At 55.9% G+C, this 115343-nt stretch carries 99 protein-coding genes, 1 tRNA gene and 4 pseudogenes (1 of these 104 only partly in view); 56 read left to right on the forward strand and 48 right to left on the reverse strand.

The genetic code is table 11. The annotated features are described in order from the left end of the window. Positions 1-65: 65 nt before the first annotated feature. Positions 66-971, forward strand: a complete 906-nt coding sequence (locus tag GF1_RS06155; RefSeq protein WP_267928755.1) for a PAS domain-containing protein — start codon at positions 66-68, stop codon at positions 969-971. Positions 972-1065: 94 nt separating this feature from the next. Here GF1_RS06155 and istB (GF1_RS06160) read toward each other — a convergent pair whose 3' ends face one another. Next, the gene (gene istB / locus GF1_RS06160; protein ID WP_267928756.1) at positions 1066-1899 is read right to left on the reverse strand and encodes an IS21-like element helper ATPase IstB; all 834 of its coding nucleotides are present in this window, start codon (positions 1897-1899) and stop codon (positions 1066-1068) included. Beyond that, positions 1896-3386, reverse strand: coding sequence for an IS21 family transposase (istA, locus tag GF1_RS06165; RefSeq protein WP_267928757.1), 1491 nt, complete (start codon positions 3384-3386; stop codon positions 1896-1898). The genes istB (GF1_RS06160) and istA (GF1_RS06165) overlap by 4 nt, the downstream gene beginning before the upstream one ends. Before the next feature lie 140 nt (positions 3387-3526). On the opposite strand from istA (GF1_RS06165), the gene GF1_RS06170 reads away from it, so the two are divergent. The 3 genes from GF1_RS06170 (at position 3527) to GF1_RS06180 (ending at position 6400) form a co-directional block, all read left to right on the forward strand. Beyond that, positions 3527-3781 carry a histidine kinase dimerization/phospho-acceptor domain-containing protein gene (locus GF1_RS06170; protein WP_267929111.1) on the forward strand — a complete coding sequence of 85 codons (255 nt, stop codon included), beginning with the start codon at positions 3527-3529 and terminating at the stop codon, positions 3779-3781. Positions 3782-3952: 171 nt separating this feature from the next. Next, positions 3953-5296, forward strand: coding sequence for a transposase (locus GF1_RS06175; RefSeq protein WP_267928758.1), 1344 nt, complete (start codon positions 3953-3955; stop codon positions 5294-5296). A 225-nt stretch (positions 5297-5521) separates the two neighbouring features. Then, the gene (locus tag GF1_RS06180) at positions 5522-6400 is read left to right on the forward strand and encodes a response regulator (protein WP_267928759.1); all 879 of its coding nucleotides are present in this window, start codon (positions 5522-5524) and stop codon (positions 6398-6400) included. Between the two features lie 1025 nt (positions 6401-7425). Here GF1_RS06180 and GF1_RS06185 read toward each other — a convergent pair. Continuing rightward, a complete protein-coding gene (locus tag GF1_RS06185; RefSeq protein WP_267929163.1) occupies positions 7426-7623 on the reverse strand; it encodes a hypothetical protein in 198 nt (65 codons plus the stop codon). Between GF1_RS06185 and GF1_RS06190 the strand changes: the two genes are divergently transcribed. The 4 genes from GF1_RS06190 (at position 7555) to GF1_RS06205 (ending at position 11272) form a co-directional block, all read left to right on the forward strand. Beyond that, complete coding sequence (locus GF1_RS06190) at positions 7555-8340, forward strand: ISL3 family transposase (RefSeq protein WP_267929112.1); 786 nt, start codon at positions 7555-7557, stop codon at positions 8338-8340. The two genes, GF1_RS06185 and GF1_RS06190, sit on opposite strands and share 69 nt — an antisense overlap. Before the next feature lie 125 nt (positions 8341-8465). After that, a complete protein-coding gene (locus tag GF1_RS06195) occupies positions 8466-10178 on the forward strand; it encodes an IS1634 family transposase (protein ID WP_435051694.1) in 1713 nt (570 codons plus the stop codon). Between the two features lie 39 nt (positions 10179-10217). Continuing rightward, complete coding sequence (locus tag GF1_RS06200) at positions 10218-10595, forward strand: transposase (RefSeq protein ID WP_267928760.1); 378 nt, start codon at positions 10218-10220, stop codon at positions 10593-10595. 224 nt (positions 10596-10819) lie between these two features. Continuing rightward, positions 10820-11272: a hypothetical protein gene (locus GF1_RS06205; RefSeq protein WP_267928761.1), complete on the forward strand. Its 453-nt coding sequence runs from the start codon at positions 10820-10822 to the stop codon at positions 11270-11272. A 66-nt stretch (positions 11273-11338) separates the two neighbouring features. Here the strand turns inward: GF1_RS06205 and istB (GF1_RS06210) are convergent, their stop codons facing one another. Both istB (GF1_RS06210) and istA (GF1_RS06215) read right to left on the reverse strand, forming a co-directional pair. Then, positions 11339-12124, reverse strand: coding sequence for an IS21-like element helper ATPase IstB (istB, locus tag GF1_RS06210; RefSeq protein ID WP_267926634.1), 786 nt, complete (start codon positions 12122-12124; stop codon positions 11339-11341). Further along, a complete protein-coding gene (gene istA, locus GF1_RS06215; protein WP_267928762.1) occupies positions 12103-13659 on the reverse strand; it encodes an IS21 family transposase in 1557 nt (518 codons plus the stop codon). Before istA (GF1_RS06215) ends, istB (GF1_RS06210) begins: the two co-directional genes overlap by 22 nt. Positions 13660-14600: 941 nt before the next feature. Between istA (GF1_RS06215) and ltrA the strand changes: the two genes are divergently transcribed. Continuing rightward, positions 14601-15944: a group II intron reverse transcriptase/maturase gene (gene ltrA, locus GF1_RS06220; protein WP_267926035.1), complete on the forward strand. Its 1344-nt coding sequence runs from the start codon at positions 14601-14603 to the stop codon at positions 15942-15944. A gap of 153 nt (positions 15945-16097) precedes the next feature. On the opposite strand, the pseudogene GF1_RS16580 reads toward ltrA, so the two are convergent. Both GF1_RS16580 and GF1_RS06235 read right to left on the reverse strand, forming a co-directional pair. Further along, positions 16098-17797 (reverse strand): annotated as a pseudogene (locus tag GF1_RS16580) (IS1634 family transposase). Positions 17798-18513: 716 nt separating this feature from the next. Then, positions 18514-19347 carry a sulfotransferase family protein gene (locus GF1_RS06235; protein ID WP_267928765.1) on the reverse strand — a complete coding sequence of 278 codons (834 nt, stop codon included), beginning with the start codon at positions 19345-19347 and terminating at the stop codon, positions 18514-18516. A 224-nt stretch (positions 19348-19571) separates the two neighbouring features. Here GF1_RS06235 and istA (GF1_RS06240) point away from each other — a divergent pair, with 224 nt between their 5' ends. Continuing rightward, positions 19572-21056, forward strand: a complete 1485-nt coding sequence (gene istA / locus GF1_RS06240; RefSeq protein ID WP_267926246.1) for an IS21 family transposase — start codon at positions 19572-19574, stop codon at positions 21054-21056. Continuing rightward, on the forward strand, positions 21043-21783 hold the full coding sequence (istB, locus tag GF1_RS06245; protein WP_267926245.1) for an IS21-like element helper ATPase IstB: 741 nt from the start codon (positions 21043-21045) through the stop codon (positions 21781-21783). Before istA (GF1_RS06240) ends, istB (GF1_RS06245) begins: the two co-directional genes overlap by 14 nt. Here the strand turns inward: istB (GF1_RS06245) and GF1_RS06250 are convergent. The 6 genes from GF1_RS06250 to GF1_RS06275 all read right to left on the reverse strand — a co-directional run bounded on the left by GF1_RS06250 (position 21753) and on the right by GF1_RS06275 (position 27652). Beyond that, positions 21753-21905, reverse strand: coding sequence for a hypothetical protein (locus GF1_RS06250; protein ID WP_267926244.1), 153 nt, complete (start codon positions 21903-21905; stop codon positions 21753-21755). The genes istB (GF1_RS06245) and GF1_RS06250 overlap by 31 nt on opposite strands. A gap of 55 nt (positions 21906-21960) precedes the next feature. Continuing rightward, positions 21961-22239, reverse strand: coding sequence for a hypothetical protein (locus tag GF1_RS06255; RefSeq protein WP_267928766.1), 279 nt, complete (start codon positions 22237-22239; stop codon positions 21961-21963). An 817-nt stretch (positions 22240-23056) separates the two neighbouring features. Continuing rightward, on the reverse strand, positions 23057-23746 hold the full coding sequence (locus tag GF1_RS06260; RefSeq protein WP_267928767.1) for a hypothetical protein: 690 nt from the start codon (positions 23744-23746) through the stop codon (positions 23057-23059). Continuing rightward, complete coding sequence (locus GF1_RS06265) at positions 23743-24513, reverse strand: hypothetical protein (protein ID WP_267928768.1); 771 nt, start codon at positions 24511-24513, stop codon at positions 23743-23745. The genes GF1_RS06260 and GF1_RS06265 overlap by 4 nt, the downstream gene beginning before the upstream one ends. 18 nt (positions 24514-24531) lie before the next feature. Further along, complete coding sequence (locus GF1_RS06270; protein ID WP_267928769.1) at positions 24532-25326, reverse strand: hypothetical protein; 795 nt, start codon at positions 25324-25326, stop codon at positions 24532-24534. Between the two features lie 67 nt (positions 25327-25393). Continuing rightward, on the reverse strand, positions 25394-27652 hold the full coding sequence (locus tag GF1_RS06275; RefSeq protein ID WP_267928770.1) for a M4 family metallopeptidase: 2259 nt from the start codon (positions 27650-27652) through the stop codon (positions 25394-25396). Positions 27653-28208: 556 nt separating this feature from the next. Here GF1_RS06275 and GF1_RS06280 point away from each other — a divergent pair. After that, on the forward strand, positions 28209-29150 hold the full coding sequence (locus GF1_RS06280) for a hypothetical protein (protein ID WP_267928771.1): 942 nt from the start codon (positions 28209-28211) through the stop codon (positions 29148-29150). A 98-nt stretch (positions 29151-29248) separates the two neighbouring features. On the opposite strand, the gene GF1_RS06285 is transcribed toward GF1_RS06280, so the two are convergent. From GF1_RS06285 to GF1_RS06305, 5 genes are all read right to left on the reverse strand, one after another. Continuing rightward, complete coding sequence (locus tag GF1_RS06285) at positions 29249-30568, reverse strand: S41 family peptidase (protein WP_267928772.1); 1320 nt, start codon at positions 30566-30568, stop codon at positions 29249-29251. 221 nt (positions 30569-30789) lie between these two features. Next, a complete protein-coding gene (locus GF1_RS06290) occupies positions 30790-31971 on the reverse strand; it encodes a murein hydrolase activator EnvC family protein (RefSeq protein ID WP_267928773.1) in 1182 nt (393 codons plus the stop codon). Continuing rightward, positions 31968-32855 carry a cell division protein FtsX gene (locus tag GF1_RS06295; protein ID WP_267928774.1) on the reverse strand — a complete coding sequence of 296 codons (888 nt, stop codon included), beginning with the start codon at positions 32853-32855 and terminating at the stop codon, positions 31968-31970. The genes GF1_RS06290 and GF1_RS06295 overlap by 4 nt, the downstream gene beginning before the upstream one ends. After that, complete coding sequence (ftsE, locus tag GF1_RS06300) at positions 32852-33586, reverse strand: cell division ATP-binding protein FtsE (protein ID WP_267928776.1); 735 nt, start codon at positions 33584-33586, stop codon at positions 32852-32854. The genes GF1_RS06295 and ftsE overlap by 4 nt, the downstream gene beginning before the upstream one ends. Positions 33587-33599: 13 nt before the next feature. Further along, a complete protein-coding gene (locus tag GF1_RS06305; RefSeq protein ID WP_267928777.1) occupies positions 33600-34364 on the reverse strand; it encodes an ATP-binding protein in 765 nt (254 codons plus the stop codon). A gap of 118 nt (positions 34365-34482) precedes the next feature. On the opposite strand from GF1_RS06305, the gene GF1_RS06310 reads away from it, so the two are divergent. Continuing rightward, complete coding sequence (locus tag GF1_RS06310; RefSeq protein WP_267928778.1) at positions 34483-35283, forward strand: HAD family hydrolase; 801 nt, start codon at positions 34483-34485, stop codon at positions 35281-35283. A 218-nt stretch (positions 35284-35501) separates the two neighbouring features. After that, a complete protein-coding gene (locus GF1_RS06315; protein WP_267928779.1) occupies positions 35502-37112 on the forward strand; it encodes a DUF445 family protein in 1611 nt (536 codons plus the stop codon). Positions 37113-37137: 25 nt separating this feature from the next. Here the strand turns inward: GF1_RS06315 and GF1_RS06320 are convergent, their stop codons facing one another. The 4 genes and pseudogenes from GF1_RS06320 to glgB all read right to left on the reverse strand — a co-directional run bounded on the left by GF1_RS06320 (position 37138) and on the right by glgB (position 45492). Beyond that, the gene (locus GF1_RS06320; protein WP_267928780.1) at positions 37138-37695 is read right to left on the reverse strand and encodes a response regulator; all 558 of its coding nucleotides are present in this window, start codon (positions 37693-37695) and stop codon (positions 37138-37140) included. Beyond that, the gene (locus GF1_RS06325) at positions 37695-39686 is read right to left on the reverse strand and encodes a transporter substrate-binding domain-containing protein (protein WP_267928781.1); all 1992 of its coding nucleotides are present in this window, start codon (positions 39684-39686) and stop codon (positions 37695-37697) included. The genes GF1_RS06320 and GF1_RS06325 overlap by 1 nt, the downstream gene beginning before the upstream one ends. 345 nt (positions 39687-40031) lie before the next feature. Next, complete coding sequence (locus GF1_RS06330; protein WP_267928782.1) at positions 40032-43523, reverse strand: OmpA family protein; 3492 nt, start codon at positions 43521-43523, stop codon at positions 40032-40034. A gap of 59 nt (positions 43524-43582) precedes the next feature. After that, positions 43583-45492, reverse strand: a pseudogene (glgB, locus tag GF1_RS16410) (1,4-alpha-glucan branching protein GlgB). A 148-nt stretch (positions 45493-45640) separates the two neighbouring features. Between glgB and GF1_RS06345 the strand changes: the two are divergent. After that, positions 45641-46435 carry a 16S rRNA (uracil(1498)-N(3))-methyltransferase gene (locus GF1_RS06345; protein ID WP_267928784.1) on the forward strand — a complete coding sequence of 265 codons (795 nt, stop codon included), beginning with the start codon at positions 45641-45643 and terminating at the stop codon, positions 46433-46435. Here the strand turns inward: GF1_RS06345 and murJ are convergent. Next, positions 46417-48009 (reverse strand): murein biosynthesis integral membrane protein MurJ, encoded by a 1593-nt coding sequence (gene murJ, locus GF1_RS06350; protein ID WP_267928785.1) that lies wholly within the window; start codon positions 48007-48009, stop codon positions 46417-46419. The genes GF1_RS06345 and murJ overlap by 19 nt on opposite strands. Positions 48010-48315: 306 nt before the next feature. Here murJ and fusA point away from each other — a divergent pair, with 306 nt between their 5' ends. Then, positions 48316-50382 carry an elongation factor G gene (fusA, locus tag GF1_RS06355; protein WP_267928786.1) on the forward strand — a complete coding sequence of 689 codons (2067 nt, stop codon included), beginning with the start codon at positions 48316-48318 and terminating at the stop codon, positions 50380-50382. 5 nt (positions 50383-50387) lie between these two features. Continuing rightward, complete coding sequence (locus GF1_RS06360) at positions 50388-50909, forward strand: MogA/MoaB family molybdenum cofactor biosynthesis protein (protein WP_267928787.1); 522 nt, start codon at positions 50388-50390, stop codon at positions 50907-50909. Positions 50910-51035: 126 nt separating this feature from the next. Here GF1_RS06360 and purM read toward each other — a convergent pair whose 3' ends face one another. Next, positions 51036-52103: a phosphoribosylformylglycinamidine cyclo-ligase gene (gene purM, locus GF1_RS06365; RefSeq protein WP_267928788.1), complete on the reverse strand. Its 1068-nt coding sequence runs from the start codon at positions 52101-52103 to the stop codon at positions 51036-51038. Positions 52104-52280: 177 nt separating this feature from the next. On the opposite strand from purM, the gene GF1_RS06370 reads away from it, so the two are divergent. From GF1_RS06370 to GF1_RS06380, 3 genes are all read left to right on the forward strand, one after another. Then, positions 52281-52481, forward strand: a complete 201-nt coding sequence (locus GF1_RS06370) for a DUF2065 domain-containing protein (protein ID WP_267928789.1) — start codon at positions 52281-52283, stop codon at positions 52479-52481. 155 nt (positions 52482-52636) lie between these two features. Beyond that, positions 52637-54019: a magnesium transporter gene (gene mgtE, locus GF1_RS06375; protein ID WP_267928790.1), complete on the forward strand. Its 1383-nt coding sequence runs from the start codon at positions 52637-52639 to the stop codon at positions 54017-54019. 12 nt (positions 54020-54031) lie between these two features. Continuing rightward, positions 54032-55153 carry a S1C family serine protease gene (locus GF1_RS06380; RefSeq protein WP_267928791.1) on the forward strand — a complete coding sequence of 374 codons (1122 nt, stop codon included), beginning with the start codon at positions 54032-54034 and terminating at the stop codon, positions 55151-55153. Between the two features lie 183 nt (positions 55154-55336). On the opposite strand, the gene GF1_RS06385 is transcribed toward GF1_RS06380, so the two are convergent. After that, the gene (locus GF1_RS06385; RefSeq protein ID WP_267928792.1) at positions 55337-56368 is read right to left on the reverse strand and encodes a CNNM domain-containing protein; all 1032 of its coding nucleotides are present in this window, start codon (positions 56366-56368) and stop codon (positions 55337-55339) included. A gap of 475 nt (positions 56369-56843) precedes the next feature. Here GF1_RS06385 and GF1_RS06390 point away from each other — a divergent pair, with 475 nt between their 5' ends. The 7 genes from GF1_RS06390 (at position 56844) to GF1_RS06420 (ending at position 64725) form a co-directional block, all read left to right on the forward strand. Next, positions 56844-58391 carry a leucyl aminopeptidase gene (locus GF1_RS06390; protein WP_267928793.1) on the forward strand — a complete coding sequence of 516 codons (1548 nt, stop codon included), beginning with the start codon at positions 56844-56846 and terminating at the stop codon, positions 58389-58391. 88 nt (positions 58392-58479) lie between these two features. Beyond that, the gene (gene fbp, locus GF1_RS06395) at positions 58480-59499 is read left to right on the forward strand and encodes a class 1 fructose-bisphosphatase (RefSeq protein ID WP_267928794.1); all 1020 of its coding nucleotides are present in this window, start codon (positions 58480-58482) and stop codon (positions 59497-59499) included. 121 nt (positions 59500-59620) lie between these two features. Beyond that, complete coding sequence (locus GF1_RS06400) at positions 59621-60697, forward strand: TRAP transporter substrate-binding protein (protein WP_267928795.1); 1077 nt, start codon at positions 59621-59623, stop codon at positions 60695-60697. 98 nt (positions 60698-60795) lie between these two features. Beyond that, positions 60796-61317 carry a TRAP transporter small permease subunit gene (locus tag GF1_RS06405; protein WP_267928796.1) on the forward strand — a complete coding sequence of 174 codons (522 nt, stop codon included), beginning with the start codon at positions 60796-60798 and terminating at the stop codon, positions 61315-61317. Continuing rightward, complete coding sequence (locus tag GF1_RS06410) at positions 61314-62645, forward strand: TRAP transporter large permease (protein ID WP_267928797.1); 1332 nt, start codon at positions 61314-61316, stop codon at positions 62643-62645. The genes GF1_RS06405 and GF1_RS06410 overlap by 4 nt, the downstream gene beginning before the upstream one ends. Continuing rightward, positions 62642-63850: an MFS transporter gene (locus GF1_RS06415; protein ID WP_267928798.1), complete on the forward strand. Its 1209-nt coding sequence runs from the start codon at positions 62642-62644 to the stop codon at positions 63848-63850. Before GF1_RS06410 ends, GF1_RS06415 begins: the two co-directional genes overlap by 4 nt. A 167-nt stretch (positions 63851-64017) precedes the next feature. Next, complete coding sequence (locus GF1_RS06420; protein WP_267928799.1) at positions 64018-64725, forward strand: TIGR04211 family SH3 domain-containing protein; 708 nt, start codon at positions 64018-64020, stop codon at positions 64723-64725. 165 nt (positions 64726-64890) lie between these two features. Here GF1_RS06420 and GF1_RS06425 read toward each other — a convergent pair whose 3' ends face one another. The 4 genes from GF1_RS06425 to GF1_RS06440 all read right to left on the reverse strand — a co-directional run bounded on the left by GF1_RS06425 (position 64891) and on the right by GF1_RS06440 (position 66455). After that, positions 64891-65208 (reverse strand): cupin domain-containing protein, encoded by a 318-nt coding sequence (locus tag GF1_RS06425; protein ID WP_267928800.1) that lies wholly within the window; start codon positions 65206-65208, stop codon positions 64891-64893. Positions 65209-65432: 224 nt separating this feature from the next. Beyond that, a complete protein-coding gene (locus GF1_RS06430) occupies positions 65433-65729 on the reverse strand; it encodes a hypothetical protein (protein ID WP_267928801.1) in 297 nt (98 codons plus the stop codon). A 69-nt stretch (positions 65730-65798) separates the two neighbouring features. Further along, the gene (locus GF1_RS06435) at positions 65799-65990 is read right to left on the reverse strand and encodes a hypothetical protein (RefSeq protein ID WP_267928802.1); all 192 of its coding nucleotides are present in this window, start codon (positions 65988-65990) and stop codon (positions 65799-65801) included. A 102-nt stretch (positions 65991-66092) separates the two neighbouring features. Continuing rightward, the gene (locus GF1_RS06440; RefSeq protein WP_267928803.1) at positions 66093-66455 is read right to left on the reverse strand and encodes a hypothetical protein; all 363 of its coding nucleotides are present in this window, start codon (positions 66453-66455) and stop codon (positions 66093-66095) included. A gap of 957 nt (positions 66456-67412) precedes the next feature. Between GF1_RS06440 and GF1_RS06445 the strand changes: the two genes are divergently transcribed. Continuing rightward, entirely contained in the window at positions 67413-70034 is a 2622-nt protein-coding gene (locus tag GF1_RS06445; protein ID WP_267928804.1) for an ABC transporter substrate-binding protein, read from the forward strand. Between the two features lie 205 nt (positions 70035-70239). Next, on the forward strand, positions 70240-70413 hold the full coding sequence (locus GF1_RS06450; protein ID WP_267928805.1) for a hypothetical protein: 174 nt from the start codon (positions 70240-70242) through the stop codon (positions 70411-70413). 20 nt (positions 70414-70433) lie between these two features. Here the strand turns inward: GF1_RS06450 and GF1_RS06455 are convergent, their stop codons facing one another. Next, positions 70434-70883: a YaiI/YqxD family protein gene (locus GF1_RS06455; protein WP_267928806.1), complete on the reverse strand. Its 450-nt coding sequence runs from the start codon at positions 70881-70883 to the stop codon at positions 70434-70436. A 184-nt stretch (positions 70884-71067) separates the two neighbouring features. Here GF1_RS06455 and GF1_RS06460 point away from each other — a divergent pair, with 184 nt between their 5' ends. Beyond that, positions 71068-71337: a hypothetical protein gene (locus GF1_RS06460; RefSeq protein WP_267928807.1), complete on the forward strand. Its 270-nt coding sequence runs from the start codon at positions 71068-71070 to the stop codon at positions 71335-71337. 527 nt (positions 71338-71864) lie between these two features. On the opposite strand, the gene GF1_RS06465 is transcribed toward GF1_RS06460, so the two are convergent. Both GF1_RS06465 and gltX read right to left on the reverse strand, forming a co-directional pair. Beyond that, complete coding sequence (locus GF1_RS06465) at positions 71865-73562, reverse strand: glutamine--tRNA ligase/YqeY domain fusion protein (RefSeq protein WP_267928808.1); 1698 nt, start codon at positions 73560-73562, stop codon at positions 71865-71867. Further along, a complete protein-coding gene (gene gltX / locus GF1_RS06470; RefSeq protein ID WP_267928809.1) occupies positions 73559-75049 on the reverse strand; it encodes a glutamate--tRNA ligase in 1491 nt (496 codons plus the stop codon). Before gltX ends, GF1_RS06465 begins: the two co-directional genes overlap by 4 nt. A 492-nt stretch (positions 75050-75541) precedes the next feature. Between gltX and serA the strand changes: the two genes are divergently transcribed. The 15 genes from serA to murA all read left to right on the forward strand — a co-directional run bounded on the left by serA (position 75542) and on the right by murA (position 89018). Then, positions 75542-77140, forward strand: coding sequence for a phosphoglycerate dehydrogenase (gene serA, locus GF1_RS06475; RefSeq protein ID WP_267928810.1), 1599 nt, complete (start codon positions 75542-75544; stop codon positions 77138-77140). 43 nt (positions 77141-77183) lie between these two features. Continuing rightward, entirely contained in the window at positions 77184-77504 is a 321-nt protein-coding gene (locus tag GF1_RS06480; RefSeq protein ID WP_267928811.1) for a DUF1844 domain-containing protein, read from the forward strand. A gap of 26 nt (positions 77505-77530) precedes the next feature. Then, entirely contained in the window at positions 77531-78472 is a 942-nt protein-coding gene (gene ispE, locus GF1_RS06485; RefSeq protein WP_267928812.1) for a 4-(cytidine 5'-diphospho)-2-C-methyl-D-erythritol kinase, read from the forward strand. Positions 78473-78495: 23 nt separating this feature from the next. Then, positions 78496-78570 (forward strand) — tRNA-Gln (locus GF1_RS06490). 22 nt (positions 78571-78592) lie between these two features. Next, on the forward strand, positions 78593-79531 hold the full coding sequence (locus GF1_RS06495; RefSeq protein WP_267928813.1) for a ribose-phosphate pyrophosphokinase: 939 nt from the start codon (positions 78593-78595) through the stop codon (positions 79529-79531). A 104-nt stretch (positions 79532-79635) separates the two neighbouring features. Beyond that, entirely contained in the window at positions 79636-80193 is a 558-nt protein-coding gene (locus GF1_RS06500) for a 50S ribosomal protein L25 (RefSeq protein WP_267928814.1), read from the forward strand. Between the two features lie 246 nt (positions 80194-80439). Continuing rightward, positions 80440-81033: an aminoacyl-tRNA hydrolase gene (gene pth / locus GF1_RS06505; protein ID WP_267928815.1), complete on the forward strand. Its 594-nt coding sequence runs from the start codon at positions 80440-80442 to the stop codon at positions 81031-81033. A gap of 202 nt (positions 81034-81235) precedes the next feature. Next, the gene (locus GF1_RS06510; protein ID WP_353740427.1) at positions 81236-81715 is read left to right on the forward strand and encodes a CarD family transcriptional regulator; all 480 of its coding nucleotides are present in this window, start codon (positions 81236-81238) and stop codon (positions 81713-81715) included. Between the two features lie 18 nt (positions 81716-81733). Then, on the forward strand, positions 81734-82726 hold the full coding sequence (locus tag GF1_RS06515) for an RluA family pseudouridine synthase (protein WP_267928817.1): 993 nt from the start codon (positions 81734-81736) through the stop codon (positions 82724-82726). Further along, positions 82710-83342 carry a dephospho-CoA kinase gene (gene coaE / locus GF1_RS06520; protein WP_267928818.1) on the forward strand — a complete coding sequence of 211 codons (633 nt, stop codon included), beginning with the start codon at positions 82710-82712 and terminating at the stop codon, positions 83340-83342. The genes GF1_RS06515 and coaE overlap by 17 nt, the downstream gene beginning before the upstream one ends. A gap of 606 nt (positions 83343-83948) precedes the next feature. Continuing rightward, on the forward strand, positions 83949-85196 hold the full coding sequence (gene rho, locus GF1_RS06525) for a transcription termination factor Rho (protein ID WP_267928819.1): 1248 nt from the start codon (positions 83949-83951) through the stop codon (positions 85194-85196). A gap of 110 nt (positions 85197-85306) precedes the next feature. Then, positions 85307-85528 carry a 50S ribosomal protein L31 gene (gene rpmE / locus GF1_RS06530; protein ID WP_267928820.1) on the forward strand — a complete coding sequence of 74 codons (222 nt, stop codon included), beginning with the start codon at positions 85307-85309 and terminating at the stop codon, positions 85526-85528. 212 nt (positions 85529-85740) lie between these two features. Continuing rightward, positions 85741-86808: a peptide chain release factor 1 gene (prfA, locus tag GF1_RS06535; protein ID WP_267928821.1), complete on the forward strand. Its 1068-nt coding sequence runs from the start codon at positions 85741-85743 to the stop codon at positions 86806-86808. 21 nt (positions 86809-86829) lie between these two features. After that, a complete protein-coding gene (gene prmC / locus GF1_RS06540; protein WP_267928822.1) occupies positions 86830-87711 on the forward strand; it encodes a peptide chain release factor N(5)-glutamine methyltransferase in 882 nt (293 codons plus the stop codon). Positions 87712-87734: 23 nt separating this feature from the next. Further along, on the forward strand, positions 87735-89018 hold the full coding sequence (murA, locus tag GF1_RS06545) for a UDP-N-acetylglucosamine 1-carboxyvinyltransferase (protein WP_267928823.1): 1284 nt from the start codon (positions 87735-87737) through the stop codon (positions 89016-89018). Here murA and GF1_RS06550 read toward each other — a convergent pair. Together GF1_RS06550 and GF1_RS06555 are read right to left on the reverse strand one after the other, a co-directional pair. Continuing rightward, positions 88999-90699 (reverse strand): two-component system sensor histidine kinase NtrB, encoded by a 1701-nt coding sequence (locus GF1_RS06550; RefSeq protein WP_267928824.1) that lies wholly within the window; start codon positions 90697-90699, stop codon positions 88999-89001. The two genes, murA and GF1_RS06550, sit on opposite strands and share 20 nt — an antisense overlap. Positions 90700-90722: 23 nt before the next feature. Next, positions 90723-92090: a sigma-54-dependent transcriptional regulator gene (locus GF1_RS06555; protein ID WP_267928825.1), complete on the reverse strand. Its 1368-nt coding sequence runs from the start codon at positions 92088-92090 to the stop codon at positions 90723-90725. Positions 92091-92302: 212 nt separating this feature from the next. Between GF1_RS06555 and tatC the strand changes: the two are divergent. The 4 genes and pseudogenes from tatC (at position 92303) to GF1_RS06575 (ending at position 96553) form a co-directional block, all read left to right on the forward strand. Then, a pseudogene (gene tatC, locus GF1_RS06560) lies at positions 92303-93084 on the forward strand (twin-arginine translocase subunit TatC). A 12-nt stretch (positions 93085-93096) separates the two neighbouring features. Next, complete coding sequence (locus tag GF1_RS06565) at positions 93097-94377, forward strand: class II fructose-bisphosphate aldolase (RefSeq protein WP_267928826.1); 1281 nt, start codon at positions 93097-93099, stop codon at positions 94375-94377. Positions 94378-94523: 146 nt separating this feature from the next. Beyond that, the gene (locus GF1_RS06570; RefSeq protein ID WP_267928827.1) at positions 94524-95534 is read left to right on the forward strand and encodes an NAD-dependent epimerase; all 1011 of its coding nucleotides are present in this window, start codon (positions 94524-94526) and stop codon (positions 95532-95534) included. A 383-nt stretch (positions 95535-95917) separates the two neighbouring features. Next, complete coding sequence (locus tag GF1_RS06575) at positions 95918-96553, forward strand: LysE family translocator (protein ID WP_353740428.1); 636 nt, start codon at positions 95918-95920, stop codon at positions 96551-96553. A gap of 332 nt (positions 96554-96885) precedes the next feature. Here the strand turns inward: GF1_RS06575 and GF1_RS06580 are convergent, their stop codons facing one another. The 5 genes and pseudogenes from GF1_RS06580 to tnpA all read right to left on the reverse strand — a co-directional run bounded on the left by GF1_RS06580 (position 96886) and on the right by tnpA (position 101079). Further along, complete coding sequence (locus tag GF1_RS06580; RefSeq protein ID WP_267928828.1) at positions 96886-97140, reverse strand: hypothetical protein; 255 nt, start codon at positions 97138-97140, stop codon at positions 96886-96888. A 302-nt stretch (positions 97141-97442) separates the two neighbouring features. Then, positions 97443-98580: pseudogene (locus tag GF1_RS06585) on the reverse strand (IS4 family transposase). 168 nt (positions 98581-98748) lie between these two features. After that, the gene (gene tnpC / locus GF1_RS06590; protein WP_267928829.1) at positions 98749-100317 is read right to left on the reverse strand and encodes an IS66 family transposase; all 1569 of its coding nucleotides are present in this window, start codon (positions 100315-100317) and stop codon (positions 98749-98751) included. Between the two features lie 58 nt (positions 100318-100375). Then, positions 100376-100729 (reverse strand): IS66 family insertion sequence element accessory protein TnpB, encoded by a 354-nt coding sequence (tnpB, locus tag GF1_RS06595; protein ID WP_267928830.1) that lies wholly within the window; start codon positions 100727-100729, stop codon positions 100376-100378. After that, positions 100729-101079, reverse strand: a complete 351-nt coding sequence (gene tnpA, locus GF1_RS06600) for an IS66 family insertion sequence element accessory protein TnpA (RefSeq protein ID WP_267928754.1) — start codon at positions 101077-101079, stop codon at positions 100729-100731. The genes tnpB and tnpA overlap by 1 nt, the downstream gene beginning before the upstream one ends. Positions 101080-101140: 61 nt before the next feature. Here tnpA and GF1_RS06605 point away from each other — a divergent pair, with 61 nt between their 5' ends. Beyond that, a complete protein-coding gene (locus GF1_RS06605) occupies positions 101141-101503 on the forward strand; it encodes a diguanylate cyclase domain-containing protein (RefSeq protein WP_267929114.1) in 363 nt (120 codons plus the stop codon). Positions 101504-101679: 176 nt separating this feature from the next. On the opposite strand, the gene dxs is transcribed toward GF1_RS06605, so the two are convergent. Both dxs and GF1_RS06615 read right to left on the reverse strand, forming a co-directional pair. Continuing rightward, positions 101680-103593: a 1-deoxy-D-xylulose-5-phosphate synthase gene (gene dxs / locus GF1_RS06610; RefSeq protein ID WP_267928831.1), complete on the reverse strand. Its 1914-nt coding sequence runs from the start codon at positions 103591-103593 to the stop codon at positions 101680-101682. A 45-nt stretch (positions 103594-103638) separates the two neighbouring features. Next, positions 103639-103881, reverse strand: a complete 243-nt coding sequence (locus GF1_RS06615; protein WP_267928832.1) for an exodeoxyribonuclease VII small subunit — start codon at positions 103879-103881, stop codon at positions 103639-103641. Between the two features lie 195 nt (positions 103882-104076). Between GF1_RS06615 and xerA the strand changes: the two genes are divergently transcribed. The 5 genes from xerA to GF1_RS06640 all read left to right on the forward strand — a co-directional run bounded on the left by xerA (position 104077) and on the right by GF1_RS06640 (position 108636). Further along, positions 104077-105003, forward strand: coding sequence for a site-specific tyrosine recombinase/integron integrase (gene xerA, locus GF1_RS06620; RefSeq protein ID WP_267928833.1), 927 nt, complete (start codon positions 104077-104079; stop codon positions 105001-105003). A gap of 62 nt (positions 105004-105065) precedes the next feature. Next, positions 105066-105599, forward strand: a complete 534-nt coding sequence (gene hslV, locus GF1_RS06625; RefSeq protein ID WP_267928834.1) for an ATP-dependent protease subunit HslV — start codon at positions 105066-105068, stop codon at positions 105597-105599. Further along, positions 105596-107038: an ATP-dependent protease ATPase subunit HslU gene (gene hslU / locus GF1_RS06630; RefSeq protein WP_267928835.1), complete on the forward strand. Its 1443-nt coding sequence runs from the start codon at positions 105596-105598 to the stop codon at positions 107036-107038. Before hslV ends, hslU begins: the two co-directional genes overlap by 4 nt. A gap of 47 nt (positions 107039-107085) precedes the next feature. Continuing rightward, positions 107086-107616 (forward strand): zinc ribbon-containing (seleno)protein DG, encoded by a 531-nt coding sequence (locus GF1_RS06635; protein ID WP_267928836.1) that lies wholly within the window; start codon positions 107086-107088, stop codon positions 107614-107616. Between the two features lie 288 nt (positions 107617-107904). Further along, on the forward strand, positions 107905-108636 hold the full coding sequence (locus GF1_RS06640; protein WP_267928837.1) for a PEP-CTERM sorting domain-containing protein: 732 nt from the start codon (positions 107905-107907) through the stop codon (positions 108634-108636). Positions 108637-108771: 135 nt separating this feature from the next. Here the strand turns inward: GF1_RS06640 and GF1_RS06645 are convergent, their stop codons facing one another. From GF1_RS06645 to GF1_RS06675, 7 genes are all read right to left on the reverse strand, one after another. Next, the gene (locus GF1_RS06645; RefSeq protein ID WP_267928838.1) at positions 108772-109281 is read right to left on the reverse strand and encodes a PaaI family thioesterase; all 510 of its coding nucleotides are present in this window, start codon (positions 109279-109281) and stop codon (positions 108772-108774) included. A 390-nt stretch (positions 109282-109671) separates the two neighbouring features. Then, positions 109672-110880 carry a diguanylate cyclase gene (locus GF1_RS06650; RefSeq protein WP_267928839.1) on the reverse strand — a complete coding sequence of 403 codons (1209 nt, stop codon included), beginning with the start codon at positions 110878-110880 and terminating at the stop codon, positions 109672-109674. Positions 110881-111204: 324 nt separating this feature from the next. After that, a complete protein-coding gene (locus GF1_RS06655; RefSeq protein WP_267928840.1) occupies positions 111205-111549 on the reverse strand; it encodes a transposase in 345 nt (114 codons plus the stop codon). Positions 111550-111619: 70 nt separating this feature from the next. Then, the gene (gene istB, locus GF1_RS06660) at positions 111620-112405 is read right to left on the reverse strand and encodes an IS21-like element helper ATPase IstB (RefSeq protein ID WP_267926634.1); all 786 of its coding nucleotides are present in this window, start codon (positions 112403-112405) and stop codon (positions 111620-111622) included. Beyond that, positions 112384-113940: an IS21 family transposase gene (gene istA, locus GF1_RS06665; RefSeq protein WP_267928841.1), complete on the reverse strand. Its 1557-nt coding sequence runs from the start codon at positions 113938-113940 to the stop codon at positions 112384-112386. Before istA (GF1_RS06665) ends, istB (GF1_RS06660) begins: the two co-directional genes overlap by 22 nt. A gap of 256 nt (positions 113941-114196) precedes the next feature. Further along, positions 114197-114460, reverse strand: coding sequence for a transposase (locus GF1_RS06670; protein ID WP_267928842.1), 264 nt, complete (start codon positions 114458-114460; stop codon positions 114197-114199). Next, the gene (locus GF1_RS06675) at positions 114433-114915 is read right to left on the reverse strand and encodes a helix-turn-helix domain-containing protein (RefSeq protein ID WP_267928843.1); all 483 of its coding nucleotides are present in this window, start codon (positions 114913-114915) and stop codon (positions 114433-114435) included. Before GF1_RS06675 ends, GF1_RS06670 begins: the two co-directional genes overlap by 28 nt. A 167-nt stretch (positions 114916-115082) precedes the next feature. Here GF1_RS06675 and GF1_RS06680 point away from each other — a divergent pair, with 167 nt between their 5' ends. Continuing rightward, positions 115083-115343 carry the beginning of an AEC family transporter gene (locus tag GF1_RS06680; RefSeq protein ID WP_267928844.1) on the forward strand. The gene runs 669 nt beyond the window's last position, so 261 of the gene's 930 nt are visible here — the first part of the coding sequence; the start codon lies at positions 115083-115085; its stop codon lies off the right edge, out of view.

Raw genomic sequence — 115343 nt, forward strand, 5'->3', positions numbered from 1 at the left:
TAGGTTAGTAATTAATTACTATAAAAATGCATTTGATTTCTTGTTTTGTTTAAAGGGATATTGTTGTGAGTGAAAATATTGTTAGCAAGTTGAAGGAAAGGGTAAACGAATTAGAAAGGCAGGTTGAAAACCTGCTAAAAAATCAAGAAACTACGCAAGCTATTCTGGAAGCAATGCCAGATAGCATTTTTATATTAGACAATAAATATGTGTTCAGGTGTTATTATACTCAAAAAGTTGAAGAATTATACGCTCCACCTGATTTTTTCATTAATAAAAAAATTAACGAAGTTCTTCCTGCAGAGCTTTCCGCGTTAACTATGGAAAGTATTGATAACGTATTGCGTTCAAAGCAAATTCATAGTTATGAATATTCATTAGAAATGAAAGGTGAAATTCGTTTCTATGAAGCTAGGATGGTTCCAAAAGGAGATAAAGAAGTACTGACCATTGTCAGAGAAATAACAGAACGTAAAAATTATGAAAAAGAAATATTGAGGTTGGCAACAGTAGTTGAGCAAGCTAGCCAGGTAATTGTAATTTTTGATTCAGAAGGAAATATTGAGTATGTGAATCCAGCGTTTGAAAAATCTACTGGATATACCTTTGCGGAAGCGAAAGGACAAAATTGGCGTATTCTGAAAATCTGTGAATTAGATGCCCATGTTTATGAAGAGTTGTGGGATACCATTTCAAGTGGAAAAGTATGGCATGGAATTTTTCATAATAAGAAAAAAGACGGGACTATGTTTTATGAAAAAGCTACAATTTTTCCAATAAAAAACACTGAAGGTCAAATAGTGAACTATGCAGCAGTAAAACAAGACATTACAATAGAGAAAAAGCTGGAAACACAGTTAAGGCAATCGGTTAAGATGGAGTCTATTGGCAACTTAGCCGGAGGTGGAAATGACAACCGAAAAATGACCACCTGTGCTAACCCAAATTTGACCACCCTGAGCTTTGGTTAAAAAATGGCGGTTCAAGCCTGGCCAGTAATGGAGGGAGCCCTACGGGCGACCGGAATTACTGGCCAGGCTTGGTGGCCGCAGTTTACGCTATTCGTTACCTTGTCACGGATACCGGCTGATCAGTTCCCTGCCCCTGTCGTGGCTGTTCGCAGCTCTGGGAAATTTCTGAACCGTTTGAACGACGGTCGGCAAGGCTTTGTCTCAGGCGGTAGCTCTCCCAGTTACAGTTGATGATTCTGGCCTTGTGGGTCAGCCGGTCCAGCAGGGCCGCGGTCATGGCCTGGTCCCCAAAGACCTGGGTCCAGTCGGCAAAGCCAAGGTTGCTGGTGATCATCACCGAGCCCTTTTCATGGCGCTCGGCCAGAACCTGAAAGAGCAGTTCCGCTCCTTCTTTGGAAAAAGGGATATACCCCAACTCGTCAAGGATCAGGAGGTCGTAACGGCTGTACCGTTTCAGCAACCGCTGCAGATCACGATCCTCCCGGGCCTCGATCAGCTCGTTGACCAGGCCGTAGCAGGTCACAAAACGGGTTCGGTAATTGTTCTTGCAGGCCTCCAGGCCAAGCGCCGTGGCCATATGGGTCTTGCCGGTACCGCTTGGGCCAAGAAAAATCACATTCCTATGTTCCCGGATGTACTCGCAGGTCGTCAGTTCCCTGAACATCCTGATATCCAGCTCCGGCACGGCCGACAGGTCAAAGGTCTCCAGGGGCTTGAGCAGCGGGAACCGGGCCTCGCGGATTCTCCGTTTCAAACGGTTGGCCGCCCGTGACGCGATCTCCAGACGGGTCAGATCGATGAGCAGCTCGTCATACCCCATGCCGGAGTCCCGGGCCTGCCGGAGAGTGGTTTCCAGTTCCCGGACCATGGCCGACAGTTTCAGATCTTTCAGGTTCGCCTTGAGCTCAAACAGGCCAGTTTCGTTCATTGCACACCTCCCAACTGGCCATATTGACGGATGTCGGCAGGGGCTATGGTCTCCCAGCCATCCAGGGGAGCTGTCTCCACCCGGGGTTCGTTGGCATAAATGAGCACATGGCGGACTCCTTCACTCGAGCTGATCCCCTGTTCCACGGCCAGTTCCACGGCCGCCTCGACCTCGGTGGCCGTATATCGGCGATGCAGCATCAGCACCGATAGAAAATCCTTGATCCCCCGGGTCTCCCCCTGGGCCTGCTGAAATCGTTCCAGAAGACTCTCGTAGCAGGCGGGCCACCTAGACCGCCACTGGCGAATGGGACGGGCGCTGTCAAAGGCCATGGGACGCTGCCGGAGCAGGTCCAGGTAATGGTCGGGATCCAGCTGCCACTTATTGTTGCCAAATACCCGCTCATGTTCGGCAACCTTTTGGCTCCTCAGGTAAATGGATACTCTGTCCACGCCAAGCAGGATGCTGACCTGATGCCCGACCAGGCTGGTCGGGACCGAATAGCGGTTCTTGTCGACAATCACGGTCCCAAACTTGTCCACCTTTCCGCTTGTGGATAACTGGTTGCTGTATACCTGGGCAGGCAGGGTAAGAAGCCGCTCCTTCTCCATGGCATGGAGCTCATTCACGGTGTGCTCCCGGCCTGATATGATATGTCCACCATAGGCCTGGCACCGTTTGAGGAGATTCCTGTTGAGTTCTTCCAGGCTGTCAACAACCGGGATGGGAACCAGGTAGTTGCGCCGGGAAAAACCCACCAGACCTTCGACGCCGCCCTTCTCATTGCCCGCGGCCGGATTGGTGAAGCGTGCCTCGAAGTTGTGGTAGCTCCGAAATTTGACAAACGACTCCTGCTCGATGCGGTTACGCCCCTGCAGGACCTTGCGCACAGCCGTGGTCAGGTTGTCATAGATCAGGACAGGGAAAATACCCCCGAAAAACTGAAAACCATGCTGGTGGGCATCGAAAAAAGCCTGCTGACGTTCACATGGATAGGCGCGGACAAAGTGTTTGCCCGAGTACCTGGACCGCATGCAGAACAGCTTAATCGTCTGCCTCTTCCCGCCAAGCACCACCGTGGCCGTGCCCCAGTCAACTTCAGCCTCCAGCCCGGCTTCAGGATCACAGGGGATAAAGGCCCCGGGGACGTTCAGCCCCAGCCGGGCTTTTGCAATCCTCACATAGCGACGGACTGTCGACTCACCTCCGCTATAGCCATATTCCTCGACAAGACGGTGGTAAATCCGACGGGAGGTATGTCGCTGCTTCTTCGGAACAGCCCTGTCACCTTCCAGCCAACCGTCTATCACCTCAAGATACCTCCCTAATACAGGATACGGCTGATTCTTCCGTTCACTGTAGCCCCAAGGTTCTCCCCGAAGCGCTTTCTTCACTGTATTGCGGGAATGTCCGGTCATCCTCGACAACTCACTGATGTTCTTGCCATACACTCGATGGGCCGTCCGTATGAACTCGTACTGATCCATGCTGAGCAACTCCTCTCCTCCCTGGTTATGGTTTTTCCTCCTACCATAACACACGGAAATTCTGCGCTCAGGGTGGTCAATTTTCCGTTAGCACAACACCTCTTTTCTGGTCAATTTTAGGTTAGCACAACCACGGAGGTATCGCTCATGATTTTAATAATCTTTTGACAGTTATAAATGGATATGCCGAGATGGCATTAATGCGGATCGATGAAAACAATCCACTGTATAATGCTGTTACGTCGATACGGCAAGCCGGAAAAAAAGCTGAAAATTTAACCAGTCAATTGTTGGCATTCAGCCGAAAACAAATATATAAGCCTGAAGTACTGAATATTAATAATGCTATTAAATCATTGGACAATATGCTGCCAGCAATTCCCGGAGGACGCTGAATCCCTGATATAATGCAATTTGTCAAAAGTCCTTTCGTAAACTTTATGCAAATTTTTACGGTGAATGTTAAATTTTTCTTGACATATCAATGAGTTAGCGATTTCCGCCTTTTTGTAAGAAAAACAATAACTTACAAGGAGGCGACCATGTCGAACCAAATCAGAACAATCGTGAAAGCAAGCATCAGACAAGCCGCACATATCGAGCAGATCAGGTTGCGCAAGGACCTGAATGCGGATGCTCTGTTTGCAACAATGCGCTCTGGATTTGAAAAAATCAAGGACCATCGTCCAGGTCAGGTCAAGCATACGCTGGCCGATACGCTCATGTCGGCTTTTGCCATGTTTTCCCTGAAAGATCCGTCGTTGCTGGCTTTTGATTGCCGACGGCTCGACGACCCCGATAATCTGAAGACCATCTACGGCATGGCTACGATTCCCAGCGACACATCCATGCGTGAGATTCTCGACCCGGTTGACCCTACTCTCCTCAGACCGCTGTTCAAGGACGCCTTTCGTCCGTTACAGCGAGGCAAGGTGCTGGAGAAGATGGTCTTCATGGAAGAGGGATACTTGCTCAACCTGGACGGTACCGGTTATTTTTCTTCCAGTAAGCTGTATTCTCCGGCCTGCCTGGAAAAGAAGAGCCGCAGTGGTAAAATAACCTACCATTTACAAGCGGTTGGCGCAGCCGTTGTTCATCCTGGATTCCGGGAGATGATCCCTCTTTGTCCGGAGATCATCAGGAAGCAGGACGGCACCACCAAACAGGATTGTGAACGAAACGCCGTCAGAAGGATGCTGGTCAAACTGCGCCAGGATCATCCTCACCTGAAGTTCATCGTCAACGAGGATTCCCTGGCCTCCAACGCACCGCATATCAGAGACCTGCGGGAACTGGGTTTCCGTTACATCCTGGGTGTCAAAGAGGGGGACCATAAGTTTCTCTTTGAATACGTTGATCAGGCCGTGGAGGACGGTCAGGCAGTGGAGTTGGTTCTTCCCGATACAAAGAAAGAGGAGATATCCCACTGTTTCCGCATTGTCTACCATGCTCCGCTCAATAAGGGCAACCAGGACATCCGGGTCACCTTTGTCGAGTATTGGGAGGATAATCCCAAGAGAAAGAAGCCGTTGCGCTTCAGCTGGATAACCGATCTGTCCGTAACACCGGACAATGTGTACCAGTTCATGCGTGGTGCCCGGGCCCGGTGGAAGATAGAGAATGAGACCTTCAACACCTTGAAGAACCAGGGGTACCAGTTTGGCCATAATTTTGGCCTTGGCAAACAGCACTTGAGTGAGGTGTTTGTACACCTTATGATGCTGGCCTTTCTGGTGGATCAGATTCAGCAGCTATGCTGCCCATTGTTTAAAGCAGCCCGTAAGCTGTATCGCACCAATCGATCCTTCTGGGAAAAGGTTCGATACCATTTCTACGGTTATGTTCTCAAAACCATGGAGGAATTGTATTATACCCTGTTACTGGCACGCCGACGTAACCTTACCTCATAGACGGGAGAGGTTATATCGCTATTTCAAAGATCAGGCCTTCCGGTTGAAAAATAACAACCGGGGGCGGATGGACACGTCTGTCCAAAAAACGGAATTTTTACCTTCCGGCAGGCAAAATACTGCAAATATGTCGACAGGAAGAGCTGGTTTTACCTCTCGGCTTGTTTCCTCGACTGAAAAATCAACTCTTCGGCGGTCGATTGTGACCTTCCGGGAATAGCTGATATGCTGCGTAGGTTGATATGGGAAGATATTAGCATCAAGACTATCTTAGCTGAAGATCTTCCGAATATCAAAGCTGATAAATCTCAAATAGATCAAATATTAATTAATCTGGTGCTAAATGCACGTGATGCACTTGGTGCTGTTTTAGAGCCAAATTTTAAGAAAAAAATAATAATTGAAACTGGAAATGTTATACTTGATAATGAAGATGTCTCAAGTCATTCCGGAGGTAAAAAAGGCCAGCATGTTTTTTTTGCTGTTTCCGATAACGGAATTGGTATGACCAAAGAAACAAAGAGACAAATATTTGAACCGTTTTTCACAGCGAAAGAAAAAGGTACTGGCTTAGGCTTGTCGATGGTATATGGAATCGTCAAGCAAAATAATGGCAGCATCTACGTCTATACCGAGCCAGACGAAGGGACGATGTTTAAAATATATTGGCCTGTATGCAACGAGGAAGTTTCTCTTGAAAAAAATATTCATGAAGAAACTGTAAAATTGTCAAGCAATGAAACTATTTTATTAGTTGAAGATGACGAAAATGTTCGTAACTTTGCAAGTGTAACGCTGGAATCTTTAGGCTACAAAGTTTACCAGGCATCAAATGGCAGAATTGCTTTAGATTTAATACATTCAGGTGAATGTAAGTTTGACCTGATTTTAACAGATTTAATCATGCCAGAAATGAACGGCAAGGAGCTTGTGGAACAAGTTAAAAAAATATTACCTGAATCTAAAGTGATTTACGTATCAGGATATACTGATAATCACATTGTGCACAACGGATTATTGGAGGAAGGTGTAAAATTTCTCCATAAACCATATTCTGTAGATTCACTTGCAAAAATTATCAGGCAAGTGTTGGATCAAAAATAGATCTTTTATCTGTACCAGCATCTGACTGTGGTAAGGTTGCTGATGCAAAGATAAAGAAGAACCAAGAGACAGGAGTATGTCTGTCCCTTTCTTCTCCTCAACACGTAAACAATCCAATCACTTGGCAGTAGCGGAGAAAAATTGCCATTTGCTGTCCCACAACCAGGCCGGTTCTGGCCGGTTACCTGTACAAAGGCGAGATTATATTGACGTGCGTGTTCCGTACGCGGATGATTGTCCCTGGCCAACTCTTCGAATGTTGGAATTAAATTCGTCTGGTGAGGCTACTCCTGAAATCCTTTCTGCACTTCCCCTTGTTCTCCATCCAACTGATTGCCTACCAGTTATTTTCATTTATGAATCTTGTACTTGCTGATCTGCAATAAAAACTTCCTTTTGTAACCATTTTGTTACCTTTAGTGTGTTATCAATAATAAAGGACTGCAGTATGGAACCATAAGTTGTGAAATCAACTGGTTGCTTATCAATGAAATAGTCTGAGAGGGTTACGGTAATACTGGATGACCCGGTATTCTAGCGGAGATCTGAACGTGTTTTCATAATGGTTGGGGCCATATCGTTAGGGTATTTTGGCTTCAGGCTGTATGAGCTTGGCATTGGAAAGGGGCAGAGCAATCACAAAGTTCAATCATATTTTCTTAAATTGGTCCTTTCCGGTCAGGTCCGGCTGGGGGCATATCTTCTCGACAAGGACGGCAACACGCATGGCGAAGGATTTTATCCGACCTTTGCCCAGCCAGACGGGGAGACCCAGATGCATGTTGCCTGGGAGAGAAGTCGGTCTCGCTACCTCTTTATCGGTGCTTCCGAAAATTCAGTGGGTAAATCCCCTGGTTTCATTTCCTCAACCACCCCTTCAGGTTGATTGTGAGGGTAGTTGAGGGAATGAAACCAGTTCCCACCTGGCTCCTGGTAGCGATTTTCAGGCTATCACGCTACATTTACCTCCAAACCATGAATTCCGGAGGAGTGATATGCGTGATATTGACCTGTACTATCATCTGTTAGGCCTGGAAAAGCCATGGTCTGTTGCCCGTGTTGAACTTGATCCTGGTTCCCAGAGGGTAGATATCTGGGTTGACCATCCCCGGGGCGAGAAATGGCCCTGCCCGGAATGTGGAAAGCCCGGAAACCTGCATGACCATGCCGAAGAAAGAACGTGGCGCCATCTGGACAGCTGCCAGTTTCAGACCTTTCTTCATGCAAGACCACCACGGATGAAGTGTTCCAGGCATGGTGTGCGCCGTGTACGGCTGCCATGGGCCGAACCACATGCCAGGTTCACCCTGCTGTTTGAAGGGTTTGCTATCGATGTCCTGCTGCACACCTCTATACAGGCGGCCAGGCGTATCCTGAGGGTCAGCTGGGATGAGGCGTACCATCTCATGGAACGCGCCGTGACCAGGGGACTCAGACGAAAGGGGTGCAAGACCATTCCTGTTATCGGGGTTGACGAGAAGTCGGTCGGCAAGGGCCAGCGGAACTACGTCACCGTGGTCAGTGACCTTGGCCGCAGCACGGTGGAAGAGGTTATCGTTGGCCGGAGCAGCAGGAGCCTGGAAACATATTTTCAGCAGCTGACGCCACAGCAGCGGGATACCATTGAAGCTGTCTCCATGGACATGTCCAGTGCCTATATCTCGGCGGTGGAGAAAACGTGGCCGGAGGACGGGAGGGACAAGATCGTTTTTGACCGTTTTCACGTGATGAAACAGCTTGGTGATGCAGTGGACAAGGTGCGAAGACAGGAGCACAAGGCCCTGCTTCGGGCAGGCAGCAGCCTGCTCACCGGAACCAGATATATCTGGCTCTATGCCAGGGAGAACCTGCCTGAAAAGTACTGGAACAGGTTCTTCCGTCTGACAGGAGTTTATAGGGATTCACCATTTTTAACAAAAAAACTTCAAGAATTCAGCTAGTTGCTTTCACAAAACATGTAAGACCCTACACGCCTCCCAAGATTTCATCCCAAAAAAATATAGAAAAACAAGATAATGGGCGTTTTTCGCTTGCACATGTAAGACCCTACTGATATCTTGTGGATATGGCACACCTGCATAAAAAGATGAAAAAGGGAAGGCCCTACTATTATGTCCGGGAGATCGCGCGGGTCGACGGCAAACCCAAGGTCATCAATCAGATATACCTGGGGTCACCTGAACGTATTCTCGAGATGGCACAGGGCGGCAACAGCATGCCCAAAAAAATCCAGGCGCAAGCCTTTGGTGCACTCTGGCTCGCGAATCTCGTTGAAAAGGAAATAGACCTTGCCGGTCTGATTGACGGGATCGTGGCTGAAGAAAAAGATAATGCGCCATCTGTGGGCGAATATTTTCTCTATGCCGTCTATAACCGGATGATCCAGGCCTGTTCGAAACGGGCAATGCCGGGATGGTATAAGGCCACTGCCATCCAGCATATTCGCCCTGTTCAGATTGACGAGCTCAACTCACAGATGTTCTGGTTCAAATGGAATCAGGTTGGAGAGCGGCAACTGCAGCAGATCGCGAAGGATTTTCTTCGGCGCATCTCCAGGATAGAGTCCTCGTCTTCAGACTGCTTCATGTTTGACACAACCAATTACTACACCTTTATGGCCACAGATACCGAGTCGGTACTGGCCCAGAGGGGGAAAAGCAAGGAAGGGCGCAACTGGTTACGCCAGATAGGCGTTGCTCTTCTTGTCAGTCGGGATAAACGAATCCCGCTCTATTACAGGGAATACGAAGGCAATCGGCACGACTCAAAAATGTTTCTTCAGACCATGGAGGATATGTTCAGGGTCATGCGCGACTCTGCTGGGGAAGATGGTGCCTTGACCGTTGTCTTTGACAAGGGAATGAACAGTGAGGATAATATCGCCGCCATCGATGCCAGGGAAGGTGTCAACTTTATCACCACATATTCAACCCATTATGCTGACCATCTTGTCCATGTCGATCTGGACAGATTCAAGCCTGTTGATACTCGGAAAAACCGGAAACTTGCTCAAAAGGGCAGAGAAGATGACCGGTTGCTGGCCTGGCGGACTCAAGGTGAATACTGGGGGCGGAAGCGCACAGTGGTGGTTACATACAATCCACTGACGGCCGCAAAACAGCGTTACGCCTTTGAAAAAAAGATGCTTCGCCTTCAGGATACCCTGTTTGAATTTCAATCCAGGGTCAACAGGCAGGCCCCGTACTGGCGTAAGCAATCAGTTGTTCTCAAGCGGTACATGGACATCTGCTCGGAGTTGCACATCCCGTCAGACCTGTACAAGGTTGAATTTTATGTTACAGACAAGCGGCTCAGAATGAATTTTCGAAAGAACCATTACCGGATTGGGCGCTATATTGACCGGTTTGGCAAGAATATCATCATTACCAATATAACCGACTGGTCAACCGATGAAATCGTCCAGGCAAGCCTGGACCGCTGGACTGTTGAGGATGCTTTCCGGCTGACAAAAGATGAGTCACAGGTGGCGCTCAGGCCGGTACGTCATTGGACTGACAGCAAGATCAGGTGCCACATCTTCACCTGCATAGCAGCCCTGGCACTCCTGCGCATCATCGAATTAAGGCTCAGGAAGGCAGGTGTTAACATGACAGCCAAGGCAGCTATGCGCCATATGGGCAATTTGCACTCCTGCCTTCTGTGGTTACCCGGAAAAAGGAAAGCCGTACGTATGCTGGAAGAACCGGACGAGGCTCAGGCTGATATTATGCGGGCATTTGGATGGAAAATAGCCGGTGGGGTCTTACAGGAAATATAGATTTATCACTCTGGAATACCGTCATTTTAATGAAAAAGTATGGAGGATTCTATAAACTCCTGTCTGAAGGATGCTGATCTGAAAACAGCGCGAGCCTGGGCCCTCAAGGAGAACATTCGAAAATTGTGGGATTATAAATGTTCGCATTGGGCCTGGCACCACTGGAAGCGATGGTTTTTCTGGGCAACCCACAGCCGTCTTGAACCTGTGAGAAAAGCGGCCTATACCCTGAAGAACCATCTGTATGGAATCATGAATTATTTTAAACATCGCATTACCAATGGTGCCGCCGAGGGAATCAACTCCCGGATCGCAACCCTGCTGAAAACAGCCTGTGGTTTTCGGAACAAGGCCCGCCTGAGGATTGCTATCCTCTTTCACTTTGGCGGCCTCGAAATGTATCCCGTTACCCACTGAAAACCCGGAAGGACCTCTTTATCTGGATGTATGAATCGTACAAAAGCGAATCCTATAGTCGGCCCGGGTGTGTACAAGGAGGTGATCAGGGGGAAGGGGAGTTGTTTTTCCGAGGACGCGGGCGGATACCACTTCGCCGTGTCGTCCAGAAACTTGGCTGGGGCACGTTAGGTAACTTATTCATACACTGACAACCAGTTGGTTTATCTGATGGGGGTGCTGGAATGGCTGGAACGATAGTTGGTATTGCAATCGCCGGATCAAACGACCGCTGTTATGCCTGGTACCGGGACGGGACCGTCAGCTCAGGGGCCAGTTCGGACCTGGACAGATACGCCAAGCCGTACGAATACGCGATCCGCTTGCTCCTGACAAGCGGCGAGCTACGGAAAATTCTCAAGAACAGCCTAGGAGACAACCTCAACAAAACATGCCGCTTTCTCTTTGCAGATGGCACGTATTATTGCAGCCCGCGCAGTGACATCGACAGGCTGGTACGCGACAGCAGTATCGACAGGACTAGGTGGATAACGGAAAAACATGACTGTGACGATTTTGCCCTGTCGCTCAAGTACGATTTTGTCCGGGACGCCTACCTGGACGGTAAAAGAAGGTATCCCCACAGCCTGGGGATCCTCTGGGGCAGGGCCCTGAAGGAAGTGTTAATGATCACCTAATGGAGCCATCCATGATCGGGTTAATGAGGCCACTTTCAGGTGGTCATTTTGGGCTCTCGAACGTGGTTAATTTTTAGACGATTTTTCTGTTTTTTCCACCTCCTTTTTTTGGGGTTTTGGCAGTGGTTTTGTGGTCCGGTAACTTTTGCCATCGAGGACCACGCAATAGGCGCCATGGCGTATGCGGTCGATGGTGGCTGCACCCAGCAGTTTGTTGGGAAAGGCGTCACGCCATTCGGACAGATCCAGGTTACTGGTGATGATGGTCGAACGTCGTTCATACCGTTCGCCGATCAGGTCGTGGATATCCTCGTCCTGGGGTGTGCGGAGAGGCTTGAGTCCAAAATCGTCGATGATCAGCAGGTCGACCTTGGCCAGGGTATTCAGGCGCCGGTCGTAAGTGTTGGTGGCCCGGGCGGCCTGGAGCTGACCGAGCAGTTTTGTCTGGGTCGTGAAGACAACATCACGACCCAGCCGGATGGCGCAATGGCCGAGTGCCTGGGCGATGTGACTCTTTCCGGTGCCGCAGGGGCCCACGATCAGGACACAGGCCTTTTCCTCCATGAAACGGCAGGTGGCCAAGTCCATTACCTGGGCCTTGTTGATGGCGGGATTGAAGGAAAAGTCGAAATCCTCCAGGGTTTTCTGATTGCGGAACCCGGCACGCCTGATCCGCATGTCGAATTTTCGTTGCGTACGGCGCGCCACCTCGTCCTGGATAAGGAGGGCGAGGAAGTCGGTATAGGCCATTTTTTCATCGATCGCCTGCCGGTTCCGGATCTCCAGGGAATCCATGATCCCGGAGAGGCGCAGCTGCTTGAGCATGGGGATCAGTTCGGGCATGGGATGCATATCGAGTCCTCCTTGGACGAAGAGGTTGTGACCACTCTCGAGCATGTTCTTTGAAAACGTCCTTTGCCGGTATAGGTTGCCGGCAGGGGTGTGGGAACGGGATCGTCGGGCAGTTGATCGAGCCCCTTTGCCAGGATGGTCTTGACCGTGATGTACTTTGGACTGTCAAAGAAAAGAGCACGCCGACAGGCGGCTTCCAGGCGGACCTGACCATACTTCCCGGCAAGGCCGATGACTCCCTGGGCAGCCCTGAGATTGTCCAGGACTCGGTGAGCGAAAAGAGACTCGATGAGACGTAAACAGTTGGGGCCTGTTACACCAGCCTGCCTGAGGCACCATTGCGGGTCACGCATCAGGTAGGCCACGGCATCGGGCGGCAGGTGACCGATGATGGTCGATTTCTCGCCGGGCCTGTGTTTCCGGGGATGAACCGCCACCAGTTCGTGATCGTGAAAGATCTTGACGGTCGTTTCCGTGGCCTTGACCCAGAGCTGTTTGCGGACCAGCCTGTAGGGTGCCGAGTAAAAGCATTTTTCAAATTGCAGATGACAGTTGCCATGCAGCTTGTGTGCAGACCAGACCGCCAGCTCCGGCACCTTGGCCGGCAGGGGCTTGAGCAGGTGTTTTTCCGCTTCTGCAAAGAGGGAAAGCGGCTTCTGTCTGGTAGTGCCATGGACACGGTTGCCGGCGCTCTCCATGATCCATTTGCGCAGTTGGCGGTTGGCATCACCAAGGCTTCTGAATCGGCGTAAAGGCAGGAAGCTGCGCTTGATATACTTGACTCCGGCCTCGACCCTGCCTTTTTTCCTTGGCTCGTTGGGCGGACAGGGCGAGACCAGGAAACCATAGCCTTCGGCCAGTTCAGCATAGGAACGCTGGATCCTGGGATCCCGCCAGCATGCCCTGGTGATGGCGGACTTCAGGTTGTCGACCACCACCTTTTTCGGGATACCGCCGAAGAATTCAAAGGCCCGTCGGTGACAGCCAAGCCAGGTGTGTATTTTTTGGTCCCTGACGATCTCGGCATACTGATGCCGGCTGAAGGCCAGGGTCATGACAAAGAACCAGGTGGAAAACACCTCGCCGGTGGTCGTATCCGTGATTTTCGGCCCCTTGCCGAAGTCGACCTGGGCCACCTCGCCCGGCTTGAAGTCGAGCATGACCGTGGCCTCTGGCGAGTCATTCTTCAGTTGCTGCAGGTACCGGCGTACCGCTGAATAACTGCCGGAAAAACCATGATCGCGTACCAGTGCCTGATGGATGGTGGTGCCAGAGATTCCCTGCCTGTGCCAGGACTTGATCTTCTCGTGGTAGGGCGCCAGAATGGAACCTGAAGCAGGGCGCCGGGGACGCTTGAGAACTGCAGCCAGGGTGTGGTCATCCGGCAAAGGCCTCTTTGGGGAGAGCCAGCCCTTTTCCGTTGCGATACGACGGAATTCCGAAGCTTTGGCTCGTCCCATGAGACCGGCTTTGGCAATCTGGCGATCCGACTGGCCGGAGCGCATGTAGGCAAGGATCTGACGGTATTGGAACATCTCGAACCTCCTGTTGGCCATTGGTACACCTCCCTGGAAACGATTGTGCTCTGTTCCACGGAGATATACCAGATTGTCAGGGAGTCCGAGAACCGGTTACGACCGGTAAAGTGGCTCGATTAACCTGATCACCGGCTGGCTCGATTATGATGATCACGGGGTGGCTCAATTAGCGTGATCATCAGGTGGCTCCATTACGGCGATCATCGGGTGGCCCGATTAAGGTGATCATGAAGTGGCTCTATATGGAGTGTCATTAACAGGAAGGCCACCATGCTATCAATGTTGCCGTAACCGACCAGAAGGAAGTGCTGTTCATCGAGCCGCAAAATGACAGACAGGAGTTTATAGAATCCTCCATACTTTTTCATTAAAATGACGGTATTCCAGAGTGATAAATCTATATTTCCTGTAAGACCCCGTGTGCCAGGCGAAGCTCTGGCGAATCTGGTGGCTGCGATGCCACCCGCGGTAATTGCCTGTTCACCGCGAAATCGCCGACCCGGCGTGTAGGGGTAACCCGAATCGTCAAGCAGGGTCGGAAAAGGCCGTAAGGTCAGATAGAGTATAGGCCGTAACATCTGTGAACTCGATTCGGCCTCGTTACACATTTGGCGGCGGCGACCCTCCGAGGTCATGGGGAAGCCAGTCATTGACGCGATGAGACAACAGGAGCGTTGCGTTGGGCCGCCCGGGGTGTTTGGAGATGGCATGTACTCAAGGGAGCGCCAGGGAACCTGGGAGACCCGGCGGGACGGGCAGGGCAGCAGATAGCCCGAGTCCAAACGCTGGAGGGGAATGCATAACCCTCTGTGCGGTCCCGGCCGGGAGTCGGACCTGCCCATAGTAGTGTTGAAGCGGGGTAACTCCCGTGGAGCGAAGGGGCAGGACTTTGATCGTGTTTCTGACAATGGAGGAAGTCCCGCTTGGAGTACACATGTTTGTCTCCCACTACGGATAAACGGGCAGGGCAGGAGTTCGGCCTGAGCCCGAAGGTCTCCCTCTTGCGAAAGAAACTGGGCCACAAGGCCAAGCAGGAACCGGAGTTTCGATTCTATGCCCTGTACGACCGGGTGTATCGCCTAGATGTACTGCAAAGTGCCTGGAACCGGGTTTACGCCAATCGAGGCGCTGCCGGGGTGGATGGAGTAAGCCTTGCGTCCATCAAGGAGAGTTCGGAAGGTGTAGCAGGCCTGCTGCAAACAATACAGCAGGAATTGAAGGATAAGACCTACCGGCCCATGCCGGTAAAACGGGTCTATATCCCAAAGGCGAATGGAAAGATGCGTCCGCTGGGTATCCCGACCGTCAAGGATCGGGTTGTACAGATGGCGGTCCTGTTGATCCTGGAGCCGATTTTCGAGGCAGACTTTGAGGACTGCTCGTACGGATTCCGCCCGGGCCTTAAGGCCCATGATGCTCTCGCCGCGATTCGGCAGGCGCTCAAGGCGGGATTTACTGAAGTCCTGGATGCGGATCTGAGCAGCTACTTTGACACGATTGACCATGGCAAACTGATGCAATGCCTGGAGCGTCGAATAGCTGACCGATCCGTTTTGAAGCTGATCAGGATGTGGTTGAAAAGCGATATCGTTGAAGAGGATGGGCAGGGCGGTCGCAAGATCACTCGCTCCCGCAAGGGTACGCCACAGGGTGGAGTCATCTCGCCTCTGCTGGCCAACATCTTTCTCCATGAATTCGACCAACGCTTTCACAGCCCGGAAGGTCCCCGCAATTTTGCCAACGCAAGGCTGGTACGATATGCCGACGACTGGGTTATCATGGCTCGGTACATCGGACCTCGCATTCACGCCTTTGTTGACAAGACGCTGGGGGAACTCGACCTGATCCTGAATCGGAACAAGACAACCATAGTTAACTTGAAAGATCCCGGCAGTAGTTTTGATTTCCTTGGATTTACGTTCCGCTTTGATCGCAGTCTGTACGGAGCGGGTCGGTATTTGAACATTGTCCCTTCTGCCAAGAGCCTGAAACGGGCGCGGGAGAGGATACATGCTCTGACGATTCGCAGGATTCAAGAGCCGGTAGAAAAAGTAATTGATCAGGTCAATCGATTTCTGATTGGCTGGGGCAACTACTTTTCCTTCGGATACCCGAAGGTGTCGTTCAAGAAGATTGATTGGTACGTGCAGACCCGGTTCAGTCGCTTTATGAGGACACGGAGCCACCGGCACTGCCGGCACCTTGATGGACCGTCGTTGTACAAGGCGCTTATGTCCAAGGGGCTGGTCTATCTGCATAAAAGAGCCGTCAACTCCCTGTGAATGCCTTGAGGCGAGAGATCATCGGAGAGCCGGATGCGGTAAAACCGCACGTCCGGTTCGACGAGGGGGCGCTGTCCGCAATGAGACCTCCTCTGATATGTAGTAGCCGCGTGCGGCAGGGCATAGTCGTTGAAGATCATTGTTGACAGCGCTCTACTCTACACCGGCTATTTTCCATCCAAATGCCCGCATAATATCAGCCTGAGCCTCGTCCGGTTCTTCCAGCATACGTACGGCTTTCCTTTTTCCGGGTAACCACAGAAGGCAGGAGTGCAAATTGCCCATATGGCGCATAGCTGCCTTGGCTGTCATGTTAACACCTGCCTTCCTGAGCCTTAATTCGATGATGCGCAGGAGTGCCAGGGCTGCTATGCAGGTGAAGATGTGGCACCTGATCTTGCTGTCAGTCCAATGACGTACCGGCCTGAGCGCCACCTGTGACTCATCTTTTGTCAGCCGGAAAGCATCCTCAACAGTCCAGCGGTCCAGGCTTGCCTGGACGATTTCATCGGTTGACCAGTCGGTTATATTGGTAATGATGATATTCTTGCCAAACCGGTCAATATAGCGCCCAATCCGGTAATGGTTCTTTCGAAAATTCATTCTGAGCCGCTTGTCTGTAACATAAAATTCAACCTTGTACAGGTCTGACGGGATGTGCAACTCCGAGCAGATGTCCATGTACCGCTTGAGAACAACTGATTGCTTACGCCAGTACGGGGCCTGCCTGTTGACCCTGGATTGAAATTCAAACAGGGTATCCTGAAGGCGAAGCATCTTTTTTTCAAAGGCGTAACGCTGTTTTGCGGCCGTCAGTGGATTGTATGTAACCACCACTGTGCGCTTCCGCCCCAGTATTCACCTTGAGTCCGCCAGGCCAGCAACCGGTCATCTTCTCTGCCCTTTTGAGCAAGTTTCCGGTTTTTCCGAGTATCAACAGGCTTGAATCTGTCCAGATCGACATGGACAAGATGGTCAGCATAATGGGTTGAATATGTGGTGATAAAGTTGACACCTTCCCTGGCATCGATGGCGGCGATATTATCCTCACTGTTCATTCCCTTGTCAAAGACAACGGTCAAGGCACCATCTTCCCCAGCAGAGTCGCGCATGACCCTGAACATATCCTCCATGGTCTGAAGAAACATTTTTGAGTCGTGCCGATTGCCTTCGTATTCCCTGTAATAGAGCGGGATTCGTTTATCCCGACTGACAAGAAGAGCAACGCCTATCTGGCGTAACCAGTTGCGCCCTTCCTTGCTTTTCCCCCTCTGGGCCAGTACCGACTCGGTATCTGTGGCCATAAAGGTGTAGTAATTGGTTGTGTCAAACATGAAGCAGTCTGAAGACGAGGACTCTATCCTGGAGATGCGCCGAAGAAAATCCTTCGCGATCTGCTGCAGTTGCCGCTCTCCAACCTGATTCCATTTGAACCAGAACATCTGTGAGTTGAGCTCGTCAATCTGAACAGGGCGAATATGCTGGATGGCAGTGGCCTTATACCATCCCGGCATTGCCCGTTTCGAACAGGCCTGGATCATCCGGTTATAGACGGCATAGAGAAAATATTCGCCCACAGATGGCGCATTATCTTTTTCTTCAGCCACGATCCCGTCAATCAGACCGGCAAGGTCTATTTCCTTTTCAACGAGATTCGCGAGCCAGAGTGCACCAAAGGCTTGCGCCTGGATTTTTTTGGGCATGCTGTTGCCGCCCTGTGCCATCTCGAGAATACGTTCAGGTGACCCCAGGTATATCTGATTGATGACCTTGGGTTTGCCGTCGACCCGCGCGATCTCCCGGACATAATAGTAGGGCCTTCCCTTTTTCATCTTTTTATGCAGGTGTGCCATATCCACAAGATATCAGTAGGGTCTTACATGTGCAAGCGAAAAACGCCCATTATCTTGTTTTTCTATATTTTTTTGGGATGAAATCTTGGGAGGCGTGTAGGGTCTTACATGTTTTGTGAAAGCAACTAGCTGAATTCTTGAAGTTTTTTTGTTAAAAATGGTGAATCCCTATAAACTCCTGACAGAATCTTCCGCCCCAGGAAGGAGGATAAACAGATCTATTTCATTTATTTTTAAGGAGTGAAACTGACTGTTATGCGCAGGCGTTCGCTGTTCCTTGCCCGTCGGGACCATGGTCGCTCCCGGGGTGTCTCTCTTCAGCTGCCTGTGGGGTTGTTGAGACGTGTTTTCATCCCGGGAAGGCAGGATTGACAGCCGGGAACGGTGCCTGCCGCGAGGACGCCCTGGAAAGACTGCACCCCCTGTGCGAGGCAGCGCATTTTTCTGCTTGAGTGCAACTATCGCCAGGAGCATTGGAAGGATACAGAACTTTTTTCCAGTCGAGGACAGGGAAAAAACAGCTCATAACGAGCCGTTGAAAAACGTAGCGAGCGGAAGATGAATGAGGTGAAACAGCGCAGTGTACGTGGTGCCCATGGGCATTTCGGAATCTCGCAAGCTCGCTTACCTGAGTCAAATCTCGACGCGGTCGGTATCAGCTTCGGGTGCAGTAGTTTTTCGACAGCCTGACAAGGTTGTCTGCAACCTATGGAAGCCTAACGGACCTGATCAAGGTATTGAGCGTATTTTTTCCAGTGATCAAGCGAGGATCTGTAAATTGGTCTCCGTACCTGGCTAGCACTTAATGTCGTAACGGTACGTTTGTTTTTTTCGAAAGACAAACAGGCATCGTTCCATTCAAGTTCACAAAATTCTATTATTTTTCTTGTTTCATCTTCCTGGTTCAATACGATATCTTCGTAGTTTATATCAAGTATCCTTTCCTTGAAAAGGATATTCCAATATTGCATAAGTAAATAGTATGAATCATAATATTCGCTAAGTTCGTGAAGATTGTATGCGTATTCGTTTCCATTGGTAAAGTATTGTTGATAGCAGCTGAAAATCGTAGCCATCTTGTTTCTGTTTACATGTATTATTTTTGCGTTTTTGAATAAAAGGCATATCCATCCTACATGGAGGAAATTCGCAGGCATTTTATCCGTTACTCGCCGTCTGTTTCCAGGTAACATTTTTAAATAGTTTTCTGCGCATCTGATACGTATATTTTTATTCACAGCCGAAAGTCTTTTGCCCATGGGGGCTGCCATGTTGACATAAGAAAAAGCCGGGATCACTGCTTTGTTCAAGGCATATAGTTCACCTCCAGCAACAACATCAGGATGTGATGAAATTATTTGTTCAATCAATGTTGTTCCACTGCGTGGCATACCAATAATGAATATCGGTTTCCTTGTTTCATGTCCTGATGATTCAGTCCCGGAAAATTCGAATTCTGAAAAGACCTCCATTATCCTGACAATATCTTTTTTGATAGTTGATGGATTATACTCAATAGTTTTTCTTTTTAATTCATTACCTGTCTGCAATATATCGAATGCTTTTTCATACTCTTCTCTTCTGTCATAATGTCAATGGCCAAGTATATTGACCCACATAAGGCCAACAATTTTGACCCATTTCGAGGCTGAAACGGCAGCCGTTTGGCTGTATCCTCTCTCCTTTTCCCAACCATACAAACCGGGAGGAGGCAACCTTGAAGGGGTGGAACATGATACACAAAATCAAAGCGTTACATAGCAATGGGTCGGGGATGTCCATCCGTGGCATTGCGCGACGGCTGGGGATCTCCCGCAACACGGTCCGGAAGTACCTGGCCATGTCCGAAGAGGAGATCCAGGCCCGGCAGAGCAACCGTGAGAGGCGCAAGCTCCTCGATCCCCACCGGGCCTACATCCGGCATCTCATGGAGTCGTTTCCCGGCTTGAGCGCGGTGAAGATCCACCGCAAACTTAAGGAGAAACACCCTGACCTGCCGGTGTCGATCCGGACGGTGCGAAGATACGTGGCCCGGCTCAAGCAGACCTCCACGCTCAAGCAGGAGCGCTATTACGAGCCGGTTCTGGACATGGTCCCCGGGGTCCAATGCCAGGTGGACCCCGGGGAGTTGCGGGGAGTCCTGGTGGCCTGCCAGCCGACGACCGTCTACTTCGTGGTCTTTGTCCTCTCCTATTCGAGGCTGATGTACGTGGGGCTTTCTCCCCGGCCTATCGACACCGGCACGTTCATCCGCATGCACGACGCAGCGTTTCGGTACTTCGGCGGTCGGCCCGAGGAGTGCGTCTACGACCAGACCAGGCTGGTGGTGATCAAGGAACGCTACCGGGAGCTGACCCTCAACGAGCAGTTCCATGGCTATGCCACCGTAGCCGGTTTCCGGATCCGGGCCTGCGAGGGATACGACCCCGAGAGCAAGGGCAAGGTGGAAGCCGGGGTCCGGTACGTAAAGGGTAATGGACTGGCCGGGGAGCATTTCGACTCCTGGGCCGACCTGGAAGCCTATATGGCCGAATGGCTCGACGCCACGGCCAACGCCAGAAAGCACGGCAGCACTGGCGAGTCACCGCGGCAGCGCTACGAGCGGGACGAACGGCGCCACATGCGGCCCTACCTCACCCCGAGCATCGACTTCACCCCCGCCTGCCGGGAGACCCGCAAGGCGGACAAGACCGGGCTCGTCTCCTGGAAGAGCAACCGTTACTCGGTGCCCATGCGTTACCAGCGCGCCACGGTGGGGGTGCGCGAGGAGCAGGACTTCCTGGTGTTCCTGGACCTGGAGACCGGCGAGGAGATCACGCGGCACGCCCTGTGTCACGGCCGGGGCCAGGTGATCAAGAAGAAGTCCCACTACCGGGACAAGGCCCGGCGGATCGCCGACTGCGAGGCGGAGATCCAGCGCCGCCTGGGCGACGACGGCATCCGCATGAGCGCCCTGCTCAAGAAGGGCGCGCCGGACATCTACAAGGACCAGCTGACCGGCCTGATCCGCCTGCTGGACCGCCACGGGATCCCGGCCCCCCTGCTGGCGCATCTCCTCGACCAGCCGCGCCTGACCACCTCCCGCATCGAGGACTACCTGGAGGCGTACCGGAAGCGCCCGGACCTGCTCGACGAACTGCGGACAGGCCAGGAGCCCCGGGAGCGGCCGGCAGCCGCGGCCGACAGCGCCACCAGGGCCATGCTGCGCCCATACGCCGCTATCTGCGAGACAGGGGAGGTGAGCGATGCCGTCCATTGAGACCACCGTTGCCAAGTTCCGCGGCCTGCGCTGTACCAGCATCGCCGCCGGCCTCCCGGACCTGCTCGCCGCCGCCGAGACCAACGAGGTCTCATACCTGGAGTTCGCCGACATGCTGGTGGAGCACGAGCGCCGGCAGCGCAACCACAAGCGCATCCTCCGCAACCGCAAGGCGGCGGGCTTCCCCACAATCAAGCGGCTGGAGGAGTTCGACTACAGATACCAGACCACCATCACCAAGCGCCAGGTCAACGCCCTGCTCGATTTCTCCTTCATCGACAACCGCGAGAACCTGATCTTCATCGGCCCCCCGGGCGTGGGCAAGACCCACCTGGCCATCGGCATCGGCCACAAGGCCGTCGAGGCCGGCTACAAGGTCCTCTTCACCCGGGCCGCCGAACTGGTGGAGTCGCTCGACCTGGCCCTGGCCAAGGGCGAGCTCAAGGCCAGGATAACGGCCCTGGCCAAGAACGACCTCCTGATCATCGACGAGCTCGGCTACCTGCCCATGAACAAAACCGCGCTCTACAACCTCTTCCAACTCGTCAACAGCCTGTACGAGTACCGCTCCATCGTCGTCACCACCAACAAGGAGTTCACCGCCTGGGGCGACTTCTTCCACGACGACAACGTGGCGGTGCCCATCATCGACCGCCTGGTCCACCACTCCCGCGTCTTCATGCTCGGCGGCGAGAGCTACAGGCTGCGCCAGAAGCTGACAGGGTGACCGCCATGCAGGAGCGTCACGACAACGCATATCGCCTCCGTGGTCTCGACCTGGAACTCTCCCAGCCCGCTCTCCTTGCGGGCACCGGACAGGCTCTTGGCCAGGGGCCTCGGGTGGGTCAATTTTTTTGTCCGGGTGGGTCAATTTTGTCGTCCGGTAGTGGGTCAGTTTTTTTGGCTATTGACAGTCATAAGCACGGGCCAGAGCAAATGCCATTATTATTTTGTCCTGCAGGGTGTTTGCCGTGGAAAAAACTTTTTCCATTCTGGCAAGTTCCATATCTGAGATGTTCAAATCAGGCAAGTCTGAACGTTCATAATAAGTTGCAGCAAGAAAAGGATTTATTTTCAGTGACTTATTGTAGAGCTCATGGGCTTTTCTATATAAACCTTTCTGTTTGGCCTTGGTTGCCTGCTGGCACAATCTATAGGCAGGAGACTGTTTTTTTTTCTTCATTTTTTTCGTCCTGGTTCAGTGGGCGTCTGAGATCCGGCAGCAACTCCCGACATGACCAACAAGCCGACATAAGGTGGTGCACAGGAGGCCCTTTTTGAAAACTTTCAGTTCAGCGTAGAACCCCTTGTCCTGCAGCCGAAGTATGAGTCCACAAGCGTCGCACTGCACCGATTTATTGCTGCAACCAGAGCGGGTTATTCTCCTAAACGGCAACAGAAGCAGGTAGTGAGTCCCTCTCGCACGTTAGCATAAACGATATGGATCCGCCAGTATCACATTGTTTTTGTGTCCAAGTATCGTTTCATGGCGCCTGCATGTAATGTCCCGGGAGAGGTGGAAATCAGTATTCGAGCCATCACCGAGCAGCAGGGTAGCTGGACAATCGAACTGGATACTTGCAGCGTCCAGCCGCGCCAATACCTGATCCACGAGGTGGTCGAGATCTCGGGACCGGGGTTGTCGACACCTGGCAAAAGCTGCGTAGAAAACCGGCTGACAGGGATGTCAAAGGCAGTGTTTCCCGTGAGGGCAAGGCCGGCGATAAAGAGTTTTTGATATCTCCCTCGAAAAAACGTCCCATCCGGAAGACTGCGTGACACCGCTCGGTCCGTTATCAGTTAGTGACATATTCAAAGACCTTCGCGGAGGTTGCAGCTTCCAGGACGGATTGTACGATGCATCGAGCTTGGGCTGAGCTCTTTATATGTATGCGAATGGAAGCCTGACGTTACCAGGGATTTATAAAAAATGGTTTGCCACGTCGAACTGTGCTTGACAGGCTTTCTCATGGAGGCGGATGTCACGAGGGAGGTTCGGCTTACCAGAGCAGGTCTCTCAGGCGCATGCTCTGCAGTACCCGGCTGTCCACGACAATGGCCAGGAGCTCCATGATTTCTCCCAGCCGTTCTATTTCCGCCCTGGACACTTTTGTCGCTCCGGCACGTTGCAACAGCTCCTCCGGGTCCATTTTCAGCAGTGTATACAGCCGATCCCTGTCCAGGGCGGTGGAGGGAAAATAGACCATGTCACTCTGCAGCAGCCTGGCCTTGCCATGGAGCTCCCAGAGTTTTACCGAGCGTCGTTGCCGGGCCAGGGCGCTGAGTTGGTTGGTGGATATTGCCGCCAGCTGGCCGATGGTTTCCAGGCCGTGGTGTTTGAAAAATGCGGACCAGTCCCTGTTCACCCCCTTGATATCTGTAATGGAATGATCCTTGAAAATATCGAGCAGAGTGCGGACGGCCGGTTCTTCGGGTAAAGGTTCTCCCTGGAGGCGGGCCTGGACCAGAGGATCCATTTCCATTTCCACCACCCAGCCATCTGCCAGAAAGGGATAACGGTCTGTCAGCACCGAATCCTCGCCTTCCGGCTGGCCGAACCGGATCCGGACCCGGTCCACCCTAATCAGTGGCGCGTCATGGCGCATCAGGGCGAGAGAGCGGGATATCTCGCGCACCAGGACGGCGGCAAAGTCCCCCAGCGACTCCGGTATGGTCTCTATCTGGCTCATGTAACGGTTTTGAAGGTTATTTCCACTTCACCATACACATTGGCCTTGACCTGGGAACTCTGGGGCGAGCGGTCGTCGGCCTGTTTCACCAGCACCTTGACCCCCGGCAGGATGCGGGCCCGGGGCAGGGTAAAGACACTCCGGCTCCCGAACTTCGGCAGCACCCCCGCCGTGGCCGCGCGGATGTCTGTGGCTGCCAACCCCGTACCGCCCGTTTCTCCCGTTGTCGAGCCCTGGCTGGTGGTCAGATGGAAGGTGAGCTTGCCGTTCACCCGCCCGGAATCTACCACCACCCGCGGCAGACCGCGGGACAAAAGTTGCTTGACCACCGCCAGATGCCTGGCGGCCAGCAGGCTGCGGACCTTCCCGTGCACCTTGTTCACCGCCGACTGGCCAAGAACCAGCCGGTCCTCCTTTTTTTTCAGGTCGTCCTCCTCCAGCCTCAGGCCAAGCACTTCGTAGAGGGGCGGATCCTCGGACCGGTCAACACCCGGAGGATGGTAGGGCGCGCCGGGATAGACGGCGCTTTCCCTCTCCCTCTCATCCGGGTGGGGAGGAAAGAGGTCCGCCAGCTCGGCCGCCACATCTTCGTCGCTCACATGCTGTCGTCCATATTCCTCCTCGCTCAGCGAAGCAGCGGCATACATTTCGGCATACCGCTGCTCCTGGTCGACCTGACTGGTCACCACCGAATCAAACACCTCGGACATCAGGCGGGCGATGAATTCGGCAAAACCAACTTCAACCGGGCTGTCCACTTCGGCCATGGATCTGCTCCCTACTGCCTACTGGTTAAGGGGAAGATAATCGGTTTTGATATTGAGCTTCACACCACCAAATATCTGGACCCGGCTGCCGGAGATATCGCGCTGGGTCTCCTTGGTGGTCCGGATATTAATGTTCGTGTAGGACGTGGACGCCGAGGCCTTGACCCAGGACGAAAGCAGGCTGCCGGTGCGCGCCTTGGCCCGGAAGCGGAAGCTGTCGCGATGATAGGTGCCGCTCTGTTTCTGATAAAAGGTGGAACCATAGGTGGTGAAGGTCAGCCTGGTCTCGATGGTACCGCTTTCCACCACGATCCTCAGGATACCCTGTTTGACCATCTCCTTGAGGATGTCATACTTGTTGGCCGCCAGCCGGACAGCCACCGCCTCTATGATGGCGTTGACCTTGTCCTGGTCCAGAGCGCCGGCTGCCGCCACCTGGTTGTTGTTGCTGACCCCGGCCTCTTCCGGCACCGTGAGTGCCTTGTTCAGGGCCTCGGCCTCATCATCGGTCAGGCTGGAGCCGGGTTTCACCTTGGTGCCATCCTTATCGGCATTGGCGGTTTCCGGCGGAAGGACCTGGGCCAGAAACTGAAGGATCTGGTCGCCGCCGATATCGTCCTTGGTGTTGTTGATGTAGTCCTTGAGGGATGCGGAAACAGCCCTCAGCAGTTCCACGTAGGCCTCGGTCTGCCGGATGTTGGCCGAGACCAGGGCATCAAACACATCGGTTATGAGTTTGCAGGTGAATTCCGGAAAGCCGATTTCGTCCAGTCTTGCAGCCTCTGTTACTGCCGTGCTCGTTCCATCTGCCATGACTACCTCCTGTCACTGCTTTTTTTCCTGCGGGATTACAGGGTACTCCTTGGCACAACGCTCTTTTTCACCTCCAGGTTATGTCCAGGCCCCACTGCCTGAGAGCACCTTCATCTTCAGCCGCGTGGTCGCTGACCGCGAGCTGCCACTGCCCCTGCATAGGCGTGCCCTCAAGGGTGAGCAGGCCGGGCACCTGGACACCGTCATAGGTTTTTTTGATGTTGTCACGACCGTTGCCGCTGCGGTCATGAAGGACGACATCCGTGCCGTCCGGAGCAGTCAGGGTACAGCGCAGGTCGCCGATATAGGTGTGCTCGATATCCAGGCTGATCTTGAGTTTGACGATGGTGCCCTGCTCCGTGATCTCGATGGTGTCCCGTATGCCGCCAGGATTGTTGTCCGGGATGAGGAGCTGGGGTTGGGAGGTTTTCTGTAACCGTTTTTCAGTCTGTTTTATAAGCGAGAGACCCAGGCTCCATTTCCTGAGCACCCCTGTATCCAGACCGGCATGATCGCTGACCTGCAATTCCCAGGTACCATGGGCCTGATCACCCTTGAGAGTCGCCAGGGGTACATAATCGGCCAGGGAGTATTCCCGGACGAGATCATCGGCTCCGCCGCCTTCCCGGTCGTGGAGAACCACGCTCTCTTGGCCCGGCGAGCGCAGGATAAGCCGCAGATCACCGATATAGGTATGTTGGATGTCGACCTGGCACCTGATGTCGCGGATGGTGCCCTCTTCCTCCACGGTGAGGGTGTCGATGACACCGGCCGGATCATTGTCCGGAATATCCAGGGCTGGCCGCCGTTCCCTGCGGATCATGGCGAAGTCAGAGGCTGGCTCGCCGATGCCCACCGCGGCCCAGGCGTTCTTTATGGCCGCGTATTCCGACCCCTGGTCGGTGTAGAGCTGCCGGCAGGCATTGAGCAGGGCGTAGCGGGCCTGACGGAAGGTCCAGCGGCTGCGGGTCGCGCTTTTAAGATACTGGGTCATGGCCAGGTAATAGATCTGTTCCGCCTTTTCCCTGCCGATGCCGGTGACGTCGATACCATGGTGGGTGCCGCCGGCCACGGTGAGCCAGGCAGCCTTGTTGGGAATACCGGAATTGACATGAACCCAGCCATTATCGTTTTTGTCGGGATCAGGACGTTCTCCTTCTTTAAGTAGAAGCATGTCCTCCACATGGTCAGGCTGGCGGCACCTGGGAGGATCAGAGAGATCGCGCAGGGCGTCGTCCGAGCGATACGGCGTGTAGACACCCTCACCGATGAGCCAGTTGGTGATCTCGCCGTCATTGCTGATCATCACCCCGAAGAAGTCGGCAAAGGATTCATCCAGCGCGCCTGCTTCTTCGGCGTAGACAAAGCGGGCAGTGCGTGAGCTGATGGCGTGGGTGTATTCGTGGCCGACCACATCCAGGGCCCGGGCCAGTGGTCCGAAGACCCGGCCGTCTCCGTCCCCGTACACCATCTGGTTGTACCAGCTGCTCCAGTAAGCATTGTTGTAGCGCTGCCCGAAGTGGACCGTGGAGACGATGGGTGCATCCCGGTCGTCGTAACTCTTGCGGCCAAAGATGGTCTCGAAATAACGATACACGTTGGCCGCATTATCGTGTGCTGCCTGGGCCACCTGGTCGTCGCATACCTGGTCATCCTCCAGGACAAGCGCACCGGGCAGCGATGAGCCGTTGTTGGCCGTGTAGGTGGTGCGCCTCATGATGTCGCGATGTTCCGAGATCTGCAGCAGGATGGCGCCATCCACCGCATCCACATACAGGATACGGGCTCCGAGTTCTCCTTCCAGCAGGAGCTGGATCTCCCAGCAGAGGCGGGGGACCTGGTCCCGGGTCCGGACAATGATGAGCTTTGGCTCCCGCAGGGAAGTGATCCGGCCCTGTATCTCTTCCCTGGCTCCGGCAACCGCCTCGTCCGCGCTCAGCACGGGTTCCGTGGCCGCAGGCAGCTGCGAGAGCCGGTTGTCCTTGCAGGCGATGACCACGCCGTCACTGTCCACGTGAACCTGTACCGAACCCTCGTAGACCGGTACACCAGCCACGCTCTGGGCCAGGCAGACGTGATGGACCCCGTGGGGATCGCTTTCCCTGCTGACCACGAAGGTCTGCTCGTCAAAAGTTTCGGGCAGGGCATAGAGGTCGGCATGTTTTTCAAGAAACGTAAGGGCGATCTCTTCCGGCGACCGGTCACTGGGTTCACTGAGCCTGCCCATGATGAATTTGGGCCGGGTGGTGTCCTCATGCCAGAAGATGCGGTTGGAAGGGTGTAGCTCCAGGAGCTTGTCCGCGGTTTTCTGTTGCAGTGCATTCATGATATTCCCGCCTTGATCTGGTCTGGATTACAGGTTCGGAGTAGCCGTGTGTCTCGCGATATCGCAGACCACAGGTGCCCGGATAATACGGCCCGCAATCTCGTATCGAAGAGTTTACAGTGGGGGTTGTTTGGGGACGTAGATGTACCCGACGATGCGGTTGAAGGGTCAGGCACCGTTTTCGGGCGGTGAGCCATGGATGGAGAGTGCTTTTCGCACATGTTCTCACTCACCTTGTTCCTGGCAGGGATGACCACCGGGAGGACGGACGCCTGAACGGACGTCATGGTGGCGGTCAAAGCATGATAACAACCCGTTGCCATAACCATGCCGTTGATCCCGATGGACCTGTCATGATTTTTTTTTTAGCTGGCAATGAGTTCTGTCATCTATTAATAATAATATCAAAACAAGGAGTTAAGTGTCAATCGTTTTTCCTGTTTCCGTGGAAAGCACTGGCCTGCAACCTGCCTGGGTAATCGGCGGCAACCGGAGGGGAAGGATCCGAACCGAATCATCGGTCCGGAATAGTGGTGGAGGAGATGGAGGTGGACCCATGAAGTGGAGGCGCTGTACCTGTGTACTGATACTGTTGCTGCTTGGCAGCCTGTCGCTTGCCGGCTGTCGCGAATCTTATGACGAGGCAACCGAGACCCTGCAGGTGGTGACTGACAGGTATCGGCGGCTGACGCTCGACGATACCTGCAGGGCCCGTGATCCGGTGATTGACGAGATAGAACAGGAACTGGCCGGAGATCACACGGTCCTTTCCCTGCTCAAACTCTATGTGGAGGGTATGAAGCAGGAGCCTGGTACGGACTCCAGGTATTTCCGTAACCTGGAGCATCTCTTTGCCTGCGGTACGGTGCCGGAACAGCTGGAAGGCCATTTGCATGGCTACAGTCTGTACCTGAAAAAGGGCGAGGATCCAGGGGGCGAAATTTTAAACCAGATCTGGGGATACACGCTGGGAGAGGTCTCCCCCTGGGAGGGAAAGATTCTTCACCGGGCCAGTGGCGAAGAGCTTCTGAAGTACACCGGCGGCCATGAAACAGACACCGAGACCGTCTTCGTGGGATTGAACGGATTCCAGCGCTTTCCCGAGTCACCGCTCAATCAGCTGAGTGTGACCGTGCTGGATTTCATGATGAATCTCAAGGATGCAACCCCGGAGGAGGAGGCTCTGTATGGCTACCAGAAAAAAGGCGGGCTGTTCATAGCCAGAAAAGCGCGCTCTGTTTATCCGGCAGATGGGGACCGGGAGGTATTCCAGCTCAATTACCGCTGGCAGGGACTGGGTAACACCCCGCCGAGCCGGTACCTGGTAGACGAGGTGGTCGAGATCGCCGACGGCCTCTATCTGGGCCGGCTTGTCTATGCCACCGAGCACCTGGTTGCCCCGTACGATCCGCTGGCCGATCCCGCTGTGTACGGCTACGAACATTTCGGTTTTTTCATCCTCATGGATGAAGGCTGGCGTCAGCTGGGCATTCTCTGACAATCGTCTGTTTTCAGTAAAGGTCAAAGAAGAAGGCCCTGCCATCTCTGGGATGGCAGGGCCTTCTGTGTTGGTCAGAGAAAAGATCTCTTGCGGGTTCAGTCGGCCAGGACCTTGTTCTTGGCCGCTATCTGCAGGCTTTTCAGGATGATCAGCGCTGTGCGCAGCTGGTTGTCCTTTTGCAGCTTTTCCCTGGCCTTCTGCAGATCCTTGTCCTCCTGGGACATCTCTTCTTTCTGGTCTTCCCCGCCGTTTTTGAAATGGTGGGGAAGATCCTTTTCCCGCACGGTCCAGAAATTTTTTCTTTTGTTCTGATCAACGTTTTCTACCGGCGGAACAAAGGGGATCTCCACATCGGGCTTGATGCCTCTGGCCTGGATGGACTCGCCGCTGGGAGTATAGTAGCGGGCCGTGGTAAGCCGCAGTCCGGCCCCGTCGGGCATGGGGATCACGGTCTGCACCGAGCCCTTGCCAAAGGTCACCGTACCGAGGATGATGGCCCGTCCGTGATCCTGCAGGGCGCCGGCAACGATTTCAGAGGCGCTGGCCGATCCTTCGTTGACCAGGACGATGATCGGGAACTGGAAGGCGTCGCTGTCCCGGTGGGCCTCGAACACCATGTCCTGTTCCGGGTCGCGGCCACGGGTGGACACGATAACACCCTTGTCGATGAACACATCCGCCACCTTGACAGCCTGGTCCAGCAGCCCGCCGGGATTGTTGCGCAGGTCCAGCACCAACCCCTTGATCTCACCCTTCTTGGCCGCATTCCGTAAGGCCTTGCGGAAATCTCTGGTGGTGGATGCCTGGAAGTTGGTTATCCGGATGTAGACAAAGCCAGGCTCCAGGATCATGCTCTTGACCGAGTGAAGCGGGATCTCCGCCCGGACCAGGGTGAAATCCCTGAGTTCGGACCACCCGGAGCGAAAGATGGACAGCGTCACCTTGCTGCCCTTGGGGCCGCGGAGTTTCTTGACCGCGTCCATCAGTGTCATGTTCTTGGTCAGTTTGCCGTTGATGCGGATTATCTGGTCACCGGCACGGATGCCCTCCTTGTAGGCCGGGGTTCCCTCGATGGGAGAAACCACGGTCAGCACACCGTCCCGGACGGTGATCTCGATACCGATACCGGTGAAACTACCCTTTGTTTCCACCTGCAGTTCCTTGAAATCCTCGGGCTCCAGGTAGGAGGAGTGCGGGTCAAGGGACGAGAGCATGCCGTTGATGGCGCCGACGATGACCTGGTGAATATCGACCTTGTCCACGTAATGCTGCTGGAGCAGCATCAGGACGTTGGAAAAGGTCTCCAGGCTCTTGTAGGTTTCCTGGTCATCTTGGGCCTGTTCCCCGGCCTGACCATGCGGGCCGGGAAAGGTGAGAAAAACAAGGGTGAGCAGCAGGATGCAGTATTTTTTCATGGACTGGTTCTATACCCGGATGGAAAAGGAATGTGGGTCACCCCGTACCTTGGTACTTTCAGGCACCCTGTGATTTGGTCAAAAACGAATGTATCAGATTACCAGGCGGCTTCACAGAATATTTTTTTACTTGCTCCGCAATCGGTGAAGCTGGAGTTTTCGCCTGTCGTCCGTACCCCGCTGCCCTCCACGGAGAAAAGGCCTCTTGATTCAGGTCCCTGTCACTGCTGGAGGCTGCCGGGCCTGAACCAGGGCAGCGGATCTTCGGCCCTGGCGCCGTGACGGATTTCAAAATAAAGTCCCTGGTCAAACAGGGTGGCGATGTCACCGGTGATCCCGATCTGCCCGCCGGTCTCCACCTGCTGTCCCTCGTGGACCAGGACCTGGTCCAGCCGGGCGGTGACCGTGTAGTAGCGCAGTCCGTGGTCAATGATCACCATGTTGCCATACCCGCGCATGTAGCCGGCAAAGAGCACCTTGCCCTTATAGACGGCACGCACCGGGGCGTTATCCGGTGTCTCAATGGAGATACCCCGCGATTTATCCACGCTTTCGGGATCATCATCTCTCCTTTCGCCAAAGCAGCGGGTGAGACGGCCCCGGACCGGGGGCTCCAGCCGGCCCCGGTTCAGGACAAAGCCCCTGGTCCGGTTTTCCTGCTGTTGCTTGAGTCGGGTCAGGGTCAGGCTCAGGTGTTGTTCCGCCCGCTGCATCTCCCGTACCGCCTGCATGTAGAGACTTTTCTCTGTCCGGATCCGGGCCAGGAGCTGTTCTTTCTCCCGGCGCAGCCTGGCCAGCTTGTCCTTTTCTTTCTCGGCCTGGGCAAGGAAATTCTCAAGGACCGATTTTTCAAGCTGCTCGGCATCTCTCGCCCGGCGCAGTTCTTCAATGGTGTCACGGTATTTGACCATGAGCTCCTGGTCATATTCCAGCAGCCGGCGAAACGAGTCGCCAAACACCATCAGGTCAGGCAGTTTCTGGTTGGAAAAGGTGACATCGAGCACCGTTATCCGCCCCACCAGGTAGTAGGCACGCAGTCTCTTCTGCAGATGCGTCCGGACCGCGTCCTTGATGGTCCAGGCCTTGCGCAGCTCCTGCTCCTTTTCAGCCAGCAGTTTTTCCTGGGCCTGGAGTTGGGCCATGATCGTGGCCACGGTCTTTTTCTGGTGGCTCAGCTTCTGGTCGATCTGCTCTAGCTCTTCGAGCAGGTTTGTCTCCTTTTCCCCGGTTTGTTGTATTTTTTCAAGATGGCTGGAAAGTTCGCTCCGCAGCCTGCCGATATTCTGGCGGTGCTGTTCCATCTCTGCAGCTGTTTTTGCCACCGCCCAACCGCCAGCCCCGGTTGTCAGCAGCAGGTACAGGCAACCAGGCAGCAGCCATGATTTCCAACGGTGCAGCTTCATAGGCGGAGGAACTTTCTGGTCGAAAAATAACTGCCACTGGCGCAGAGCAGGGTGGCAACCCCAACGATGCCGCCCAGGACCGGAAGGGGAAAAAAGGTAAAGGGAAACAGCTCAAGCAGGGCCGAGCCGGCAAAGCGCAGTTTAATCCAGTTGAAGAGCAGGTACAGGGCCGCCAGCCCCAGGCTGGAACCGAGCAACCCCTGCATGGCACCCTCGATGAAAAAGGGCATGCGGATATAGTTGTTGGTGGCCCCCACGAGGCGGAGCAGTTCCAGTTCCTGCTGTCGGCCCAGAATTGCCAGCCGCAGTGAATGGGCCACCATGAACGAGGTTACCAGGACAAGAAGGGCACCGGAGAGGACGACGACCACCCGCAGGAGCTGGACAAACGAGTAAAAGCGCTCCACCCATTCCTGGCCGTACTGGACCCGGAGAACGCCGGGCAGGGTCTGGATATAGTCGGAAAAACGTTTGATCCGGGTCAGGGAGGTCAGCGACCGGTGCGGATAGATTTCCATGGATGGTGGAAGGAAATCACGCGGCATGTCAGCCAGGATATCCCGATCGCGGCCCAGCTGGGCGGCAAAGCGATCATAGGCCTGCTCCCTGCTGATGAAGACGATTTTTTCCACCTGGTCAAACTTGAGGATCTTGCGCCGGTACTCGTCCTGGAGCCGGGGCCCGGGTTCTTCGTCCAGGTAGGCCACCAGCCGCAGGTCATCCCCGAAATGACGGCCGATATTCAGGACATTGGTGTAGATGAGATAGAAAAAGGAGAAAATAAGCACTGACAGACCAATGGTGAGCAGGGAGAGGATCTGGGTTGACCAGGTCTGCCGGAGATTGCGTCCTGTCTGGGTGATGACAGCGTAGAGAAAGTTCATATCTCTGCCTTAGCCTCACCAGGTAGCGAAGGGGTCCGGTCCGGGTCTGTGGTCTGAACCCGGCGGCCGGCACGGAGCTCGACCACCCGGTGGCCTGTACCCTGGAAAATGGAGAGATCATGGGTGGCGATGATCAGGGTGGCGCCCTGGCGGTGACATTGCCTGAACAGCTCCATGACCCGCTCGGTGGTCTCTCCATCCAGGTTGCCGGTCGGTTCGTCGGCCAGGATGAGTTCGGGTTTGTTGGCCACTGCCCGGGCAATGGCCACCCGCTGCTGTTCGCCCCGGGAAAGATCACCGACCCGGGCCCGGAGCTTGTCGGTCAGGTCGAGCCGGTCGAGCAGGTAGCGGGTACGCTTGCGGATAAAGGTGCGGCTCCGGTAGGAGACCTCCATGGAAATGGCGATGTTTTCGGCCACGCTCTTGTCAGGCAGCAGCTTGAAGTCCTGGTAGGCCATGCCTATGGATCGCCTGAGCCGCTGGATGGCCGCGCGGGACAGCTTGGCCAGGTCGTTGCCGCCGATCTCCACCAGCCCCCTTGTCGGAGTTTCCAGGCCGCACAGAAGCCGGAGCAGGGTGGTCTTGCCGGCCCCGCTGCGGCCAGTGAGAAAGACCATCTCCCCCTGCTTCACGGACAGCGAGACGTCGCTGAGCGCTTCCACCGAGGGCGGATAGATCTTGGCCACCTTGATCAGTTCGACCATGCTGGTGGGATGTTCCTGCTCTGTCACCGGCCAGGCACCCTCAGGACTGGGCAAAGATCTTGTCAAAGATGGCAAAGGCCTGCTGGACCACCCTGGCATCATCTGGCAGACTGAGATAGGAGCTGCCGGAGAGTTCCTGCTGGACCAGTTCGTCACTGGCCGGGATGATGCCGGCCAGCTCCATGTCCGCCTCGGCCACGGCCTGGTCGATTTTTTCCTCTAGGGCAGGGGGCACCGGGTCCGGGGCCCGGTTGACGACGAGATACTGGCGCTTTATCTCCAGCTGGAGCGGGCCGGTTATATCGGCAATCCGCCGGGCGGTCAGGATGCCCCGGGCAGACGGATCCGAGACAATGATCAGGGTATCGATGGCGTGCAGGTTCATGCGGCTCAGATGTTCCATGCCCGCCTCGTTGTCAACGATGATGTACCTGTAGTTTTCAGCCAGTTTGTCCATGGTCATGGCCAGGTACTGGTTGGCTGCGCAGTAGCATCCCGGCCCGTCCGGCTGGCCCATGACCAGCAGGTCAAAGCCCGATTCCTCGATCAGGGCCTGGTGGATTTTCATCTCCATGTACTGGTCGCGGCTCATGCCGTGCGGGATATCGCCCTTCATCTCCTTGCGGATCTCGCCCAGGGTCATGTGGACATCGAGTTCCAGCAGTTCGTTGAGGTTGGCGTTGGCATCGGCGTCCACAGCGAGGATGGGCGTCATCTTGCACTGGAGAAGATATTTGATGAGCAGGGCCGATGTGGTGGTCTTGCCGGTACCACCCTTGCCTGCCATGGCTATAACTTTGGTCATGTTCTATATCCTTGAAAAATAAATGAATGGTTCCTGTTTCCGTATCACTATACCTTATAGAAAGGGTTTTTTCATGTCAAACGGAAAAGCCTGTTTTTTCAGGAAGTTTTCCCTGGGTATGGATTTACTTGTGGACGCGGCGCAGGTTCTGCGATATTTTGACAACTTTGTGTATGACCGGCTGGAGCCGAAAAGATCCAGGCTTCCAGCGCTGTTTCACAAACATCTCCGGAGGACCTGCATGGGCTACAAGGCTGTGATCTTTGATCTGGACGGAACACTGCTCGATACCCTCGATGATCTGGCGGAAAGCGGTAACCGGGTGCTGGCCGCCCAGGGCATGCCCACCCATCCGCGGGAAGCCTACTGCTATTTTGTCGGTGACGGCCTGGAGATGCTGATTCGCAGGATCGTCCCCGAGGATCGCCGCGACGAAGAGACCATCCGTCGGTTGATCCAGGAATTCCGGGAGGTGTACTCCAGAAACTGGAATGTGCTGAGCCGGCCCTATCCCGGCGTCGACGACATGCTCGAAGAACTGCGCCGGCTGGGTCTCTCCCTGGCCGTGCTCTCCAACAAACCTGACGACTTTACGCGCCATTGCGTCCAGGAGCTGCTTGGCAATCACTCTTTTGTCTCGGTGCTCGGTCACCGTCCGGGCGTGCCCAGGAAACCGGCCCCGGACGGGGCTCTGGAAATTGCAGAGACCATGGGGCTTACACCGGCGGATATCCTCTATCTCGGTGATACGGCAACAGACATGGAGACCGCGCTGCGGGCCGGCATGACACCGGTGGGCGCACTCTGGGGATTCAGAACCGCCGACGAGCTCCGCCAGAGCGGGGCGGCCCACCTGGTGAGCCATCCCGGCGAAGTTGTCGAACTGGTCAGGGACAAGACGGCGTCAGTGCAGGACTGAACCCACATGACAGGCTGCTGAAAAACGTAGCGAGCGAAGATGAGACAAGGAAAAATGAGGCGAAAAAGCGCAGTGTACATGGAGTACATGAGCATTGCCAAGTCTTGCAGATAAGCGCAGACTTCGAACTCGCTTGCCCGAGCCTGATTTTGACGCATCATCCCCTGGCGCAGTAGTTTTTCAACGGCCTGACAACTCACAGACTTTTTTAGGGATAAATGATCACACCACCCCTGGATCCAGCACTTCTTGCCTGGGCCGGCCCTCCGGTTCTGGGCGCCTTTATCGGCTACCTGACCAACAAGGTGGCCATCAGGATGCTGTTTCGGCCGCTGAAGCCCTGGCGGATCGGCTCCATTCGTGTGCCCATGACCCCCGGCGTCATCCCGTCCAAGCGGCATGAGCTGGCCGTCAACATCGGTGAAATGGTGGGCCAGCATCTGCTGACCAGCAAGGACATCGGTGAGGCACTCTCCCGGGAACGGTTCCAGGATCACCTCTACCGGATCGTCGACGACATGGTCCGGGATGTCCTGAGTCGCGACCTGGGCCCGGCCGCCTCGGTGGTGCCCCGTCGGTTCCGGGCCTATTTCAAGATCGGTATCCGGACCCTGAAGTACCAGCTCAAGAGCGGGGTGCACGGGTTCTTCAAGAGCGAGGCCTTTGCCAGCACCCTGGAGGAGATCCTGATCAGGGAACTCGACCGGCTCGGGAAACGGTCGGTGAACGAGTTTCTCTCCCATGATGATCGGCAGGCGGTATACCGGTTTATCGAGGACTTTGTCGGCGAGCTGCTGGCCGGGGAGGAGGTGGAAAAATGGCTTGCCGCCTATCTGCGCGAACAGGTGGAAAAGGCAGCCAGCGAGGACCGTTCCATCGGCGATCATCTGCCCGAGTCCCTGGCCTTTCTGATCGTGTCCACCATCCGCGAGCAGGCTCCGCGGCTGCTGGAACAGCTGGCCAGGATGCTTGCGGAACCGACCATGCGCGAGAAGATCATCTGCGGCATTCGTGATGCCATCAATGGCTTTTTAAGTACCCTGGGGCCGCTGGCGGCCATGGCCTCAAGTTTCCTTGATGCAGGCAGCCTGGAAAAGAAAATCCGTCAGTACCTGGAGGATAAGGAAGAGGATATCGCCACCTGGCTCAAGCAGCCGGCGGTCCAGGACCGGTTCGCCGATGTACTGGGGCAGCAGGCCGAAAAATTCCTGGCCACGCCCATCGGCGCATTGCTGGACAAGGTGGACGGGGAGCAACTCGATCATATTTTCCAGGAGACGGCCCACCAGCTGCTGGCTGTGCTGCGCACCGAAGGGGTGCGGCGGACCTTCGCCTCCCTGCTCCACGATTCCATGGAGTCCATGCTCGATGAAGGTCGGCGGCCGCTGGGCGAGGTGGCCGGCCGGCTGCTTGGCCCGGAAACCACGGTTTCGCTGCAGCGGACCATAGTCCGTGAAAGCGTTACCCTGCTACGCTCCAGGCAGGTGAAATCCATTATCGATTCCATGCTGGGCACCATGATCGACCGGCTCACGGCCCGGCCCATAGGCGTGCTGCGCGACCTTCTGCCCGCCGGAGTCCGCAGGGGGATCACCGAGTATCTCGTGCAGCAGATCAACCGTCTGCTCCAGACCCAGGTACCGGGGCTGGTGGATTCACTCAATATCCGCCGTATCGTCACGGAAAAGGTGGATTCGCTCGATCTTCTGCGCCTGGAACGCCTCCTGCTTTCCATCATGGAGGAGCAGTTCAAGTACATCAACCTCTTCGGAGCCCTGCTCGGTTTCCTGATCGGCATGGCCAACCTGCTGATCCTCAGGCTGGGATAGAACACGCCTCCCGTGGCGCGTTTCCTCAGGCCGTGGTTCGGCTTTTCAGGGCCGTGCGGATCACCTTGCCCAGCTGCATCATGGTATAGGGCTTGCGGATAAAGGCGGACGCGCCCAGGGCCAGGGCCTTTTTCACCTCTTCACTTTCCGAGAAACCACTGGCTATGACCGCCTTGAGGTCCGGTTTGCGGCTGAGCATCTGTTCGTAGCACTGGCGGCCGTTCATTCCCGGATCCATGATCATATCCAGCAGTACCAGGTCGACATCCTGTTCTTCGATCACAGTCAGCGCCTCTTCGCCGGAACTGGCGGTCAGCACCCTGTAGCCAAGGGATTCCAGCAGTTGGCCGGCGATGTCACGCTGCTGCGCCTCATCATCGACCACCAGGATCTGGTTTCCGTTTCCCCGCAGGCTGTCGTCGGCCGATTCCTCCTTGCGCGGTCCGGCCTTGGCCCTGGTGGCGGGAAAGTAGAGGGTGAAGGTGGTCCCGTTTTCATTGCTCTCCACCGTGATGTCGCCGCCATGGTCCTGGACCGTGTTCCAGACAATGGTCAGCCCCAGGCCGGTGCCGCTTTTTCCCATCACCTTCTTGCTGTAGAACGGCTCAAAGATGTGTTTCTGGTCTTCGGGGAAATGCCCGGACCGTCATCGGCCACCGAGAGCAGGACATATTCACCCCGCTTCATGTACTGATTTTCCGCCACTGGCCGTTCGATGTAGCAATTGGCAGTGCTCACCGTGACGGTGCCCCGGCCATTGACTGCCTCCACCGCGTTGACCAGCAGGTTCAGGAGCGATTTGCGGATATGAATGGGCGAACAGGAAATGTTGAGCAGGTCCGGGTCCAGCACGGTTTGGCAGGTCAGGTCGTCCAGGTCCTCGACGATCTGTTTGAATTCCGGCGAGTCCAGCTGTTCCTGGATCAGGTAATTTATGTTGACAGTTTCCCTGGACGCCGCCGCTCCACGGGTCACGGTGAGCATGTCCGCCACCACTTCGGCGGCCCGCAGGCCGGAGTCACGAATCAAGGCCAGCGGAGCGCGCAGCTCACTGTCCTTGGGCAGTTTGAGAAGTAGCAGTTCCGGGTAGCTGACAATGCCGGAGAGGATGTTGTTCAGGTCATGGGCCACCCCGCCGGCCATCAGGCCGACGGCCTCCATTTTCATGGAGCGGTGCAGTTTTTCCTCCATCTCCAGCTGACGGCTGACATCCATGAAAAAGGCGAAATGATAGGCCTCGTTTTCGTATTCAAAATAGTTGAGGTAGAGTTCGGCCGGAAAGGTGGACCCGTCCTTGCGCAGGCAGGTGGTGGTCAGGGTGTAGAAGGCGCTTTCCTTCATCCCCTGCAGTTCCTGTTCCCAGCGCTCCTGGGAAATCTCGGCATCGATATCCGCCACCGACAACCCGGAGAGTTCGTCGGGGCTGTAGCCCAGCATGGTCGCGGCCGCCCGGTTGGCATGGATGATGGATGTCTCTTCGAGTACTGGTGAGTTTTTGATCCAGACAATGGGAAAGACGCAGGTCTCCACGGCGTGCTGGGTGAAGAGGAGCTGCTGTTCGGCCTGGCGCAGTTTTTCCGCCTGGTTGCGGATTTCCCGGTTCTGCTGTTCCAGTTTGCGGTTGTATTTGCCCAGATCATAGGTCCGGTAGAGCAGGACCAGAACCGCGGCCAGGACCAGGGGGGTAAAGCGCCACAGCTGCCTGTAGTCCCTGCCCTGTTCGAATCGGACGGCGATCCAGTCGTTGAGGATCTTCTGGTGGGTCGCCGGGTCGATGGAGGCAATGGCCTTGTCGAAGATGTTGACCAGCAGGGGTTCGTCGTTGCGGGCAGCGATACCAAGCTGCCACCGCTCGTCGAATTTGCCCGACACCTTGAGCTCACCGACAAAATCCTTCTGGATGGTGTAGCCCACCGTGGCCAGGGTGCCGATGAAACCGAAAATCTTGCCTTCCACCACCCGTTTGAGACCATCCGAGACCGAATCCACGTCGATGATCTGCATCTTCGGGTACCGCTTGCGCAGCAGTTCGTTGAAGGCATAGCCCCGGACAATGCCAATTTTTTTATCGGTGATGGTGGAGATGTCGTCAATAAAGGGGGTGTCGTACTTGGCGGCCATGACCAGCGGGATATTGAGATAGGGCCGGGTGAAATTCATGTAGGTCTCCCGCTCCGGCGTGGGCATGGCCAGGGAGAAGATGTCGCATTTGCGCTCCTTGGCATAGGCGATGGACTCCATCCAGTCCACGGTGGGGATCATGACGATGGGGATGTCGAGGATCCTGGAGAAGATATCCATGTACTCGGCCGTCATGCCGATATGCTGGCCATTTTCGATTTTCTCAAGCGGCATCCAGTCAGGATCGATACACATGGTGATCCGCTTCTTGGCAGCCAGGTATTGTTGTTCTTCCGGGGTCAGGGAGAAAAGCACCGGATCTGGAGAATCCGTGGAGTAGGTTCCGTGGTATGACCGGGTGTCATCGGTCCCGGAATAACAGGGGCACTGAAAGATAAACAGCACCAGTATGAACAGCAGTAAACGGCAGAATGCCGGTCCGGATCGGTACACTCTTACCTCCTGGAACGACTGAAGCAGATATCAGGACAAATGTCCAGAGGTCAGGTGTTGCAGGGCTGACAGCAGTACTGTTCCAGTTGAAATTCGAATTTTGATTGGTATTAAACGATTTTCTGCCACTATTGTGCCATCTCCTGATCTACAATGCAAATCACTTTTTAAAAAAAATTCTCAACAAGATGCTGCATTACATCTTCAATTAAGGATTCTGGTCAGGCGGAGACAGGGAAGTGGCGGATTGGGGAACGGTGTGGGACGATTACCAGGGAAAATAAAAAAAACCGGGGACCGCAGAACCGGTCCCCGGTAATCGGGATGTTTTTTTGAGAGGAGTGATTACTGGAGTGTAACCGGATGCAGCTCCACGCGCCGGTTTTTGGCCCGGCCTTCGGCGGTGGCGTTGTCGGCAATAGGGTTTTCAGGGCCGTAGCCCTTGGCCAGCAGCCTGTTCTCGGCAACTCCGCTCTCGATCAGGTATTTCCGCACGGCCTGGGCCCGGGCCATGGATACCTTGAGATTGCGCTCGGGATCACCCACTGAATCGGTATATCCGGCCACTTCGAACACGGTGTCGGGCTCATCGCGCAGGATGGCGGCAACCTGGTCCAGGTAGGCCCTGGCCTCGTCGGTGAGATCCGCGGTTCCGGTGGCAAAGGTGACCCCGGTGAGAACAATGGGCTTGTCGGCCGGGCAGCCCAATGTTCCGGATTCGTCTGCAGCGGCGGTTTCAGGGCAGAGGTCCAGCCGGTCCACGATACCGTCGTTGTCGCTGTCAAGCTCGCAGCCCAGCGAATCGACAGCGGCCCCGGCCACGGTATCCGGACAGGCGTCCACGGCATCGGAGACCCCGTCGTTGTCACTGTCGGTGGTCTGGAGGAGCAGTTGTTCCTTTTCTTTCTGCAGGGCCTCGATCTCCTGCTGGAGGGCCTGCAGCTGCTCGGCCAGGGCCTGCTCCCTGGACTGGCTGGTTTCCAGGGCCTCTTTGAGTCCTGCGGCCTCTTCCTGGAGGGCGGCCAGCTCCTGCCTGGTGGTTTCCAGCGCGGTCAGCTTCTGCTCAAGCTCGGCAAGGATCGATTCCTTTTCCGCCAGGGCGGCCTTGAGTTCATCGACCTGCGCAGCCTCGCTCCTGGCCGCTTCCAGCTGCCCACTCAGCTGCTCGTCCATGGCTTCCAGAGTGGCGATTTTCTCCTGCAGGGCGACAATGGCCTCCTGCCTGGTCTGCAGTTCCGCCTTGAGCTCATCGATCTGCGCGGCCCGGGCTCTGGCTTCCTCCAGCTGGCTGGCCATTTCCCGGCCGGCGTTTTCAAGGGAAGCTATCTTGTCCTGCAGGGCAGCGATGGCTTCTTCCCTGGATTTAAGCTCGGTCTTGAGCTCATTGATCTGCGCAGCCTTGCTCTGTGCCTCCTCCAGCTGGGTCTTCAGATCCTGGCTGGTGGTTTCCAGCTCAGCCAGTTTCTCCTGCACTTCCTGCAGCTGGGCCGCCAGCGCTTCCTTTTCGGCAAGAACGGCCTGGCTGGTGGCCTGGAGCTGCTGAAGCTCGTCATTCTTTTCCTTCAGCAGCAGCTGCAGCTGCTCCACTTTCTCGGTGAGAACCGGAACATTGGCTGCCGCTTCGGTCTTCTCGGCGATGACAGCCTTGGCATTCTCCAGGGACTGGGTCAGCTCTTCGATACGGGCTGTCTTTTCATCCAGCTGGGCCTGGAGCTGCTCTTTTTCGGTCTGCAGGGTAGCAAGTTCCTGCTGCAGCCGGGTCAGTTCTTCCTCGGTCGAGACCAGCTTGGAGGCCGCCGTATTCTGGGCCTCGCGGGCCGTGGCCAGTTCGGCCTCAAGTTCGCTGATCCTTGCCCTGGCACCTTCAAGCTCTTCGCCAAGGGCCCGGGCCGCGGCCAGTTCTTCCTCAAGCGAGGCGATCTTTGCTTCGGAAGCGGTGAGCTTTTCCGTGAGTTCGGTCACCTGGCCGGTCAGCTCGTCGACCTTGGTCTGGGCCTCGGTCAGCGCTGTTTCCTTTTCAGCAAGCGCTGTCTTGACCGTCTCCAGCTCCTGGGCGGCACCACGGGCTTCTTCCAGCTGAGCGGTCAGTTCCTGAACCTGGGTTTCAAGATTCTGCTTATCGGTTTCCAGGTTGGCAAGCGTGGTGTTCAGCTCGTCAAGTTCCGCAGTTTTCGTCTCCAGGTCTGCAGCACACTGCTCTTTGGCCTCGGTGGTCCTGGCCAGCTCCTCATCCTTGACAGTGATGACCTGTTCCAGACGCTCCTTTTCTTTCTGCAGCTCGGCTATCTGGTTGTTTGCTTCTTCCAGACGACTGTTCTTATCGGCCAGGTCGGCTTCCAGTTGTTCGATGGTGGCCTTGGCCGTATCCAGCTCGCTCTGCAGTGCGTCGCGGGCGGCGATGGTATCTGCCAGCTTGCCCTTGAGCTGGTTCATCTCGTTATCCCAGACAATCCTGGACTCGGTGAAGGCCACGATCTGGCGCACCAGCCGCTTGCCCTCTTCCATGGCCTCCTGCTCTGCCTGGCGGGCTTTGGCAAGCTCCGTGCGGAGCGACTCCATGGCATCCATGGCCGCCTTCTTTTCCTCTTCGGCCCGGGTAGCCCGCTGCTCGAGTTCCTGAAGCTGGCTGGTCTTGGCCTGCAGTTCCTGCTGCAGGGTGGCAAGCTGGGCCTGGGCCTCGGCCAGGGCCTGACGGCTCTGGGTGAGCTGCTCTTCCAGGGTGTTGGCTTCCAGCTCCGTGGGAGCGATCAGCTTGCTGCGTTCCTGGCCGTATTTGAACATGGCCTCGGCCTTGAGCTCAGCCCGTTTACGGGCCGCCTTGAGGACCGCCACCCTGGACAGGGCGTCGCTCAGCTTGGCTCGCAGGGTGCCGATCTCACCGAGCTGTTTCTGGATGGTCTCTCGCAGGGTAGCCAGTTCCTCTTCCTGGCGTTTGGCGGTTTTCTCGGCTGTTTCTCTGGCAAGTTGTGCCTCGGCCAGGGATTTTTTCAGCTGATCGATGGTATCCTCGGCCGCCACCAGGTTGGCCTCGGCCTGCTGGACCCGCAGTGACAGGGCCTGGATGCGGTCGTTGGCGGTCATCAGCCCTTCAGCCTTGTTCTCCAGGTCGGCCCGGACTTTTTCCAGGTGCTTGGTGATGATCTCGGCTTTGCGCAGTTTCTGCTGCAGGGTGGTGTTCTGCTGGCGGAGCGAGGCAAGGATGGTCTGGGTATCCTCGAGTTCGGCGGTCTTCCGCTCGAGCTCCTTTTCAAGAGTCGCTATCCGTTCCTTGAGCGCGGCCGCCTCCTGGCAGCTCTTGCTGGTGTGTTGTTTGGCTGCCAGGGCCTGGTCTCGGGCCTCGGTCAGTACCTGAACCTGCTGCTGCAGCTTCTCTATCTCCGCATCCCGGGCGGCAATTGCCTTTTTCAGGGCTTCGATATCCGCACTGCCACTGCCCTGTTTAAGACAGTCCTGCAGTCTGGTGTCCAGGGCGGCGAGCTGTTCGCGGGCGGCGCGCAGTTCCTGTTCCCGGGTGGCGAGATCTTCACGGGCAGCATTGAGCTGGTCACGCAGGGCGGCGAGTTGTTTTTCTTTTTCCGCGTTCTCGACCTTCTGGCTGGCCAGCAGTTTCTGCTGTTCCTGCAGGGTCAGAATCTCCTGCCTGGCTTCGTTGAGCCGGGCCTTGCACTTCTCCACCTGGCTGTTGCATTCGGCCAGGGCCGCGTTGTGCTCCTGCACAACCGCCTGGTGCCCGGATGCGGCTTTGGGGTATTTGCGGACCTGCTTGCCATGGTAGATGGCAAGGAAAATATAGACGATAATTCCGGCGATGATCAGAGCTGTGGTGCGTGGTTTCATGGCGTTTCTATTGGTTGTGCTGGTTGGTGTCGATACTACCTATTGCCCTGGCTTGAGTATCAGTGTTGCCAGGGGGGCAGGGCCAGGCGCAGGCGATGGTCGAAACCGTGGCAGGATTCGTCGGTGGCGGTCAATTCGCCGCCATTTTGCACATTGCTGCCCCAGTAGACATCCAGGTCGCTGTTGACAAGCTCCCGGTAACAGCCCCCTTTGGGAACACCGATACAGTAATTTTCACGAACAATCGGCGTGAAATTGGATATAACAACCAGGAAATCATCCTTGTTCCTGGCATAGCGGATATAGGAAAAGACCGAGTTGTCGCTGTCGCTGGCGTCGATCCAGCTGAAACCTTCCCAGTCGAAATCGTTTTCAAAAAGCGCTGGCTCGGCCTGGTATACCAGATTGAGGTCCCGGACATACCGCTTGAGGCCCCTGTGATTATCCGCCTCAAGTGCCGCCCATTCCAGGCCCTTGTCATAGTTCCACTCCTGCCACTGGCCGAATTCACACCCCATGAAGAGGAGTTTTTTGCCCGGGTAGGTCCACATGAAACCGAGATAGGCTCGGAGGTTGGCGAATTTCTGCCAGTCGTCGCCGGGCATCTTGTTGATCAGCGACCCCTTGCCGTGCACCACCTCGTCGTGGGAAATGGGCAGAACAAAGTTTTCCTGAAAGGCATAGAGGAGGCCGAAGGTCATTTCATTGTGATGGAATTTGCGGTGGATGGGATCGTGGCTCATGTATCGGAGCGTGTCGTGCATCCAGCCCATATTCCATTTCATGCTGAAACCCAGCCCGCCGAGATAGGTGGGACGGGAGACCATGGGCCAGGAGGTGGATTCCTCGGCAATGGTGAGGATTCCCGGGAAATTGCCATGGACCACCTCGTTGGTCTTTCTCAGAAACGAGATGGCGGCGAGATTTTCCCGGCCTCCATATTCGTTGGGTACCCATTGCCCTTCCTCGCGGGAATAATCGAGATAGAGCATGGATGCCACAGCATCCACACGTAATCCGTCTATGTGATACTTGTCAAGCCAGAACAGGGCATTGGAGATAAGAAATGAACGTACCTCGTTGCGGCCATAGTTAAATATCATGGTGCCCCAGTCCTGGTGTTCTCCCTGGCGGGGGTCGGCATGGGCGTAGAGATGGGTGCCGTCGAAATAGTTGAGCCCGGCTCCGTCTTTCGGGAAATGGGCCGGAACCCAGTCGAGGATGACGCCGATACCGGCCTGATGACACCTGTCGACAAAGTACATGAAGTCGTGCGGGGTGCCAAAGCGACTGGTGGGGCAAAGAAGCCCAGGACCTGATAGCCCCAGGAGCCGTCAAAGGGGTGTTCGGCGATGGGCATCAGTTCGATATGGGTGTAGCCCATGTCCACCACGTAGGGAATCAGGGTGTCGGCCATCTCCCGGTAGGTGAGATAGCGCAGTCCCCAGGTCTCGTCAGGAATCCGGCGCCATGAGCCGGCATGGACCTCGTAGATGGATAGCGGCCGGTCCAGTCCCTGGCGTGCGGCCCGGTCCTCCATCCACTGGCTGTCGTTCCAGGTGTAGCGGTCCAGGTCGATGACAAGAGAACCGGTCCGCGGGCGCAGCTCCATGCCGAAGCCGTAGGGATCGGATTTGTCAAAAAGCTGGCCATCGGCGGCAGTGATCCGGTATTTGTAGATGGTGAATTCGCTGATGCCGGGTACGAACAGCGTCCAGATGCCCGAATCGCTGGAGTGCATGGGGTGGCTGGTGGTGTCCCAGCCGTTGAAGTCGCCGATGATCGAAACCTGGCGGGCATTGGGTGCCCAGACGGCAAAGGCCACACCGTCCTGGCCGTGCATGGTTACCAGGTGGGCCCCCATCTTTTCATAGGTCCGTTCATGGGTGCCTTCGGCAATGAGATAGGTGTCAAAGTCGCTGAGCCACTGTGGTGCAACAGGCAGTGCTGGTGGTATGGAAGGTGGCATTATGGACTAACCTCTGGTTTGATCACTATTAATCAGGCACATTTCATTTGTAATGCAAGCAGACGAAAATGTCATGGAATTTTAGCTGACTTTGTGCTCAGTTGTTTAATTTCATTATCAATTCAACTTAAGCGGGATACATACGGAATTGAACATACTCCTTTTTAAAGACACGGAAATTGAAGGAACCAGGCTTAAGCTGGCCGACCGCCGGGCTGAGCATGTGCGGAAAATTCTCAAGCTGAGTCCCGGTGATACCCTGCGGCTCGGGATGATAAACGGCCGCCGCGGCACCGGCAGGATCCTCTCTGTGGATGAACAGCAGGTGGAACTTGAGGTGAGTCTTGACCAGGAGCCCCAGCCAGAGCCGGAAGTGAGCCTGATCCTTGCCCTGCCGCGGCCGATCATGGTCCAGCGTATCTTCAAGCAGGCTGCCACCATGGGCGTCCGGGAGCTGCACCTGATCCGTTCCCGCCGGGTGGAAAAATCCTTTTTTCATTCACCGGTGCTGCAACCGGAAAAAATCCAGGCCCTGCTCATCGAAGGGCTTGAGCAGGCCACCGACACCCGGCTGCCCAGTGTCCATGTCCACCATTATTTCAAGCCCTTTATCGAGGAGGTGGCCTCGACCCTTGCCGGCAGGAAACTGCTGGCCGATCCCGGGGCCAGGCAGTCTCTGCCCGAGGTGTTCGGGACCGTCCACCCTGCCGGGTCGGGTGACGATTCCGGCGGCAGGGAAGGGGAGAACCGGCCGGCCCGTGCGCCTTCCTGCCCGGTGGTCCTGGCCATCGGTCCGGAAGGGGGCTGGAACGAGTTCGAGATAGAGATGTTTGCCAGGCTCGGCTTTGCTCCCTTTACCATGGGACCGCGGATCCTGCATGTGGATACCGCGGTGGTGGCTCTGCTGGCCCAGATCAGCCTGCTTCAGGATCTGAACCGCTGAGCGATCCTGGCGGTGACCACGGTGAACTCGGGCAGACGGAGCATGTGCAGGATAAGGCCGTAAACCACTGCCCCGGTACCTACCAGAAGAATGATACCGGCAAGCTGCGCCGGGATCCCACCCGTCAGCCAGCCGGCAAGCAGGTTGCGAAGCCAGTACACTGCCGAGGCCATGACCAGGGTGGCGACGAAAATCTTGCCGGTTCCGGCCCCCAGGTAGACCAGGGAAAATCCTTTGAGTTTTCTGTAGAGGATGGTGCCGAGGAAGAGAAAGTTCAGGGCCATGGTGCAGGAGGTAGACAGGGCGATGGCCCGGTGCTGGAAGGTACTGATGGTCAGGGAGATGATGAGGATGTTGGCCGCCACGGCCAGGAAACTGCCCACCACCGGGTATCTGGTGTTGTTCAGGGCATAGAAGACCGGGACCATGATCTTGACCGCCGAATAGGCGAACAGGCCATATGCGTAGTAGGTCAGGGCCTCGGCGGTGCGAACGGTGTCAAAGGCGGTGAAGGCGCCATGCTCGAAGATAAGACGGATGATGGGCTCGGCCAGGAGGATCAGCCCGGCGGTGGCGGGAATGGTCAGGCTGAAGACCATGACCAGCGAGGAGGTAAACGTCTCTCTGAGCCCCTGCATGTCCTCGAGGGCCGCCTGTTTGGCCAGGACCGGCATGGCGGCGATGGACAGCGCCACTCCGAAGACCCCGATCGGCAGCTGGACCATGCGGAAGGCGTAGTTGAGCCACGAGACCGAGCCCTCGGCGCAGGAGGCGGCAAAGTTGGTGTTGACGAAGATATTGATCTGGGTGGCGGACAGACCGATAGTGGCCGGCAGCATCAGGTAGAGGATGCGCCGCAGGCCAGGGTCGCGCAGGTTGAGGCGCGGTGTGAAGCGGAACCCGGTTTTTTTCAGGCTGGGCAGCTGGATGGCGAGTTGCAGGAAGCCGCCGATCAGGGTGCCCACCGCCATTCCGGCGATGGCCGGCTGGCCCAGGTGGGGAAAGAGCAGGGCCAGGCTGGTGCCGCCAATGATCGAGCCGAGATTGAAAAAACTCGAGGCCATGGCCGGGACGAAAAACCGGCCCTTGGTGTTGAGTATTCCCATGACCACTGCCGCCAGGGCGATGAAGATGAGAAAGGGGAACATGATCCTGGTCAGGAGCACGGTCAGTTCGGTCTTGCCGGCGATGAGTTGGAAATCCGGGGCCAGCAGGTTGACCAGGGGCCCGGCCAGGTAGATGCCTGCCAGGGTCAGGAGGCTGAGCAGCAGGGTGACAAAGACCAGCAGGTTGGAGGCCAGTCTCCAGGTGGCCTCGGCACCTCTGTTGGTATCGTAATCAGAAAAGACCGTGACAAAGGCGGCTGACAGGGCTCCCTCGCCGAACAGGTCCCGGAGGAGATTGGGAATCCGGAAGGCGACCACAAAGGCATCGTAGGCATAGCCGGCCCCGAACATGGTGGCAAAGACCTGCTCCCGGACCAGGCCAAGCACCCGGCTGCACATCACCGCCCCGCTCACCGCTCCGGCGGATCTGGCTATTTTTCCGGTGGAACCGCTTGGTTTTCCTTTCATTTTAAAATCCGGGAACTGTTTGAAAAATCAGAGGTTATTGCTTGACTTTGCAGGGATAATGAGAATATAACACTTTCATTGCCGGTCAAATGGTTACCATCGTCAGGCAAAAAGAGAAAGCTATTTTCCACGATAAACAGGAAGAGAAAAAAGGAGCGCTGGAAACAGGTCAGGGCCGATACCCGCGGGTTTGGCCGGGAAGGTAACAGAACCTATCGGTAGATAAAAAGACAGGTTTAATCGCCCGCTCCGGACAACGTTCCGGGCGTGGCTTCTGGAAGAATCATTCGTTCTTTGGAGGGTTCCATGCAGGACGTGAAACAGATCAGGAATACGGTAATTCTCGGACATGGCAATAGCGGCAAGACAACTCTTGCAGAGGCCCTGCTGTTTACTGCCGGGGCCATCAAGCGTCTGGGTAAGGTGGATGACGGGACTTCCTGCATGGATTTCGAGCCTGAAGAGATCAAGCGGCATATCTCCATCGGTGCGGCGTTTAATCACCTCAACTGGAAAAAAACCGAGGTCTTCCTGACCGATACTCCCGGTGACGACAACTTTGTCAACGAGGCCAAGTTCGCCTCCCAGGTGGCGGACAGTGCCATCCTCACCGTGGGCGCGGTTCTTGGTGTCCGCAACCAGACCGAGAAATTCGTCGAGTTCATCCAGGAGCGCAACCTGCCGCGTATCATCTGCATCACCAAGATGGACAGAGAACGGGCCAACTTCAGCAAGACCGTGGAGCAGATAAAACAGGAATTCGAGCTCAACCCGGTGGTCCTCTACTACCCCATCGGGGCCGAGGACAATTTCAGGGGCGTGGTCGACCTGATCCGGAACAAGGCCTGGTTCTTTGCCGCCGACGGCTCGGGCAAGGTGGAAGCCGGTGATATCCCCGACGACATGGCCGACGACATGGCCACCATGCGGGAAAGCCTGATGGAATATGTGGCTGAAACCGATGACGACCTGATCGAGAAGTTTCTGGAAGAGGGCGAACTCACGGTCCAGGAGATGCAGGATGGCCTGGCCGCCGGCGTGCGGAGTGGGAAGATAGCCCCAGTCTGCGCCTGCGCCGCGCTCAACAATGCCGGGACCTCGCTCATCCTCGACGCCATGGTGGATCTGCTGCCCTCGCCGGATCAGCGTCCGGCAATGGTCGGCACCGATCCGCGGACCAGTGACCTTATTGAACGTTTTCCCAGTGTGGACGAACCGTTTTCCGCCCAGGTCTTCAAGACCATCACCGATCCCTTTGCCGGTCGGCTGACCATCTTCCGGGTCTTCTCCGGCGTACTCAAGGGCGACAGCTTCTACAATTCCACCAAGGGGGTTTCCGAGCGGTTCGGACACCTTTTTACCATGGAAGGCAAGGAGCAGACCCAGGTGGAGCAGGCGGTTCCCGGCATGGTGGTCGCCGTGGCCAAGCTCAGGGAAACCGAGACCGGTGATACCCTGTGCGACGAGTCGGCTCCGATCCTCTACGAGCCACTGGAACCCATGGAGACGGTGATCTCTTACGCGGTCAGCGCCAGGAAGGGGGACGAGGAAAAACTCTTCTCCTCCATCACCCGGATGCTCGATGAAGACAAGACCCTGAAACTTACCCGCCAGCACCAGACAAGAGAAACCCTGATCTCCGGTGTCGGCCAGGTGCACCTGGAGGTTATCGGCGAGAAGCTCAAGCGCAAGTTCGGGGTGGAGATGGATCTGCGGGTGCCCAAGGTGCCCTACCAGGAGACCATCAAGGGAAAGGCCCGGGTCCAGGGCAAGCACAAGAAACAGTCCGGTGGCCGCGGCCAGTACGGCGACTGCTGGATCGAGATGGAACCGTTGCCGCGCGGCGGTGGATTCGAGTTTGTCGACAGGATCGTCGGCGGCGTGATTCCGCAGCAGTACCGTCCGGCAGTGGAAAAGGGCATTCTCGAAGCCATGGAAAAAGGTGTGCTGGCAGGCTATCCGTTTGTCGATGTCCGGGTCTACCTGGTGGATGGCTCCTATCACACCGTGGACTCCTCGGAAATGGCCTTCAAAATCGCCGGTTCCCTGGCCTTCAAGAAGGCGGCCATGGAAGCCAACCCCATTCTTCTGGAACCGATCATGGAGCTGACCGTGCGGGTGGACAAGGATTATGTGGGTGATGTCATGGGCGATCTGAACAGCCGCCGCGGCAAGGTGCTGGGCATGGATTCGGCGGACAAGTATGAAATCATCAATGCCCACGTACCCCAGTCCGAGATCATGATGTATGCTCCGGATCTGACCTCCATGACCGGTGGTCGGGGCTCGTTTTCAGTCAAGTTTTCCCACTACGAGGAAGTTCCGGCCCACCTGGCGGAGAAGATCATCGCCGAGGCCAACGCGGACGACTGATATCCATGGGTGTGAGTAAAGATCAGATCTATACCTGCGGGATTCTGACTCTGTCGGATAAAGGATCCCGCGGTGAACGGGAGGATACTTCCGGTGCCATGCTCCGGGAGATGCTCGGTGAGGCGGGCTATGATATCGTGGCCTACGAGGTTATTCCCGACCGGCAGGAGCTCATCGAAGCCACCCTGGTGAGCTGGGCCGATACCCGAGGGATCGACCTGATCGTCACCACCGGCGGCACCGGGGTGTCGCCAAGCGACGTGACCCCCGAGGCGACCAGGAACGTGATTGACCGCGAGGTGCCGGGCATAGCGGAGGCCATGCGCCGGGCCAGCCTGGAGAAAACTGTCCAGGCTGTCTGGTCCCGGGGCATTGCCGGGATCCGCAACGAAACCCTGATCATCAACCTGCCGGGAAGCAAAAAAGCGGCCCGGGAAAATATCGAGGTAGTGCTCCCGGCCCTGCGCCATGGCCTGTACAAGCTCAAGGGTGGCAGTGCCGACTGTGGGGTGCCAGACAGCCACTGAGCGCTAACCAGAGCTGCTACTGCCCGGGAAAAAGAAAGAAAAAAGCCCTGGTCCGGAGTAACCGGATCAGGGCTTTTTTCGTGTCGCTTGTAAGAGGGACCCCGTTGGTTCCGGCTGCGAGGCAGCCTACCCGGTAATGCCGTCGATGGTGACCCACTGGCCGTCCGTGTCATCCACCTTGGTGATCTCGCCGATCACGTAGGGAGTCTCGCCCAGGGCCTTGAACTGGTGGACAACGTCCTCGACCAGGTCGGCATCAACCAGTGCCATCATACCGATACCCATGTTGAAGGTCCGGTACATCTCCTGGATGGATATATTGCCCTTGTCCTGGAGAAAAGTGAAGATCGGCGGCACATCCCAGCTGTCCGGTTCGATGACCGCCTTGCAGCCGCCGGGCAGGATACGGGGCACGTTGTCAATGAAGCCGCCACCGGTGTTGTGGATCAGGCCGTTGATCTTGAAGTTACGGAGTATCTTGAGCAGGGACTGGACATAGATTCGGGTGGGGCGCAGGAGTTCCTCGCCCACAGTGCAGCCCAGTTCCTCGACCTGGTCATCCACACTCAGTCCCAGTTCCTCGAAGAATATCTTGCGGACCAGGGAATAGCCGTTGGAGTGCAGGCCGGACGAGGCCAGGCCGATGATCTTGTTGCCCACCCGGATATCGCTGCCGTCGATGATGGAGTTGCGGTCCGCGATCCCGACCACAAATCCGGCTAGATCATAGTCACCCGGCTGGTACAGGCCCGGCATTTCCGCTGTTTCTCCGCCAATGAGGGAGCATCCGGATATTTTGCACCCCTTTGCAATCCCCTTGACCACATCGGTGGCCACATCCAGGTCAAGACTGGAGACCGCAAAGTAATCAAGGAAAAAGAGCGGTTTGGCGCCGCTGACCACCACATCGTTTACACACATGGCCACAAGATCGATACCGATGGTGTCGTGCCTGTTGCACATCTTGGCGATATTGAGCTTGGTGCCAACACCATCTGTCGAGGCGATGAGGACCGGGTCCTCGTAGCCGGCATTGCCTATGGCAAATAGTCCGGAAAAACCGCCGATATCACTGAGTACGCCCCTGCCGTGGGTATCGGCAACGATGTTTTTTATCCGGGAAATAAAGGCATTGCCCTTGTCGATATCGACTCCGGCTTCGCTGTAACGCGATGTTGAAGGTGAATCTGTCATGGATGAGTGGTAGTATGAATATCAGTAGAAAAAGAGAAAAGTCTTGTCCGCCAGCCCTTTCGGACCGGCAGGGATGAATGCTGTTTTTGAACTGATAATACTATTTTTTTTTAGCTGTGTTGTCAATATGTTTGTCGGCTCGTTGCAACACCACAGCGCATCTGGTAGTCTGAATATATGAAATTACTCGTAACTCTTATCGGCCTGATTCTTATCCTGGAAGGACTGCCCTACGTTGCCTCGCCCGAGGCCATGCAGAGCTGGCTCAAACAGCTCACCGAGATGCGTCCGGAACAGCTGCGGTTCATGGGGATCCTTGCCATGGCCATTGGTTTTTTCCTCTGCTTTCTGGCCCAGCGTTCCGGCCTGCTTGGGTGACAGCCCTGCTCTCCCTTTTGTCCTCGGTCCGTACCCGGTCCCGGTATCGGTATTTTAATATTTGACTTTTTCGCAGCTCCGTTGCTAAAATAAACAGTTTTTGTATCCATCGGTACATCCCAACAGCCGACGGCCAGCTCCGAGGAAACAGTCCCATGGAAAAATCACCAAAACGCGAAATGATAGGCACCGAGGGGAGGGTGCTCTTCGAAACTCTGCGGCGTCTGCACCGCAAGGGAGCTGTCGGCAATATCAGGAAACTGATTTTCAAAACCCATCCCGCCGATCTTGCCTGGGTCTTCAGGTCGCTCACCCCCATCGAGCGCAAGGATATCTTCGAGATCATTGCCCAGACCGAGCTGGTTGCCGATTTCCTCTCCGAGCTCGACACCTCGATCATGGTCGAACTGGTGGAAGACCTCTCGCCCGAGTTCATGGCCAAGGTGGTCACCAGGATGGCCTCGGATGACGCGGCCGACCTGCTCGAAGCCCTGCCCAACGATATCGCGGTGGAAATCCGGCGGCACATGCAGGTGGACGACCGGCATGAAGTGGAGGAGCTGCTCAAGTACGATCCCGAGACCGCCGGTGGTCTCATGTCCACCGATTTCATGTACCTGGATGAGGATCTCACTGTCGAAGAGGCGATCAGAAAGGTCCAGAAACGCAGCGAAGAAAAAGAGATGGTCTTCTATCTCTACATCACCCACGGCGACGGTCAGCTCTCCGGAGTGCTCTCTCTGCGGGAACTGCTCCTCCACCCGCCCCACCGCAAGCTCAAGAACATCATGAACCGCAACGTCATCTCGGTCACCACGGATACCGACCAGGAAGAGGTTGCCCACGTGGTTTCCCAGTATAATCTTCTGGCGGTTCCCGTTGTCGATGCCACCTACAAGCTGGTCGGTATCGTCACGGTCGATGACGTCATCGATGTTATCCGCGAAGAGGCCACCGAGGATTTCCTGCAGATGGCCGGTGCCGGCCGGGAGCGGGAGATTCTGCTCAAACCCCTGTACCAGAAGATTCTTCTCCGGGCGCCGTGGCTGTTCGCTTCCTGGATCGGCGGGGTTACGGCTATGTTCATCATCAACTCCTTTCAGTATGAACTGCAGAAGGTACTGGCCCTGGCTTCGTTCATCCCGATAATCGCCGGCATGGGCGGCAACATCGCCACCCAGTCCTCCACCATTGTCGTCCGGGGGCTGGCCACCGGCCGGATCAACATGCAGCATTTTTTTCCCGTGGTTATCAAGGAGTTCCTGGTCGGTATCGTCCTCGGGGCGGTGTTCGGCACTCTGCTCGGGTTTCTCGCCCATTTCAAGTATGCCGATCCGCTCTATCTCGGGGTTGTGGTGGGGATCTCGGTTTTTGCGGTCATGACCATGGCCGCCACCGTGGGTACCATTGTCCCGCTGATACTCAAACGGCTCAACATCGACGCGGCCATAGCCACCGGCCCCTTTATAACCACCTCGATCGATATACTTGGTGTATCGTTATTCTTCATGGTGGCAAAGACATTGCTGGAGCTATAGGAGGATCAGACCTTGAGATGGCGCGCTGCTGGTTCGAACAGAGGAAGAGTCCATCCGGCCCTGCTGCTGGTTATTGTCCTGATCGGCGGCTGGCTGGTCTATCAGGGATTGCAGCGGCCGGGGCTTGATCCCAACGCGACCCCGCGGGTGGTGGCGGCCCGGGGCGACCTGGCCGAAGACGAAAAAAACACCATCGAGATTTTCCAGAATGCCTCTCCATCGGTGGTCTACATAACCACCCTCGCCGTCCGGCGGGGTATCTTCTCCCTCAACGTCTATGAAATTCCCCAGGGTACCGGTTCCGGATTCATCTGGGACAACGAGGGGCGGATTGTCACCAATTTCCATGTCATCAAGGATGCCAGCCGGATTGAGGTCACCCTGGCCGACCATTCCACCTGGAAGGCGGTCCTGGTGGGTGCGGCTCCGGACCGGGACCTGGCTGTTCTGCAGATTTCGGCCCCTTCCTCCAAGCTCATCCCCATCCCCATCGGTGAATCCCGTAACCTGCTGGTGGGGCAGAAGGTCTTTGCCATCGGTAATCCCTTCGGCCTGGACCAGACCCTGACCACCGGCGTGGTCTCCGCCCTTGGCCGGGAGATCACCTCGGTCACCGGCCGGACCATCCACGATGTGATCCAGACCGATGCGGCCATCAACCCCGGCAACTCTGGCGGACCGCTGCTGGACAGCGCCGGCCGGCTCATCGGCGTCAATACCGCCATCTACTCCCCGTCCGGTGCCAGTTCGGGTATCGGTTTTGCCGTACCCGTGGACGAGGTGAACAAGGTGGTGCCCCAGGTTATCCGTACCGGTCGAATGATCCGCCCGGGCCTGGGTGTCGCCCTGGCCAATCCGCGGTTGACCAGGAGCATCGTCGACAAGGGACTGCTGATCATGAAGGTCATGCCCGGCTCCAACGCGGACAAGGCCGGGCTGCGCGGAACGAGGCAGGTGCAGGGCGGCTTTGTCCTAGGTGATATCATCGTCGGGATCAACGGCCGGCCGGTCAACGATTACAACAGCCTCCGGGACGAACTGGAGCGCTATGACGTGGGCGACACGGTGACGCTCAATATCCTGCGCGACGGCCAGCCCATGGATGTGGATGTGGTCCTCGAGGCCATGGAGTAAGCCGGGCCGGTCAGGGCAGGGGGGCAGGCTGCCCGGGTAAAAAACTGCAGACCGTTTTCCGGGTGGGTGAAAGAAAAAGCCGCCGGTCCGGGGTGATCATTGTGATCCCCGGCCGGCGGCTTTTTTTTCGCACGGTTCCGACCAGTGGGGCAGCTGCCCTGCCGGCTTTCGCAGGTGCAGGCATCAGGTCCGGCGTTTGCGCCCGGTCTTGATTCTGGCCAGCTCCCGCATATCCTTGGTCTTGTCCGACTCGTCAACGATCTCCCGGCCAATGATCTCCTCGATGATATCCTCCATGCTGATCACACCGGTGACAGAGCCATACTCGTCCACCACCACGAAGAGATGCTGGTGCCGTTCAAAAAAATCGATGAACACCCGGTTGAGCGGCGCGGTTTCCGGAACGAAATGGACCGGGTGCATGATCTTGGCGAGTTTGAGGTTGTAACGGTTTTCCGCCGCCGCCATGTAGACATCCTTGCTCAGGACAATGCCGACCACATCATCGAAATCCTTGTCATAGACCGGTACCCGGCTGTGCATGCGCCATTTATCTTTGAGCTTGGCTGCCTCGCCCACGGTCATGTCCTTGCTCAGCGCAAAGGTGACAGTGCGCGGGGTCATGACCTGGCGCACTGTCTTTTCCCCGAGTTGAAGGATGTTGATGATCACCTTTTCCTGTTCTACCTCGATTTCACCGGATTTGCGGCTCAGACGGGCGATGGTCCGCAGCTCCTCGGCAGAAACCTGGCTGGTGGACCGTTTGGGGATGAGCCGGGTCACCGCCTGACAGACCAGGATGATGGGCTGCAGAACAATGACCATCCAGTGCAGGGGCGTGGCGATATAGGGAGCCAGGTTGCGGTTGAACTCGACCCCGATGGTCTTGGGAAGAATCTCCGAAAGAAAGAGAATGGACAGGGTGAAGAAGATCGAAAACCAGAAGACGTTCTGTTCCCCGAGGACCGCGGCGGCCGCAGCCCCGGCCACGGCCGCGCCGGTGGTGTTGGCGATGGTGTTTAAGGTGAGGATGGCGGTGATGGGCTGGTCTATGTTCTGCTTCAGCTTCCTTAGTGTACTGGCGCTGCGTGGATGGGTCTTGGCGATGAGTTCCACATGACTGAGCGGCAGGGAATAGAGCACTGCCTCGAAGACCGAGCACATGGCGGAGATGGTGATGGCCAGGCTGACAGCCACAACGAGTTCTATGAGCAAGAGGGACCTCCGTTCGATTTTTGTGATTACCACTGAAATTCAGCCACCGATGGATGAAGGTGTCGACCTCACTTGTTTCACGGGTGTCTGTGGCCTGGATGGCCACAGTCAAGCCCCCAGGGACGGGTTTATGGCGTCCCGTGAAACAAGTGAGGTCGACACCGGTTTCAATGCCAAAGATTGATGGTAATCAGATCGATTTTTCTTTGTCAGCAGCGGAACCACGGAAGGGTCGGTTAAAAAAACGGCTGGAACCCTGGTTTTTTCCGCCTGCCTCTATTGAATCTTGTCTGGTAATGCAGAATTATATCCAGATTCCCCGGCGGATGCTATCCTGTTGCGCGAAATACTGGTGATGGCCGGTCGGTTGTGGCCTGCCAGGTAATTGACTTGCGCGGGTAAAGCAGTGTACAACGGGACGTGGCCCGCCCCGGCCCAGGCGATACATCCAAAAAAAGAACTCTTGAAGGTTGCTATGATACAGACGACATCCCGTGAGCCCCGTTCTCTCTCCTCGGACATCCTGGTCTATTTTGCCGCTGAAACCGGCAAAAAAACCCCAGACTGCGCTGATCCCGATATCCGCAAAATCCTGAGGGTTCCCTGGAAAAATGGTGACTTCAGTGGCAAAGAGGGGCAGGTGTTTTTGATCTATCCATCCATGGCCGCCGGGTTGCACAAAAAGGACATCAGGGCAGGCCGGATCCTGCTGGTTGGACTGGGAAAACCGGAAAAGCTGGACAGCGCCAGACGCGAACAGCTCCGGCTGGCTGCCGGTACGGCCGCCCGGAAAGGGATCGATCTCAAGGCAAAGGAAATGGTGGTGGTTCTGCCCGACTCGGTGGACCTGCCATCGCGCCAGATGGCGGAATGCGTGACCGAGGGCCTGATCCTTGGCAACTACCGGTTCGACAAGTACAAGACCAAATCCGAAGATGAGGATGGTACCGGGGCGGTGGAACGGTTCATTCTCCATCCGGGCTCCCATGGTGAGTCGGCGGTCCGCAAAGGTATGACCCGGGGCCGTCATGCAGCGCTGGCCGCCTGCACGACCCGGGACATGGCCAATGAGCCTGGCAATGGCTGGACCCCGGAGAGGTTTGCCCTCTATGGCAACCGTCTTGCCAGGGAATACGGGTTGCGGTGTCAGGTGCTCGACAAACAGGAGATGGAGAAACTCGGCATGGGCGGTATCCTGGCCGTCAATCAGGGTTCGGCCACGCCGCCCAGACTGGTTATCCTTGAATACCGGACCAGGAAAAAAAATCCCACCCTCATGCTGGTCGGCAAGGGGTTGACCTTTGATTCCGGCGGGGTCAGCCTGAAACCGGCTTCCGGCATGGAGGAGATGAAATATGACATGTGCGGCGGGGCGGCGGTGATGGCGGCCATGGAGGCCATTGCTCAGGAAAAACCGGCAGGGATCAACGTGGTTGCTCTGGTTCCAGCCACCGACAACATGCCCAGCGGCACGGCCACCAAGCCAGGTGATATTATCACCCATTACAACGGCAAGACCAGCGAGATAATAAACACCGATGCCGAAGGGCGGCTGATCCTGGCCGATGCCCTGGCCTACGGGGTGGAAAAATTCAGGCCCGACGGGGTGGTGGACCTGGCAACCCTGACCGGCGCGGTCATTATCGGCCTTGGTCATCACCACACCGGCCTGCTGGCCAATAACGACCAGCTGGCCGGGCAGCTGCTGAGGGCAGGCGAGCTTGCCGGTGAACCCCTGTGGCGGCTGCCCCTGGGCAGGGAGTATCGCAAGCAGCTCAAATCCGAGGTGGCGGATCTGAAAAATACCGGCGGTCGACCCGCAGGAACCATCACCGCGGCCTGCTACCTGGAGGAATTTGTCGGAGAAGTTCCATGGGCCCATCTTGATATCGCCGGAACAGCCTGGAATTTCACCGAAAAATCCTATATCCCGAAAGGGCCGTCCGGGATCGGCACCCGGACGATTATCAACCTGGTGCTGCACTGGAAAAATCTCGGTCAGCCAGGGGGTGGGAAAGATTGACAAGGTGATGGCTGTTCAATATGTTGCCCTGACAGATGACAGTGTGTACGACAATATTTTCCGGTACCAGTGAACTTGAGGTGAGAGCATGGCGAAACGTATAGGTATTACCGTATCCAGACAGCTTATGGATTGCCAGAAACTGCACCCGGAGGCAACCGGTGAACTGACAGGTCTGCTCAGTGAACTGATTGTCGCGGCCAAGATCATCTCCGCCGAGGTCAACATGGCGGGGCTGGCCGATATTCTGGGGCAGTCGGGCAAGACCAATGTTCAGGGCGAAGATGTGCAGAAACTTGACGAGTTCGCCAACTCCACCATCAAACGGCGCATGGAGCAGTGCGGCTATATCTGCGTGATGGCCTCGGAGGAGGAGGACGGTATCATCCCGGTACTCGATGGCTACGAGGGTAAGTATTCCCTGGCCTTTGATCCGCTGGACGGCTCGTCCAATATCGATGTCAATGTCTCCATCGGGACGATTTTTTCCATCCACCGCCGTCTCAGCGACGGCAAACAGGGCACTGAGGAGGACCTGCTGCAGAAGGGCAGGGTGCAGGTCGCGGCCGGCTATATCATCTACGGCTCCTCCACCATGCTGGTCTACACCACCGGCGACGGTGTGCACGGCTTTACCCTGGACCCGAGCGTGGGCGAGTTCTTCCTCTCCCACCCCGATATCAGGATCCCCTCCCGGGCCAAATACTATTCGGTCAACGAGGCCTACACCAACTACTGGCACGAACCGACCCGCCGCTACATCGACTACGTCAAGACCATCGACAAGGAGTCCGGCCGGCCCTACAGCCTGCGCTATATCGGTTCCCTGGTGGCCGATTTCCACCGCAACCTGATCAGCGGCGGCATCTTCCTCTATCCCCGGGACAAAAAATCCACCGACAAGCCCGAGGGCAAGCTGCGGCTCCTCTACGAGGCCGCCCCCATGGCCATGATCGTCGAGCAGGCAGGCGGCCGGGCCATCACCGACGATGGCCGCGACATTCTCGATATCCAGCCCACCGGTCTGCATCAGCGGGTACCGCTCATCATCGGTTCCAAAGAGGATGTGGATCTGGCGGAAAAGTTCTTCACCGGCAAGATGGACTAAAGCAGAAAATAAGCAGTGAAGCAGGCGTATCCGGGAAGCCTACCCGGGTTTTTCAGGCTGGGCCGGTGGAACCGGGCCAGTGTTTCTCTTTGTTTTTTAAGATTATTTCGTGGAGGTAAGAATGAAGATTCTGACAAGAGCTGTTGTTGCCCTCGCGGCCCTGGCCATGCTGGCAACCCCGGCGCTGGCCCAGAAAACCGTGAAATGGAAGCTGGCCATGACCTGGCCCTCGACCCTTACTCCGCTGGCCTCTCCGCCCCTGCGGCTGGCCGAGATGGTCAAGGAGATGAGCGGCGGCAAGTTCATCATCAAGGTGGAAGGCAAGGAAAAGCACAAGGCGCCGCTGGGCATTCTTGATATGGTCAAGGGTGGCCAGTACCAGATGGGCCACAGCGCGTCCTACTACTGGAAGGGTAAGGACATGAGCATGGTCTTCTTTACCACCGTGCCCTTCGGCATGACCGCCTTTGAGCAGTATGCCTGGTTTTACTATGGCGACGGCATGAAGTACATGCAGCAGGTCTATGACCGCTACAAGGTCCTCAGCTATCCCGGCGGCAACACCGGCGTGCAGATGGGCGGCTGGTTCCGGAAGGAGATAAAGTCCCTCGATGACCTGAAGGGCCTGAAGATGAGGATTCCCGGCCTGGCCGGCGAGGTGTTTGCCAAGCTGGGCGTCAACGTGACCAATATCCCGGCCGGTGAGCTCTATACCTCCCTTGATCGGGGCACCATCGACGCCCTGGAGTGGGTTGGCCCGGGCATGGACATCAAGATGGGTTTCCACAAGATCGCGCCCTATTACTACACCGGCTGGCATGAACCGGCCTCCGAGATGCAGTTCCTGATCAACAAGCGGGCCTACAGCAAGCTGCCGCCCGAGTACCAGGCCATGCTCCAGTCCGCCATGAAGGCTGTGGCCTCGGAGATGTATTTCGAGAACTTTGCCGGCAGCGCCGAGGCCTGGGAGAAGATGAAGACCGAGTACCCCAACATCAAGGTCAAGACCTTCCCCAAACCGGTTCTCAAGGCTATGAAAAAGGCCACCGACGAGGTGCTTAACTCCTATGCCGCCAAAGATCCGGTATTTAAGGAGATCCTCGAATCCCAGCGGTCGTTCATGAAAAAGGCCCGCCAGTGGACCATTATCTCCGACTACAACTACATCAAGACCTGCCTGGAGCTGGAAGAAGACTGATTCCCTTTTTTCTCTTGCAGAAGGCTTTAGTTTTCCGCCCTGTCAGACCACTTTCGGCAGGGCGGATCTGGTTTTCGATCCTGATGGATCTTTTTTTTTTGGCACAGTTATCGGTCATGCTGGATATCCTCGAAAAGATAATAATAAAAATGGTGAACGGACTGGGCAGGATTTTGTCGGTGCTCCTCCTGCTCATGGTCCTCAATGTCTCCTGGGACGTGATGATGCGCTATCTCTTCCACAACTCCTCGGTGGGCATGCAGGAGATGGAGTGGCATCTGTTCGCTGTCATCATCCTCTTTGGTATCTCCGTGGCCCTCAAGGACGAGGGGCATGTCCGGGTGGACTTTCTGTTTGATAAATTCAGCCCGCGCAAAAAGGCGATCGTCAACATCATCGGCACCCTGTTCTTCCTCATCCCCCTGGCCCTGCTCATCTTCGGCGGCTCGCTGGAATTTGTCCGGGACGCCTACGAGACCCATGAGATCTCTGAAGATCCCGGCGGGCTCCCTTTCCGGTGGGTCATCAAGGGGATGATTCCGCTGTCCTTTGGATTCCTGATCATCAGCGCCATCGGGTACATCCTCCAGAACGTCAGGAAGTTGAGGGAGATAAAATGACTGGTATCATCATGTTCCTTGCAGCGCTTGCGCTGCTCACCCTGGGCTATCCGGTGGCATTCACCTTCGGGGCCGTGGCCATGTTTTTCGGGGCCATTGCCGCCTATATCGAGCTGCTACCCCATCCGGCGCTGGCCGCGGTGGCGGAAGAGTTTTTTCTCATGTTCTCCATGATGCCGTTTCGCATCTACTCCATCATGACCAACACCATTCTCATGGCCGTGCCGCTTTTTATCTTCATGGGCATTGTCCTGCAGAAGTCACAGCTGGCCGAGCGGCTGCTGGAATCCATGGGGGTGCTGTTCGGCAAGGTCCGCGGTGGCCTGGCCATCTCCACTGTCCTGGTGGGAACGCTGCTGGCCGCCTCCACCGGCGTGGTCGGCGCCAGCGTGGTGGCCATGGGGGTTATTTCCCTGCCGGTCATGCTCAAGTACGGCTACTCCAAGAAGATCGCCACCGGTACCATCTGCGCTTCGGGAACTCTCGGGCAGATCATTCCGCCCTCCATTGTCCTGATCATCCTGGGCGACGTGTTCCAGCTCCCGGTGGGTGACCTCTTTCAGGCCGCACTCTGGCCGGGCCTGACCCTGGTGGCCTGCTATATCTTCTATATTCTTGTCGTTGCCTTTCTGAAGCCCGAGGTGGCGCCGGCCATCAACGTGGACCCGGCCGACAGAAAGGGTTCTCTGAAGCGGGCGATCTTTGCCATCCTGCCGCCCATGACCCTGATCGTCCTGGTGCTGGGCTCCATCTTTGCCGGGGTGGCCACTCCGACCGAGTCTGCTTCGGTGGGGGCCCTTGGCTCCATGATCCTTGCGGCCATGTATCGGAAGCTGAGCTGGAAGATCGTCATGGACTCCTCCCTGGAAACCGTCAAAATCACCGCCATGGTCTTTGCCATCCTCATCGGTGCCACGGCCTTTTCCATGGTGTTTGTCTACACCGGGGCGGATTCCATAGTGGAGCAGTTCATGACCAACCTGCCCGGTGAGAAATGGGGTTTCCTGGTCCTCTCCATGGTGGCGATCATGCTGCTCGGGTTTTTTATCGATTTCATCGAGATTTCCTATATCGTGGTCCCGATCCTGCTGCCCATCGCCGACACCATCGGTATCAACCCCATGTGGTTTGCCATATTGATCGCCATGAACCTGCAGAGTTCGTTTCTTACCCCGCCCTTTGGCTTTTCTCTCTTCTACCTGAAGGGCGTCTCGCCTCCTGAGGTGCACACCACGGATATCTATAAGGGGGTCCTGCCCTTTATCTGTATCCAGGTTCTGGTGCTGGCATCCCTTGTAATCTTCCCTGGACTGTACGGATTCAAATGAACCACAGTGATCGGAAAATACTGTCAGTCACCTGTTACGGTCATTTCCTGAGCCACTGCAACATGCTGGTCTTTCCGGCCATCCTGCTGCCGCTTTCCAGCAGGCTGGGCCTGGGCATGGCCGAGACCCTGGAACTCGGGTTCTGGATGTACCTGCTGTTCGGGATTACCGCCCTGCCGTGGGGCCTGCTCTCGGACCGGTTCGGGGCCAGGCCGCTGCTGGCGCTTTTCTATGTCGGCGCCGGGGTGTCGGCCCTGGCCAGTGGATTTTTCATCGATGATCCGCAGATCCTTCGCTGGACCCTGGCCGGCATCGGGCTCTTTTCCGGCATATACCATCCGGCGGGCCTGGGATGGATAGCCTGCTGTGTCTCCCGCACCTCCACCGGCATGGCCTATAACGGCATGTTCGGCAACTTCGGCCTGGCCACCGGGCCGCTGCTGGCCGGTCTCATCAACTGGCTCTGGGGGGCCCAGGCGGTGTACGTGGCCGTCGGCCTGCTCAACCTGGCCGGGATTGTCTTTCTCGTCCAGGTCCGTACCGAGTCCCAGAAAAAACAGACCAGCCACAACAGTACCAATAGTAGCGCCTCCTGGCTCGGCTTCGGGGTCCTGCTGGTGGCCATGATGCTTGGCGGCATCGTGTATCGTGGCACCACGGTCACCCTGCCATCACTCTTCGAGTTAAAGGGCCAGGGGATCTATACCACTCTCAGCAGCCTGCTTCCCGGAACCTTGTCCGGTAACGTGGTGGCCACGGTGATCACCTCCGGACTGTACCTGGTGGGGATGCTTGGCCAGTTTGCCGGTGGCCGGGTGGGGGAGCGGTTCGACCTGCGCCGGGGCTACCTGGCCTTTCACCTGGTGACCATCCCGCTGGCCTTTGTTATCGGCCGGGTGACCGATGTGCCGCTGGTCCTGCTGGCCACGGCCCACTCGTTTTTCCTCCTGGGGATGCAGCCCATCGAGAACACGCTGGTGGCCAGGCTCACCCCGCCGGGCCTCCACAGCTCGGCCTATGGGATGAAGTTCGTCCTTACCTTCGGGATCGGGGCCCTGGCCGTCAAGCTGGTGCACCTGGTGGAAAGCAGCCGCGGGCTTGCGGCCGTGTACCCGGTCCTGGGGCTGGTGTCCATTCTCCTGGTGCTGACCATCGGCGTTCTGATCAGGGCCACCCCACAGCTGTCACCATCCAGGCACGGTTGAACTTGCAACTGATTCGGGGTATGTGTGTATATCAGGTTTTTTCAAACAGTATGTACTGCCCGCGAGAGAAAGCCGGCCGGGCAATACGTCAATACTTTGGGCAGGCGGATTGAGCTGGTTTGCAGAAAAGAGAGGTCCCGATGTCTGGTTTTACAGGAGTGCGCACGATGAGCCGTTTTCTTTTATTTTCTCGATGTTTCCCGGTGATGGTGGTTGTTCTCCTGCTCTGGAGTGGCGCGGCCATGGCCGAGATCCGCTATGTCAAACCCTCGCTGGAGGTGCCGGTACGCCGCGGCCAGGGCATGGACTACCGGATCGTGGTGATCGTCAACGATGGCACCAGGGTAGAGCTGCTTGAAGAACAGGGTGACTGGGCCAGGATCCGCACGGAAAAGGGCAAGGAGGGATGGATTCTCAAAAGGTATCTCTCCACGGAGCCGCCCCTGAACGAGGTGGTCTCCAGGCTGAAGAAGGAAAACAGGACCCTGCAGGAAAAACAGGCCACGTTCAAGGAACGGATAGCCGAACTCAAGGCGACCATGCAGGAAGAGATCGATTCCCTGCAGGCAGCGCTGCAGGAGAGCGAAAGCCAGAAAGACGAGTGCCTGGCCGAGCTGGACTTGGTCCGCAACCAGTACGAGGCCCTGCAACGGGATGCGGCCGATGTGGTGCAGACCAAGCAGCAGCTGAAAGACACCCGGCGGGAGGTGGAAGAGGTCCGCCAGCGCTACCTGACCGTGGAAGAGGAAAACCGGCGCCTGCGCAAAAACACCAGCATCAAGTGGTTCCTCGCCGGCAGTGGAGTGCTCCTCATCGGCTGGCTGATCGGCCTTGGCAGCGGCAGATCCCGCAAACGCCGCTCCTCCCTGCTCTGATTGCCGTGACCTGCCCCGGAGGACACTCTCCTCCGGGCAATACCGTCACCTGGAACGGCCGGTACGGAGATAAACATAAACGTCCCGCCCTGTCCCGAGTCTGCCTCCGACCCTTGGGAATGGCCCCTCAGGGCGGTGATTTCTTGACCGCGTACCGGCGTCTTCTCAAATAGGCGGCGCAATAGTCACCACAATGCGCATGTCCGTATCCGCCTTGACCCCGTGGGGCTCACGAATATCCGAGATCAGCATGTCCCCGGTCCTGGCCGGAATCTCTTCGTCGTTGTCCGCCAGAAAAGCCCCCTCTCCCTCGATCACCAGGATACTCAGCTGACCGTCCAGATCATGGCTGTGGACCGGAAAGATGGAACCGCCCTTGATGTTGAAGTTGAGAATCTTGAAAAACTCAGAATCGTGCAGCACGATACTCTTCATCCCCAGGGGACTGAACTCCCTGGTCTCGTTGAGATCTATCTTTTTCATGAATGCATTCCTCTCTCTGGTTTTTGCCACGGCCATTCCTGTTCCCCGGTCTGTTTAATTCAACCGTGACACATTTAGTGCCATCGAGAATACCATAAAAATACCATGGATAAACCTGGAAAAATTTGAACGACTCCAAAAAAAACACGGCCTGCTCAAAATCCTCAATCCGTGACGAAAGTGCTGGAAAAACACCGCTTCTTTGCAATTAACACATTGAAAATTCAACAAAAATATTGCAATATTTTCCTGTCGTAAAAACTCTCTCGGCAGATGAAAACATCGGACTGCCAGATGTCATTGGGGTACTCGGCCTCGAACCGGCGGCGGTCCACCTTTACAGCGGGATTTCTGCCGGAAAGCCCTTCCTGTCTCAGGATGCGGTAAGCGGTGGACAGGGAGATGGTCAGGTCCGGCGGGCAGAGATTTCTTTTTTTCATCTCGTGCAGCAGCCTGGCCACGGGTAGCCCGGGCATCTGCCTGCGCAGTTTGACCAGCGCCAGGATGGTCTCCTCGTCCACCCTCCGGCTCCTGCCCCGATCACTCCGGTGGGCGGGATAGAGAGCGCTGATCTGCCTGCCGCTCTCTGTCTACAGGCGCATCCAGTGCCTGATGGTGGAGGCAGAGATCCTGGTGCGGTTCGAGTAGGGGATATGCCAGCGCTGGTTGCTCTTGCTGCGGATCATCTCCGCCATGGTTCCGGGATCAAGGCGGGTGCAGACCAGATCGCTGATCACACCGAAACGGAACAGGGCGACTTCTTCTCGTTGTTTTTCATCCATGGAATCCTCCTTGGTTGAATGGATATGAACGGTTGAGTTCGGTCCATATCGCTACCAATCCTGGAGGAATCCGGGTAGGGATACAATACGGTAGGGTGGGGGTTACATGGTTCTGTTCTCCTGTAATTCTGCGCTGGTAACAGGAATGAAGCCTTTGTTCATGAGGAGGTTGAAAGCATAAGCAGGGGAGCCGGAATAACTGATCCCGAGGATCAGGGCAATCATGCGGCCGAGACGGCGCCACCACTGGCGCTGTCTCGGCCTGGCCAGGTCAGGACGCCAGCGGTTCTTCTGGCTTCGATAGGCAATGGTACCGCGTTTTCCTGGATGAAAGAACGAAACCGGGGGAAGTAGCCAACCGGTTTCAACCGGAATACCCTGCCGCAGCGATGACATCGCAACCGGCGGATAGAGATCGGTTCCGGACAGCAGGAAAAATAGGCCAGCACAAAGCCGTGCCCCCACAAGCGCAGAGTTCCGCAACAAGGGCACCGGTCGAACTCCGGCCAGGGAAAAAATCGGCCAAGGAGAGCAGTGTGTCGAAGACAGACGATATCCTTGACGGAAACGGGAACAAAAAGTACCAGTGATCCAACTCCAGGCAGGAGCTGCTACTCCTGCCTGGAGGGAGTGATGGGCCTCTTCGATAGGCTCATCACTCCACCTCTATTCATGAAAGGAAGACGTCATTCAAATAATCCGATTTCTCACTGGTCCCTGTCAACAGAATCTGAAAAATTTCTCATCTTTTTGTGAAGGGAATTTAAGAATCAACAGACAGCCTTGCAATACTTCCGGTACACCTAGGCCATGCTGTTACGGACTAGGGCCTCGTTGACGCTCACTCCGTCTGCGTATACGTAACCGCCAATTAAACCTCACCTAACTGACCGATCAACTGCCCAGGCTTGGTGGCCGCCATTAGCCTCGTTTCGTGACCGTACCGGGACATGGGCGGATTACCTGTGGAGTTTTGGCTTTGTAAAAAGAAATAAATATCATTCTAAATTGTGGTGACCTCTACAATCTGAAAGCCAGTTGTGGTACACTGGTTCAGGTAAAAAGGTTCCAGGTCAACGATCATGCGTTGTCCAGGTTATCGTTATCCTGGAGAACCGGCCCTGTCCGCTTCATCTGTACCGTCTCCCTGAAGTTGTCAGCGTCTCACGTAACCACAGACAGCTGCGGATGCCTTGGCAACCTGCAGAGCGTCGAGGTGCGTCTGGGGCTGTGTGAAGGGCGTTCGATACTCTGAGGGCCGCGTGCCGGCCCGGGAAGTGAACCTTTGAACTGTTCCGGGCCGGCATGGTTTATCGGTGCAATGTCTGGTTGTGCCGGTCTGACGGGGTAGACATTGAAACTGAAACGCTCAATTTTGGAAAAAGGAATGTGGCTTGTACGACAAGTCCATGATGAGGCGAGATGAGGAAGGCTCTTCTTCTGATATTCCTGCTGGTGTTCAACAGTTGTTGTTCTGTCGCTGCCCAGGCGGCAGGTACGGAGGACGGGCTGGAGGAGGTTGTTCTGCAGCTCAAGTGGCAGCATCAGTTCCAGTTTGCCGGCTATTATGCCGCTGTAGTCAAGGGATTTTACCGGGAAGCAGGGCTGAAAGTTATCCTGAAGGAAAGGAAACCTGGGATAGCCATTGCCGATGAACTGGTTTTCGGTCGGGCACAGTTTGCGGTGGAGATGCCGGGCCTGCTGCTCGAACGGCAGGCTGGCAAACCGGTTGTGGTCCTGGCGGCCATTCTCCAGCATTCCCCGGAGGTGGTTATAGCCCGGAAGGATACCGGGATCGCCAGTCCCCATGATCTGATCGGCAAGCGTCTCATGCTGATGCCCCATGGTAATTTCGAAACAAGAGCCATGTTCAGCCATGAAGGGATACGCAGCACTGATCTGACCATTCTCGATCACAGCTGGGATATCGAGGATCTGATCTCCGGCCGGGTCGATGCCCAGAGCGGTTACCTGACCGATATGCCGTATGTGCTGGAAAAGCGTGGCATTGCCTACACGTTGCTCTTTCCTATCAATTATGGAATCGATTTTTATGGAGACTGCCTCTATACCAGCAGCAGGGAGATGCGGGAGCATCCGGAGCGTGTCAGGGCCTTTCTGGAGGCAAGTCTGCGTGGCTGGCAGTATGCCATGGAGCATCCCGAGGAGATGATCGATATCATCCTGGAACACTACAGTACCAGGCTCAGCAGAGAAACCCTGCGGTACGAGGCGGAAAAGGTGCGGGAACTGATGCTGCCCAGGTTCATCCAGATCGGGCACATGAATCCCGGAAGGTGGCGTCGCATTGCCGATACCTTTGTCGAGCTTGGCATGCTCAGCGCGGATTTTCCCCTGGATGACTTCATCTACTCGCCTGATAAGGCAGCGGAACGGCCTTATCTGCGGCTGATTCTCCCTGTACTTGCCACCGCCATGCTGCTGGTGGCCTTCGTGGCTCTCCTGCTTTTCACCTTTAACCTGAAACTGAAGAAAAGCGTGCAGGAGAGAACCATGGAGCTGGCCATGGGCGAGCAGCGCTTCCGGGAAATCTTCAACTCCACCAGCGATGCATTGTTTATCCACGACCCTGTCACAGGTCAGTTGCGCGATGTCAACGAGACCATGCTCAAGATGTATGGCTGTACACGGGAGGAGGCACTTTCCAGGCAGCTTCAGGACTTCAGCGTGGGCAGGCCGCCATACTCCCAGGACGATGCAAGGAAGTGGCTGCAGAAAACCCTCACCGAGGGGCCGCAGGTTTTTGAATGGCATGCCAGGCGAAAAAATGGAGAGCTCTTCTGGGTGGAGGTGTCGCTGAAAAAATCGACCATTGCCGGGGAAGATTCCATCCTGGCATCGGTCAGGGATATAACCGATCGCAGGCGCCTGGAAACCGAGTTGCGGCAGGCACAGAAGATGGAAGCCATCGGCACACTTGCCGGCGGTATAGCCCATGATTTCAATAACATCCTGACGGCTATCTTCGGATATCTTGAGCTGGCCATGTTCAGGGGAGCCAAAGACGCTACCCTGCTGAATCATCTTGAGAAGGCGCATCTCGGTGCCGTCAGGGCCCGTGATCTGGTCCGGCAGATCCTGGCTTTCAGCCGCAAGGCAGAACAGAGTAAAAGGCCTCTCAAACTGGTAGACATCATCTCTGAAGTGGTCAGCCTGCTCCGTTCCACTATTCCGGCCTCCATCGAAATCAGGCAGGATTTCCGTTCGGAGGCCCTGGTGTATGCAGATGAGACCCAGATGCACCAGGTGATCCTGAATCTCTGTACCAATGCCTATCATGCCATGGAGCATACCGGAGGGATCCTTACCCTTGCCCTGCATGATGTTGCAGTAGACAGCGACCATCCGCAACCCGGGATCACGCTTGATCCCGGCCGGTATGTGCGGATTATGGTCCGTGATACGGGATCCGGCATGGATGAGAAAACCATGGCAAAAATCTTTGAGCCCTATTTCACCAGTAAAGAACATGGTAAAGGGACCGGTCTCGGGATGGCTGTCGTCCATGGGATCATTAAAGATTGCCGTGGGGAGATCGTCGTGGAAAGTGCGGAGGGGCATGGTTCCACGTTTACGATTTATCTACCGGTTCATGGGGCCAGGGCAATAGCTGGCAGGGAACCCCAGGCGGAACAGGTCGATTGCCGGGGAGATGCACAGATCATGGTGGTGGATGATGAAGAGACCATCAGGGAGCTGGTCAGCGCATTCCTTGGTCAGGAAGGTTATATTGTCGAGGCCTTTGAAAATGGTTTTGCGGCCTGGGACCTTCTGTCCAGGGATCCAGAGAGATGGGACCTGTTGATCTCCGATATGACCATGCCGGGCATGGGCGGGCTGGAACTGGTGAGGCGGGTAAGGGAAATCAGACCTGAACTGCCGGTTATCCTCTGCACCGGCTACAGTAAGGATATGAACGAGGTCGAGAAGAAAAATGAACTCGGCATTGGTATGTTTCTTCAGAAACCCTTGACCAGAGATGAGTTGCTGCAGGCCGTATGCAGCGTGCTGCAAAAAACGTAGTGCCTTTGTCTCGGCAGCCAGGGTCGGGGGGCGGATGGTTCAGGCTTTTGCAGAGGTCATGGCGTTTACCCCGCGGGAGGGGGTGATAACTTTCTGAAACTTTGCTGGTTTTGTCGATGGACGGGTGCCACCGCAGAGCGGGTGGCACCAGGTAGTGTTTGGGGCCGTTCGGTGATTGGTGTTGAAGTTGGGGAAGGGCTCAACTATGGATGATGACAACCTGTTTGATGAGGATGATGCCCTGGATCGGATCATGTACGAAGAGCATGCTGCAGAGGGGCAGGAGAAACCAGGGGGCCCTGGTTGTTTCGCCGGGGTGGTGATAGTGGCAGTGCAGGCAGTGGGTGCAGTTTATGGTGTGTTGCAGGTTGTCCTGTGAGTTTTTGGACCGGTGGTTTTCTAATCTGTGTGGCCGGTCAGGAACCGGTCCAGGCTGTTGGCAAAGGTTTGCCGATCCTGTTTGCTCAGGGCTGGCGGGCCGCCGGTGTCGATGCCGCTGGCGCGGAGGGTATCCATGAAATCCCTCATGCTCAGGCGGGAGTTGATGTTCTCGGTGGTGTAGAGTTCACCGCGGGGGTTCAGGGCATGGGCTCCCCTTTCGATGACCCTGGCGGCCAGGGGGATGTCGCCGGTTATGACCAGGTCGCCGGGGTTGAGCCTTTTTATGATCTCATCGTCGGCCACATCAGGTCCTGCCGCTACCTGGAGGAAGGTTATCCAGGGGGAGCGGGGGATGCGCATCGGCTGGTTGGCGACCAGGGTCATCTCCACCCTGGTACGTTCCGCCGCTCGGAAGAGGATATCCTTGATCACTACGGGACAGGCGTCGGCATCGACCCATATTTTCATTGTTTTTTACCTGGTTCTGGCTGTGAGCTCATGTATTGTTCCGGCCCGGCAAGGTCGGTGGGAAAAAACTTGCGTTTCGTTTCGGGCTGGGTAAGCTGACAGGACGTTTTGCGTATTGGGGTCGGTCCCCAGCTTTGCGGGGCCGCCTTGTCCTTACAAATTTTCACTGTGGGTATTGAAGAGTATGAAACGATTTGCCAGCCTTGCTCTGATGTTGATTTTTTTCTCTTTTCCTGCTGTCGCTTCCGTGGGCGCGGCGCCTTCGGACAAGTCGGAGCGGCGTCTTGACAAGGGCAGTGGCGGTCCCATGCAGAGTCTCATGTTTTATGAGGCAGCAGAAGAGGATGCCGAGGACATGATGGCCACGATCATCGTCGAGGATGAGGACGGCAAGGACAGGGCGGCTGCCGGGCACGATGAGAATGGGGAGGAGAAGTCAGACGCTGCAGACTGATTTCGGTCGCTCCTCGCCGTACCGGGGGATGTCTCTTCCCCTTCCCGGGAAGGACACTGGTGCTGAAACATAAACGTAAGTCGTCACAGGCACCCCATCTTTGCGCGGTCGCGTCTGTCCGCATAGAGGGGCTATAGCGGCCAGCCACGACTACACAAATATGTGGCGCCTGAGACGGCTTACATTTTTTCCCCTGCAATATCGGTCTGGTGCGCACCCTGTAATCAGTTACACATAAACAGGCCGGACTGCTGCCCGGCCTGAGTGTGATTCCTTTCTCTGGCAGTGTTCGTGGCTGCTATTACTTCTTCCTGAATCCGTGACGGAAAAATTACTGTTTTGGGTTAGCTGCCTTGAATTTCAATCAAAATGAAGAGATAATATTGGGTTTTCCAATTCACCCATTTGTAATGGAGCCGCCCTTCGGGAGCTGGACTTTCACCGCATCCGCTGCGTCATCAACCCATTGATAGAGCGTCACTCTAATCAATGGGCCTCTTCCTTGCGCCTGCGGCGAAATTCCAGCTTCACGGATTCAGGTTCTTTTTATTCATCTTCTGCCAGGTATCGCGAAGGGTAACAATGCGGTTGAAGACCAGGTGGTCTGGCCGGCTGTCCTTGCTGTCCAGGCAGAAGTAGCCCTGCCGTTCGAACTGGAACCGGTCATCCAGGGTGGCCCTGGCCAGCCCGGGCTCGACAATGGCATCGGTCAGGATATCCAGGGAATGGGGGTTGAGGAATTCCTTGAAGTCCTTTTTCTTGTCCATGTCCGGATGCTCGACCGTGAAAAGGCGGTCGTAGAGCCGAATCTCGGCCGGGATGCCGTGCCTGGCCGAAACCCAGTGGATGGTGCCCTTGACCTTGCGGCCATCCGGCGCTGATCCGCCTCTGGTTTCCGGATCATAGGTGCAGCGCAGCTCCACAACGTTGCCCTCTTCGTCCTTGATGACCTCCTGACAGGTTATGAAATAGGCGTAACGCAGCCGTACTTCCCGGCCCGGTCCGAGGCGGAAGAATTTCTTCGGCGGATCTTCCATGAAGTCGGTGGCTTCGATGTAGATCTCGCGGCAAAAGGGCAGGGGACGGGTGCCCATCTCCGGGTTCTTGGGGTGGTTCTGGGCCTCGAAATACTCCACCTGCTCTTCCGGGTAGTTGGTGATGACCACCTTGAGTGGCCGCAGCACGCCCAGAACGCGGGGGGCATGGTCGTTGAGATCGTCGCGGACCGCGTTTTCCAGCACGCCCATGTCCACCCAGGAGTTGCGCTTGCCGATCCCGATGATATCGCAGAAATTTCGGATCGATGCCGGTGTGTAGCCACGGCGGCGCAGCCCGGACAGGGTCAGCATCCTGGGGTCGTCCCAGCCGTTCACGTGCCCTTCGTCCACCAGTTGCAGGAGTTTACGTTTGCTCATCACCGTGTAGTTGATGTTGAGGCGGGCAAACTCGATCTGCTGGGGATGGCAGGGAGTCTTGAGGGTGTCCAGGAACCAGTCGTAGAGCGGCCGGTTGTTCTCGAATTCCAGGGTGCACAGGGAGTGGGTGATCCCTTCGAGCATGTCCGAGAGGCAGTGGGTGAAATCGTACATCGGGTAGATGCACCACTTATCCCCGGTCCGGTGATGGGGTATCTTGAGGATCCGGTAGATGACCGGATCACGCATCAGGATGTTGGGCGAGGCCATGTCGATCTTGGCCCGCAGGACGCACTCACCCTCGTCGAACTCTCCTGCCCGCATCCGCTCGAACAGCTCCAGGTTCTCCTCCACGCTCCGGTTGCGATAGGGGCTCTCCTTGCCGGGTTCGGTCAGGGTGCCCCGGTAGGCACGGATCTCCTCACCGCTCAGATGGCAGACATAGGCCTTGCCCATCTCGATGAGCTGGATGGCGTACCGGTAGAGTTTGTCGAAATAGTCCGAGGCATAATAAAGATGCTCGCCCCAGTCGTAGCCCAGCCAGCGCACGTCCTCCTTGATGGCCTCCACGTATTCAGTGGATTCCTTGCCCGGATTGGTGTCGTCAAAGCGGAGGTGACAGACCGAGTTGTACTCCTTTGCAATGCCGAAGTTGAGGCAGATGGACTTGGCATGGCCGATGTGGAGAAAGCCGTTGGGCTCGGGCGGGAACCGGGTGATCACCTGGGAGTGTTTACCCGATTTCAGGTCTTCGGCAATGATCTGGCGGATGAAATCCTGCGGCTTGTCAGCCGTGTCATGTGGTGTCATGATGCGTTTTCTTCGTACAGGTGATCGATGTTTTGTAACCGTTGTACCACCCGGTCCTGTCCCAGGGCAATGAGAATGTCGAACATGCCCGGTCCGGCCAGCTGACCGGTGAGCACGGTCCGCATGCCGTTGATCAGGATGCCCGGCTTGATGTCGAGTTCGCCGGCCAGCGCCCGGGTAACCCGTTCGGTCTCTTCCTTTGTCCACTCTGGGAGCTGCGCGAAGCGCTCGGCCAGCATGGGCAGCCATTTTTTCAGGTCAGGGTGCTTGAGAATGTTTTTCTTCAGCGGCTTGGCCTCGATCTCGTAATCGTCACCAAAATAGGCCCGACCCATGGTGCAGAAGTCTTTCAGGGTATGGAACCGGTCGCGGATCAGGTCCAGGGTCTCCAGATACCACTGTTTTTTGTCATTGTCATAGGCCTCGTCCCACAGTCCGGCCTCCTCCAGCTCCTTTTTGACCATGGCGCCCAGTTCCTCGATATCCATGGTCCGCAGGTAGTGGGCGTTGATGGAGATGGCCTTGGGATCGGTGAAAAACTTGGGATCGCCCTTGCGGTAGTTGAAGACCGAGTTGACCTTGCTTATTCGCTCCAGGGTGAAGGCTTCGATCAGTTCCTCGCGCGAGAAGATTTCCTGGTCCGTGCCCGGGTTCCAGCCCAGAAGCACCAGGAAGTTGCACAGCGCCCAGGGAATGAACCCCTTATCGCGGTAGAACTGCACGGCCACGATTTCGCCATGGCTGCGCTTGGAGATTTTTCGCTTTTGCAGATCCAGGGTCAGGGGCATGTGGGCAAAGACCGGAATAGGCGCGCCCAGGGCCTCGTAGAGCAGGATCTGGCGGGTGGTGTTGGTCATGTGGTCCTGGCCGCGGATCACGTGGGTGATCCGGTCCCGGATGTCATCGACCACGTTGCACAGCAGGTAGAGCGGCCTGCCGTTTGAGCGGACAATGACAAAATCCTCGATGTCGCTGTAGGCCCGTTCAATCCGGCCGAGCACCTTGTCCTCGTAGGCCACGGTACCCTCTTTCTGCGGGACCTTGAAGCGAACCACGTACGGGATGCCGGCGGCTTCCTTTTCAGCCACTTCCTCGGGGCTCAGGTTGCGGCATGTGCCGTCGTAGCGTACGTCCTTTTTGGCGGCCAGGGCAGCTTCCCGTTTGGCATCCAGCTCTTCCTTGGTGCAGAAGCACTTGTAGGCATGGCCGGATTCCAGCAGCCGGTTGGCGGCCGCCACATGCTCGTCGGCAAACTCGGTCTGGAAATAGGGGCCTTCGTCCCAGTCCAGGCCCAGCCAGTTCAGGCCGTCCAGGATACCTTCAATGGATTCCTGGGTCGAGCGTTCGGCATCGGTATCCTCGATACGCAGGATCAGCTTGCCGCCGGTTTTTCTTGCATACAGCCAGTTGAGCAGGGCGGTTCGGGCTCCGCCGATATGGAGATACCCTGTGGGACTGGGGGGAAAACGCACACGTACTTCAGTCATGAAATAAATCTCCTTTACCGGCCAGGCCGGAATGGTGAGAGGAAAAGCAGATGATATTTATGAAAAACGGAACCGCCCTATATATACTGCGGGCAGGCTTTCTTCAACCTCAATTGAGCTGTTGTCTGATGGATAACCTCGCAGATTACCTGATTACTGCCGGGTTTGTCAAATTGTCGGTGGCCTGTACCCTGGACGACCATGGCCCTGGTTGCACTCCAGGGGGAAGGAGGGTATCCGGGCAGCATCCAGGGAAGGAGGGTGGCGGCTGCTTCCCGGGGTGCAGGCAAAATCACCCGGGTCGGGACACGGGAGGTCTGTTGGTTTTTCCTGTTGTAGAGAGATCTGTTTAGCGGTATAGTCCCTTTTTCCCGTTAAAAAAGCAATGTTTTTTCCGCAGGACTGGTCTCGGCGTCCGGCTCTGTTTGAGTGGAAAAACGCCATATTATACCGTAACTCAATTCCATACCATATCAGTTGTAAGGGGGGACAATGAAAGTACTTATCAGTGATAACCTGGCACCGGTCGGAGAAAAGATTCTGCGGGATGCCGGTCTGGATGTTGATGTCAAGACAGGGCTGCCGCCCGAAGAGCTCAAGGCCATCATTCCCGACTATGACGGGCTGGTTATCCGCAGTGCCACCAAGGTGCGTGAAGATATCATCGAAGCGGCCACCAAACTCAAGGTGGTCGGTCGGGCCGGAATCGGGCTGGACAACGTCGATATCCCGGCTGCGAGCCAGAAGGGTATCGTGGTCATGAACGCCCCGGACGGAAACGCTACCACGGCTGCTGAACATGCCATCGCCATGATGATGTCGCTTGCCCGCAATATTCCCCAGGCCACCGCTTCGATGAAGGCCGGCAAGTGGGAAAAAAAGAAGTTCATGGGGCGCGAGGTCACCGGCAAAACCCTTGGCATTGTCGGCATCGGTCGTATCGGTTCCATCGTGGCCAACAGGGCTCAGGGACTCAGGATGAAGGTGATCGCCTATGATCCATACATGCCGCCGGAACTGGTGGAAGAGCTGGGCGTGGAACTGGTGGACCTGATGGAGCTGGCCAGGCGGGCCGACTTTGTCTCTGTTCACACTCCGCTGACCAAGGACACCAAGCACCTGCTCTCCACCGAGTTTTTCGCCAACATGAAGCCGGACGCCATGTTCATCGACTGCGCCCGCGGCGGCGTGCTCGATGAAGAAGCGCTCTACGAGGCCCTTAAGGAAGGCCGGATTGCCGGAGCTGCCCTGGATGTTTTTGAGAAGGAGCCCACCACCCTGGAAGACACCCCGCTGCTTGGCCTTGACAACTTCATCTGCACCCCGCATCTCGGCGCCTCCACCTCCGAGGCCCAGGAAAACGTGGCCGTGGCCATTGCCGAGCAGGTGGCCGATTATCTGCTCAAAGGTGTTGTCCGCAACGCGGTCAACGTTCCCTCGGTCAGTGACGATGTTCTGGCCAAGGTCGGGCCTTACATCGCCCTTGGCGAGATGCTCGGTTCGCTGCACATGCAGATCGCCCGCGGCGGCGTGGAAGAGGTGGAGCTGGAATTCTCCGGCGACCTGGCAGAACAGGATACCGGCCCGGTGACCGTGGCCTTTCTCAAGGGGCTGTTCACCCCCATCCTTCAGGACGCGGTCAACTATGTCAACGCACCGCTGATCGCCAAGGAACGCGGCATCCGGGTGGTGGAGTCCAAGACCCAGCACGCGGCCGATTTTACCAACCTGCTCCGGATCCGGGTCAAGACCAACGAGGGTGAAAATATGCTGGCCGGCACGGTGTTTGGCAAGAAAGAGCCCCGGCTGGTCCGCCTCAACTCCTTCCGGCTCGAAGCCCTGCCTGCCGGCCCCATGCTGCTGGTCTACAACAAGGATGTCCCCGGCGTGATCGGAGCCCTGGGCACAACCCTGGGCGAGGGTGGGGTCAATATCTCGCGCATGACCGTGGGTCGCGAAGAGGAGAGCAACCAGAACGTGATTCTCCTCAACACCGATACCCGTATTTCCAAGGAGCTGCTGGCCAAGGTGCAGGAGCTGCCCAATATCGACGATGCCATGGTTCTGGAGCTGCCTCCCTACGGGGGATAAGGCCAGAGCCCTTTCCGGGTGACCTAAGAGGAGGATAAACAGTATGGGAAATCAGGCAGAAAGCAACAGGCCATGTCCTGATGGTAAAGTACGCGGGGCTGATGGCAAGTGCGTGATGCCCGAGGTGAGTTTCAGTACCTTTATCCTGTCACTCAACACCTCGGCCCTGTTCCACATGGGCGAGCTGCCGCATCCGGAAACCGGTGAGAAGGCCGTGGATCTGGAGCTTGCCCGCCATTCCATCGACACCCTGCGCATGCTGCAGGATAAGACCCGGGGCAACCTGGAAGAGGATGAGAAAGAACTGCTCGATAATATCCTTTATGAGCTCAAGCTGCGGTATGTCAAGATCGCCGGAGACTGAACCCTTTGCCCGGGACCGCGCAGACAATGGCTGAAACCACGCCGCCCAGCGGTGGGATCCGGGCAGGGGAGCTGATTCTCCCGGCTCCGGCCAAGATCAATCTCCACCTCCGGATCGTCGGTCGGCGGGAAGATGGCTATCACCTGCTCTCGACCCTGATGCAGAAGATCGACCTGGCCGATGAGGTGACGCTGCGGCCGAGAGAAGGGATCGTGCTTCGCTGTCCGGACAGTGATCTGCCCGAAGATGAAACCAACCTTGCCTGGCGGGCGGCCGAATTGTTCCGGCAGACCGTGGGGGCAAGGCTGGCCGGTTCGTTCGGGGTGGAGATCACCCTGAAAAAAAGGATCCCGGTGGCGGCCGGACTGGGTGGTGGCTCCAGCGATGCCGCTGCAGTGCTGTTGGGGCTTGACCGGTTGTTTGGCACCTCCTGCACAAGGGAGGAACTCATCGGCATGGGGGTGCGGCTCGGGGCGGATGTCCCGTTTTTCGTGGTCCCCGAGGAAGCGGTCTGGGCCAGCGGCATCGGCGAGGTGCTCGAGCCGGCCCCGGTGCTCGGCGAAACTCTGGTTCTGCTGGTTAATCCCGGCTTTTCTGTCTCTACCAGATGGGCTTTCGAGACTTTTGCGTTGACAGCTCCGAAAAATATTTTTAACCTAACAAGTTCGCAAAATAAGTCGCGAGCGCAACCAGGGAAGAATCTGGATTTTTCCGGGGAGCGGGAAGGCGGCTATTTGGTCAATGATCTGGAGACGGTTACCGTAACCAGGTATCCGGAAATACAGACAATAAAGGAGCGGCTTGTCCGTGGCGGTGCTGTCGGGGCCATGATGTCTGGCAGCGGGGCAACAGTGTTTGGATTATTTCCGTATGCACTGCGTAAACGGGCTGAGGTCTGTTATGCAGACCTGCGTCAGGACTATCCCCTGACCTACCTTGTGGATGCCCGGCATCGCGCGGTGCAGTAGCATTTCACCGGAGATTCCCGGGATGGGGCGTCGTCAAGTGGTAAGACACAGGACTTTGACTCCTGTATTCGCAGGTTCGAATCCTGCCGCCCCAGCCATTTTTCTTTTGAGGCTTGTACTATGCCAAATATAATGAAAATTTTTAGCGGCAATGCCAACCCTGCCATGGCGCAGGCCATCTGCGAATACCTGGACCTGCCGTTGTCGGCCGCTGAAGTCAAAAAATTCAGCGATGGAGAAATATCGGTCGAAATTGGCGAGAATGTCCGCGGCACCGATGTGTTTGTTGTTCAGCCCACCAGTCCGCCGGTCAACGATCATCTCATGGAGCTGATCATCATGGTGGACGCCCTGCGTCGGGCCTCGGCACGCCGCATCACCGCGGTCATTCCCTACTACGGTTATGCCCGCCAGGATCGGAAAGTGCGGCCCCGGGTACCGATCACAGCCAAAGCGGTGGCGGAAATGCTGATGGCTGTCGGAACCCGGCGGGTTCTGTGCATGGATCTCCATGCCGGCCAGATCCAGGGATTTTTCAATATCCCGGTGGATCATCTCTATGCGGCGCCCATCCTGCTCAAGTATATCCGGGAAACCTTTGACGACGTGGTCATGGTATCGCCCGATGCCGGTGGTGTGGAGCGGACCAGGGCTTTTGCCAAGCGACTCAATGCCGGCCTGGCCATCATCGATAAACGCCGCGAGCGGGCCAACGAATGCGAGGCCATGCATGTCATCGGTGATGTGAAGGGTAAGACCGCCATTCTGCTCGACGACATGGTGGACACCGCTGGTACGCTGTGCGGGGCGGCAGCCAAGCTGACCGAGATGGGGGCGCGCGAGGTCCATGCCTGTTGTTCGCATGCCGTGCTTTCCGGACCGGCCATCGACCGGCTGGAGAAATCCTGTATCAAGTCCCTGGTGGTGACCGACTCCATTCCGCTGCGGGACAACGCAAAGGACTGCAAAAAAATTACCGTACTGACCGTGGCCGAACTGCTGGGCGAGGCCATTCGTCGTATTCATAACGAAGATTCTGTCAGCTATCTCTTTGTCTGAGATTACTGATTCATGTTGCCTGATCCGCTGCTTTTTCGGGCGGTGGCGTTAAAAGTCGAGAGAATTTCCGAGGAACAGTTCCTCTGAGAGAAAAGGAGGTTATCATGTTACAGGTTGATATGCCCGCTGCCGTTCGTACCGTGTTTGGCAAGGGTGAAAATCGCCGGCTGCGCATGGCCGGGAAGACACCGGCTGTGTTGTATGCCGGGGGTAAGGATGCGCTGGCCCTGCAGTTCGATGCAACCACGCTCTACAAGACGCTCTTCTGGATCCATGGCCGCAACGCCGTGGTTACCCTGGAGATCGAGGGTGATGATAAGGACAAGCGCCATGTTCTTGTCCAGGAGATCCAGAAAGATCCTGTCAGCGACCGGGTCGTACACGTGGATTTTCTCGAGATCGAGTTGGACAGACCCATTGCCTTCAAGGTGCCGCTGAACTATGTCGGTGTGGCCAAGGGTGTTGATCTTGGTGGCGATCTGCTGGTCTACAAGAACTCCGTCATGCTCAAGGGGTGTCCGCTGGATATTCCGGACGCCATTGAGGTGGATGTCACTCCGCTGGACCGTGGCGATACCGGTATCACCTGCGGCGACATCGAGATTCCCGAGAACGTTGAAATGCTTGACGACAAGGACAAGGTCTGCGTTACCGTTTCGTAGACTGCAGCATTCGTTCTTAACTCCGGATCCGGTTCTGACCGGAACGGTTTTTTAGTTGAGTACAGAGCCGGGAATTTTGTTCCCGGCTCTTTTGCGTTGTTCCCACGACCGTGTCCGGCTGTCACCGCTGCACCCGCTGCGTCCGGCAACCGGATCAGACAGGCCCGGTACGCCCGGCCACGGGAAGACCTGTTTTCCGGGAGATAAAAATCACCACTCTCCTGTTCCCTGTTTACTGCTCTATCCATGTCTGCAACCGATTTTCTCATAGCCGGTCTTGGCAACCCCGGGCAGAAATACGCCACTACCAGGCATAATGCCGGTTTCCTGGCCCTGGACCATTTCGCCAGCCAGCAGGGCTGGAGCATCACCAGCTCCAGGTACCAGGGACTGTACTGCCGGGAAAGGCTTGGGGACCGCCAGGTGGTTCTGGTCAAACCGCAGACCTTTATGAACAAGTCCGGCCAGTGCGTGGCCGGCTTTACCAGGTTTTTCAAGATTCCGCTGCAAAACATCCTCGTGGTTCATGACGACCTCGATCTGGCGCCGGGACGGATCAAGATTGTCGCCAGGGGAGGGGCCGGCGGTCATAACGGGATCCGGTCCATCATCTCCCATCTCGGCTCCAGTGAGTTCGCCAGGGTAAAGATCGGCATCGGCCGGCCAGAGGTCAACGACAGTGGTCGCGGAATGCCGGTGGAGCGGTATGTGCTCGCCCCCTTCACCCCGGAGGAGCAGCGCCTCTTTGAGGAGCGGCTGGACCTGGTCTGCCAGGCCATTGAAACCTTTATCACCGACGGGGTGCAGGTGTGTATGAACCGCTTTAACGGCCGCACCTGATCTCTTTCGTTTTGTCGCTCTCCGGCTTCGCAGGAAGAGCGAAATTACAGTCACTCGAAAGCCCAAAGTTTTCGTCTCGCACCTCTCTCTCCTTTGCTATTTCAGGAAAATATGCTATAGTTATATTTTATACGAGTCTGTCGTATGCTTTCTTGCGTTTATGAAACAAGAAAAATCAGTGATCTGTTCCCGGGAGGAGCGAGTGTTTTCTGCAGGTGATATGGCTGTTTATCCGGCCCATGGTGTTGGTGTGATAAAGGCCATTGAGACACAGTCGGTAGGCGGTGTTGACCAGTCCTTTTATGTGATGAAAATTCTGGATAATGACATGACCATCATGATCCCGACGGCGAACAGTGACAACGTCGGGCTAAGGGCCATCATTTCCACCGAGGAAGTCGAAAAAGTCATGGAAATACTCCGGGAGCGCGATATCAAAATCAGTTCCCAGACATGGAATCGCCGCTACCGCGATTACATGGAGAAGATCAAGACCGGCTCTGTGTTCGAAGTGGCCGTTGTGCTGCGTGACCTGTATATCCTGAAAGATGACAAGGAACTCTCCTACGGTGAGCGCAAAATGATGGACACTGCCAAGAATCTCCTGGTTAAAGAGATTTCCCTTGCCAAAAATATGGACGAAGACCAAGTAGAGCAGCTGATTGAAAAGCTCTTTGCCTGATCCTGTTTTTCCGAATTGATGGGCATCGTAACAGGAAGTGCGGGCGCATCCTCTCCAGCTACAGATGGTGCAGATCAGAGTTCCAGCCAGTTTGTCCTGACGGTTCCGACGGGCAGCGGGGGGCAGCGACTGGATCAGTTCCTGGTTGCCCAGCTGGAAAAACATTCACGGGCCTCCCTTTCCCGGCTGATCAGGGAAGGTCATGTGCTGGTCGATAACAGGAAAGTCAAGCCGGGGCTTCGTCTGACACCAGGGCAGACCGTATCTGTCCATCTGCCCCCCGCACCTTCTTCAGAGCTGCAGGCCCAGCCGATACCCTTTGATATTCTTTTCGAAGATACCCATCTCCTGGTCCTGGTCAAGCCTCCGGGCCTGGTTGTGCATCCGGCGGCCGGCCATGCCTCTGGAACACTGGTCAACGGCCTGCTGCACCACTGCCGAAACCTGCCGGCCCTGGAGCAGGGCAGGCCGGGCATTGTCCATCGGCTCGACAAGGACACGTCCGGGATCATGGTGGTGGCCAAGAGCGAAGAGGCCCTGGCCAGGCTGGCGGATGATTTCAAGCAGCGGCGGGTCGCCAAGCGCTACCATGCCATTCTCCTGCGCTGCCCGGCCGAAGAAAGCGGCCGGCTGGTTGCTCCCATCGGCCGCCATCCGGTGCACCGCAAGAAAATGGCCATCCGGCCTACCAGGGGCCGGTACGCTGTGACAAGCTGGGAGGTGGAGGAAGTCCTGGCGCGGGGGTTATGCCTGGTACGACTCTCCATCGAAACCGGGCGGACCCATCAGATCAGAGTCCACATGGCCTCCCTGGGTTGCCCCGTGGCCGGGGACCAGGTCTATGGCGGGCGGGTAACCGACAAGTCACTGCCCGCGGTGGAGCGTCAGCTTCTCCATGCATCGGAAATCCGGTTCAATCACCCGGTCACCGGGCGCAACATGCGTTTTTCCATACCCCTGTGGCCTGATATGACCCAGTTCATGGAGCAACTCGGTGGCGGAGCGCATTAAATCCCGCCCTTGTGTCATCGGTATCACCGGTGGTATAGGCTCCGGCAAGAGCCGGGTGAGCCACTGCTGGGCAAAAAAATTCAACCTGCCGCTGGTCGACCTGGACCAGATATGCCGGCAGTTGCTGGAGCCCGGGCAATCGGGCTGGAAGGCGCTGCGGTCCCTGCTGGGTCCGAGTTTTTTTACAGACCAGGTGCTGGACCGCAAACGGTTGCGCCAGGCCCTGTTTGATGACAGCGACTTGCGACACCAGGTGGATGCGGCGCTCCATCCCCTGGCCAGGCAGGAGATGATCGCATGCTGCAGGAATCTCACCCGGGACCACAGGATGGTCCTGGTCGAGGTGCCGCTACTGTGCGAAGCTGGCTGGCAGGCGGATTTTGATCGTATCGTGGTTGTCTGGGCCGGGCTGCAAACACGCTGTGCCAGGGTGATGCGGCGGGATTCGGTGGATGGTCGGGAAGCCCTGCGGGCCATTGAATCCCAGATGGATCTCTTTGAAAAAGTACTTGAGGCCGACCATGCCATTGACAACGGGGGGCCCTGGGTATTAACGTATCTGCAAGTGATCCATTTGGGAAAACTTTTGTCTGCCAGGCAAAAAACCGGATTCTGATCCGTTTTTTTTAAAAGAAAGTCCTTGACAGAAATCCTGGAAACCAATAATTAGGATTTAAACGCATTTCCAACGTACAGATCCCTCCCCCTGTTGGAATCACGTTCTGATTTTTCAAACTTAATATATTTGCAAAAAGCTGCCACCTCTGTTGAGGGAAGGGAGCGCGATTGAATATTTCAGTATAAATCATTTCAGGTATTGTTCCTGCCACTTAATTTCATATTGCATCAATAATTCAATAACAGAACATAAGCGCAACTGATATTGCGCTCTACGTTGAACATATTTATTCAGGAGTATCCTGACAGTTGAATACGTGGTTATTTTTCTGCTGCAGGACCTGTCACAGTATGATAATGCTGTGTGTCGTTTTGCGGTCTGCATTTCGTGAAAATGATTCTGCTGCATGCCTGCTGCGACAATTCTGATACTTACATCTGAGTACGGGGCCCATGATTTTTCATGTTGCCCCTGCCTGTGAATAAACCAGTACCCGGTCATGGAGTCCGCTCCCTGTCCGGGGGAAAAATGAAAGCCGAGTCATGTGAGTACACATGGGGCTTTCATGTAAATGTTCTATCCATGAGGAGGAAGAACTGATCAATGAATCCGGCCGATCTGAAAAACAAAAAAATTAACGAACTCGTCTCCATGGCTGCCAAGCTCAATATCGAGGGCTATACCGGCATGCGCAAACAGGAACTCATCTTTGCCATTCTGAAGGCCCGGGCCGAGGGCGACGGCAAGCTGCGGGGCAGCGGTGTTCTTGAAGTGCTGCAGGACGGTTTTGGTTTCCTGCGGGCTCCGGATTACAACTATCTGCCGGGTCCGGATGATATCTATGTCTCTCCGTCACAGATCAGGCGGCTCAACCTGCGCACCGGTGACACCATCGAAGGCGAGGTTCGCGCGCCCAAGGACAATGAACGCTATTTTGCGCTCCTCAAGGTTGATACCATCAATTACGAGCCGGCCGAGGCGTCCCGCAACAAGACCCTGTTTGTCAACCTCACTCCCATGTATCCCGAAGAGCGGATCAACCTGGAGTGGGAACCGGACAACTATTCCACCAGGGTGATGAATATCGTCGCTCCGCTGGGTAAGGGGCAGCGCGGCCTGATCGTGGCACCGCCGCGGACCGGTAAGACCATGCTCATGCAGAAGATCGCCAACGCCATCGTCCATAATCACAAGGAGATCACCCTCATTGTCCTGCTCATCGACGAGCGGCCCGAGGAGGTCACCGACATGAAGCGCAATGTGGACGCCGAGGTGGTCAGCTCCACCTTTGACGAACCGCCCCAGCGGCATATCCAGGTGGCGGAAATGGTGATCGAAAAGGCCAAGCGGCTGGTGGAGCATAAGCGTGATGTCGTCATTCTGCTTGACTCCATCACCCGGCTGGCCCGCGCCTATAACACGGTGACCCCGGCCTCGGGCAAGATCCTCTCCGGTGGTGTGGAGGCCAACGCCCTGCACCGGCCCAAGCGGTTCTTCGGTGCGGCCCGGAACATCGAGGAGGGCGGCAGTCTGACCATTCTGGCCACTGCACTCATCGAGACCGGCAGCCGCATGGACGATGTCATCTTCGAGGAGTTCAAGGGTACCGGTAACATGGAGATCGTCCTTGACCGCAAGATGGCGGACCGTAGAATCTACCCGGCCATCGATATTCAGAAGTCCGGCACCAGGAAGGAAGACCTGCTCCTGTCGGCCGATGAACTCAACAAGGTCTGGATTCTGCGCAAGATTCTCTCGTCCATGAATCCGGCCGATGCCATGGAATTTCTCCTGGACAGGATGCGCCAGACCAAGACCAACGAGGAATTCTTCGCCTCCATGAACCGATGAGTTCGTTTTTTTGTTTAAAAAATGTCCCGAACTGGTATTATTAGCAGTTTTCAAAACAATTATATTGTTGTCCAGGTCAGGCAACGTATTCTCTTTGGAGGCAAAGAACGATGAAACCCGATATCCATCCTGAATATCACAAGATCAAGGCCCAGTGCGCCTGTGGTAATGAAATTGAACTTGGCTCTGTCAATGCGGAGATGAAAGTGGAAATCTGTTCCGCCTGCCATCCGTTTTTCACCGGCAAGCAGAAACTCGTTGACACCGCCGGTCGAATCGAGAAGTTCAAGCGTAAATACGCCAAGCATTTCGATAAGAAAGACAGCAAATAACCCGCAGTCCAAAGACCCGTGTGATGCCTGTGGTGTGTCACACGGGTTTTGTTTTTTCCGTCCGGGCAGATCCGCCCGGCGCAGTTTCTTCGGAATCCGCCGGCATTCGCTTCCGACCTGCAGAAGGGCGGGAAAAAACCGGCGGCCTCCAGGGCGGACGGCTGTCTCGTCACCTGTTCCTGTCCCCAGATTCCTGATACGCAATCCAGGCCATGTTTGAAAATCTTGCTGAGTTAGACGAAAAACTTGCTACCCTTGAGCAGCAGCTCTCTGATCCTTCCCTGGTGAATGACCAGAAAAAATATCAGCAGGTGGTGCGTGAACATTCCCGGGTTTCCAGACTGCTGGACCTGTACCGCTCCTATCAGGCGGTTCAGGAGGACCTGGCCGAGAACAGGGAACTGCTCAAGGAAGACGAAGATCCGGAGCTGATGGAACTGGCCAGGGCCGAGGTGGAGGAACTGACCCGGGAGGCAGACCGTCTGGAAGAGGCCATCCGGGTTATGCTGCTGCCCAAGGATCCCAATGACGAGAAGAATATCTTTCTCGAGATCCGGGCCGGCACCGGCGGCGACGAGGCGGCCCTGTTCGTGGCCGATCTTTTCCGCATGTACAGCCGTTATGCCGAGGAACAGGGATGGAAGGTGGAGGTTATGAGCTCCAATCCCATCGGTATTGGCGGCTTCAAGGAAATCATCGCTCTGATCAGCGGCGACCAGGTCTATTCCCGGCTCAAGTATGAGTCCGGGGTTCACCGGGTCCAGCGGGTTCCCGACACCGAGACCCAGGGACGCATCCACACCTCGGCGGTCACCGTGGCCATCATACCTGAGGCCGACGAGGTGGAGCTGCAGATCGATCCCAATGAGCTCAAATTCGATGTCTATCGCTCGTCCGGACCGGGCGGTCAATCGGTCAACACCACTGATTCCGCCGTCCGCATCACCCATCTGCCCACCGGACTTGTGGTAACCTGCCAGGATGAGAAATCCCAGCACAAGAACAAGGCCAAGGCGCTCCAGGTCCTACGGGCCCGGCTGCTCGACAAGCTCGAACAGGAACAGCATGACAAGATTTCCGAAGAGCGCAAGAGCCAGGTCGGCTCCGGTGACCGGAGCGAACGGATCCGGACCTACAACTTCCCCCAGGGGCGGGTTACCGATCACCGGATCAACCTCACCCTCTACAAGCTTGAACAGGTCATGGGCGGGGCGCTCGACGAGATCATCATGCCGCTTATCACCCATTACCAGGCTGAAGCATTGAAAACCCTGCAGTAGACCTGCGGAGTCGAGGCCTTCATGCGCCTGTCCACCCTGTACCAGGATGCCATCCGCGAGCTGCGGCAGGATCCGGATATCGAAAATCCTGAACTGGACGCCCGGCTTCTGGTGCAGCATGTCACCGGTCTTGGCCGGACCGAGCTATTCCTCCAGGGCGACCGACCGGTGGGCCGGGAGGAAAGCGACCGGCTCCGGCAACTCCTCCACCGGCGGCTGCGCCGCGAACCACTGCAGTATATTCTTGGCTCCTGCGAGTTCTGGTCCCGGACCTTTCTGGTCTCCCCTGCGGTTCTCATCCCCCGTCCTGAAACAGAATTTCTTCTGGAGCACGTCCTGTCCACCCTGCGGAAGGCTCCGGTGGCCGGGCCGGTTGTCGACCTCTGCACCGGCAGCGGAGTGATTGCTGTTATTCTCGCCCTGGAGCTTGGCCTGACGGTAACCGGGGTGGATATCTCTCTGGATGCCCTGGCCATGGCCCGCAGTAATATCCGTCTCCATGGCGTGGAAGACCGGGTCAGCCTGGTGGGCGGCGATCTGCTGTCCTGGTGCCGGCCCGGGGCAAGGCTTGGCTGCATTGTCTCCAATCCTCCCTACGTGAAGGCCGACGATATCCAGACCCTCCAGCCCGAGGTACGGGACTGGGAGCCTCTCCTTGCCCTCAGTGGCGGAGAGCGGGGGCTCGATATTATAGAACGGATTATCCGGGACGGCGCCGGCCTGCTCGTACCGGGCGGCTGGCTTTTCCTGGAGATCGGCGCCGATCAGGGCGAGTCGGTGATGGAGCTTGTGGCCGCCACTGCGCCGGGCGGATTCGAGGAAGTCAGGGTCCTGGCGGACTGGGCCGGCCGGCCGCGGGTGCTGCAGGCCCGAAAAACGAAAAACATGACCGGCAACGGTTAACAACCCTTACAACGCTTGTATTAATGGATAAAATAGTAATCCGCGGCGGCCGGCCGCTCCACGGCCAGGTGGCGGTGAGCGGGGCCAAGAACGCCGCCCTGCCCCTCATGGCTGCAACCCTCCTGGCTCCGGGCGAGCATGTGCTCCACAATGTTCCCGACCTGCGTGACACCAGGACCATGCTCAAGGTGCTGGAAACCCTGGGTGCCCGCTGGCAGTGGGAGAGGCGATCCGTGCGCATCGACACCTCCACCCTGACCGGGGCCGAGGCACCCTATGACCTGGTCAAAACCATGCGGGCCTCTGTGCTGGTTCTTGGTCCGCTGCTGGCCCGATCCGGTCATGCCCGGGTCTCCCTGCCCGGCGGTTGCGCTATCGGTCTGCGGCCCATCACTTTGCACCTCAAGGGCTTTGAACAGCTGGGAGCCACCACCGGCATAACAGAGGGCTACGTGGAGGCCACTGCCGGCGGACGGCTTCAGGGCGGCACGGTTTATTTCGATACCCCGTCGGTCACCGGAACAGAGAACGTGCTCATGGCCGCCGTGGTTGCCCGGGGGACGACAATAATCAAGAATGCGGCCCGGGAGCCGGAGATCGGTAATCTCATCGATATGCTGACGGCCATGGGAGCGGAAATCGAGGGGAGGGATTCGGATCGGCTGGTCATCCACGGGGTTGACAGTCTCCGCCCGGCCGAGACCCGGATCATCCCGGACCGGATTGAAGCCGGAACCTGGCTCATCGCCGTGGCCGCCACCGGCGGTGAGGTGACGGTGACCGACTGTATCCCCGGGCACCTGCCGGCCCTGACCGAGAAACTGCGCAGTGCCGGAGTGGATATCGAGGAAGGGGAGAGCACCATCACGGTCCGTTTCCCGCCAGGAAACGGCGTTCGGGAGAGGCGGCTGCGCAGTGTGGACATCCGGACCATGCCCTATCCCGGTTTTCCCACCGATCTCCAGGCCCAGTTCATGGCCCTGATGATTCAGGCTGACGGGGTTTCCATCATCCATGAAACCATCTTTGAAAACCGGTTCATGCACGTGGCCGAACTGCAGCGGCTGGGGGCTGATATCTCAATCGACGGTTCCAGTGCGGTTGTGAAGGGCTGCCACGGCTACCAGCTGTGCGGAGCGCCGGTCATGGCCACGGACCTGCGGGCCTCGGCCTCGCTGGTCATCGCCGGTCTGGCCGCGTCCGGAGTAACCGAAATCACCCGTATTTATCATCTGGAACGCGGGTACGAACGGATGGTGGAAAAACTTCAGGGGCTGGGCGCCGATATCATGAAGGTTCCGGCATAGCCGATTCCGGCAGGGGAAGAAAGACCCGCACCGTGCAGCCCTGGCCGGGACTGCTGGTGATTTCCACCCTGCCGCCATGGTTCTCGGCTATGTGCCGGACAATGGCTAGGCCAAGGCCGGTACCGTTTTCCCTGGTGGTGAAAAAAGGCTCGAAAATCCGCTCGCGAATTTCCGGATCCACCCCGCTTCCCTGGTCCACCACTTCGAACCATATCTTTCTTCCTTCCTCTTCGCCGGCCCGGACAACGATGGGCTCCCGGGTGTCATTACTGGCCGCACAACTGTTTTCCATCAGGTGAACGAGGATGCACTGGATCTGCTGGCGGTCACCCCAGCCGTCCAGGTGTTCAGGTATATCCAGCTCTATCTGCCAGGCGGCCTGTTCGTCGCTGTTCTGCTGCAGTTGATCCACGCATTCCCGGACCAGGTTGCCGAGGTTGAACCACTCGTACTGGAGGGGGGCAGGCCGGGCAAACTGGAGAAACTCGTTGATCGTCCTGGCCATCCGGGCCGATTCCCGCTCGATGATCGAGGCCAGGGTTCGGATGGTGGGGCTGCCGCTCTCATCGGCTTCCATGGAGAGAATCTGCGCCGAGCCGGAAATGGCGGCCAGGGGATTTCTGAAGTCGTGGGCGATGGAGGCGCTCAGTTCACCGATGGCGGCCATCTTTTCCGCTTCCCGCATCTGCCGTTCCATCTCCTCTATCTTACTGATATCCTGCAGGGTGATAACCTTACAGTCGGTACAGGGTGAATCCCCGGTGTCGGCAGGCATGTGCAGGCTGGAGAAGTTGTATCCCACCCGGATCATATTCCCGTCCCTGCGCCGCAGGTCCGCCACGTGTCGGCCGCTGTTTTCCAGCTGGAGGGTGGGGAAGACGGTGGCAAAGGGCAGGCCGATGATCTCCCTTGGTTCAAAGCCGGTGATACGCTGGGCCGCCCGGTTGGCCGAGGTGATACGGTCGCGGCTGTCCACGGTTATGATACCGGTGTTGATATCATCGAAGATCTGCTTGTAGAGCAGGGAAAGCCGGTCGAGTTGGAGCGAGGTCTCGGACAGGGCTTCCTGGGTGGTCCGCAGCCGGGTAGCCAACATGGAGCTTAGCAGGGCGGTCACGAAGAAAGTGGTGCCGTAGACCGCGAAGATATTGGCGCCGATAATCGGCGAGGAGACCGGCTGGTAGACGGTATGACCGTAATAAGAGGGCAGGTACCCGAAATATTCAGTCAGCAGGATGATGCCGAAGAACAGGGTGGCGGTGGCCGCCGTGATCAGGCTGGATATCCGGTAGAGGATGAGCCCGCCGGCAATGATGGGCAGGATAAAGACCGGGGTGAAAATGGACTGGCTGCAGCCGGTGCCATAGATCACCAGGGCGGCGAAAAAGGTGTCCGAAAGCAGCTGGATGGTCCCGAACCGGACCAGGGAGAGCTCTTGGCGCTGCAGGATGGCGGCTGAACCGATGGTGTAGATGAAGACAATGGAGATGAACGCCAGCACATACCTGGTGGGGGGCATGATGAGTTCATGGCCCCGGGATTGCAGTATCAGGGTGGTGCCCAGCAGCAGGGTGAAAAGAACGATGCGAATGAGCAGGAACCAGAGGATGTGCTGGCGCAGCTGTTCGCGGGTCTCCTGGACCGGTGTGAACGGGAGAGATTTGAAAAACTTACATCGCATGGGGAAGGGGCCGTCCCTGGAGATCAGTCGATCTCGTATTTTTTGATTTTGTAGCGCAGGGACCGGAAACTGATCTTCAGGAGTTCCGCCGCCTTCATCTTGGAACCGCCGGCCCTCTCGAGTGCGTGACGGATCATTTTCTTTTCCAGGCTGACCAGGATGTTTTCCATGCCCAGGGAAAAGAGCTCTTCTTCGTCGCGGGCCGCAACAAAGAGGGCCTCGGAGGCCGGGGTGCTCTTTGTTTTGCCGCCCTGGGAGAGCACCAGGCTCTCGGGCAGAATGATGTTGGAGGATTCCAGGGCCACGCCGCGCTCGATGATATTTTCCAGTTCGCGTACGTTACCGGGAAAATCATACTGCATCAATACTTCCAGGCCATAGGAGGAAATTGTCTGTACTTCCTTGCCCAGGAGCCGGGAATATTTCTTCAGAAAGTGATCCACCAGCAGGGGGACGTCACCCTTCCGTTCCCGCAGAGGAGGAACCCGGATGGGGACCACCGAGAGCCGGTAGAACAGGTCCTCGCGGAACCGTCCGGCGAGGATCTCTTTTTCCAGATCCCTGTTGGTGGCGGCAATGATGCGGACATTCACCTTCCTGGTGGTGGTGGAGCCCACCGGCATGATCTCCCGCTCCTGGAGAACGCGGAGCAGCTTTGTCTGGACGATGAGCGGCAGTTCACCGATCTCGTCCAGGAACACGGTCCCACCGTCTGCCTGCTGAAAGAGGCCGGCCTTGTCGGCAATGGCTCCGGTGAAGGCCCCTTTCCTGTGCCCGAAGAGCTCGCTTTCCATCAGGGTTTCCGGAATGGCGCTGCAGGTGATCGGCACAAAGGGATGGTCGGCGACCTTGGAATGCTTGTGGATGGCCTTGGCCACCAGTTCCTTGCCGGTGCCTGATTCGCCCAGGATGAGGACATTGGCCGGGGTAGGGGCGATACGTCTGATCAGGTCGAAGATTTTGAGCATCTCCGGACTGTCGCCCACTATTTCCGGAAAGGCCCCGGAGAGGTCGTCGTTGCTCCGGCTTCCTTTCCGATTCAGGGCCGCCTTGATGACCTTCTGGATCTCTCCCACGTTGAACGGCTTGGTGATGTAATCAAACGCCCCGTTCTTCATGGCGGTGACCGCGTCGTCGGGGGAGGCAAAGGCGGTGATCATAATCACGGGCAGGTCGTTTTGTTCTTCCTTGAGCGCGGCCAGGAGTTCCAGCCCGCTCATTTGCGGCATGCGGATGTCCGAGATGACCAGATCAAAATCCTGTTTCCGGGCAAGCTCCAGAGCGGTCTTGCCATCGGCGGCGGTGGTGGTGCTGTAGCCTTCCTTTTTCAGCAGGATCCCGAGGAATTCCCGCATGGATCGTTCATCGTCGACAATCAGTATGGAGGTCATCTTGTTGTATGAATTTTAAATAAAAAGAGAGTGTTGTCCTGCCTGCAGTGTAGCGTCAAGCCGCGGGCCAAGTCAAAGTAAAAACAGGGGAGGGTATGGCCGGCGGTCCAGGGGATCACTGCTATAACAGGTTTACATCGTTGAGTAAACAGAGTATGATAGCGCCAGGATCAGAACACCATTTCACCTGAAATCAAACCTTCCTTTGGATAATGACCAGTCAGGACAAACTCGATAAACAGACATTGACCGAGCATCTTGCGGACCTGCGATCCTGCCTGCTTATTTCTCTTGCAGCGGTTGCAGCCGGATTCGCCGGGGCCTACAGCGTGATCCGCCCCATATCAGACTGGTTCTTCCGTCCCCTTGTCCGGGTGTTGCCCGAGGGCAAGACCCTGATCTTCACCTCGTACCAGGAAGGGTTTTTTTTTATCTGAAGCTCGCCCTTGTCTGCGGCGTTCTGATCGGCAGTCCTGTCATCTTTTACCAGATCTGGCGTTTTGTTGCCCCGGGTCTATACGAACATGAGAAAAGGCTGCTTCTGCCCTTTACCCTTGTTTCCACGCTCTGTTTTCTGGGCGGAGCCGCCTTTGGCTATTTTGTCGTCTTTCCGCCCGCGTTCCGTTTTCTTATCGGATATTCCAGTGATATTCTCGATCCCCTGCCGGCGGTAAGCGAGTACTTTTCCCTCTCGCTCAGGTTGCTGCTGGCCTTTGGCGCGGTTTTCGAGCTGCCGGTACTCATGGTTTTTCTGGCCAAGATCGGCCTGGTGACACCGGAGTTGCTTCGTAAAAACCGCAAATATGCCATACTGATCGCCTTTGTGATCGCCGCCATCCTGACCCCGACGCCGGATGTGGTGAACCAGCTGCTCATGGCCGGACCGCTGCTTGTCCTCTACGAGATCAGTGTGGTTGCGGTGGCTGTTTTCGGGAAAAGGAAATTTTTCGGGTTTGCCGAACAGGCCAGTGACAGTGAAGATGAAGATGCTTAACAGGAGGTAATCATGTCGTACAGTGTTGATTTCGAAAAGGCCCTGGAGATAGGCCGTCCGCCCAATATCCGCTCCCTCTTTCCCAACTCTCGCGCCCTGATAGTCAGCGGCAAGGTCATCGACCGGGCTCTTCTTGCCAAGGGCAAGGCCATGACCATGGCGGCCAACGGTCGCAATCATATCATCATCCGTGGCGTCCTGCGGGCCGCCCAGCGGGCCCGGGCTGCGGTGATCATCGAGATCGCCCGTTCCGAAGGCGGGGCCAAGGCCTACTGCGCGGTCAACTACTGGAACATCGCCCGCCAGGTGGACGCAGTGTGCAACGAACTCGGAATCACTGTCCCGGTGGCTATCCATGCCGACCATTACGGCATAAAGAGCCCCGATGATCTGCCCTATGCCCGCCAGGAGATTCCCTCCCTGTTCGACGCCGGAATCACCTCCATCGCCATCGATGCCTCGCACATGCCCGACGACGAGAACCTGCTCGCTTCCATCGACCTGGCCCGGCTGGTGCCCAACTGGGCAGGCTACGAGACCGAGGTCGGCGAGATCAAGGGCAAGTATGGCCTTTCGTCGGTTGACGAGGCACTGTTCCTTGTCCAGGGGCTCAATGCCCACGATATCTTCCCGGACTGGATAGCCCTCAACAACGGTACCACCCATGGCCTGGAGGCAAGCGACGCCGGCATCCAGGTGGAGCTGACCGCGGAGATCCACGAGGCCCTGGCTGGATACGGTATCTCCGGCGCCCAGCACGGCACCTCTGGAAACAACTCGGACCGGCTGCGGGCCATTGCCTCCAAGACCCGAACCACCAAGGCCAATGTGGCCACGGCCCTGCAGATGATCTCCTGGGGAGTGGTGGTCAATGATTACGGCAACGCCATTCTCGACGATGACGGCCGCTTCATCAAGGTCAAGGGCGAGGGCGTGAGCGAAGAGCTGTGGCAGGAGATGGTGGCCTATGCCGACAGCCAGGGATGGACGGGCGGCAATTACAAGAAGCTCAATGCCATCTTTGAAAACAAGATCCTCGGCCAGCCACGCCACATCCGTGAACGCATGGCCCGGAGGGTGGAAGATTTCGTCTACACCATGCTCGTCGAGGTCTTCAATGCCGGCGATACGGCCCGGTATGCAGTGGATGCCATCCTCGAGGCCGGTTCCTTTGATCTTGGCCCCAAGACCGGCCGGATCGAGTCGCCCGAAGAGTGGACCGAGGAAAAGATCCGCGAAAAGGCGGCCCGACTGTCCACCGACAAGGGACCCGAGGGCGATTTCGACGACTGATCCCTTTTTCGGGAAACGAGACCAACGCGGAGGACAGCGCCCCGGTGCGACGTGTTGTACTCCGCGTTACCCCGCCTGATCTGCCCGGCGCACTCCGCCGGGCTCCATCATGGTTGTTAATCTCCGAAGCACATAAAGGAACCAGCATGCAAAAGATTCTGATTACCGGCGCGGCCGGATTTATTGGCTACCACCTGTCCAGGCGGCTGCTTGAGGATGGGCGGACCGTGGTCGGCCTGGATAACCTCAACGACTATTACGATCCGGCCCTGAAGCGGGATCGGCTGGCCCTGCTCGAGCAGTACGACAAGTTTTCCCACGCCGGTTTCGATATGGCCGACCGGGAGAAGATGGCCGATCTCTTCAGCGGGGAGAAGTTTGATGCGGTGGTCAACCTGGCGGCCCAGGCCGGGGTCCGTTATTCCCTGGAAAACCCGCATTCCTACGTGGATACCAACCTGGTGGGGTTTGTCAATGTCCTGGAAGGGTGCCGGCACAACAAGGTCAAACACCTGGTCTATGCCTCGTCGAGCTCGGTCTATGGCGCCAACACCTCCATGCCCTTTTCGGTTCATGACAACGTGGACCATCCTGTTTCCCTCTACGCGGCCTCCAAGAAAGCCAACGAGCTCATGGCCCACACCTACAGCCATCTCTTTGGCCTGCCAACCACCGGGCTTCGTTTTTTTACGGTCTACGGCCCCTGGGGGCGGCCGGACATGGCCCTTTTTCTCTTCACCAAGGCCATCCTCGAAGACCGGCCCATCAATGTGTTCAACAACGGCAACATGGAACGGGACTTCACCTACATCGACGATATCGTCGAAGGGGTGTTCCGCCTGATCGATCATCTTCCCGAACCCAACCCGGACTGGAGCGGCGACGCCCCGGACCCGGCCACCAGCTATTGCCCCTGGCGGGTCTACAACATCGGCAACAACAACAAGGAAAAGCTGATGCGCTATATCGAGGTCCTGGAAGACTGCCTCGGTAAAAAGGCGAAGAAGAATTTCCTGCCCATGCAGGACGGCGATGTCCCTGCCACCTACGCTGACGTCAGCGACCTGGTCCGGGAGATAAACTTCAAGCCCGATACCTCCATCGAGGAAGGTATCCAGAAGTTTGTCGACTGGTACCGGGAGTATTACAAAGTCTGAGAACAGGCACAACGGTGGATTGGTGCCTCAAGGGCGTGTGTCCCCGGACAGGCTCGCTGATACGCCTAGGCCCTTCCACTTTCGCGGTCGTTTGCCGGTTGCGACCGTCACGGTCTGGATTCGTAAGAGACGATCCTGGAGATTTTGCAAAGACTGGACATCCTTGCGCATGACGTGGGTGTAGATTTCCGTCGTCTTCACATCTGCATGACTCAGGATACCCTAGAGCAGGTGCCTGGCACGGAATAAAGGATAGCTCCTCCGAGGTATGTAATCGAGCGGGACTCTACAGGTATACAAAAGACAAATCCCCCGGGACGACCGGAAGCAGTGCAGCTTTCGTCACGCGGAGGATTTACAGGTAATGTTTCGGAGCTCGAATTATGGATTCAATGACCAACTGGGCCGTGTTTTTCTCGGCAGCGTTGGCTATCAACATATCGCCAGGTCCAGACCTGATATACATTGTTTCAAAAACGATCTCGGGCGGGAGGAAAGTGGGAGTGGCTTCCTCTCTTGGAGTCTGTTCCGGTGCCATGGTCCATGTCCTGGCCGCTTCTCTTGGTATTTCTGCAATCCTTGCCACATCAGCCCTGGCCTTCGGCATTGTCAAATACATAGGAGCGGCGTACCTGATTTATCTGGGGGTCCAATCGTTCAGGTCAGGAGGGGGCAGCTTCGACATATGCGAGTTGAGCGACAAAAAAATGTCACCATGGCAGGCTTTCCGGCAAGGCGTGTTGGTGGATGTCTTGAATCCGAAGGTCGCTCTCTTCTTTATGGCCTTTCTGCCCCAGTTTGTCCGTCCTGAGGTGGGCCATGATTCTGCCCAGATATTCATGCTGGGGAGCCTGGTTATTCTCGTCGCTGTGGTCGTGGAATTCCTGGTTGTCATGGTTGCGGTCCAGGCCACGGCGTTCTTTCGCGGCAACAGAAAAGTTGCCACCTGGCTTGATCGTTTTTCGGGTACGGTGTTAGTGGGCCTGGGGGTCCGTCTGGCGCTCGCGGAAAAGGGGTGACATGGAGGTGTGGTCGACTCTGGAGCCGAACCTTTTCTGCAGATGAATCCGAGGTATGCTTTTCGGCTGAAAGCAGGGTGCCTGTGGGGAAATGACCCCATAGGCACCTTATTTTTTTCTGCTGCAGTACTTCTTCCAGGGCACCTTTAATGATGCCGGGTGCGTCGATGCAGGAGTTTTTCCATAGGACCGGCTGGGGCGCATGCTCGATGAACTTGTTTCCGTAGCCGAGGATCTTGGTCGGCACCTGGAGGTGGATAGAGATAAATCGTGGTCTGTCCTCGATTTCCTTCCATCTTTACGTTACGTTTTATTCTTTTCCGCAGCAGTAATCAATACTGTTTTCCTTTGACGTTTTCAACTAGCTGGGCAATTTCAAGACCAAGAGATACACATTTCTTGTTGTCCATGCAGTTGTCAGCGTCCATCTCTTCCAGGTAATGCTGAAGTTCGTGTTCATCTTTTTTCAAATCAACAACCCATACATTTTTATTACCATCCCAATCAACCATAATGTCAATGTCACACTGGCCTATTTCAGGATACATCTTGACTATCTTGCTACATAATTCTTGTCTGTCATGCATGATTATTCTCCTTTAGTATGTCATGTTATGTATGTCATGGTCAAAATATTCTTGAAAGGTCTTCGTGAAGATATTTGCCTAATACGTGTAGTATAGTCAACACACAACCGGTGTGTGAAAAGACACAAAACGACCGTTTTCAATTTACATTTTAAGAGTTGCGCAGTGATTAAAGCACCATCTTACTTACACTATAGTGCCATTATGTGATATAATCAATGGGTGACTTTTGGTCCAACAGGGAAATCCATTAAGATCATGCAGTTAAAAAGATGATATATTTATTTTTTATCACTGCTGTCTCATACTTTTTCCCACAGTAAAAGTTGTGGAGAAACTGTTGGTTGCTTGCCCGGAGGCTCGAAAAGCTCGATTAAATTGCGTCGTTCAAACAGGTTCAGCTGAAGCAGGCGAAGAATCTGCTGCATGGAACTGCTTAATTTAGCTTTGAATTTCAGGAAAGCAAGGAGGAGGTAGACACTCAGGGCGATCCAGATCTGGGTAAGTACCGCGTTTCGTGAGGTCCCCAGGAACGTCTTGATCTTCAAGTTTTGCTTGATCCACTTGAAGAACAGTTCAATCTGCCAACGTTCTTTGTACAGCTCAGTAATGGTCCTGGCATCCAAGTGATCAGCATTGGTGACAAAACGGAACTCCTTACCAGTGTCGGGATCCTGGTAAACGATGAGCCGGAGGGGTTTTGGAATATCACCAAGGAGAATGGCTTGGTCAACGGAGACTCCAGTCGGTTTCCGGCCTGGCCGTTTGCGAAGATGTTGGATTTTTGCGTTTCTTTTAAGTCGGGTGACGAAGAAAATTCCACCCTCCATGAGGGTCTGATACCACTGGTAGTCTGTGTAGCCCATATCGAAAACGGCCATGGACCCCCGAGGCAGTTTTAAAACTTTTGCCCACCTGCTTTCGTGGAATTTTCCTTCTGTGAGATCCTTGAATTCAGGGAGGTAGCCATCACCATCCAGACCGACATGTAGTTTGATGGCTCCCTTGGTCTTCCGGAACTTGGCCCAGGGAAATACGGACAGGCAAAGGTCCACGACCGTGGCATCGAGAAGGTATAGCTTGCCATTGAATTTGAACCGGTGCTTGGGAGCATACATGCGGCACTTCTGGAGCAACCTGTAAAAGACAGCCCCGTAGAGCGACGCTGGCTGTTTTTCATTGACCTTGGGCTAGGGTAGCCCGGGAACATGGTTTGATCCCCGGGTGGTAGACTTTGTTTTGCTGGGCATTCACATTCATCACCAGGTCCCGGAGACTCTTGCGGCCTGAGATTTGACCAATGAGCATGACCATGAATTGTGTCCAGCGGCTGAATGAACGAAATTTTTGGCCAACATGATGGTCTTTGGCGAGAGATTCAAATTCATGTCGAGGAAAAACATCAATGATTTGCCGCAAGATTGTGCTATGATATGCCATGGGCTCGGATCTCCTTGTGATTATAGGTTTTTTAGCAAATTCATTATACCACAAAGAGATTTCCGGGCCCTTATTTGTTTGATTTTTTATGTAATTTTATGAGACAGCAGTGATTGATTTTTTTAAATTGTACAACGACAACTACGGTCATCTTGAAGTAACCGCAAATTAATCCCCACCTAACTGGCCGATCAACTGCCTGGGATCAATATTCCACGGCAGCATGGCCTCGCAATCCTCCAGGGTGGCAGCCAGGGGTATCTTCTCGAAGATGTAGCGCAGGTAGCTGTAAGGCTCCTGTCCATTGGCCCTGGCTGTCTCGACCAGGCTGTAGATCAGGGCGCTGGCCTCTGCTCCTTCCGGAGTACCTGAAAAGAGCCAGTTCTTGCGGCCGACTACAAAGGGGCGGATACTGTTTTCTGCTCTGTTGTTGTCCATGGACAGCCTCCCATCTTCCAGGTAGCCCACAAGACGATCCCACTGGCGCAGGGAGTAGGAAATGGCCTGGCCGAGTAACCCCTTGGGCGGTGTCTGGGAGGATCTTTTCACCAGCCATCTGTAAAAGTCATCCAGGATCGGCCTGGACTGTTCCTGGCGCAGCCGATGGATCTCCTCCCGGATAAGCCCTGTTTTCTTCCACTTCTTTTCCAGGCTGTAGAGCCTGGAGATATAACCCAGTGCCTTGTCCGCACTGCCGCGTTTTCTGTTTTTGCCCTGAGCCCTGACCACATCCTTGAACTTACGTCGTGCGTGTGCCCAGCAGCCGACATGTCGGATCCCATCAACCTGGTCAAGAAAATCATAACCGGAATAGCCGTCTGTCTGCACGTATCCCCTGAAACCATCGAGGAAGTTCCTGGCCACATCTCCGCTCCGGGTCGGATGGTACTGATAGATCAACACCTGCCTGTCGGGATCTCCCCTTTGAAAGATCCACATGTAGGATTTTGACGTCGGCTTTCGGCCCGGCTCCTTCAGGACCTGGACCGTGGTCTCATCGGCATGGATATAAGACCCGGCAAGAACTTCCTCCTGGAGCAGGTTGAGCAGGGGCTGGCAGGCTTTGGCCACCTGCATGGCCCAGTTGCACATGGATGCACGTGACAGTTCCACCCCAATGCGGGCAAACAGCTTTTCCTGCCGGTAAAACGGCAGGTGGTCAACAAATTTTGCCACCAGGATATGGGCCAGCAACCCAGCCGTGGCAATGGACTTCGGGATAATCTGTGCCGGCGGCGGAGCAACCTTTACTGTCGGCCCCTCGTCCTGCACGCCTTCACAGTTCCTGCAGGCATACTTGGGACGGATATGACGAATCACCTGCACCCGGGCCGGAACGATATCGAGCTGCTCGGACACCTCCTCCCCTATGCGGGTCAGCTCGCAGCCACAGCCACAGATCCTGTCCTGTTCCTCCAGATCATGGACAACCTCAACCCGGGGAAGATCCTCGGGCAGAGGCTTTCGGCCGCGCTTCCTGCGGGTATGACCAGCGACCTCAACCCCAGGGTCGGCAGGCTCCACCTCCGAAGGCTCGGGCATATCGAACAGGGGCAGTTGGACCTTGTTGTTAACAACAGGAGTTTTTTCGCTCGTGCGACTGAACAGCAAGGCCCTCAGATGGCGGATCTGCTCGTGCAGGATACTGGTTTCCCGGTCATGGCGCTCAAGGACCTCAATCAGGATCTGCTTGAGCTGTTCGCTGTCTTCGGGTAATGTGGATACGTCTATTTTCATAGACGTATATGTAACATATCATACTGTTTTTTCAAGATTTTTATGTAAAAAACGTGCTTTACACCACCGATTCATAGCGCAGTTCTTCATGGCCACGGCATCGGTCCAGGGACAGGCCATCCAACAGCCAGGCCAGCTCCCGACCCCTGATGGCAAGAACCTCTGCCTCGGTCTGCGGCCAGCTGAACCGATCCTTTTCCAGCCGTTTGTGCCACAGGCAGAATCCGTTGCTGTCCCAGTAGAGCACCTTGACCATATCCCGCTTCCGGTTGCAGAATCCGAACAGATGACCGGACAAGGGGTCCAGTTCCAGCTCCTCGGCAACCAGAATGGACAACCCGTTGATCGACTTGCGCATGTCTGTTGGACCCGGGGCGATATAGACCCGGACAGAACTTGCGGGAAAAAACATTATCGCTGCTCCAGGACCGCCAGCAACCTGGAAAGGGCAGAAGGCGAAAAGTCGTTTTCCACTTCCACGGTCAGGTTGCCGGGCAGGCAGGTAATCCGCAATGGAGCAGATCCTCTCTGGACACGAGTCCGGCAGGCACCATGTAAAACACCGGCGGGAACCAGTCTCCTCTCCTGATTGCCATCGGTGCGGCCCAGCTTTCGGCACCAGTAGGTCAGGGCATGGTAGGATACTCCCCTCCGGCGACAGTACTCGGCCCGACTCAGACCGCTCCGATCAAGTGCTTTTACATGGGCCTGCCAGTGGTGCTGGCCAAGTGCATCATTTACCTGCTCGTTCTTTCTGCTCATACGCAACCTCCTGTGAATAGGTATCATGGTTGCTTGACAGTATGGCAGAACTTACCGTGTTATTGAAGATGCGGTTCTTTTTGCGCTTACCAACGACAACTACGGTCATCTTGAAGGTGACGAATGTTTGAAAAAGGTCGCAGCAAAGCTCAAAGGCCTGGTTAATCGTCCTGGTGATCTTGTTGCTCGATACGGGGGAGAGGAATTTGTGGCAGATAACTGTCGGCGGTCAATTGAGGAATTACAGATTCCTCATAGCTTCTCAAAAGTCGCAGATGTGGTAACAATAAGTGTTGGTTTTTGCACAGTTGTTCCTGAAAAAGGGACTGATCCAGGCTTGGTTATTGATGCCGCTGATCATGCCCTTTATAAAGCCAAAGAGGGCGGCAGAAACAGGGTAGAGCAAGTTGTGATCAACTCGTGAACTTCACAATGCTTAGCCCATGGAGGTCCCCCGGTTGTCAAGGGGCAAAAGCAGCCAGGAGCGATAAATCCGTTACGCTCTGCAGTCGTATGGGCTGATCGTTTTATGAAATTGGGCTCTTCGACGTTTCATGTGGGGATTTAAGGTGTTTCCGGAGAGTTACTTTCCGGGAGCACCTATTTTTTTGTCTGCTGCAGTACTTCCAGGGCACCTTTAATGATTCCAGGCGCGTCGATGCCGGAGTTTTTCCACAGGACCGGCTGGGGTGCATGCTCGATGAACTTGTTGCCGTAGCCGAGGATCCTGGTCGGCACCTGGAGGTGGATTTCGCTGAAAAGCTGGAGGACCGCTGAGCCAAACCCGCCTTTCTTGACATTATCCTCGATGGTCACCACGTGGCCGGTCTTTTCCGCCCAAAGGCTGATCAGGTCCTTGTCCAGCGGTTTGACAAACCGGGGATTGATCACTGCGGCGCTGACGCCGAGCTTTTCCAGCCCCTCTGCGGCTTCCATGGCCGGGTAGACGCGGTTGCCGATGGGCAGCAGCAGAACATCGCTGCCCTCGCGGAGTAGTTCGCCCCGGCCTGTCTCGATTTTTTTGAACTCGGAATCAAGCTCCACCCCTTCACCGCTGCCCCGGGGATAGCGGATGGCCATGGGGCCTTCACTGTTGACGGCCGAATAGAGCATGTGCTGGAGCTCGTTCTCATCCTTGGGCGCCATGAGGGTGAGGTTGGGGATGTAGCGGAGAAAGGAGAGGTCGAATACGCCGTGATGGGTCGGGCCATCATCGCCGACCACACCGCCCCGGTCCAGGGCAAAGATGACTGGCAGGTCCGGCAGGCAAACGTCATGGATAACCTGGTCCAGAGCCCGCTGCATGAAGGTGGAGTAGACCGCTACCACCGGTCTGAGCCCTTCCATGGCCAGTCCGGCGGCAAAGGTTACCGCGTGCTGCTCGGCAATACCGACGTCAAAGAACCGGTCGGGAAACTGTTCGCTGAACGGGGCAAGACCTGTTCCGGCGGGCATGGCGGCGGTAATCGCCGTGATTCGCTCATCTTCCCGGGCCAGGCGGCAGATGGTGTTGCCGAAAACCTTGGTATAGGAGATGGGCCCGGACGAGGGCTTGGGCTTGCCGGTGGCGATATCAAAGGGGCCGACCCCGTGATAGTTGCCGGGCTTTTCCTCGGCCGGCTTGTATCCCTTGCCCTTGGTGGTCAGCACGTGAACCAGGATCGGCCCCTGGCCATGTTCGCGTACATTTTCCAGGGTCTCGATAAGGGCATCGAGTTCATGACCCGGGATGGGGCCGATGTATTCGAACTTCAGGGCCTCGAACAGCATGCCCGGGGTGAAGAATCCCTTGAGACTCTCCTCGCTCTTTTTCAGGACCGCCAGGATGTTCTCGCCCACCGAGGACAGAGACTTGAGCCGTTCTTCAAGGTGCTGCTTGAGCCGGGTCATGGTCTTGCCGGTGAGCTTGCGGCTCAGAAAGCTGGACATGGCCCCCACGTTTGGGGAGATGGACATCTCGTTGTCATTGAGAATGACAATGAGGTCCTTGTCCAGGTGGCCGGCCTGGTTGAGTCCTTCAAAGGCCAGCCCGGCGGTCATGGAGCCGTCGCCGATTACGGCAATGACCTTGGACCGGTCCTTCTTGAGATCCTTGGCCGTGGCCAGGCCGAGACCATAGGAAATGGAGGTGGAGCTGTGGCCGGTTTCCACCACATCGTATTCACTCTCGCTGCGCTTGGGAAACCCGGAGATACCGTGCTGCTGGCGCAGGGTGTGGAACCTCTCCCTCCGGCCGGTGATCAGTTTGTGGGCATAGGCTTGGTGGCCCACATCCCAGATCAGCTTGTCTTCCGGCGTGTTGAAGACATAGTGCAGGGCCAGGGTGAGCTCGACAACGCCTAGGCAGGGGGCCAGGTGGCCGCCGGTGGTAGCGACGGTCTGGATGATGGTTTCACGGATTTCCCGGGCCAGGTCGGTGAGTTCGTCCAGGCCGAGACGGCGCAGGTCGTCCGGTGAATCTATGTTGTCCAGCAGTCGGGTCTGCTGTTTTCCTGGTGCGTTCATAATAAGCATAATCCTGCCGGATCAGAGCTGGTTCGGTCCGCTAAAGCCAACACGCTAGGCCCCGCCCCCGTCGTCCACCTCGTCCTCAAACGGAACCGTGGTCAGGTTGTTGTCTTTCTTGAGGAGAAGGTCCACCCGCAACCTGGCTTCTTCCAGTTTTTCACTGCAGAAGCTAACCAGGGAGATACCTTCGTCGAATTTTTTCAGACTCTTCTCCAGCGGCAGTTCACCTTCTTCGAGTTCAGTGGTGATCTGTTCCAGGCGCCGCAGGGCGCTTTCAAAGGTTTTTTGAGCCATATGCAGACAGCCTTGCAACCCGGGGTTGCAGGAGCGGTGTATCGCGTTTAGTATGGATGTCGGAAATGTGTTGTCTTCCCGATACAGTACTGGGGAAGAGGCTAAATAACGGAGCCCATGTTCCGGCGTGTTCATGTACACGTTGGCAAAAATTACATACTAAACAGTAACTACAAGGTTTTCAACTCCTGTTTTATGGGTGCGGACGAGTTAACAGCTTTCATCAACTGGCTAACGGTGGAAAAGGGGTATTCACCCCACACCGTTTCCGGATACCACCGTGATGTTCGGGAGTTTCTCGAGACCGTCGGCCCGGTGACCGATCTGGGTCAAATAGGCGGCCAGGAGGTGCAGCGGTTCGTGGCGTCACTCTACGGGACCAATGCCAGTGCCTCGGTGGCCAGAAAACTCTCCGCCCTGCGCACCTTTTTCCGCTTTCTCTCGCGGGTGGGTATTCTCGATCACGACCCCCTGGCCGGCATTGCCAATCCACGGCTGGCCAGGTATATTCCCACCTTCCTCACCGTGGACGAGGTCTTTACCCTGCTCGAGGAACCCGGGCCCCAGGACAGGTTCGGTGACCGGGATCGTGCCCTCATGGAGCTTATGTATTCCACCGGCATGCGGGTGTCCGAAATTGTCTCCCGCAACATGGCAGACCTTGATTTTGAGTCCATGGTGGTTACTGTGCGGGGAAAGGGCAACAAGGAGCGGATCGTGCCTTTTGGTAACGCTGCGGCCGAGGCCCTGGGCAGGTGGTTCAAGCAGCGGGAAGGGCTTATCATGGGGCGGCTTTCCCGGGGGCAGGCAGCCGAGAAGGAGGCCCTGTTCCTGAACAGCCGCGGCACCCGGCTCACGGCCCGCAGTGTGGAGCGGATTATCCGCGGTTATGGTGAACGGGCCGGCATCGCCACGACGGTGACCCCGCATGCCCTGCGGCACTCCTTTGCCACCCATCTGCTGGAGATGGGTGCCGATCTGCGGGTGGTCCAGGAGCTGCTCGGGCATGTCTCCCTGTCCACAACCCAGAAATACACCCATATAAATATGGATCACCTCAACCGGGTTTACGACCAGGCCCATCCCCTGGCCAGCCGGAAAACTGACAACAACCAGTCCTGAAGGGAAGCGCCCGCGGTCCGACCATGCAGCGCACCGTCAGGAGAGAGAAAAAGAAATAAGATATGAAAAAGATACGTTCGACGACCATCCTTGCCATCCGCCACAAAGGCGAGGTGGTGGTGGCCGGTGACGGCCAGGTCAGCCTTGGGGCCACGGTTATCAAGCATCAGGCCAGGAAAGTGCGGCGGCTCTACCATGACCGGGTCATCACCGGCTTTGCCGGGGCTACCGCCGATGCCTTCACCCTCTACGACCGGCTGGAACAGAAGCTGGAACAGTTTAACGGCAACCTGATGCGGGCCTCGGTGGAGCTGGCCAAGGACTGGCGTACCGACCGGATGCTCAGACGCCTGGAGGCGATGATGGTGGCCGTGGATGCCAAGACCTCGCTGCTGCTGTCCGGGACCGGGGATGTCATCGAGCCGGATAACGGTATCCTGGCCATCGGTTCCGGCGGCCCCTATGTTCAGGCTGCGGCCACGGCCCTGATAAATCACAGCGACATGGATGCCGAGTCCATTGCCAGGTCCGCCATGGAGATTGCGGCCTCGATCTGTGTCTATACCAATTCAAACATTGTTATCGAAAAGATATGAAAGAACAGTCTGAACAGGAAATAAGAAATTCCCTGACCCCGCGGCAGACGGTCAGGGAGCTGGACCGCTATATCATCGGCCAGGCCGAGGCCAAGCGCTCGGTGGCCATTGCCCTGCGGAACCGGTGGCGGCGGCAGCAGGTGGCTCCGCCCCTGCGCGAGGAGATAGCGCCCAAGAATATCATCATGATCGGACCCACCGGCGTGGGCAAGACCGAGATCGCCCGCCGTCTGGCCAATCTGGCCCAGTCGCCCTTTATCAAGGTGGAGGCATCCAAGTTCACCGAGGTGGGGTATGTGGGCCGTGACGTGGAGTCCATGATCCGTGACCTGACCCAGCTGGCCATCAACATGGTGCGCAAGGAAGAGCAGGAAAGGGTGGCGGAAAAAGCCACGGCCATGGCCGAGGAGCGGATTCTCGATCTGCTGCTGCCGTCCGGCCCGGCGCCTGCAGCGCCCCCATCCCGGGCTGACAACAATATCTTTGCTCTGGGTTCGGGAGAACCTGCGGTCCAGGATACGGCCGGTGACAACGGTCAGGCTGGCGCCATGTATTCGACCCGGGAAAAGTTCCGCCAGATGCTGCGCGAGGGCAAGCTTGACGATCGGACCGTTGAAATGGCGGTCTCCGCCACTCCGTCCATGCCCATGGTGGAGGTCTTTTCCTCTTCCGGCATGGAGGACATGCAGTCGTCGCTGCAGGATGCCTTTTCAAAGATTTTTCCGAAAAAGCAGCAGCGCCGCAAGGTCAAGGTGCCCGAAGCCCTGGAACTCCTGAAAAAGGAAGAGGCCGAGCGACTCATCGACATGGAAACCGTGGTCGAAAAGGCCATCCGGCGGACCGAGCAGTCCGGAATCATCTTTCTGGACGAGATCGACAAGATCGCCTCCCGCGGCGGCGGAGGGTCCAGTTCGCCCGAGGTTTCGCGGGAGGGGGTACAGCGGGACCTCCTGCCCATTGTCGAAGGGGCCACAGTGACCACCAAGTATGGACCGGTCCGGACCGATCATATTCTTTTTATCGCCTCCGGGGCCTTTCACCTGGCCAAGCCTTCGGATCTGGTACCGGAGCTGCAGGGCCGCTTTCCCATCCGGGTGGAACTGCATGCCCTGGGGGAGGAGGAGTTCTTCCGTATCCTGACCGAGCCGCAGAATGCTCTGGTCAAGCAGTACATCGCCCTGATGGCCACCGAGGGGATCAAGCTGGTCTTTGAGGAAGAGGCAATCAGGGAGATGGCCCGCATTGCCGTGGATGTGAATGAAAAGACCGAGGACATCGGGGCCCGACGGCTGCACACCATCATGGAGCGGGTTCTGGACGAGGTTTCCTTTGACGCCCCGGACCGTGGCGAGGAGGAGTTTATCATCACCCGGGAATATGTGCGCCGGCAGCTGGCCGACATCTCGGAAAATGAAGACCTGAGCCGATATATCCTGTAGGATTAATAGTTGTCATATACGATAAAACAACAAGATAAAAAGAAAACATGAAGCTTATTATAGACCCTGAGCTGAAGTATTGTCCCCAGTGCCACGATGAATACCGGGCCGACATCACCACCTGCGCCAGCTGCAACGTGGAGCTGCTCACCGGCGAACAGATGCAGGCCTTGCAGGAGCAGAAAAACCGGAAGCGGTCGAACCGACCCATGGAAATCGGCCCGGATGACGAGATAGTGCCGGTCCGCAAGGCTTCTGTGATCGAGATAAAGCAGCTTCAGGTGCGACTGGAGCGGGAGGGAATTCCTTCCCTGGCCTTGCAGGACAACGCGGGTTCCTGTGGCAAGGGGTGCTGCGGCACCGACCTGATTCTCCATGTCCGGTCGGAAGACATGCAGGAAGTGATGGAATTCCTGGCCCGCGACTACGTGGAATCCACCGGCCTCGAGGAACATGACACCAGCCATGTGGACGCGGTCTTCAATGTCGGTGCGGAAAAGGCCACCTGTCCGGCCTGCGGCTGCAACTTCCCGACAACCACCACCACCTGCCCTGACTGCGGCCTCTGTTTCGGGTAGCCAGGGCGCCTCTTTCCGGCCGCCTGTTTTCGGTCAGGTATGGTGGTTGTCATCAAGTGTCGTTTTTTCGTAATCGCGGATATTTCCAACAAGCCGGATTTTCGATATTTTTGACAGGTCGTGAGCCCGCGTTCCTTGTAAGGCAATAAATTGCTCCGATGATATATCCTGGCCAGATGAAATAATTTTGTCAACGTCGGAGCCCCGGATAGCGGCCAAAGAATCACTGTTCTTTCCGGCGGGCAGGTCCAGACCGATTCAAGCGTGGTGGATACAAGAGAGGTCACTGTGGACGGGACTGGCAGCCTGGTGCACGTTACCGACACTACCTTGACAACAGAGTCCCTGAACACCATTAACGGAGGGGTCTTTGAAGAGACTGATTCGACGCTCAATGTGACAGGTAACACCACCCTGATCGAAAATAACGGGCAACTCATACTCAATGGAGGTATTTACAACGAATCGGGCGATTTTATTCTCATAGATTCCATGCTGGGCGGGACAGATCCTCTCATGAATATTGGTGGTGATTTCTCGGTCACAGGGACGAGCACTATTGTCTTCAACGAAACGGCCATACTGTCTGTTGGTGATGACCTGCTTTTTGACGCAGATAGTTATGCAGGATTTGACATGGGATCGGTGTTGATAGAAATGACCGGCACATCGGATGACGAGGGCAACGGCAATGTTCTTGACCTGGACGACGACTTTGTTCTTGGAGGGTTGAACGTTGCCGACGGCCTGACCCTTGTCCTGATGGACGACCTGGTGGTGGATGAACTCGAGTTTCTGGGAGTCGGTGCCATTGATCTCAACGGTTTCGACCTGACGGTTGCATCCTCGTTTTCCGGCGAGGTTTCCCAGATCATCACCGGCCATGGAGGCGCCTTTATCTATAGCAATAATGCACCGGTACCTGAACCGGCAACAATGCTGCTCTTTGGCACCGGCCTGGCCGGTCTGGCCGGATTCTGTTTTAAAACAAGAGGAAAAAACCGCGATAGGGCAGGTTGATTCCAGACGTTTTTTGTCCCACCGCTCTGGACCGCCAGGGGATTGCTAACCCGGCGGTCCATTCTTTTTCCCTGACCGGTTCGCAGTCCTTGATTTTTCTTTTCGTCTGTATCTGCCTCTGACCGATCTCAACGGTTACAGTTCAATGGTTTCTGGATCATCGGGCATGGGGGTGACCAGCCATTCGTCTTCCCCCATCTCAAGGTCGGTAATCTTGTTGATGTCTATCTTCAGATAGCGGCCCTTGCCTTCAACCGCAATCGCGCCGTCAGCAAGCAGAATTTCGCCGCTTCCTTCAAAAAATCGCTTACCATCCTTTGTTAAACGGGCAAGGACCCGTACTTCCTCGTTTAGTGGGACCGGTTTTCTGAGCCGCATGGAAAAATCCACAGTCACACCCCAGATATTATCCGAATAGGAGATCATGACGGCCCGGCCAATGGTCTCGTCAAGAATGGTTGCCGCCAGTCCTCCATGCAATCGGCCAGGATACCCCTGGTGTTCGGTGGCAGGCCTGAAAATAGCCAGCAACTCCCCGGATTCAAGCTCATAAAACCGGCTTTTCAGGCCAAACCTGTTTTCCAGCCCGCAGACAAAACACATTCTGGAATTGGGCTGCTTGCCGGTAACCTTTATTTCTTTCATGATATCTACCCCTGAAGAGTCTATCTAAATCCATGGAATAGGTTTCCTCCATATCCATAGATAACTCTATTGGTTTCAGATACCAACTATATAGAGTAGAAGGAGAGAATTTTTTCGGGGAGAATCAGGTCCATGTTACAACTCGCCAGCCACCAGTTTTCAGCTGGTGGTTGGCAAGGTTACGAAGCGCATAGGAGTAAGGTTGGTGTTGCGTAGTTAGGCAGTGCCACGATTTCATGATGCAATGAAACCGCAAGTAACTCCGAGGATAATAAAATGATAGAAGCCGTAAGTGGATTTATCATACAAATTAGATGTCAAAAGTCATGTTGTTATTGTTAATGTAAGGCAGATGTGCATCAGGCTCGGACACAGGATGATTAGTATTCATCATGTTTTGTAAGCTTGTACCTGATCTTTACCACGTTGTTTCGCTTGGTATAAAGCTATATCAGCGCATTTGATTAACTCGTCTTGAGATATTGCAGTGTTGCCATCTGTCGTTGCCACTCCAAGGCTTAGTGTTACCGACTGTGTTGGTGATTTTTTGTGTGGTATTTCCAGATTTTTTACATTTAATCGTATCCTTTCGGCTACATGCAGTGCTCCTTCAAGGGATGTATCTGGTAAAAGAACAACGAATTCTTCCCCACCATAACGAGCACAAAAATCACCGGGTCTTTTGAGTGATTCTTTTATCGTTTGTGCAACTTTTTTTAAACATTCATCTCCTTTAACGTGGCCATAGGTATCATTATATGTTTTGAAGTTGTCAATGTCGAACATTATTATTGATAGGGGTTGATTGTATCTTTGGCAATTTCTATATTCTATAGACAGATGTTCAAATAAACTGCGGCGGTTTGGGAGTAACGTTAATGGATCAATTACAGCTTGTTTTTTTAATGTGTTATATGCGTTGTTCAATTTATTTCCGGCTATGATAATTCCGCATAACCCAAATATTCCGATAATTATGTGTCCAATTAATAAATGTGCAAATGGTATTCTCATCACAAAGGGCAATGTAACGCTAATAGATCCAATAATGTCATCTTCTTTGTAGCCCTGCCAGGCATGGCATTTGAGACATTCTTTTTTAGCCTTTAAAGGGGACATGTAAAAATAATAAGTTTTTCCTTCGTTTTTAAGAAATATACCCCTCTCTTTTGCACCTTTTTCGAACTCTTTTAAAAACTGCTCTTCTAATTCATTTGGATTGTTTTGAGGATTGATTGGTTTAAGTCCTGTGATATGAAATAAGATTCCTTCTTTTTTCTGGGCAAATTCAGAAATTTGTCTTGTCATAAAAGCAGGATTTATTTTAGTCAGTTTTAATTTATCATTAACTTTAATATCTCTCCTTGGATCTTTAAGGTATTTATTTGGTTGCGTCTTTTCATCAACAGCTACATATACTCCGCCGTGACTTGCGTTCCACAAGCGAGTCGTAATGATAATGTCGAAAACACTTTTTGCTGTCTTTGTAGCAATCCTTCTCTGTTCTTTTACTGCTTTGGTGTAATTCAGAGTGAAGGATGAGGTGACTAGAACTATCCATGCAGAAATGGCACATATTATATGCTTTTTGATTTCCATAAATTTTTTAGTCTATCATATAAACCCTTGGTCTTAGGCCAAGTCGAAGTTCATAGGCTTTGCCGTATGAATGACTCATTACTACAACCGAAGCTGAGTTATCTCCGCCCGCAGCAATAGGAGTAAGGGAGTAAGCCATTTTCGTAAGTTGTCACAAGCGATATGGCGCTGCTAATATTATATAGTTTTTGTTCCCAAAAGCCGTTTCAAAGTACCTGTTGGTGATGTAGCGAAAGAAGTTGAACTTTGTCTTCGAGCATTTACTGAGCAGCAAGGCGGAGAGATCATTGCGTTGAATGATCATGTTCACTGCTCTTCGTCATTTCATGTAGGTTTCAGCAGGTTCAGTAACGGAGCAGCGAGAAGATAGATGATGGCAATGAATGTCTCATCGTTTCGGTATCCACGAGCCCGCGCCTTGGCGGCCTGGAATATTCCGTTGAGGCCCTCTATGCGTCCATTGCTATGTTCTGATATCCACCTGGCAAGAATCTCCTCCCGGTATTTTTCCACTGTGCGCAGCGCCTTTCTCTCCGGAGCCAACAGTTTTTTGTCATCGCAAAGCTCATTGGCCAGATTCAAAAACCAGGTCAGCCGCCATCTGGCCGCCCGCAGATTCGTTGCTCGGCGAACCCAGCGAAGTAGCTCTTTGATGCTGTTAATGATCACCTAATGGAGCCATCCATGATCGGGTTAATGAGGCCACTTTCAGGTGGTCATTTTGGGCTCTCGAACGTGGTTAATTTTTAGACGATTTTTCTGTTTTTTCCACCTCCTTTTTTTGGGGTTTTGGCAGTGGTTTTGTGGTCCGGTAACTTTTGCCATCGAGGACCACGCAATAGGCGCCATGGCGTATGCGGTCGATGGTGGCTGCACCCAGCAGTTTGTTGGGAAAGGCGTCACGCCATTCGGACAGATCCAGGTTACTGGTGATGATGGTCGAACGTCGTTCATACCGTTCGCCGATCAGGTCGTGGATATCCTCGTCCTGGGGTGTGCGGAGAGGCTTGAGTCCAAAATCGTCGATGATCAGCAGGTCGACCTTGGCCAGGGTATTCAGGCGCCGGTCGTAAGTGTTGGTGGCCCGGGCGGCCTGGAGCTGACCGAGCAGTTTTGTCTGGGTCGTGAAGACAACATCACGACCCAGCCGGATGGCGCAATGGCCGAGTGCCTGGGCGATGTGACTCTTTCCGGTGCCGCAGGGGCCCACGATCAGGACACAGGCCTTTTCCTCCATGAAACGGCAGGTGGCCAGGTCCATTACCTGGGCCTTGTTGATGGCGGGATTGAAGGAAAAGTCGAAATCCTCCAGGGTTTTCTGATTGCGGAACCCGGCGCGCCTGATCCGCATGTCGAATTTTCGTTGCGTACGGCGCGCCACCTCGTCCTGGATAAGGAGGGCGAGGAAGTCGGTATAGGCCATTTTTTCATCGATCGCCTGCCGGTTCCGGATCTCCAGGGAATCCATGATCCCGGAGAGGCGCAGCTGCTTGAGCATGGGGATCAGTTCGGGCATGGGATGCATATCGAGTCCTCCTTGGACGAAGAGGTTGTGACCACTCTCGAGCATGTTCTTTGAAAACGTCCTTTGCCGGTATAGGTTGCCGGCAGGGGTGTGGGAACGGGATCGTCGGGCAGTTGATCGAGCCCCTTTGCCAGGATGGTCTTGACCGTGATGTACTTTGGACTGTCAAAGAAAAGAGCACGCCGACAGGCGGCTTCCAGGCGGACCTGACCATACTTCCCGGCAAGGCCGATGACTCCCTGGGCAGCCCTGAGATTGTCCAGGACTCGGTGAGCGAAAAGAGACTCGATGAGACGTAAACAGTTGGGGCCTGTTACACCAGCCTGCCTGAGGCACCATTGCGGGTCACGCATCAGGTAGGCCACGGCATCGGGCGGCAGGTGACCGATGATGGTCGATTTCTCGCCGGGCCTGTGTTTCCGGGGATGAACCGCCACCAGTTCGTGATCGTGAAAGATCTTGACGGTCGTTTCCGTGGCCTTGACCCAGAGCTGTTTGCGGACCAGCCTGTAGGGTGCCGAGTAAAAGCATTTTTCAAACTGCAGATGACAGTTGCCATGCAGCTTGTGTGCAGACCAGACCGCCAGCTCCGGCACCTTGGCCGGCAGGGGCTTGAGCAGGTGTTTTTCCGCTTCTGCAAAGAGGGAAAGCGGCTTCTGCCTGGTAGTGCCATGGACACGGTTGCCGGCGCTCTCCATGATCCATTCGCGCAGTTGGCGGTTGGCATCACCAAGGCTTCTGAATCGGCGTAAAGGCAGGAAGCTGCGCTTGATATACTTGACTCCGGCCTCGACCCTGCCTTTTTTCCTTGGCTCGTTGGGCGGACAGGGCGAGACCAGGAAACCATAGCCTTCGGCCAGTTCAGCATAGGAACGCTGGATCCTGGGATCCCGCCAGCATGCCCTGGTGATGGCGGACTTCAGGTTGTCGACCACCACCTTTTTCGGGATACCGCCGAAGAATTCAAAGGCCCGTCGGTGACAGCCAAGCCAGGTGTGTATTTTTTGGTCCCTGACGATCTCGGCATACTGATGCCGGCTGAAGGCCAGGGTCATGACAAAGAACCAGGTGGAAAACACCTCGCCGGTGGTCGTATCCGTGATTTTCGGCCCCTTGCCGAAGTCGACCTGGGCCACCTCGCCCGGCTTGAAGTCGAGCATGACCGTGGCCTCTGGCGAGTCATTCTTCAGTTGCTGCAGGTACCGGCGTACCGCTGAATAACTGCCGGAAAAACCATGATCGCGTACCAGTGCCTGATGGATGGTGGTGCCGGAGATTCCCTGCCTGTGCCAGGACTTGATCTTCTCGTGGTAGGGCGCCAGAATGGAACCTGAAGCAGGGCGCCGGGGACGCTTGAGAACTGCAGCCAGGGTGTGGTCATCCGGCAAAGGCCTCTTTGGGGAGAGCCAGCCCTTTTCCGTTGCGATACGACGGAATTCCGAAGCTTTGGCTCGTCCCATGAGACCGGCTTTGGCAATCTGGCGATCCGACTGGCCGGAGCGCATGTAGGCAAGGATCTGACGGTATTGGAACATCTCGAACCTCCTGTTGGCCATTGGTACACCTCCCTGGAAACGATAGTGCTCTGTTCCACAGAGATATACCAGATTGTCAGGGAGTCCGAGAACCGGTTACGACCGGTAAAGTGGCTCGATTAACCTGATCACCGGCTGGCTCGATTATGATGATCACGGGGTGGCTCAATTAGCGTGATCATCAGGTGGCTCCATTACGGCGATCATCGGGTGGCCCGATTAAGGTGATCATGAAGTGGCTCTATATGGAGTGTCATTAACAGATGCGCCAGGCTTCGGCTGTGTGCAGGTCCATGGCCTCAAGCTCTGCCAGCGCATCAAGCTGCTTTTCCGTGAGGTCGCTTTCCGCTGCCTTGAGAGTAGCCCATCTCGCAGCCCGGGGCATGCGTACTTCCTTTGCTTCCTTGCGGCGCACCTCGTCCACTGCCTTGCTGAACAACTGGACCACATGGAACCTGTCCACCGTAATATTGCTGTTGACGAAGTGGGTCTTTATGCCGGAGATGAAGGCTCCGGACATATCGGAGACCACCTCGACCACATTCTCCGCCTTTCCCTGGTGGTCGGCCACAACCGCTTGTCTTTCATCTCCAGAATCCGAGCGGCGGTGAGTACCGGCTTGTCACGGACAAGTACCATGGCCGCCTGCTCGAAAAGCAGGGTAAACTTGCTGCCTTTGGAAGCCCAGGGTACGGTAATCTGTTTCACACCATGGTGTTCACAACGAATCCTGGGGACAGGAGCGGTGATGTAACAGTGATGTTGGAAAAAATTCAGATGCCGCCACGTCTTCACCTTGAAATCACGAGCCTTGCACATGGCTCCACAGACAGGGCAAGGATACTTCGCTCCTCGGTCGGCCTTGATGGTGAGGCGCAGTTCATAGGGAACCTTCTCCGTGTCCAGAATCTGTCCCTTGATTTCCCAGGGGGCTTCCAGGCCAAGTCCAAGACTGATAATGTCACGACTGTTCATCCTGACACCTCAGACAGTTTCGAGTGGATTTGGTCACAAAATATACCAAATCCACTCGAAACGTCGAGGAGTCGAGAAAGCTTGAATCTCATAGATAGCGCTACTGATTTTATTTGCCAGAACTTTAGGCTGGAGAGAGCCATTTTTTTCAGGTAGAACCACGGTCCATGGGACAGGTTATTGAAATCGTTTTGCCGGTATTTCTGGTCATCGCTCTGGGGTATGGCATCCGCCGCTTCGGGCTGGTGGATGATCTCTTCATCACCCAGGTCAACGGGCTGGTTTTTTATGTCTGCCTGCCGCTGCTGCTTTTCTACAAGATCGGCCAGGCGGATTTTTCCGTCAACTTCAACCCGCAGCTGGTGCTGGCTACCAGTGTGGCCACTGGCTGCTGCTTTGTCCTTGCCTATCTGTACGGGAAGTGGAGG

This window comes from Desulfolithobacter dissulfuricans, assembly GCF_025998535.1.
GTDB classification, from domain to species: domain Bacteria; phylum Desulfobacterota; class Desulfobulbia; order Desulfobulbales; family Desulfobulbaceae; genus Desulfolithobacter; species Desulfolithobacter dissulfuricans.

What these genes read in the sequence shown, in the direction of transcription:
- mgtE (WP_267928790.1), top strand. Translation starts at nt 52,637, where the DNA reads ATGGAAAAATCACCAAAACGCGAAATGATAGGCACCGAGGGGAGGGTG.
- rho (WP_267928819.1), top strand. Translation starts at nt 83,949, where the DNA reads ATGAATCCGGCCGATCTGAAAAACAAAAAAATTAACGAACTCGTCTCC.
- hslU (WP_267928835.1), top strand. Translation starts at nt 105,596, where the DNA reads ATGAAAGAACAGTCTGAACAGGAAATAAGAAATTCCCTGACCCCGCGG.
- rpmE (WP_267928820.1), top strand. Translation starts at nt 85,307, where the DNA reads ATGAAACCCGATATCCATCCTGAATATCACAAGATCAAGGCCCAGTGC.
- pth (WP_267928815.1), top strand. Translation starts at nt 80,440, where the DNA reads ATGTCTGCAACCGATTTTCTCATAGCCGGTCTTGGCAACCCCGGGCAG.
- GF1_RS06360 (WP_267928787.1), top strand. Translation starts at nt 50,388, where the DNA reads ATGGGTGTGAGTAAAGATCAGATCTATACCTGCGGGATTCTGACTCTG.
- GF1_RS06310 (WP_267928778.1), top strand. Translation starts at nt 34,483, where the DNA reads ATGGATTTACTTGTGGACGCGGCGCAGGTTCTGCGATATTTTGACAAC.
- fbp (WP_267928794.1), top strand. Translation starts at nt 58,480, where the DNA reads ATGGCGAAACGTATAGGTATTACCGTATCCAGACAGCTTATGGATTGC.
- GF1_RS06550 (WP_267928824.1), bottom strand. Translation starts at nt 90,699, where the DNA reads ATGCGATGTAAGTTTTTCAAATCTCTCCCGTTCACACCGGTCCAGGAG.
- GF1_RS06555 (WP_267928825.1), bottom strand. Translation starts at nt 92,090, where the DNA reads ATGACCTCCATACTGATTGTCGACGATGAACGATCCATGCGGGAATTC.
- GF1_RS06480 (WP_267928811.1), top strand. Translation starts at nt 77,184, where the DNA reads ATGGGAAATCAGGCAGAAAGCAACAGGCCATGTCCTGATGGTAAAGTA.
- istA (WP_267928757.1), bottom strand. Translation starts at nt 3,386, where the DNA reads ATGGATCAGTACGAGTTCATACGGACGGCCCATCGAGTGTATGGCAAG.
- GF1_RS06260 (WP_267928767.1), bottom strand. Translation starts at nt 23,746, where the DNA reads ATGAGCCAGATAGAGACCATACCGGAGTCGCTGGGGGACTTTGCCGCC.
- GF1_RS06465 (WP_267928808.1), bottom strand. Translation starts at nt 73,562, where the DNA reads ATGACACCACATGACACGGCTGACAAGCCGCAGGATTTCATCCGCCAG.
- GF1_RS06265 (WP_267928768.1), bottom strand. Translation starts at nt 24,513, where the DNA reads ATGGCCGAAGTGGACAGCCCGGTTGAAGTTGGTTTTGCCGAATTCATC.
- GF1_RS06180 (WP_267928759.1), top strand. Translation starts at nt 5,522, where the DNA reads ATGCTGCGTAGGTTGATATGGGAAGATATTAGCATCAAGACTATCTTA.
- GF1_RS06255 (WP_267928766.1), bottom strand. Translation starts at nt 22,239, where the DNA reads ATGAAGAAAAAAAAACAGTCTCCTGCCTATAGATTGTGCCAGCAGGCA.
- GF1_RS06580 (WP_267928828.1), bottom strand. Translation starts at nt 97,140, where the DNA reads ATGCATGACAGACAAGAATTATGTAGCAAGATAGTCAAGATGTATCCT.
- ispE (WP_267928812.1), top strand. Translation starts at nt 77,531, where the DNA reads ATGGCTGAAACCACGCCGCCCAGCGGTGGGATCCGGGCAGGGGAGCTG.
- GF1_RS06675 (WP_267928843.1), bottom strand. Translation starts at nt 114,915, where the DNA reads ATGAACAGTCGTGACATTATCAGTCTTGGACTTGGCCTGGAAGCCCCC.
- istB (WP_267928756.1), bottom strand. Translation starts at nt 1,899, where the DNA reads ATGAACGAAACTGGCCTGTTTGAGCTCAAGGCGAACCTGAAAGATCTG.
- GF1_RS06445 (WP_267928804.1), top strand. Translation starts at nt 67,413, where the DNA reads ATGAGGAAGGCTCTTCTTCTGATATTCCTGCTGGTGTTCAACAGTTGT.
- GF1_RS06460 (WP_267928807.1), top strand. Translation starts at nt 71,068, where the DNA reads ATGAAACGATTTGCCAGCCTTGCTCTGATGTTGATTTTTTTCTCTTTT.
- GF1_RS06410 (WP_267928797.1), top strand. Translation starts at nt 61,314, where the DNA reads ATGACTGGTATCATCATGTTCCTTGCAGCGCTTGCGCTGCTCACCCTG.
- GF1_RS06435 (WP_267928802.1), bottom strand. Translation starts at nt 65,990, where the DNA reads ATGGATGAAAAACAACGAGAAGAAGTCGCCCTGTTCCGTTTCGGTGTG.
- tnpA (WP_267928754.1), bottom strand. Translation starts at nt 101,079, where the DNA reads ATGAGCAGAAAGAACGAGCAGGTAAATGATGCACTTGGCCAGCACCAC.
- GF1_RS06275 (WP_267928770.1), bottom strand. Translation starts at nt 27,652, where the DNA reads ATGAATGCACTGCAACAGAAAACCGCGGACAAGCTCCTGGAGCTACAC.
- GF1_RS06195 (WP_435051694.1), top strand. Translation starts at nt 8,466, where the DNA reads ATGGCACACCTGCATAAAAAGATGAAAAAGGGAAGGCCCTACTATTAT.
- tnpB (WP_267928830.1), bottom strand. Translation starts at nt 100,729, where the DNA reads ATGTTTTTTCCCGCAAGTTCTGTCCGGGTCTATATCGCCCCGGGTCCA.
- GF1_RS06315 (WP_267928779.1), top strand. Translation starts at nt 35,502, where the DNA reads ATGATCACACCACCCCTGGATCCAGCACTTCTTGCCTGGGCCGGCCCT.
- xerA (WP_267928833.1), top strand. Translation starts at nt 104,077, where the DNA reads ATGGGTGCGGACGAGTTAACAGCTTTCATCAACTGGCTAACGGTGGAA.
- GF1_RS06200 (WP_267928760.1), top strand. Translation starts at nt 10,218, where the DNA reads ATGGAGGATTCTATAAACTCCTGTCTGAAGGATGCTGATCTGAAAACA.
- GF1_RS06635 (WP_267928836.1), top strand. Translation starts at nt 107,086, where the DNA reads ATGAAGCTTATTATAGACCCTGAGCTGAAGTATTGTCCCCAGTGCCAC.
- GF1_RS06295 (WP_267928774.1), bottom strand. Translation starts at nt 32,855, where the DNA reads ATGAACTTTCTCTACGCTGTCATCACCCAGACAGGACGCAATCTCCGG.
- GF1_RS06500 (WP_267928814.1), top strand. Translation starts at nt 79,636, where the DNA reads ATGTTACAGGTTGATATGCCCGCTGCCGTTCGTACCGTGTTTGGCAAG.
- GF1_RS06515 (WP_267928817.1), top strand. Translation starts at nt 81,734, where the DNA reads ATGGGCATCGTAACAGGAAGTGCGGGCGCATCCTCTCCAGCTACAGAT.
- GF1_RS06415 (WP_267928798.1), top strand. Translation starts at nt 62,642, where the DNA reads ATGAACCACAGTGATCGGAAAATACTGTCAGTCACCTGTTACGGTCAT.
- GF1_RS06400 (WP_267928795.1), top strand. Translation starts at nt 59,621, where the DNA reads ATGAAGATTCTGACAAGAGCTGTTGTTGCCCTCGCGGCCCTGGCCATG.
- serA (WP_267928810.1), top strand. Translation starts at nt 75,542, where the DNA reads ATGAAAGTACTTATCAGTGATAACCTGGCACCGGTCGGAGAAAAGATT.
- murJ (WP_267928785.1), bottom strand. Translation starts at nt 48,009, where the DNA reads ATGAAAGGAAAACCAAGCGGTTCCACCGGAAAAATAGCCAGATCCGCC.
- GF1_RS06205 (WP_267928761.1), top strand. Translation starts at nt 10,820, where the DNA reads ATGGCTGGAACGATAGTTGGTATTGCAATCGCCGGATCAAACGACCGC.
- GF1_RS06425 (WP_267928800.1), bottom strand. Translation starts at nt 65,208, where the DNA reads ATGAAAAAGATAGATCTCAACGAGACCAGGGAGTTCAGTCCCCTGGGG.
- murA (WP_267928823.1), top strand. Translation starts at nt 87,735, where the DNA reads ATGGATAAAATAGTAATCCGCGGCGGCCGGCCGCTCCACGGCCAGGTG.
- istB (WP_267926245.1), top strand. Translation starts at nt 21,043, where the DNA reads ATGCCGTCCATTGAGACCACCGTTGCCAAGTTCCGCGGCCTGCGCTGT.
- prfA (WP_267928821.1), top strand. Translation starts at nt 85,741, where the DNA reads ATGTTTGAAAATCTTGCTGAGTTAGACGAAAAACTTGCTACCCTTGAG.
- tnpC (WP_267928829.1), bottom strand. Translation starts at nt 100,317, where the DNA reads ATGAAAATAGACGTATCCACATTACCCGAAGACAGCGAACAGCTCAAG.
- GF1_RS06390 (WP_267928793.1), top strand. Translation starts at nt 56,844, where the DNA reads ATGATACAGACGACATCCCGTGAGCCCCGTTCTCTCTCCTCGGACATC.
- gltX (WP_267928809.1), bottom strand. Translation starts at nt 75,049, where the DNA reads ATGACTGAAGTACGTGTGCGTTTTCCCCCCAGTCCCACAGGGTATCTC.
- GF1_RS06615 (WP_267928832.1), bottom strand. Translation starts at nt 103,881, where the DNA reads ATGGCTCAAAAAACCTTTGAAAGCGCCCTGCGGCGCCTGGAACAGATC.
- GF1_RS06290 (WP_267928773.1), bottom strand. Translation starts at nt 31,971, where the DNA reads ATGAAGCTGCACCGTTGGAAATCATGGCTGCTGCCTGGTTGCCTGTAC.
- GF1_RS06320 (WP_267928780.1), bottom strand. Translation starts at nt 37,695, where the DNA reads ATGGGAAAAAGCGGCACCGGCCTGGGGCTGACCATTGTCTGGAACACG.
- GF1_RS06650 (WP_267928839.1), bottom strand. Translation starts at nt 110,880, where the DNA reads ATGGAAATCAAAAAGCATATAATATGTGCCATTTCTGCATGGATAGTT.
- dxs (WP_267928831.1), bottom strand. Translation starts at nt 103,593, where the DNA reads ATGCTTATTATGAACGCACCAGGAAAACAGCAGACCCGACTGCTGGAC.
- GF1_RS06450 (WP_267928805.1), top strand. Translation starts at nt 70,240, where the DNA reads ATGGATGATGACAACCTGTTTGATGAGGATGATGCCCTGGATCGGATC.
- GF1_RS06285 (WP_267928772.1), bottom strand. Translation starts at nt 30,568, where the DNA reads ATGAAAAAATACTGCATCCTGCTGCTCACCCTTGTTTTTCTCACCTTT.
- purM (WP_267928788.1), bottom strand. Translation starts at nt 52,103, where the DNA reads ATGACAGATTCACCTTCAACATCGCGTTACAGCGAAGCCGGAGTCGAT.
- GF1_RS06420 (WP_267928799.1), top strand. Translation starts at nt 64,018, where the DNA reads ATGAGCCGTTTTCTTTTATTTTCTCGATGTTTCCCGGTGATGGTGGTT.
- GF1_RS06570 (WP_267928827.1), top strand. Translation starts at nt 94,524, where the DNA reads ATGCAAAAGATTCTGATTACCGGCGCGGCCGGATTTATTGGCTACCAC.
- GF1_RS06455 (WP_267928806.1), bottom strand. Translation starts at nt 70,883, where the DNA reads ATGAAAATATGGGTCGATGCCGACGCCTGTCCCGTAGTGATCAAGGAT.
- GF1_RS06565 (WP_267928826.1), top strand. Translation starts at nt 93,097, where the DNA reads ATGTCGTACAGTGTTGATTTCGAAAAGGCCCTGGAGATAGGCCGTCCG.
- GF1_RS06575 (WP_353740428.1), top strand. Translation starts at nt 95,918, where the DNA reads ATGGATTCAATGACCAACTGGGCCGTGTTTTTCTCGGCAGCGTTGGCT.
- prmC (WP_267928822.1), top strand. Translation starts at nt 86,830, where the DNA reads ATGCGCCTGTCCACCCTGTACCAGGATGCCATCCGCGAGCTGCGGCAG.
- istB (WP_267926634.1), bottom strand. Translation starts at nt 112,405, where the DNA reads ATGCATCCCATGCCCGAACTGATCCCCATGCTCAAGCAGCTGCGCCTC.
- fusA (WP_267928786.1), top strand. Translation starts at nt 48,316, where the DNA reads ATGCAGGACGTGAAACAGATCAGGAATACGGTAATTCTCGGACATGGC.
- GF1_RS06270 (WP_267928769.1), bottom strand. Translation starts at nt 25,326, where the DNA reads ATGGCAGATGGAACGAGCACGGCAGTAACAGAGGCTGCAAGACTGGAC.
- GF1_RS06370 (WP_267928789.1), top strand. Translation starts at nt 52,281, where the DNA reads ATGAAATTACTCGTAACTCTTATCGGCCTGATTCTTATCCTGGAAGGA.
- istB (WP_267926634.1), bottom strand. Translation starts at nt 12,124, where the DNA reads ATGCATCCCATGCCCGAACTGATCCCCATGCTCAAGCAGCTGCGCCTC.
- GF1_RS06495 (WP_267928813.1), top strand. Translation starts at nt 78,593, where the DNA reads ATGCCAAATATAATGAAAATTTTTAGCGGCAATGCCAACCCTGCCATG.
- GF1_RS06280 (WP_267928771.1), top strand. Translation starts at nt 28,209, where the DNA reads ATGAAGTGGAGGCGCTGTACCTGTGTACTGATACTGTTGCTGCTTGGC.
- hslV (WP_267928834.1), top strand. Translation starts at nt 105,066, where the DNA reads ATGAAAAAGATACGTTCGACGACCATCCTTGCCATCCGCCACAAAGGC.
- istA (WP_267928762.1), bottom strand. Translation starts at nt 13,659, where the DNA reads ATGTTCCAATACCGTCAGATCCTTGCCTACATGCGCTCCGGCCAGTCG.
- istA (WP_267926246.1), top strand. Translation starts at nt 19,572, where the DNA reads ATGTCCATCCGTGGCATTGCGCGACGGCTGGGGATCTCCCGCAACACG.
- GF1_RS06305 (WP_267928777.1), bottom strand. Translation starts at nt 34,364, where the DNA reads ATGACCAAAGTTATAGCCATGGCAGGCAAGGGTGGTACCGGCAAGACC.
- GF1_RS06670 (WP_267928842.1), bottom strand. Translation starts at nt 114,460, where the DNA reads ATGTCCGGAGCCTTCATCTCCGGCATAAAGACCCACTTCGTCAACAGC.
- GF1_RS06645 (WP_267928838.1), bottom strand. Translation starts at nt 109,281, where the DNA reads ATGAAAGAAATAAAGGTTACCGGCAAGCAGCCCAATTCCAGAATGTGT.
- GF1_RS06330 (WP_267928782.1), bottom strand. Translation starts at nt 43,523, where the DNA reads ATGAAACCACGCACCACAGCTCTGATCATCGCCGGAATTATCGTCTAT.
- istA (WP_267928841.1), bottom strand. Translation starts at nt 113,940, where the DNA reads ATGTTCCAATACCGTCAGATCCTTGCCTACATGCGCTCCGGCCAGTCG.
- GF1_RS06185 (WP_267929163.1), bottom strand. Translation starts at nt 7,623, where the DNA reads ATGAAGAAAGGTCTGAAACTGGCAGCTGTCCAGATGGCGCCACGTTCT.